The sequence below is a fragment of the Arthrobacter sp. ZBG10 genome (genome assembly GCF_001238605.1).
Taxonomy (GTDB): Bacteria; Actinomycetota; Actinomycetes; order Actinomycetales; family Micrococcaceae; genus Arthrobacter.
The window spans coordinates 1-113,476 of sequence record NZ_LFQH01000009.1 but is presented as its reverse complement, the minus strand read 5'-3'; the positions used below and the strand labels follow the sequence as shown (position 1 = coordinate 113,476).

Sequence of the window (113,476 nt, the reverse complement as noted above, 5' to 3'; positions counted from 1 at the left end):
CACCGGCGAATTGGCGGTCCCGGCAAAGTAGCACGCCGGCGGTTCCGGTGGACTTTTCCGACAGCCGAAATGTTCGTTGTAAGCATGTCAGTACAAACCTTTGACAGGACATTCGATCTAAGGCAAAGTAGTGCGTGTGGCCCCCGCCACGGCCTGCCAGTTCCGGAGCTCCTGCAGTTTCAGAGGTCCAGAGTTTCACACCAGAAAGGTCCACGATTACCGTGACCCATGAGCTTCTTACGATCGGGCGCATCAGCGTTGATATCTACCCGAACGATATCGGGGTGGACCTGGAGGACGTTACGTCCTTCGGGAAGTACCTTGGTGGATCGCCGTCGAATGTGGCAGTTGCTGCTGCGCGGCATGGCCGGAAGGCCGGGGTGATCACCAGGACGGGCGATGACGCGTTCGGTAACTTCCTGCACCGTGAGCTGCATAAGTTCAATGTGGACGACGCCTTTGTCTCCCCGGTACCGGATCTTCCCACGGCCGTGACGTTCTGCGCGATCAAGCCGGCCACCGACGAGTTCCCGCTGTACTTCTACGGCCGGTTCCCCACCGCGCCGGACCTCCAGATCGAGGCCTCCGGGCTCGACCTTGACGCCATCCGCGATGCCGGGATCTTCTGGTCCACGGTGACCGGCCTGTGCCAGGAGCCCAGCCGCAGCGCCCACGCCGCCGCCCACGAAGCCCGCCCCCGCACAGGCCTGAAGGAGGGCCAGTTCACCATCCTGGACCTCGACTACCGGCCCATGTTCTGGGCATCGGAAGAAGAGGCCCGCTCGGAGGTCGCAAAGATCCTGCCGCACGCCACCGTGGCGATCGGCAACGACAAGGAATGCGCTGTCGCCGTGGGCGAGGGCACCCCGGATGAGCAGGCCGACCGGCTGCTCGCTGCCGGCGTCGAAATCGCCGTGGTCAAGCTCGGCCCGGAGGGCGTGATGGCAAAAACCCGCACGGAGCGTGTTGTCTCCGCCCCGGTTCCCGTGGAGACCGTAAACGGGCTCGGTGCCGGCGACTCGTTTGGCGGTGCCTTCTGCCACGGCCTGCTCTCCGGGTGGCCGCTGGCTGAAGTCCTGGATTACGCCAACGCTGCCGGGGCCATCGTCGCCTCACGGCTGTCCTGCGCCGATGCCATGCCGACGCCGGACGAGGTCACCTCGCTGCTGGCCGAACGCGGACGCCTGGTCCCCGGCCGGTTCGCCACCGAAGGAGCAACGCTGTGACCGTCACCTCCGTCCCCACCACCGCGGTCGATGATGATCCCCGCCGCTACGCGCACCTGAGCACCCTGCGGTTGGAAGACCCGGACGCTGTGGCCCGCGCCGCGAAGGCCCGGCGCCGCCACCCCGGCCTGAAATACGGCCGGCAGAACTTCATCGTGGCAGCGGACCATCCGGCCCGCGGCGCCCTGGCCGTTGGTCCCGACCCTGTAGCGATGGCGGACCGCCGCCTGCTGCTGGACCGGCTCCAGATCGCCTTGGCCAACCCGGCCGTTGACGGGGTGCTGGCCTCCCCGGACATCATGGACGACCTGCTGCTCCTGGGCGCACTGGAGGGCAAACTCGTTTTCGGTTCGATGAACCGGGGCGGCCTGGCCGGCCTGGTCAACGAGCTTGATGACCGTTTCACCGGCCACACCGCTGCGGCGCTGGCGGCTCTGGGTGCCGATGGCGGGAAGATGCTGACCCGCATCTGCCTGGGCGACCCGGACACGGTGGTTACCCTCGAGTCCACGGCCAAGGCCATCGACTCCCTCGCGGAACGCAGACTCATCGCCATGGTGGAACCGTTTCTGTCGGTCCGCAACGGGCAGGGCCGGGTACGCAACGACCTGTCCGCCGACGCCGTGGTCAAATCCGTTGGCATCGCGCAGGGCCTGGGCTCCACCAGCGCCTACACCTGGATGAAGCTGCCCGTTGTGGCCGAAATGGAACGCGTGATGGCGGCCACCACGTTGCCCACCGTCCTGCTGGGCGGGGACCCTGCCGGGACCCAGGACGAGGTGTTTGCCACCTGGCAGGCAGCGCTGGCGTTGCCCGGCGTACAGGGCCTGACAGTGGGCCGCACCTTGCTCTACCCGCAGGACGGCGATGTGGCAGGCGCCGTTGCGGCCGCCGCTTCCCTCCTGCACCACACCACATCAGTCCACACCGCCGAAGCATCGGAGTAGGCCCTCATGGCAACCATCACAGGAACCGGGACAACAGGTTCCCGCCGGATGACGGTGGCGCAGGCCGTCGTCGAATACCTGTCCAAGCAGTACACCGTCGATTCCGTCAACGGCGTGGACTACCGCGAACGCCTGATCCCGGGGACCTTCGGCATTTTCGGGCACGGCAACGTGGCCGGTGTTGGGCAGGCGCTCAAGCAGTACCAGCACCTTGACCCGGCCATCATGCCCTACTACCAGGGCCGCAACGAGCAGGCCCAGGTCCACCAGGCAGTGGGCTACGCCCGGCACACCCGCCGCCGCCAGACGTTCGCCATCAGCACCTCGATCGGCCCCGGCTCCTCGAACCTGCTGACCGGCGCCGCCCTGGCCACCACCAACCGGCTCCCGGTCCTGCTGCTGCCCTCCGACACGTTCGCCACGCGCGCCGCCGACCCGGTCCTGCAGCAGCTCGAACAGCCCTACGCGTATGACCTCACCGTCAACGACGCCTTCCGGCCACTGTCCAAGTTCTTCGACCGGGTGACCCGCCCGGAGCAGCTGTTCTCCGCGTTCCACCACGGCCTGCGCGTCCTGACCGACCCCGCCGAAACCGGCGCCGTCACCATCTCCCTGCCGCAGGACGTCCAGGCCGAGGCCTTCGACGTCCCCGGGGAGTTCCTGGCCGAACGCGAATGGCGGATCCGCCGCCCCGAAGCCGACGACGACGACATCCGCCGCGCCGTGGCGGCCATCCGCGCCGCCAAGCGCCCGCTGGTCATCGCCGGCGGCGGCGTCCTGTACGCCTACGCCAACGAGGAACTCGCGAAGTTCGCCGAACTGACCGGCATCCCGGTGGGCAACACCCAGGCCGGGGTCGGCGTCCTGCCATGGGACCACAAACACTCCCTCGGCGCCATCGGCTCAACCGGTACGACGGCGGCAAACGCCATCGCTGCCGAAGCCGACCTGATCATCGGGATCGGAACCCGCTACGAGGACTTCACCACTGCATCCCGGACAGCCTTCGCAAACCCGGACGTCAGGTTCATCAACATCAACGTGGCAGCCATCGATGCGTACAAGCACGGCACGTCCCTGCCAATCGTCGCGGATGCCCGCAAGGCACTGGTCAAACTCAACGCAGCCCTGGGCGGCTACCGCGTGGGCGCCGACCTGGAAGCGCAGGTCGCAGCGGAGAAGAAACGCTGGGACGCCACCGTTGACGAAGCCTTCGCCCAGGAATACGCGCCGCTGGTCAGCCAGAACGCCATCATCGGCGCCACCAACAAAGCCATGAACCCCCAGGATGTGGTGATCTGCGCTGCCGGGTCACTGCCGGGGGACCTGCACAAGATGTGGCGGGTCCGCGACCCGTTCGGCTACCACGTGGAATACGCGTACTCCTGCATGGGCTACGAAATCCCCGGCGGCCTGGGCGTGAAGCGTGCCGCCCTGGCCGAAGCCGCGGCCGGCGGCGCGGACCGCGACGTGGTGGTCATGGTGGGGGACGGCTCCTACCTGATGATGCACACCGAACTGGTCACCGCCGTCGCCGAACGGATCAAGCTGATTGTGGTCCTGATCCAGAACCACGGCTACGCCTCCATCGGTTCCCTGTCCGAGTCCCTGGGGTCCCAGCGGTTCGGGACGCAGTACCGGGTCCTGGACAATGAGCAGCATTCGTTCGACGACGGCGAGGTCCTGCCCGTTGACCTGGCCTTGAACGCCGAATCCCTGGGCGTGAAGGTCATCCGGATCGAGCCGGGCGAGAAGGTCATTGCCCAGCTCGAACAAGCCATCGGGGACGCCAAGGCCGCCCCCGAACGCGGCGGACCCATCCTGATCCACATCGAATCCGATCCGCTCCTGGACGCCCCATCCTCCGAGTCCTGGTGGGACGTTCCCGTATCCCAGGTCTCCGAACTGGACTCCACCAAAGCGGCCTTCCAGACCTACGTCGAGCACAAGAGCCGGCAACGCACATTCCTCGGCTGAACCCGGCCGGCAGCACTTCAGCATACGAACCTCCCACCACTCAAGGAAGAGTCCCATGACGCTCACCTCCACGCAGACCACCACCATCAACCACTTCATCAACGGCGCCCAGACCGCCGGCGTTGGCACCCGCACCCAGCCGGTCTACAACCCGGCCACCGGTGCCGTGTCCGGCGAACTCCGCCTGGCCAACCGTGCCGACCTGGACACCACCGTCGCCGCCGCCCGCAAGGCCGCGGACAGCTGGGGCGACATCTCCCTGGCCAAGCGCACCGCCGTGCTCTTCAAGTTCCGTGAGCTCGTCGCCGCGCACGTGGACGAACTCGCCGAACTGATCACGGCCGAACACGGCAAGGTCCTTTCCGACGCCAAAGGCGAGATCGGCCGCGGCCTGGAAGTCATCGAGTTCGCCTGCGGGATCCCCACCCTGCTCAAGGGCGACTATTCCGACCAGGTCTCCACCGGCATCGACGTCTTCTCTTTCCGCGAACCCCTCGGCGTGGTCGCCGGGATCACCCCGTTCAACTTCCCCGTGATGGTTCCGCTCTGGATGGCACCCATGGCCATTGCCACCGGTAACGCCTTTATCCTTAAGCCCTCCGAACGTGACCCCTCCGCCTCGATGCTCCTCGCGAAACTCTGGAAGGACGCCGGCCTTCCCGACGGGGTCTTCCAGGTCCTGCACGGCGACAAGGAAACCGTCGACGGCCTCCTGACCCACCCCGACGTGGACGGCATCTCCTTCGTCGGCTCCACCCCGATCGCCCAGTACGTCCACGAAACAGCGACCAGGCACGGCAAGCGCGTCCAGGCCCTCGGCGGGGCGAAGAACCACGCCATCATCATGCCCGACGCCGACCTTGACAACGCCGCCGACCACCTCGCTGCCGCTGCCTTCGGCTCCGCCGGGGAACGCTGCATGGCGATCTCCGTGGCCGTCGCCGTTGGCGACGCCGCCGACGCACTGGTCAGCAAGGTCCAGGAACGCGCCGAAGCCGTCAAGGTCAACAACGGCACCGCACCCGACGCCGAAATGGGCCCGGTCATCACCCCCGCCTCCCGGGAACGCATCATCCGGATCGTCACCGAAGCCGAAACCGCCGGCGCCGCCATGGTGGTGGATGGCCGCGACCTCGTTGTCCCCGGCCACGAAGAAGGCTTCTGGGTCGGCCCTACCGTGATCGACCACGTCAACACCGAAATGACCGCCTACAACGAGGAAATCTTCGGACCCGTCCTCGTGGTGGTCCGCGTCCCGGACCTCACCGCCGGCATCAACCTCATCAACGCCAACCCCTATGGCAACGGCACCGCGATCTTCACCTCCTCCGGCGCCCACGCCCGCACCTTCCAGCGCTCCGTGACCGTCGGCATGATCGGCATCAACGTGCCCCTGCCCGTCCCGGTGGCGTACCACTCCTTCGGCGGCTGGAAAGCCTCGCTCTTCGGCGACAAGCACATCTACGGTCCAGAAGGCGTCTCCTTCTACACCCGCGGAAAAGTCGTTACTTCCCGCTGGCCGGAACCCAAAACCGCCTCCGGCGCCTCCTACAACTTCCCCTCCAACTGACGCCCCGGCGCACGTCCCACCAGAGAAAGACACCGCTGTCATGACCGACGTAGAGAACAAACTGATCATCGGCACCGCGCCGGACTCCTGGGGTGTCTGGTTCGCGGATGACCCGCAGCAGACCCCCTGGGAGCGTTTCCTGGACGAAGTAGCCGAGTCCGGCTACAAGTGGATCGAACTGGGCCCCTACGGCTACCTGCCCAACGACCCCACCCGCCTGGCGGAGGAACTGAAGCAGCGCGACCTGAAGGTCACCGCCGGCACCGTTTTCACCGCCTTCCACCGTGGCCTTGACCAGTGGGAAACCGCCTGGGAGCCGGCCCGCAAGGTGGCGGAACTGACCGCTGCCATGGGTGGCGAGCACATCGTGGTCATCCCGGCCATGTGGCGCGACGACGTCACCGGCGAAGCCGTGGAAAGCGGCGAACTCACCGAAAAGGCCTGGGCCGACTTGTTCGCCGGACACAACCGGCTGGGCAAGACCCTGCTGGAGGACTTCGGCCTGAACCAGCAGTTCCACTCGCACGCCGACTCCCACGTGGGCGCGCAGGCAGACATCGAACACCTGCTCGCCGCCACGGACGCCAAGTACCTGAACCTGTGCCTGGATACCGGCCACGCGGAATACTGCGGTGCCTCCAGCCTTGAACTGATCAAGAACTTCCCGGACCGGATCGGCTACCTGCACCTGAAGCAGATCAACCCGGAGATCCTCAAAAAGGTCAACGACGAGAACATGACGTGGGCGGCCGCCAACCTGGCCGGAGTGATGACCGAGCCGCCCAACGGGCTGCCGGACCTGCGCGCCGTCATCGAAGCCGTGGAAGCCCTGAACCGCCCCATTTTCGGGATCGTGGAACAGGACATGTACCCCGTGGCCTTCGATGTGCCGATGCCCATCGCCAAGCGCACCCGCAACTACCTGCTCTCGTGCGGTTCCCGCACCGTCGTGAACTGAACCCCTACTTACTCCGAAGGACAAAACAATGACTGAATCCCTGCGCGTAGCCGTCATCGGTGCCGGACGCATGGGCGCTGACCACATCCAGCGCCTCAACACCCGCATCCACGGCGCCGAAGTGGCCGCCGTCGTCGACGTTGACCTGGCCCGTGCCCAGGCAGCCATCGAAGGCATTCCCGGCGCCGTGGCCCTGGCCGATGCCGGGGAAGCGCTCAACAACGGCGACGTCAACGCCGTCCTGATCGCCACCCCCGGGTTCCTGCACGAGGACATCCTCCTCAAGGCCATCGCGAAGGACATCCCCATCCTCTGCGAAAAGCCGCTGACCCCCGACGCCGAATCCTCGCTGAAGATCGTCGAAGCCGAAGTGGCGCTGGGCCACAAGCGCGTCCAGGTGGGCTTTATGCGCCGCTTCGACGCCGAGTACGCGTCCCTGGGCAAGATCATCCGCGACCACGAACTCGGTGAGCTGCTGATGCTGCACCACCAGCACCGCAACCCCACAACCCCGCCCGGCTTCACCAACGAGATGCTGATCAACGACTCCGTGGTGCACGAATTTGATGCCATCCGGTTCTTCACCGGCGAGGAAATCACCAGCGTCCAGGTCCGGATGGGCAAGGCCACCAAAAATGCCCCCGCCGGCCAGCACGATCCCCAGCACGTCCTGATCGAAACCGAATCAGGTGTCCTGGCCGACGTCGAAATCTACGTCAACGCCCGGTTCGGCTACGAAGTTGCCACCCAGGCGTCCTTCGAGGACGGCATCGTCAGCATCGGCGGGGACAAGGGACCCTACACCCGCAGCGCCGGGCGCTGGGGAGGCAACGTCACGCCCGGCTTCGAAGAGCGCTTCGGCGCCGCATACGACGTCGAAATCCAGGCCTGGGTGGACGCGGCACTTGAGGGCGGCATCGGCGGCCCCACCGCCTGGGACGGGTACGCGACGGCTGCCTGCTGCGAAGCCGGCGTCGAGGCGCAGAAGAACGGCGAAAAGGTTGCCGTCAAGCTCGCGGCCAAGCCGGACCTCTACAACTAGTCCTTCGACCGCCACGCCAACTGATCCACAATGGAGTGTTTTTGTGAAAATCGCCCTTGACCCCACGCCGTACCACCACTCGCACACCCTGCTTGAATTTCCGAAGGTGGTGGCGGACCTCGGCTACAAGTACCTGCAGATGACTCCGCACCAGGACCTGATTCCGTTTTACAACCACCCCAAAGCGGATGATGAACTGGTGGGCCAACTCCGGAAGGCCTGCCGGGACGCGGACATTGAGATCGCCTCCGTGCTGCCGGTCCTGCGCTGGTCCGGGCCCGACGAGGACGCGCGGGAAGCCGCGGTGCGGTACTGGAAGCGTGCCATCCAGATCACCGTGGACCTCGGCGTCAGCACCATGAACACCGAGTTCAGCGGCCGGCCGGAAAAGGCCGAGGAATCCGAGCGGGCGTTTTACCGCTCCATGGAGGAACTGCTGCCGATCATCGAACGGGAAGGCATCGATCTGCTGATCGACCCACACCCGGACGACTTCGTTGAGGAAGGCCTGGCCGCGATCCGGGTGATCCGGGGCCTGAACTCCAAGAATGTGGGCCTGGTGTACGTGGCGTCGCACAGCTTCCACATGAAGGACGCGCCCCTGGAAATCATGCGGGCAGCGGGCGACAAGCTCCGCCTGGTCCACGTCGCCGACACCATGGACCACCACGCCTCGCACGGGCTGCGCTACATCACCAACCCACCCGGAAACCCGGTCCGGGTGCACCAGCACCTTAAAGTGGGCGACGGCGACGTCAACTGGGACGAGTTCTTCGGCGGCCTGAAGGAAATCGGCTTCCTCGACCGGGACGATACCGTGATGGTCTCCAGTGTCTTTGCGGAGGACGACCACGCGGATGAGGTCTCCCGCTACCAGCTGGACACCATCAACCAGTACATCCAAAAGGTGAGCGTATGACGTCCCCCATCCCCGTGGAGACCACAACCAAACAGCCCGGCAACCACAAGCGGGCGCTCCGGACGGTCACCATCATCTCCACCTTCGGCGGCCTGCTGTTCGGCTACGACACCGGCGTGATCAACGGCGCGTTGCCATACATGCAGGAGGACCTGGGCCTGACGCCGCTGACCGAAGGGCTGGTCACCTCTTCCCTGCTGTTCGGCGCCGCCTTCGGTGCGCTGCTGGGCGGCCGGCTGGCGGACCGGAACGGCCGCCGCAAGATGATCATGGTCCTGGCCGTGGTATTCCTCATCGGCACCCTGGCCTGCACCTTCTCGCCCACCACCGAGGTGATGATCGCGGCCAGGTTCATCCTGGGCCTGGCGGTGGGCGGAGCGTCTGTCACGGTACCCGTCTACCTGGCCGAAGTCTCGCCAAGTGACCGGCGCGGGCGGATCGTCACGCAGAACGAGTTGATGATCGTCACGGGCCAGTTGCTGGCGTTCATCTTCAACGCCTACCTGGGCAACACCTTCGGGGAAGCCGGCGGCATCTGGCGCTGGATGCTGGTCATTGCCACCCTGCCCGCCATCGCGCTGTGGATCGGCATGAACTTCATGCCGGAAAGCCCACGCTGGCTGGCTTCCATGGGCAGCTTCGGGGAGACCCTCAGCGTGTTGCAGCGCATCAGGTCCCAAGCCGAGGCCCGGGCGGAGTTCGAAGAGGTCAAAGCCATGGCTGTGGAGGACTACAAGTCCAAAATGGGCACGTGGAAGGACCTGGGTATTCCCTGGCTGCGCCGCATCTTTTTTGTGGGCCTGGGCCTGGCAGTGATCCAGCAGATCACCGGCGTGAACTCCATCATGTATTACGGCACACAGATCCTGGCGCAGTCGGGCTTCGGCCGTGAAGCCGCGCTGACGGCGAACATCGCAAACGGCGTGATTTCGGTCCTTGCCACGTTTGTAGGCATCTGGTTGCTGGGCCGGGTGGGACGGCGCCGCATGCTGATCACCGGACAGATAGGAACCACCGCCGCCCTGGTCCTGATCGGAGTGTTCTCGCTGATCCTGCCTGAGGGTTCCGCCCGGGGCTTTGTTATCCTGGCCCTGACGGTGACGTTCCTGGCGTTCCAGCAGGGTGCCATTTCGCCCGTAACGTGGCTAATGCTCTCGGAGATCTTCCCGCTGAAGATCCGCGGCCTCGGCATGGGAGCCTCCGCTTTCGTCCTGTGGATCGTCAACTTCCTGGTGGGCTTCGGCTTCCCCCAACTCCTTGCCGCCATCGGCTTGTCCAACACATTTTTTGTGTTTGCGGTCCTGGGGGTCGGTGCGATCGCATTTGCCGCCAGGTACGTTCCGGAAACCAAGGACAAGAGCCTCGAGGACCTGGAGCACTACTTCCGGAATCTTGTGGTGAAAGAGCGCCAGTAGCCCCTTCGAATCGTTTTCCAGCGCAAAACGGCCGCCCGTCACCCGACGGGCGGCCGTTCTGCGTTCCGCGCCATATAAGGGATAGAGCGCGCTAAAACTGCACCTTCGACGTCATTTTTTGCCTTCAAGCCAATTTGCTCACGTAAGTACATACTTATGTCAGTACAAACTCTTGACATGTGTGGTCCGAGTCACCATGATCAATGAAGACGGCAAGCGAACCGGTGCAAGGATGCGCCGGTCCAGCCGGAAAATCGAAGGAGATTTATCGTGAAGACGCTTTCCTGGCGTAAGGCGGCACTCATGGCTGCAGTTGTCCCCATGCTGGCCCTGAGCGCCTGTTCCAGCACCGGAGGCAAGCCGGTTGATGCGGGCAGCAATGCAGGCAGCGGCCAGGTGGCCACGACGGACCGGATAAAAATCGCACTGATCACCCACGCGGCTCCGGGCGATACCTTCTGGGACATTGTCCGCAAAGGGGCTGAAGAAGCCTCGGCCAAGGACAACGTTGAACTTCTCTACACTTCCGACCCGGAAGGCGGGCGCCAGGCCCAGCTGATTGAACAGGCCATTGACCAAAAGGTTGATGGGATCGCCGTCACCCTGGCCAAGCCGGACGCCCTAAAGGATGCGCTGAAGAAGGCAACAGCCGCCGGGATCCCCGTGGTCAGCTTCAACGCCGGCGAATCAGTCTCGGCCCAGCTCGGCGCTTTCACCCACTTCGGTTCCAACGAAAAGCTGGCCGGCGCTGCAGCCGGTGACAAACTCAAGGCCGAGGGCCTGCAGCACCCGATCTGCGTCATTCAGGAACAGGGCCACGTGGGGCTCGAAGCCCGGTGCGCAGGCGTCAAGGAGAAGCTCCCGGAGACCGAGATCCTTTACGTCGCCGGCACGGACATGACCCAGGTTTCCTCCACCGTGACGGCCAAGCTCCAGGCCACTGCGGACGCCGACTCGATCATCGGCCTCGGTGCACCGTTCACGCTGACCATCCTCAAGGCCGTAACGTCCGCAGGCAGCAAGGCCAAGGTGGCCTCGTTCGATATGAACGCCGACCTGGCCCAGAAAATCTCCGACGGCGAGATCCTATTCACGATTGACCAGCAGCCGTGGCTGCAGGGCTACGGCTCCATTGATGCGCTCTGGCAGAACAAGCGCGGCGGGTTCAAGATCGGTGGCGGACAGCCCGTCCTGACCGGCCCCACCGTCGTTGACAAGGCCGCTGCTTCAGCTGCCCTGACCTTCGCCCAGCAGGGCGTCCGCTAAACAGTTTGTCCACGGGCCCGGGGGAGACCCCGGGCCCGCACGAAGGAGAACATCATGACTCAAACTTTGACCAGGCCGCCCGTAGTGGATGAACGTGTTGGCCGGCGGAATCCGTTGCAGAAGCTGTTGGGCCGGCCTGAGGTCGGTGCCCTCGTGGGCGCGATTGTCCTTTTTGTATTCTTCGCGTCCGTATCCCAGACGTTTATCCAGCCCAACGCGTTTGCGACGGTTTTGTACGGCAGTTCCACGATCGGGATCATGGCGGTGGGCGTTTCGCTGCTGATGATTGGTGGGGAGTTTGACCTTTCCACCGGCGTGGCGGTGATCAGTTCGGCGTTGACGGCCTCGATGTTCAGCTGGTACTTCAGCGTGAATGTTTGGGTCGGGGTGGTCCTGGCACTGGTGGTATCACTAGGGATCGGCTACATCAACGGGTGGATCCTGATGAAAACCAAACTGCCCAGCTTCATCGTGACGCTGGCGACGTTCCTGATGCTGACAGGCCTGAACCTGGGTCTGACCCGGCTGATCGGCGGGGGTGTGTCGTCCCCCTCAATTTCGACGATGGACGGGTTCGCGTCCGCGCAGGCCGTGTTTTCCTCCTCGGTGAACATTGGCGGGGTGGAAGTTAAAAACACTGTATTTATCTGGATTGTGCTGGTTGCGGTGGCATCCTGGGTCCTGCTCCGCACCAAAGTGGGCAACTGGATCTTCGCCGTCGGGGGCGACGAAAACGCCGCCCGCGCCGTGGGTGTGCCGGTCAAAGCCACCAAGATCGGGCTGTTTATGGCCGTGGGATTCTGCGGCTGGGTGCTGGGCATGCACAATCTGTTCGCTTTCGACGCGGTGCAGTCCGGTGAGGGGGTGGGCAACGAGTTCCTCTACATCATCGCTGCGGTGATCGGCGGCTGCCTGCTGACCGGCGGGTATGGTTCGGCGGTCGGTGGCGCTGTTGGCGCGTTTATCTTCGGGATGGCGAATAAAGGCATCGTGTATGCGCAGTGGAACCCGGATTGGTTCAAGTTCTTCCTGGGGCTGATGCTGTTGCTGGCCACCATCGTGAACCTGATCGTCAAACGCCGTGCAGAGCTGAAGTAAGGACCCGGATCCATGAATGCCAACAAAATTGACCAGCAGACCCTGCTGCAGAACGAGCAGGACCCGCTCACGCACACCCCGGTGCACCTGTTGTCCCTTGACGCGGTAGGAAAAAACTACGGAAACATCGTGGCCCTTCGCGATGTCACGATGGCCGTGGACAACGGCCGGGTTACCTGCGTCCTGGGCGATAACGGTGCAGGCAAGTCAACGCTGATCAAGATCATCGCCGGCCTGCACCAGCACGACGCCGGGACATTGAAGATCATGGGGGAGGAGCGGAAGTTCACCTCCCCCCGGGATGCCCTGGACGCCGGGATCGCCACGGTCTACCAGGATCTTGCCGTGGTCCCATTGATGCCGATCTGGCGGAACTTCTTCCTCGGCTCGGAACTGACCAGCGGTTTTGGCCCCTTCAAAAGCCTGAACGTGCAACAGATGAAGGACATCACCAAAAAGGAACTCGCGGAAATGGGCATCGACCTGCGCGATGTTGAGCAGCCCATCGGTCAGCTTTCCGGCGGTGAACGCCAATGCGTGGCGATCGCCCGCGCCGTGTACTTCGGTGCGAAAGTCCTCATCCTCGACGAACCCACAGCGGCCCTGGGCGTCAAACAATCCGGTGTGGTGCTCCGCTACATCCTCCAGGCCCGCGACCGTGGGCTGGGTGTCATCTTCATTACCCACAACCCGCACCACGCGTTCCCCGTCGGAGACAGGTTCCTGCTCCTCAAGCGCGGCACCTCGATCGGCTACTACGACAAAAAAGACATCACCCTGGACGAACTCACCGCCCAGATGGCCGGCGGCGCCGAACTCGCCGAACTCGCCCACGAGCTCCAGCAGCTCGGCGGCCACAACGACATCGTCAAGGAAGTCCAGGCCGACGTCGCAGACGTCAACGAACACCGCTGACCGGACCAAAACGCACAAAAGACGGGACACAGTATGCCAATCCGCGTGGGCGTTATCGGCGCCGGCGTTATGGGCGCCGACCACATCCGGAACCTCTCCACCACCATCAGCGGGGCTGAAGTCACGTTTGTGGCCGACCTCGACGCGGTCCGCGCCGCGGAAGCTGCGCCGCCCACGGCGCGGACCACCACCGATCCCTCCGAGCTGATCAACTCCAGCGACGTGGACGCTGTGGTTGTGGCATCCCACGATTCCACCCACGCAGGCCTGGTGCTCGAATGCTTTGAGGCGATGACCCCGGTGCTCTGCGAAAAGCCGTTGGCCCCCACCCTGCTGGAAAGCCGGGACGTGGTGGCGGCAGACGACGACATTGTGGCAGCAACCGGTGCCTCGCTGCTGTCGCTGGGCTTTATGCGCCGGTTTGATCCGGGCTACGTCCTGCTTCGCGAGGCCGTGGCGGCCAGGTCGCAGGGCGAGCCGCTGATGGTCCGCTGCACCAGCCGGACCGCAGCGTCCGGGCCCGGCGCCAGCACCGAGTCGGCAATCACCAATTCGGCGATCCATGAACTTGACGTGATTCCCTGGCTGCTGGGCTCGCCGATCACTGAGGTGTCCTGGCAGGCAGGCCGCAGTTCCCGGCACAGCCCTGCCGGGCTGCGGGACCCCGCGCTGATGCTGATGCGCACCGGTGACGGGACCATGGTGACCCTGGAACTCTTCCTCAATGCGCATTACGGCTACACCACGGCATGCGAGGTCGTCTCGGAAGCCGGCACCCTGGCGCTGCCGGAACCGCCGGCCCTTGCCAGCCGCCAGGACGGCCGAACCAGCGCCGGCATCCCGGAAGACTGGCGTCCGCGGTTCGCCGATGCCTATCGGCTGCAGCTCCAGGCCTGGGTATCCGCGCTCCGCAGCGCAGAACCGCCCCCGCTTGCCACGGCCCGGGACGGCCTGAACGCGGCGCTCGTGGCCCAGGCCATGACCCGTTCCCTGCATAGCGACGGCGCCTTCACCAAGGTGTCGTATTGACCGGCCCGGCAGCACGCCGCAGGCGTCCCAAGAACGCCAAGGAGGCGACAGCATGAAAAAAATCGTTTTTGGCCTGGTGGGTGTAGGCCGGATCGGCGTTATGCACGCCACCAACATCGCCGGCCTCCAAGCCGACCTGAACCGTGAGGGAATTGCGTTGGAGCTCCGGCTGACGGACGTCGCGCAGGAACACGCCCGCGCGGTCGCCGACGGGTTGGGGGCAGAGTTTGTGCCGTCCGTGGCTGCCCTGGTCAGCTCGGGCATCCACGGGCTTGTCATCGCCACCGGCACCGGAACGCACCCGGAGCTGATCAAGGCCGGCGTGGACGCGGGCATCCCGGTTTTCTGCGAAAAGCCGGTGGCCATGAACGTCCCTGACTCGCTGCCGGTGCTGGATTACGTCCGGGAACAAGGCGGCGTGGTGCAGATTGGGCATCAGCGCCGCTTTGATGCAGGCTACCTCGCGGCGCGGCAAGCCTACCGGGACGGTGAGCTGGGCTGGATCCATTCCCTGCGCGCCGTGACCTGCGACATGGCGCCGCCGCCCGTTGATTTCCTTGCCACGTCCGGAGGGCTGTTCCGGGATGTCTCGGTCCACGACTTCGACATCCTGCGCTGGCTTACCGGCCGGGAGATCACCGAGGTTTACGCCAAGGGTTCCAACAACGGCGACCCCGCCATCGGGGCGGTGGGCGACGTGGACTCCGCGCTGGCCATCGTGACGTTCGACGACGGCACCCTGGGCAGCGTCGCGGCCAGCCGCTACAACGGCGCAGGGCACGATGTCCGGTTGGAGATCCAAGGGTCAGCCGACTCAATGATGGTGGGACTGGATGGCCAGGCAGCACTGAAGTCTGCCGAAGCCGGCGTGGCTTTTCCCGCCGGTGAACCGCACCGAACCTTCGCCGACCGCTTCCATCAGGCATATCGCGCCGAAATGCTTGCGTTTGTGGACCTGGTCCTGGGCCGCAGGGAAAACCCCTGCACCCCCGAGGACGCTGTGGCCGCCTCCAGGGTGGCCGACGCAGCCCAGGAATCCCTGGCTACGGGGGCCCCGGTGCGGCTCGACACTTCCGCAGCCGTCCAGCTGTAACAGCGACACCAGCAGGCTCCCCCTAAGTCACGCTTAGGGGGAGTTTTGTGTGCCCGACGGGGACCCGGAGTGCAGCCGGGGGAGCGCGTCCACCAGCGGAGCCAGTTCCGGCACCGCCTGGGCTTCGCCGAGTGCCCGTTCCAGGGTTGCATCGTGGACGGGCCGTGCTTCGGCAAGGAGGCTGCTGCCGCTGCCGGTGAGCTCGGTGTAGATGCCCCGGCGGTCATCGTCGCACAGGATCCTGGTCAGGAGTCCCCGGTCCTCCAGCCGGTTCACCAAGCGGGTGGTGGCGCTGGGACTCAATGCCGTGGCCCGGGACAGCTGCTGCATCCGCATGTGCCAGCCGTCCTGGCGGCTCAGGGCGTCCAGGACGGTGAATTCGACAACGGACAGTTTCGATTCGGCCTGCAGGGATCGTTCCAGCTCACCTTCGATCAGGCCGTGCAGGGCCGCCAGCGTGCGCCACCCCTGCGCCCGGACCTCGACGGCGTCGTCCTTGATGCCCATGGTGTGCTCCTCGCTGCGGCCCGGAAGCTGCTGTTGTGCAGGCAAAAGTAGTTGCTTGCGCGGGATAGTTGCTTGTGCAACAATAAATACCGCGCCTGCAACTATCTTAGGCGCCTTTCCACCCAACGTACAGCTCAAAGGAGCACCGCCATGCCTGTTGGCTTGCTAGCACTCGCACTCGGAGGGTTCGGGATCGGACTCACCGAATTTGTCATCATGGGACTGCTGCCTGAGGTGGCGGCGGACTTTGCCGTCAGTGAAGCCGCAGCCGGCTGGTTCATCTCCGGCTATGCGCTGGCCGTGGTGGTGGGCGCCCTCGGACTCACAGCAGCGCTCTCGCGGTTCGACCGTAAACCGGTGCTGGCCGCCCTGCTGGTCCTGTTCATCGCCGGCAACCTGCTCTCCGCCACCGCGCCGGAATACTGGCCCATGATGGCAGGCCGGATCCTCGCGGCCCTTGCCCACGGCGCGTTCTTTGGCATCGGCGCGGTGGTGGCCGCGGACATGGTGGCCCCCACCCGGAAGGCGGCGGCCATCGCACTGATGTTCACCGGGCTGACCGCGGCCAACGTGCTTGGCGTTCCCTTCGGCACCCTGCTGGGCCAGGCTGCAGGGTGGCGGGCAACGTTCTGGGCCATCACAGGCATTGGGGTGATCGCCCTGGCCGGCATCCTGCTCCTGGTTCCCAAGACGTCAGGGGCACCGGCGGAAGCCGGCGGCCTCCGCGGGGAGCTGCAGGCCTTCCGTTCCGGCCAGGTCTGGCTGTCCATCCTGGTGACCATCCTCGGCTACGGCGGCATGTTCGGTGCCTTCACCTACATCGCCTACACGCTGACCGAGGTCTCAGGATTCGCCGCCAGCACCGTGCCGTGGCTCCTGATCGTCTTCGGAGTGGGCCTGTTTGTGGGAAACACTGTGGGCGGCCGGGCGGCCGACCGCAATGTGGACCGCACCCTTGTGGTGGTCCTGGCCGTCCTGTCCGTGGTGCTGGTGGCCTTCGCGCTGACGGCCGGCAACCAGGCACTGACCGTGGTGTCCCTGGTGCTGATGGGCGGCTTTGGCTTTGCCACGGTTCCCGGCCTGCAGATGCGCGTGATGAAGTACGCCAGCACTGCCCCCACTCTGGCCTCGGGCGCCAACATTGGCGCGTTCAACGTGGGCAACGCCCTGGGCGCTTGGCTGGGCGGGGTCACCATCAGCGCAGGGCTGGGCTACACCTCACCCATCTGGGCCGGCGCCGGCATCACCATCCTGGGGTTGGGCGTGATGGTGTTTGCATCAGCCGCCGCCAAGCGGGGCAGCGCCAAGGGCGCGGGGGACAGTGCGGGGGAGGTTCGTGACGCCGGAGTAGTCGCCAGCGAAGCGGACGACGGCGGCCCGCACCAGGGAATCCCGCGCGACGCCGGCCAGCTGGCTGGCGGGGCCGCAGACCTGGCCGCTACCCGGCGCTGACCGGGTAGCCCGGCGGGCCCGGCTTCAGCCTTTCTGCAGCTCGTCCGGCGGCAGCCCTCCCGGCAAAGGTTTCCCGGCGGCGGGATCCGACGAACGGCGTACCAGCAGTGCAGGCTCCAGCTTTCGGGACACGGCCGGAACGCCAACCCCGCCGGCACCATCGATCCGGTGGAGCATGGCCCGGGCCGCCAGCCGGCCGAGTTCGCCGGGGTGCTGGTCGATCGATGTCAGCCCGATCAGGGGTGACGCCGCCACCTCGATGTTGTCGCACCCCACCACTGCCATATCTTCCGGCACCCGCAGCCCCGCCCCCGCGAGTGCTTCCATTACGCCGATCGCCGTGAGGTCGTTGTGCGCGAAGACGGCCGTGGGCAGCTCGGCCCCGGTAGCCAGGAACTGCTCCATCACGGTCCGGCCACCGCGCTCGGTCATGTCGCTGTGGATCAACAGGGGCGGCAGGCCATGGTCCTTCATGGCGTGCAGGTACCCTTCGCGGCGGGCGGTGTAGGGGATCCACTCCGAGATGTCCACATGGGCGATCCGGCGGTGCCCCAACCCGTACAGGTGCTCCACGGCCATAACGCCGGACCGGAAGTCGTCTGTCATCACAGAGCCCACGCCCGGCAAGCCGAGGTCCCGGGTGATCACCACGGCATCCGTCCCGCGAAGCGCTGCTGCCAGTTCGTTCGCAGCACCCGTGTAGCCGGCCAGGATCACGCCGTCCACGCGGAGGTCAACAAAGTTCCTGACCGCTTCGATCTCGGTCCGGGGATCGGCGGATCCCACCGCCACCATCACCTGGTTGCCGCTGTCCACCAAGGCTTCGGTGATGCCGTCGTAGATGTCGGCAAAAACGGAGTTGTGCAGGTCAAGGAACAGCACTCCGAGCGTCCTGGTCCGGCGGCTGGCAAGCCGGCTGGCCAGCCTGTTCGGCGAATAGCCAAGGGCGCTGGCGCTGGCCTCAACCGCGGCCCGCCTGGCCGGCGAGACTTTGGGGGAATCCCGCATCACCAGCGAGACCAGGGCACGGCTTACTCCGGCGTCGCGCGCCACGTCCGCCATGGTCGCGGGCCGGCGGGCGCCGGAAGTCTCTTTCACAAGACTCCACTATGCCATTGCGGCCAGGTACCCCGCCGCGTCAGCAGGGGCATGGCAGGGTTCAGGCGCCGAACGGCAGCCGGGGGTCCACATCCTGCGCCGCCCAGCCCTGGCGGACCCAACCATGGTGCGGGTCATCACTGATGAGCCATTCCCGGACCGGGCCCGGACCGGCCATAACGTTGAGGTAATAGAGGTCGTAGCCGGGGGCAGCCATGGCCGGGCCGTGCCAGCCGTAAGGGACCAGCACCACGTCGCCGGTGCGGACCTCGGCGGAGACGTCGATGGGCCGCTCGTCCGAGGCGTAGACCCGCTGGTAGCCGATCGCGTCGGCGTCCGCCGGTGCTGCGGAGCCGGCCGCAACCCGGGTTTCGAAGTAGTAGATCTCCTCGAGGGACGTTTCGCCGTCCTTTTCCTCATCGTGCTTGTGCGGCGGGTAGGAGGACCAGTTGCCGGCGGGTGTGAGGACTTCGCAGACGATGAACCGGTCCGCTTCCAGGGCGGCGGGCGTGCCGAAGTTGTGCACCTGGCGTGAGCAGTTGCCGGCCCCGCGCAATTCCACGGGCGTTTCAGCCGCCGTCACCAGCCGCGTGGGGTAGCCGGCACCGGCGGGGGCTGTTGCCACGGCCACCCGGCCGCCGTCGGCCGAGGTAATGCTCACTTCCCGCGCCGTGCCGGAGTAAAGGACGTCGCTGGGGCCATGGAACACCGACCCGCGGCCGGCCAGGTCGTACTTGGTGCCGTCAACCGTGACGCTGAAGGCGCCGTTGAGGGGCACCACAATGCGTTCCTCGTCCGCCGCAGGGAGAACGACGGCGGTGCCCGCGGCCAGCGTCGCAACCTTCAGGCCAGTATGCGCCCAACCGGCAACGGGCAGGACGGAATCGGACGTGCCGATCGAAACGTCCCACGGGCCGTCGGCGGCGGTACCCAGGGGATAGACCCAGTTGGTCATGGGGATTGCTCCTAATAAATCAGCGCTGTACGAGTGTCATTTCGAAACTGTAGGAATCGGCGCGGTACACGTGGTGCCCGGTTTCAACCCGCCTGCCGGTGTCATCCACTGCGGTGCGTTCCATGGTCACCAGTGCGTGGCCGGCTTTGGTGTCCAGCATCGAGGCCTGGTATTCATTGGCGATCATGGCGCCGATCCGCTGGTTGGCCAGCCGGAAGTTGACGCCCCCGCGGCGCAGCACGGCGTAGAGGCCCTCAGCTGCCAGCAGGGCTTCGTCCATGCCCACAATGTCGTCGCGGACCCAGTTTTCCATCAGGGCCAGGGGTTTGCCCCCGACTTTCCGCAGCCTGGTGAAGTGGTAGACCTTGGAGCCGGCCGGCAGCTGGAGCGTGGCCAGGGTGGCTTCGTCCGCATCCACGTGGGAAAAGCTCAACACATCAGTGGTGGGCTTTTTGCCGTTGTTGGTGAGGTCATCAAACAGGCTGGACAGTTCCAGCGGCCGGCGGACCTGGCTGGAGACCACCTGGGTGCCGACGCCGCGTTTGCGGACCAGCAGGCCCGAGCGGACCAGTTCGTCCATGGCCTTGCGCATGGTGGGGCGCGAAAGGTTCAGTTGGGCTGCCAGGTCGATCTCGTTGTCCAGCCGGCTGCCCGGTTCGAGGATGCCGCTGTGGATGGCGGCCTCAATTCCCTGCACCACTTGGTGGTAGAGGGGCACGGGAGAGGAGCGGTCGATGCTGACACCCAGGTTGTTCGCCACGGTACGTTCCTGTTCCTTGGTTGCGGCCGGACGCCGTGCGGCGGTGGCTGCAGGCGGCTGCTTTGCCGGTATATGTTCTCTTGATAGGACATAGTTTCTTCCCTGATGGTAGCAGGGACGGACGGCGGGTCAAGGCCTGCCCTGGCGGTGACCAGGCAATTTGACCTGTCGTGACATCAGGACTTTTCCAGGACATGCCACCAGGGCGGGTTAGAGGTCCTTGCGGCAGGCAGCCTTGCTGAGTTCATACAGGCCGTTGCGGTCGCCGTCGGACAGGCCTTCCGGGGTGCCGATCTCCGGATACATCAGCTGGGCGGGGTCATCAACGTGGTCCAGGCCCATCACATGGCCCAGCTCATGCAGAATGACGGCGGTGGCGTATTTGTCGCCGTCAGGGTTGAGCAGTTCATCGGCGATCTGCGGGGCGTCAAGGTCCAGGCCTCCGGTCACAAAGGTCTTGGGGCCGCCGTCGAAACTGAAGTGGGTGCTGCCCCCGGTGCCGATCACGGGACCCTTCAGCTGCGGCGCCACCTCGGGGGTGGTCCACGCGATCAAAAGCGGTGCCCAGCGGGCGCCGTACCCGTCGGGTTGGAACGGCGGCCGCTGCGCCGACGGCTGCTCGTCAGTGGTGCCGTCGTAGACAAAAGAGATGCCGGTTGCTGCCGAAATGGTCTCGATGGCCCTCGGCACCAGCTCGGCCGCACCGTCGGGTTCGAGGTCCGTGTTGACCACATAGTGCAGAGGGCGGCAGGGGGAGTAGCCCACAGGTGTGCCGTCCCCGTTGACCAGCAGGAAATGGTAGGCATCGCTTCCGACGGCGGGCGGGGCCGGGGTGAGGAGCGGTTCGGCTGCCTCCTCGACGCCGGCAGGCGGGGCCGCAGTACTGACCTCTGCGGCCGGCGGGGCTTCGGCGTCGCCCGGCACGGCGCCTTCGCCCGGTCCCGCGCCCTGCCGGGTGCCGGGCCCGATCCGGAGGTCCAGGAACTGCTTGACCCGTGGATCGTCCAGCACCACTGCGGCCCCAAAAACGCCCGCCACGCAAAGCCCTGCGACCAGCACCAGCCGGTAGCGTGGTCGCGGCGTCCCGCTGCGGCCCGACGTGGGCTCCGCATGGCGTGGGGGCCGGCGCTGCATGGTCAGCCTTCCGTCGTTGGATGCACCAAAGCTAGCCCACCACGGTGCCGAAGGCGAGCCCCAGGACGTAGGTGACGGCGGCGGCACCGAGCCCGATGCCCAGCTGGCGCAGCCCCCGGGTCAGCGGCGACGTCCCCGAAAGCAGTCCCACGATGCCACCGGTACCCAGCAGGGCAAGGCCCACCAGGGCGCCCGCCACAACCAGCGCAGCAACTCCGGTCAGGCCGAACAGGAACGGCAGGATGGGAATGATGGCCCCGGAGGCAAAGAAGCAGAAGCTGGAGAGGGCGGCGCCCCACGCAGTGCCCACGGCCTCGTGTTGGTCCTCTTCCGCCGGCTCTTCCGGGTGCAGCGAAAGGCTGGGGTCGCAGTCGCAGGAGAGCTGTCCCATCCGCTCGGCCACCCGGTGTTGGGCTGCTTCCTGGGACATGCCGCGGGCCAGGTAGACCAGCAGGAGTTCGTTGTGTTCCAAGTCGAGCTTCGGTGCTGCAGCCAGGGTGACCTGGGTGGGCCGGGTGGCGTCAAGCAGTTCGCGCTGGGACCGGACGGAGATGAACTCGCCCGCACCCATGGACATGGCACCCGCAAGGAGCCCGGCGATGCCGCTGAGCAGCACCACGCTGCTGGCCACGCCGGAGGCGGCCATGCCCATTACCAGCGAGAGGTTGCTGACCAGTCCGTCGTTGGCCCCGAAGACTGCAGCCCGGAAGGTGCCTGCCAGCCGGTTGCGGCCGCGGGTGGCCAGTCCACGGACCACTTCCTCATGGATCTGTTCGTCAGCGGCCATGGCTTCGGTGGCGTTGGGGTCCTTGGCGTAGGGCGAGCGGCCCTCGGCCCGCTGGGCGAGTGCCAGGACAAAGACCGAACCGAAGTGGCGGGCCAGGAAGCCCAGCAGCTGGCTGCGGACCGATGCCGGCCGGGTGCGGCCCGCGTTGTCCCCGAGCAGGCCCAGCCAGTGCGCTTCGTGCCGGCCCTCCGCTTCGGCCAGGGCCAGCAGGATGGCCCGCTCCTCGCCCTGGCGGTTCTGGGCCAGGTCGCGGTAGACGGCGGCCTCGGCCCGTTCGTCGGCGAGGTACTGGCGCCAGCGCCTGATGTCGGCGGCCGACGGAACCGGGGTAACCGGGGTTTCCGGGGTGCCCGCGGGTCCGGCGGGGGCCGGTTGGTGATTGGGTGTGGCGTGCTGCGGCACGGAGGACTCCTGGGCTGGATGGGGCACGGTTTCGGCTCCATTGCCACGCCAGTTTACTGCGGATTTCCGCGGTTTTTCGGCTGGCAACCCTAGCTCCGGGGTTTCGGTCCGCCGTAACTTTTCCATCATGTGGGGAAGCCGCCGGCACGCCAGCCGGGGACCCCTTGACCGCCCCCGGGCGTGGTGCTGAGATGAAATGGGCGGCGCGGCCGGCGCCCACCCGATGTGCCACACCGTCAATCAGTGGAGGTTCTGTGATGAGCACCAGCGGACAGCACCCGGACATGCCGCACCTCGACGCCGTGGAGGCGGACCCCGCTTACGACTATGCCGGGGAAACGCCCGCCGACGCCGCCCTGGACCCGGAAGATCCCTTCCCCGATGCGGAAGAGCCCGCGGTCCGGTCCCGGCCGGTCAACGACGCCGAAGACCGGGAGGTCCCGATGGACCCGGACGAAGTCCGCGGGGACGAGCAGGACTGACCCGGCAGGACTGCCACGTGCGGGACCAACCGGGCAGGACTGACGACGGCGGCACCTCCTTCTGCTGGGAAACAAAAGGAGGTGCCGCCGTCGTGCGACCCGGTATCAGGAGGTGGGGACCGCGTCTGCGGGCGCCGGCTCGCTGTCCTGGCCGGCGACGCGCCGCTGCCAGTTCCGCATAACGTGCGGGTCCGTGGGCCTCGTGGCCAGGGACACCACAACGTAGACGACTGCCGAGGCAACCAGCCCGTAGTAGATCGGCTCGTTGGCGTAGATGCCGTCCAGTGGAGCTTTGGCGTTGATTTCCAGGACGATCATGGTGCCGAGGGTGACCACCGAGCCGACGGCCATGGAGGCGGCGGCGGCGATCCCGGTGCCGCGCTTCCACACGAGGCCGCCGAGGATGGCCACCAGGAGCCCGCCCACCAGGATGTCGTACGCGATGGTGAGGGCCGCCACCACGTCCTTGGTGACGATGGCGATCACAATGGCGATGATGCCCAGGGTCAGGACCCAGATGCGGTTGGCCCGGACATCGTGCTCCGGGTTGTCGGTGTCGTCCGTGTTGATGTCCTTGCCGAACCAGCTGGCCACAAACGGCAGGACGTCGGCGCGGGCCACTGTCGCTGCGGCGATCAGGGCGCCGGAAGCGGTGGACATCATGGCTGCCACTGCGGCGGCCAGGACCAGTCCGCCGATGCCCACAGGGAGCAGGTTCTGGGCCACTTCCGCGTAGACGTCGTCCTTGGCGGCGATTTCGATGTTGGCGAGCGCCACGCTGGCGGCCATACCGATCAGGGCGCCGGCCACGCCGTAAAGGATGCAGTAGATGCCGGCGGTGGCACCGCCCCAGCGGGCAACGGTGGGGGTCTTGGCCGTGAAGACGCGCTGCCAGATGTCCTGGCCGATCAGCAGGCCCAGGGTGTACACCACGAAGTACGTGATGATGGTCTGGACACCGATGCCGTCGATCTGGAAGAAGCTCGCATCAACGCGGCTGCGGATGCCGTCCAGGCCGCCGGCGGCGTTCAGCGTGAAGGGCAGCATCAGGAAAAAAATGCCCACGGTCTTGATGACGAACTGGACCTGGTCCGCCAGGGTGATGGACCACATGCCGCCCACGGTGGAGTAGACCAGCACAATGGCGCCGCCGACGGCGATGGCCAAGGCCCGGTCCATGCCGAACAGCACCACAAAAATGGTGGCGTAGGCGCCGGTGGACGTGGCGCACAGCATCAGCGTGTACGCCAGCATCACGATGCCGGAGGCCTGGGTGGCCTTGCTGCCGTAGCGCAGGGTCAGCATCTGCGAGACCGTGTAGATCTTCAGCTTCTGGATGATGGGGGCAAAGAGCAGGCTCAGGAGCAGGACGCCCGCGCCGATGGCCACCACCAGCCACATGCCGGAGATGCCGAACTTGTAGCCCAGTCCCACGCCGCCCACGGTGGACGCACCGCCCAGGACCACCGCGGCCATGGTGCCGGTATAGAGGAACGGGCCGAGGCGGCGGCCGGCCACCAGGAAGTCGCTGTTGGACTTGGTGCGGGACTTGCCCCACCAGCCGAAGGCAAGCATGGCGAGTAGGTACACCACCACAATGGCGATGTTGATGACGTTTGCATCCATGTTGGCTCCTCGGAGCAGGTTGTTAAGCGGGCCGGGGCGGGGAAAGCCGGGGCGCCGCTGCTGGGGGTGCGGATGAGACCGGAGTCGCAGATATTGCCTGATAGGCAACAAGTGTTTTCAAAAGCGTAGGCTGTGACGGCCGTAACAGTCAAGGGCGCCCCGGGGCGCCGTGGCGCGCCCGCCATGGAAGCGTCACAGTGGCAACAGGCCATTAGTATTGCTCCAGAGTGGGGCCGGGTGGCCGGCCATGAAAGGTTCGTACATGAAGGCACTGCCAGTTGAACCGAGCAACGTTCCGGTGGCCATCGGCTCGAGGATCCGGGCGGCCCGGCAGTCCCAGCGGCTCACCATCGAACAGGTGGCCGATGCCACCGGCCTGACCAAGGGCTTCCTGAGCCGGGTTGAGCGCGACCTGACCTCCCCGTCGGTGGCCTCGCTGGTCACCCTGTGCCAGGTCCTGTCGATCTCCATCGGCGAGCTTTTTGCGGCCCCCGAGACGCACCTGACCAAACGCAACGACGGGCCGCGGATTTCCCTGGGCGGCCAAGGCATCGTTGAGCGGCTCCTGACGGCCCGGTCCGAACGCCGCCTCCAGATCATCCAGGCCGTTATTGAGCCGCACGGCCGCGGCGAGTCCGAACTGTATGCCGTGGACTGCGACGTCGACGTGCTGCACGTGATCAGCGGCAGCATCCGGCTCATCCTGACCAACGAGGAATACGACCTCGACGCGGGGGACACCGTCACGTTCCCGGGCCGCGAGCCCCACACCTGGGTGAACCCCACCGACCAGCCGGTCGAGGTCCTCTGGGTGCTGGTCCCGGCGGCCAGCCGCTGAACAGGGACAACTCCGCGTAACGTGGTCGGGTGGACCCTAAGGATAGGCTAGCCTTAGTATGTGAACCCTAAGTCCAGCCCCGCGATCCCGCACGCCTTGAAGGGCGCCGGCATCACCGTTGCCTATGGCGGCACGGATGTTGTCCACGATGCGTCGCTGACCCTGGTGCCCGGCCAGGTCACCGCCCTGGTGGGCCCCAACGGCAGCGGCAAGTCAACCCTGCTGCGCACGCTGGCCCGCCTGCAGGACCCCAGGACCGGGACGCTGACCCTGGGCGGGAGCCCCGGTGACGAAGCCGCCGACGCACTCTCCCTCTCGGCGCGCGAGTTCGCCCGCCACGTGGCCCTCCTGACCCAAAGCCGGCCCACGCCCGCCGGCCTGAGCGTTCGCGACGTTGTCGAGTTCGGCCGCTACCCGCACCGCGGCCGCTGGGGCAAGGCCGATCCGGCCGGTGCCGCCGTCGTGAATAAGTGCCTGGCCCTGACCGGCACCGGCGGAGTGGCGGACCGCGGCGTTGACCAGCTCTCCGGCGGCCAGCTGCAGCGCGTCTGGCTGGCCAGCTGCCTGGCGCAGGAAACCGGCGTGCTGCTGCTGGACGAACCCACCACCTACCTGGACCTCCGCTACCAGGTGGAACTCCTGGACCTCATCCGGGACCTCGCCGACCAGCAGGACATCGCCGTGGGCGTGGTCCTGCACGATCTTGACCAGGCCGCGGCGCTCGCCGACCGGGTCGTATTACTGGGCCAGGGGCGTGTCATTGCGTCCGGCACACCAGCCTCCGTTCTCACCTCCGCGCTTCTGAGCGGGGTCTACGGAATCCGGATCGAGGTCGACACCGATCCAAGCACCGGCCGGTTGCGCACCCGCGCCATCGGCAAGCACCACACCCGTACCGAAAGACTGGTTACATCCCCATGAAGAAGCCAATCCTGGCCTCCGCCGCTGTTGCAGCGGCGCTGGCCCTCTCCGCCTGTGGAACCACGGAACCTGCCGCCAACCCCTCGGCCTCCGGAGCCGGCATCGAGCTGACCGACGCCAGCGGCACCACCATAACCCTCGACGCCCCCGCCACCAAAGTGGTGGGCACCGAATGGAACGTCGTGGAAAACCTCGTCTCCCTCGGCGTTGACCCCGTAGGTGTTGCCGATGTCCCCGGCTACAGCGCCTGGGCCGCCGCCGTTCCCCTCGACAACGAGCCCAAGGACATCGGCACCCGCGGTGAGCCCAGCGTGGACACCGTCGCGTCCCTGGCGCCCGACCTGATCGTGGCCACCACCGACCTGCCTGCCGCCGCCGTCGAGCAGCTGCGCAAGATCGCCCCGGTCCTGCAGGTCCGCTCCGCCAACGGCGAAGGCCAGATCGCCCAGATGAACACCAACCTGGACCTGATCGCCAAGGCCACCGGCACGGAGGACAAAGCCACCGGGGTCAAGGCAGCATTCGACGACGCCGTGGCCAAGGGCCGCGAAACGCTCGCGGCCGCAGGGCTCGCCGGAGCCAAGGTCGCCTTCGCTGACGGCTACGCCCAGGGCAACCAGGTAGGCATCCGGCCCTACACCAAGGGCTCCCTGATCGGCGACGTCACCGCGGAACTGGGCCTCGACAATGCGTGGACCCTGGAAGGCGACAAGGACTATGGCCTGGCATCCACCGATGTCGAAGGCCTGACCAGCCTCAGCGACGTTGAGTTCCTCTACATCACCAACAAGGTGGACGGCGACCCGTTCGCCGACGTCCTCGGCGCCAACCCGATCTGGCAGTCCCTGCCGTTCGTCACCGCCGGCAACGTCCACCGCCTGTCCGACGGCATCTGGATGTTCGGCGGCCCGGCGTCCATGACGGCCTACGTCGATGCTGCCGTTACGGCCCTTACCAAGTGATCGCATGAGCGCCGCTGTTACCGCCGAGGCGCCCGTCCGGCGGCGCTCCGGCGGTAACGGCGACGTGGCCGGGGTCCTGGCCGGCGCGCTGGCCCTGTGCGCAGCGCTCGCGTTGATCGACCTCACCCAGGGCACCGCGGCCGTTGGTCCGGTGGAACTCTGGAACGTGTTCCTGGGCTCGGCGGACCAGGATTCGGCCGCCGTGGTGATGGCCTCGCGGCTCCCGCGGATGCTGGCAGGCATCGTTGTGGGCCTGGCCCTGGGCGTGGCCGGCGCCGCCCTGCAGTCCATCAGCCGCAACGTCCTGGCCTCGCCGGACACGCTGGCGGTCAACGCCGGCGCCTACTTTGCCCTGGGCATCGCCTCCGTCACCGGCTTCACCCTCCCGCTGCTGGCATCCTCTGCAGTGGCTTTTGTTGGCGGCCTGGCCGCGGCTGTTGTGGTCCTGGGCCTTTCGGGGCTGGGAACCGGTGCGCTGCGGCTGGTCCTGGCCGGCAGCGCCCTGGCCCTGGGCCTGGGCTCCATGACGTCCGCCCTGCTCCTGCTGTATCCGCAGGCCACCGAAGGCCTCTACCAGTGGGGCCAGGGCAGCATCAGCCAGGGCGGCACCTCCGGCGTGGTCCAGGTGGCACCGCTGCTGGTGGTCGGCCTGGCCGGGCTGCTCCTGCTGGGCCGGCGCATGGACGCGCTGGGCCTGGGGGACGACGCCGCCAGGAGCCTGGGCGTCAACGTCCGGTCCACGCGGGTTGGCGCAGTCCTGCTCGCCGTCCTGTTGTCGGCCGCGGCCGTCACCCTGGCCGGGCCCATCGGTTTTGTGGGGCTGTGCGCGCCTGCCCTGGTCCGGCCCCTGGCCAACCGGGTCCAGCGGCTGGGCCGGGCTGTTTTTTTCCTGCCCCTTGCCGGCCTGATGGGCGCCAACCTGATCCTCGCCTCGGACGTTGCGCTCCGCGCGGTGGTGGGCGCCGATGCATCGGTGCGGGTGCCCACGGGCGTCATCACCTCGCTGGTGGGGGCCGTGTTCCTGATCGTCCTGGCTTTCCGGGCCAAGGACTTCGGGTCCGTGACCCCTACGGACCACCACCCCCTGCCGCCGCGCTGGCGGTACCTGCTGACGGTTGCCGTCCTGGCTGCTGTGGCCCTGGCTGTGCTGGCAGGCTCCCTGCTGCTGGGCGATGCCAAGCTGCTGCTCGGGGATGTCCTGAACTGGCTGGCGGGGGAGAGCGGCAAAGTGGTGGGCTTTGTCCTGGATACCCGGGCGCCCCGCGTGGCCGCAGCCATGGCCGCGGGAGCGGCCCTGGCCCTGGCGGGAACGCTGATCCAGTCCATCACCCGAAACCCGCTGGCCGAACCCGGGTTGCTGGGAGTCTCCGGGGGCGCCGGACTGGCCGCCGTCCTGGTGGTCTCCACCGTTCCCCTGGTCAGCCCATGGGGAATTTCCCTGGCGGCGCTGGCCGGGGCGGCGCTCGCGGCGGCCCTGGTGTTCGGGCTGGCAGCCCGGGGCGGCTACCAGCAGAACCGGCTGGTGCTGATCGGGGTGGGCGTCTCCGCCGGCACCCTGGCCTTGGTCAGCCTCGTGATTGTGCTGACGGATCCGTTCAACGCCACCAAGGCCCTCACCTGGCTGGCCGGTTCCACCTACGGCCGCACCTTCCTGGACGTCCTTCCCCTGGCCGCCGGGCTGTTGGTCTTTGTGCCGATGACGGCGTTCCGGCACCGTGAACTGGACATCCTGAGCCTGGACGAGGACACCCCGCGGCTGCTGGGCGTCCCGCTGGCACGCGCCCGGCTGCTGTTCCTGGTGGTCAGCGTGATCCTCACGGCGCTGTCCATTGCGGCGGTGGGGGCCGTGGGGTTCGTGGGGCTGGTCGCGCCGCACGCCGCCCGGGCCCTGGTGGGCCGGCGCCACACGCGGGTCCTGCCCACGGCGATCCTGCTCGGCGCCATCCTGGTGGGAGCCGCGGACGTGCTGGGCCGGACAGTCATTGCCCCCGCCCAACTGGGCGCCGGGCTGCTCACTGCCGTACTGGGCACGCCGTACTTCATCTGGCTGCTGTGGCGCTCGCGGGCCCGGCAGGCCGGCTGACGACGCCGGAAAAATCCGGCCATGGCCGGGGTGGGTGCTGCGGCACCCGCCCCGGCCATTTCCGTTTCCGGGGCTCCCGTCGTCGGACGTTTCGCCAACTTTATGTAAACACTTGATGCCCATTAGACAACTGTGGCGTATGATGGCAATCACATCAGTCCCCAACTCCGCGAAGGAGAGCCCCTCCCATGGAAGAGCTGCGCATCGAAGCCAACGGCAACCTTGGTCCCATCGATTCATCCCGAATTCCCCGCTACGCCGGCGCCGCGACCTATGCCCGGCTGCCGCGGCTGGACCAAGTGGCCAAGGCTGATGTCACCGTTGTGGGTGTTCCCTTCGACTCCGGCGTCTCCTACCGCCCCGGTGCCCGGTTCGGCGCCAACCACGTCCGCGAGGCCAGCCGGCTGCTGCGCCCGTACAACCCGGCGTGGGACGTCAGCCCCTTCGAAAACATCCAGGTGGCGGACGCCGGCGACATGGCCGTCAACCCCTTCAACATCAACGAGGCCATCGAAACGGTCCAGCAGAACGCGCTCGACCTCACCGCCGGCGGCAGCAAGCTCGTCACCCTGGGCGGGGACCACACCATCGCCCTGCCCCTGCTGCGCGCGGCTGCCGAACGCGCCGGCGGGCCCATCGCCATGCTGCACTTCGATGCGCACCTGGACACCTGGGACACCTACTTCGGCGCCGAATACACCCACGGCACCCCGTTCCGCCGCGCCGTGGAGGAAGGCATCCTGGACACGGAAGCCATCAGCCACATCGGCACCCGCGGACCCCTCTACGGCAAAAAGGACCTCGACGACGACCACCGCTTCGGCTTCGGCATCGTTACCTCCGCAGACGTCTACTACCAGGGTGTCCTGGAAACGGTGGCCAAGGTCCGCGACCGGATCGGCAACCGCCCGCTCTACATCTCGGTGGACATCGACGTCCTGGATCCCGCGCACGCCCCCGGCACCGGCACGCCCGAGGCCGGCGGCATCACCAGCCGGGAGCTCCTGGAAATCATCCGCGGCTTCCGCGGCATGAACCTGGTGGGCGCGGACGTTGTCGAGGTTGCCCCGGCGTACGACCACGCCGAAATCACCGGCGTGGCCGCAAGCCACGTGGCTTTCGAGCTGGTGACCCTGATGGCGGACAACGCCGTGGCCGGCAACCGGTTCGGCGCGGAATCCGGTTACGCGGCCCAGGCGCTTGGCCGCGAACCCCGCCAGCCTGCCGGCTTCGCTGCAGCCGGCAAGGAGTAAGGCAATGGCCGACGCCGGATCCACGCTTCCAGCCGCAGGTTCAACCCCCGCCGGGGTACCAGCCGCTGTGGCGGCTGACGCTGCAGGCGTGCCACCCGGTCCGGTGCGCAACGGCGGTGACCTGGTGGTGGAAACCCTCGAAGCGTTGGGCGCCAAAACCGTCTTTGGCATCCCGGGCCAGCACGCGCTGGGCCTGTTTGATGCCATGGGCCGCGGCAACCTGCACTTCGTTTCGTCCCGAGTGGAGAACAACTCGGCGTTCGCCGCCGACGGCTACTCCCGCGCCACCGGCGAGGTGGGGGTCCTGTTCCTCTCCACCGGGCCCGGCGCGCTGACGTCACTTGCCGGGCTCCAGGAGGCGTACGCCACCGGAGTGCCCATGGTGGTTGTCGCCAGCCAGATTCCGTTGGAAGGGCTCGGCGCCCGCCGCAAGGGCATGCTGCACCAGCTCGATGACCAGAAGGCCTCAGCAGCCAACGTCACCAAAAGCCAGCGGCTGATCCAGCACGCGTCAGGCATCCCGTCCGCCATCCAGGATGCCTGGACCGAGGCGATCTCCTCCCCCCAGGGTCCGGTGTGGTTGGAAATCCCGCAGAACGTGCTGCTGGACCCCATCATGGTGCCGCCTGTGGAGGACGCATTGGCACTGGCAGCCGACAACCCGCCCCGCGTGGAGCTGGTCCGGGAAGCCGTTAAATGGCTGGAAGCTGCGGAACGGCCGGCCATCATCGCCGGCGGCGGGACGCGCCGCGGTCGGGCCGAGGCCACGCTGCTGTCCCTCGCCGAAAAACTGCAGGCTCCGGTGATCTGCACGCCGGGCGGCAACGGCGCCTTCCCCTGGAACCATGACTTGTCGCTGCAGTCCTGGATCGAGGACCGGCACATGACCGACGTGCTGGAGGATGCCGATGTCCTGGTGGTCATCGGCTCATCGCTGGGCGAGGTCACCTCCAACTACTTCACGTTCGCGCCGCGGGGCCGGATCATCCAGATCGACGCGGAACCCCGGGTCCTGGAGTCCAACCGGCCCGGCCTGGGCATCCGGGCGGACGCCGGCCAGGCGCTGTCCGCCCTGGACGCCGCCTTCGACGCCGGTCGGTCCGTACCGGCAAACTGGCACGGCGCAACTCCGGCGTCGGTGGTGAAGGACGCGCTGGCCAAGGTGCGGGCCCGGCTCGAATCCCAGGACCTGGCCAAGGAACTGGGGTTTATGGCCGGTATCCGGGAGGCTGTCCCCGCGGACATGCAAACGTTCTGGGACATGACCATCTCCGCCTACTGGGGCTGGAGCTGCTGGGATGCGCGCGAGGGCCAGTTCCACTCCGCGCAGGGCGCGGGCGGACTGGGCTATGGCTTCCCGGCGGCAATCGGCGGCGCCGTGGGCCTGCAGACGCTGGGCCGGCCCGCACGGGTCCTGGCGGTATCCGGCGACGGCTCCTCGATGTACTCCATTTCCGAGCTGGCCACCGCCAAGCAGCACAACGTGCCGGTCACCTGGCTGATTGTCGACGACGGCGGCTACGGCATCCTGCGCGAGTACATGGTGGGTGCATTCGGCCAGGCCACGGCCACCGAGCTGGCCCGGCCGGACTTCGTCAAACTCGCCGAAGCGTTCGGCGTCCCGGCCCGGCGGGTTGCCCCCGGGGATGTGGGGGACGCGCTGAAGGCATCCTTCGCCGGGGACGGGCCCAACGTCGTTGTGGTTGAAACCCTGCTGAAGATGTTCGCCCCGACGCACCTGGGCGACTGACGCTCCCCACCACCCCCGCAGGACCCTTGCCGATGGCAGGGGTCCTGCGGCATTTCCGGGGTAGCCCACAATGATAGTTTCCCAAAGCAACCAAATTAAGATATGGTTGCTTGAGGCAAACAACTAGGGAGTAATCGAGTCATGGCTGTAGCTCCGGACACGGCAGCGGATCTGGTGTACCAGATCTTCGACCTCCAGCGGGCCGTGCGCTGCATCGCCACCGCCAACGTGCGGGGGCAGGAAACCGGCGTCGCGCTCCAGGGCGTCCTGCGATTTGTGGGGGAGGGGGAATCCCGGGCCACGCGGCTTGCCGAGCGGCTGGGCGTCAGCGCCCCGGTCCTTAGCCGGCATATCGCCGACCTCGAAGACCACGGCTTTGTGGTGCGCAGGCCGGATCCCGACGATGGGCGGGCCCAGCTTGTGGCGCTCACCCCGCAGGGGGCGGACAAGCTCCGGCACATCGAGGAGCAACGGGCAGCAGCGCTGCAGGACCTCCTGCGTGACTGGAGCGAGGAAGACGCCGGCACCACGGCCACCACCTTGCACAAACTCACACAATCACTGAAGAACTCAGCCCGGGCAACGGCGGCCGGCACCACCATCAACACCCTTTAGGAGCAGATCCATGGCAAGCCAAACTGCCACCCAGACCAAACCGGCGGGCCAGCCGCCGTCGCCTGCCGGAGCAACCGAAGCCGCGCCGGAAATGACGCACCGGCAGATCATGGAGGCCCTCACCGGCCTCCTCGCCGCGTTCTTCACCGCGATCCTCAGCAGCACCATCGTGGCCAACGCGCTGCCCACCATCATGTCCGACCTGCACGGCACCCAGACGGACTTCGCCTGGGTCATCACCGCAGCACTGCTGGCCAACGCCGCCACCACCCCCATCTGGGGCAAGCTTGCAGACCTTTTCAACAAGAAGGTCCTGGTCCAGCTCAGCATCATCATCTTCGTTGCCGGTTCCGTGATGGCCGGCCTCTCGCAGACCATTCCGCTGCTGCTGGGCGCCCGCGTCATCCAGGGTGTGGCGATGGGTGGCCTGACCGCCCTGGCGCAGGCCATCATCGGCACCATGATCCCGCCGCGCAACCGCGGCAAATACTCCGGCTACATGGGCGCCGTGATGGCCGTTGGCACCGCCGGTGGCCCGCTGCTGGGCGGATTCATCGTGGACAGCCCGCTGGGCTGGCGCTGGACCTTCTTCGTCTGCGTGCCGCTCGCCGTCGTCGCCCTGATCCTGCTGCAGGTCACCCTCAAGATCAACCACGTCCGCCGGCACGCCAGGATCGACTGGCTCGGCTCCATCCTGCTGACCTCAGGCGTCAGCCTGCTCCTGATCTGGGTTTCCTTCGCCGGCAAGGCGGACTACTACGACTGGTTCTCCTGGCAGTCGGCCCTGATGGTGGGCGGCGGCGTGCTCCTGCTGGCCCTGCTGGTCCTGGTTGAATCCAAGGTGGAACAGCCCATCATCCCGCTCAAGATCATCTCTGAGCGGACCACCGCGCTGGCCATCATCGCCTCCGTGGCTGTCGGCGTGGCAATGTTCGGCTCCTCCACCTTCCTGGGCCAGTACTTCCAGGTGGCCCGCGGTGCCACCCCCACCGAAGCCGGCCTCCTGACCCTGCCCATGATCGCGGGCAACCTGATCGGTTCCGTGGCATCGGGCCTGCTCATCAGCCGCACCGGCAAATGGAAGGGCTTCCTGGTAGCCGGATCCATCCTCCTGATCGGCGGCCTGGGCCTGGCCGGGACCATGGACCACACCACCGAACTCTGGCACGCAGGCGTCTTCACCGCCGTCCTGGGCCTGGGCCTCGGCATGCTGATGCAGAACCTGGTCCTGGCCGTGCAGAACACCGTCCGCGCCTCGGACATCGGAACGGCAAGCGCCTCTGTGGCCTTCTTCCGCTCCGTCGGCGGCGCCATCGGCGTCTCGGTGCTGGGCGCGGTCCTGGCCAACCGGGTCAGCGAACTCGCCTCCCAGGGACTGGCCGCGGCCGGCATCCCGGTGGCCGGCGGCGGCGCCGGCAGCAGCCTGGACCTGGCCCACATGCCCGAACCGGTCCGCGAGATCATGCGGGCGGCCTACGGCGACGCCACGGCCGAGGTCTTCCTGATCTCCGCCGGCGTCACGGTGCTGGCGCTGCTCTCCGTGCTGTTCATCAAGGAGAAGCCGCTCCGCCGCACCGTGGACATCCAGCCGGATGCCACAGCCAAGGATTCGGGCACAACGCCGGAACCCGCCGCAGCAAAGCACTGACCGCACGCGGGGGTACTCCCGTCGGATGATCTTTCCCGGGGCGGTTCCGCCCCGGGAAAGAGTTTCGTAGAGTGGGAAGGCTAAGGATGTCAGCCCCGGCTGCTACTACTTAAGCCTCCTGCTTTTCACATTCTTCCTAAGGACCCGTGGGCATGCTCCTCACCCTCATACGGCGGTTTTCCAAGCCATACACGCCGTATCTTGTGGCCGTCATTGTATTCCAGCTGGCGTCCACCATGGCTGCCCTGTACCTTCCCAGCCTGAACGCCCAGATCATCGATGAGGGCGTCACCCGCGGGGACACCGACTTCATCTGGCGGACCGGCGCCGTGATGCTCGCCGTAGCCTTTGTGCAGGTTGGCACCGCCATCGCCGGCGTGTACTTCGGGTCCAAAACGGCCATGGCAATCGGCCGCGACCTGCGCCGGGCCGTGTTCCGCAAGGTCACCAGCTTCTCCGCCAAGGACGTCAGCACCTTCGGCGCGCCCACGCTGATCACCCGCGGCACCAATGACGTCCAGCAGGTCCAGATGCTGGTGCTGATGGGCCTGAACTTCATGGTGGCCACCCCCATCATGTGCATCGGCGGCATCATCATGGCATTGCGTGAGGACCTCAACCTGTCCTGGCTGGTGTGGGTCGCAGTACCGCTCCTCACAGTGGTGGTGGGCTACCTGGTGGTCCGGCTGATGCCGCTGTTCCGCTCCATGCAGAAGAAGATCGACCGGATCAACGCTGTGCTGCGCGAACAGATCATCGGTATCCGCGTGGTCCGCGCCTTCGTCCGCGAACCCTACGAAACGGAGCGCTTCGGGGCAGCCAACAAGGAGCTCACCGACGTTTCCCTGAAAATCGGCGCCTTGTTTGTGCTGATGTTCCCCGCCATCGGCATGATCCTGCACCTGTCCACCGCCGCTGTCCTGTGGTTCGGTGGCCAGCGGGTGGACTCCGGCGATATGCAGGTGGGCGCCTTGACCGCGTTCCTGCAGTATCTGCTCCAGATCCTCGTCGCGGTGATGATGGGCACGTTCATGGCCATGATGATCCCGCGCGCCTCCGTGTGCGCGGACCGCATCGGCGAGGTGCTCGATGTCGAACCCTCCATCCACGATCCCGAACGTCCGGAAGCCCCGGCAGCGCTGGAAGGTGTGGTGGAGTACCGCAACGTCACCTTCGCCTACCCCGGTGCCGAGTCGCCGGTGTTGAGCAACGTCAGCTTCACCGCCCGGCCCGGCCAGACCATCGCCATCATCGGCTCCACCGGCTCCGGCAAGAGCTCCCTGCTGTCCCTCCTGCCGCGCCTCTACGACGCCGGCGAGGGCGAGGTGCTCCTGGACGGGGTGCCCGTCAGTGCCCTGGACCGGGAGGAAATCACCAAGCGGGTGGCCCTCGTCCCGCAGCGGCCCTACCTCTTCTCCGGAACCATCGAGCACAACCTGCGCTTCGGCAAGACCGAGGCCACGGACCAGGAGCTGTGGGACGCGCTGCGCGTGGCCCAGGGCGAATCGTTTGTGCGGGAGAAAAAGAACGGGCTGGACGCCAGGATCTCCCAGGGCGGAACCAACGTTTCCGGCGGCCAGCGCCAACGGCTGTGCATCGCCCGGGCCCTGGTCACCAAACCCAGGGTCTACCTCTTCGACGATTCCTTCTCCGCACTGGACGTGGCAACGGATGCGCGGCTCCGCGCAGCCTTGAAACAGACCACCGCGGACGCCACGGTCATCATCGTCGCCCAGCGGATCTCCACCATCACCGAAGCGGACCAGATCCTGGTCCTGGACAACGGCCGGATTGTGGACCGCGGCACGCACGAGGAACTCCTGGAAACCTCACCCACCTACCAGGAAATTGTTGAATCCCAGCTGAGCGTGGAGGAAATGGCATGAGCCCCCGGAAAAAGGACTCCACCGCCGCAGACCAGGCTGCGCCGGAATCGGCCGTGACGGCCCCGGACCTGGATGACGACGATTTTGTTGAAGAGGAATTCACCCCGTCAGAGGCCGACGGGGACATGTTCGGCGGCATACCCGCCAAAAAGGCCCAGCATTTCTGGCCTTCCGCCAAGAGGCTGATGGGGCTGCTGCGCCCGGAGGCCCTTGGCATCTACCTCGTGGTGGCCCTGGTGGTGGTCGCCGTTGTCCTGAATGTCATCGCCCCCAAGATCCTGGGCCAGGCCATGGACGTGATTTTTGCCGGTGTGGTGGGCAAGCAACTGCCTGCCGGCGCCAGTAAGGACGAGTTCGTCGCGGGCCTCCGCCAGGCGGGGGACGCCAATTTCGCGGACATGGTTTCGCGGATGGAGCTGGTACCCGGGACGGGTATCAATTTCGACAAACTGACCATGCTGATCGCCATGGTCCTGCTGATGTACTTCGTGGCCAACATCTTCCTGTGGCTGCAGGGTTACGTGCTCAACGTGATCGTGATGAAGGTGATCCGCCGGCTCCGTGACGACACGGAAAAGAAGCTCAACCGGCTGCCGCTGAACTACTTCGACACCCGCCAGCGCGGCGACGTCCTCTCCCGGGTAACCAACGACGTCGACAACGTCCAGCAGGCACTCCAGCAGGCATTCGCGCAGCTGATCAACTCGCTGCTCACGGTCATCGGCATCGTCATCATGATGTTCATCGTGTCCTGGCAGCTGGCCCTGATCGCCTTGGTGGCCCTGCCCCTGTCCGGTGTGGCCGCAGGCATCATCGGTGTCCGCAGCCAGAAGCTCTTTGCCGCGCAGTGGAAAAACACCGGTGCCCTGAACGGCCAGATCGAGGAGTCCTTCTCCGGCCACGACCTGGTCCGCGTTTTCGGCCGCGACGCCGATATGCTGGCCCGGTTCGAGGAACGCAACGAAGCCCTGTACAAGGCCAGCTTCGGCGCCCAGTTCGTCTCCGGCATCATCTTCCCGGTCATGCAGTTTGTTTCCTACCTCAGCTACGTGGGCATCGCCGTGGTGGGCGGCCTCAGGGTGGCCTCCGGCTCCATGTCCCTGGGTGATGCCACCGCCTTCATCCAGTACTCCCGCGAATTCACCCAGCCGCTGGGCCAGATGGCAGGCATGGCCAACATGCTGCAGTCCGGCGTGGCCTCGGCGGAACGGGTGTTCGAGTTCCTGGACGCTGACGAGCAGGACAGCGAGACCGCCACCGAGCACCTGCCGCCAAAGACTGACGGACACGTGGACTTCAAGGACGTGACCTTCAGCTACACGGAAGACAAAAAACTCATCGAGAACCTGTCCTTCACCGCGGAGCCCGGCCATACCGTGGCCATCGTAGGTCCCACGGGTGCAGGCAAGACCACCCTGGTGAACCTGGTGATGCGCTTCTACGAGCTCAACTCCGGCGCCATCACCCTCGATGGCGTGGACATCACGCACCTCAGCCGGGCCGAGCTCCGGTCCAAAGTGGGCATGGTGCTCCAGGACGCGTGGCTGTTCGGCGGCTCCATCTACGACAACATCCGCTACGGAAACCTGGACGCCACGGAGGAAGAAGTCATCGCCGCGGCCAAAGCCACCTTCGTTGACCGCTTTGTACGGGCGCTCCCGGACGGTTACCGAACGGTCATCGACGAGGAAGGCAACAACGTCAGTGCCGGTGAGAAGCAGCTGATCACCATTGCCCGCGCTTTTGTGGCCAACCCATCGCTGCTCATCCTCGACGAAGCCACCAGCTCCGTGGACACCCGTACCGAACTGCTGGTGCAGAAGGCCATGGCTGCGCTGCGGACGGACCGGACCAGCTTCGTTATAGCCCACCGGCTCTCCACCATCCGCGACGCCGACACCATCCTGGTGATGGAAAACGGCCGGATCGTGGAGCAGGGCAACCACAAGGTGCTGCTCGCCGCCCAGGGCGCCTACTACCGGCTGTACCAGTCGCAATTCGCAGGCTCGGACGCCGGGGAAATCCCGGTGGATGACTCGACGGCGGTCCACAGCTGAGCGCCGGCACCGCAGCCCCGGTCCGGATTGAAGTCCCGGTGCCCATGCGCTGGGGCGACATGGACGCTTACGGGCACATCAACAACGTCCAGATCGTGAGGATGCTGGAGGAGGCGCGGATCGCCGCCTTCGGCCCTCCCCGGGGAGCCGGCCAGCCAGGCGTTGACCCGCAGGTTTCCCTCTTCAACGACGTCCCGGACGGCACCATGGCGCTGGTGGTTGACCACAGGATCCGTTACGTCCGGACGCTGGAGTACCGCAACATCCCCGCCGTGGTCCAGGTATGGATCGGCGCCGTCAAGGGCGCCAGCTTTGATATCCACTACCTTGTCCTGGACCCGGTGACGGGCGAGGACTGCGTGAAGGCAAGCAGCCACCTGGCGTTTGTGGACGAGGCCACCGGCCGGGTCCAGCGACTCACTCCCGAGCAGCGGCAACGGCTGGCGCCCTACGTGCACTAGCAGCCGCACCCCCATCCCATCCACTGAAGGAGCACCATGGCAAAGAAAAAGACCTGGAAAGAAATGTCGCCGGCCAGCAAGGCCGGAACCATTGTGGTGGGTGTGGCGCAGGTGGCGCTGCTCCTGGCAGCCCAACGGGACATTTCCCGCCGCCCCGCGGAACTCATCAACGGACCCAAAGCGGCCTGGCGGCTGGCCGCGTTTGTGAACTTCATCGGGCCTACCGGCTACTTCATCTTCGGCCGGAAACGGGCTGCGGGCCTCTAAGCCAGGCGGCCGCCCTTCCGGGCGCCGGGTTACACCGGTACCCGGAAGGTAAACACCGTTCCCTCACCCAGGGTGCTGTCCACGTCGATGGAACCGCCGTGGGCTTCCACGATTGCCTTGCTGATAGGCAGGCCCAGCCCGACGCCCGGAATGGCGGTGCGGCGGACGTTGCTGGTGCGGAAGAACTTCGCAAACACCTCGGATGCGTCCTCAGGGGTCATCCCCATGCCAGTGTCCGTGACCCTGCAGGCCACGTTTCCGTCCTCCTCCACGAGGCTGACCCGGACGCTGCCGCCGTCGGGCGAGTATTTGATGGCATTCGACACCAGGTTGTCCAGGACCTGTGAGATCCTGGCGCCATCCACGTGGGCTTCCAGGGTGTCCGGGACGTCCGCCGTCAGGACAATACCCGAGGCGGCGGCTTTGGGCAGGGCCGATGAGACGCTGCTGCGCACCAGCTCAGCCACGTTCACCGCATGGGGTGTGACAATCAGCTGCCCGTTGCGGCTGGCCAGCAGATCCGAGACCAGCGTGAGGAGCCGCTCCGAGTTCCGGCGGATGATATCGAGCATTTCGCGCTGTGAATCGTCCGGCTCGTCGAAGAGCAGCAGTTCAACGTATCCGAGGATGGATGTCAGCGGAGTACGGAATTCATGGGAGACGCTGGAGACGAAGTCATCCTTTGCGGTGAGCGCATTGACGAGGTCTGTGACGTCACCGAACGCAATGACGGAACCGGCAAATTTGCCGTCTTCGTCCTTCATCGCGCGGGCAGTGGTCACAAAGGCCCGCTGCGCTGCTCCCTCGCCCAGCCACACGAGGTAGTCAGTGAAGGTCTCGCCGAGGACGGCACGGCGCACCGGCCGGTCTTCCACGGGAATCAGGGTGGTCCGGTCCGCCGCGTAGACCAGGAGCTGGGACTCGTTGGGGTCTTCGATGGTGCTGGGCCGGGCCAGTTCATGGTTGGCGCGCTGCTTGCGGTTCATCAGGATGTCGTGCCCGTCGGCGTCCACGGCGAGTACGCCCAGGTGGACGGTGTCCAGGACCGTGTTGAGCAGGGCTTCCTGGCGCTGGCTGGTCCGCAGGTTGGCCTGCAAAAGCGCGTCCTTGTCCTGCAGCTCCTTTTGTTGGCGCATCATGCTGCGCGTCAGGACGCTCACGGACACACCGATACCCAGCATCATGACCGGCAGCAGCAGGGCGCGGGTCAGGCCTTGGGGCGTCACGTCGCCCTTGAGGAACAGCGGCACCCAGATGATGGCAAGGGGCGCCAGGAAGGAGAGCCAGACCGACGTTTTCGGGTAGTAGCTGGAGGCGCACAGCCAGATCACCGGGAAGACCGCCAGGAGGCTGATGCCGGTCAGGCTGTCCTGGCCGCCTTCGCGGCCCACCGCGATGGAAATGAAGTCAAGCAGCGGTATGACCAGGAAGCTGGTGTACGGCAGCCGGTCCCACGGCACCAGGTAGCAGAGGGCCATGATGAGGAGCTGGGAGATGACAAAGGAGCCGAACAGCACGTTGTCCATGGTGCCCGGGAAGAAGGCCCACACCAGGAAGACCGTCAGCAGCGTGGTGATGAACAGCGGCATCTGGCTCATGGCCACGCGGTCCGTCAGACGGAGTTCATGGAAGGGCCGCCTAAGCCGCCAAAAGCGCCCGGCGGACCATAGCTCGCGGTCAGACATGGCGGTGGGGCTTCTGGGGCAGGAGTTGCAGGACCATACAAGCAGGATATATCCGCACCGGGCTATACTTCAGACGTTGGCTGCTGAGGGGACACTATGAGTGAAGCACGTGTGGGACTTGTCATTGAGGATGATCACGATATCCGGGAACTGGTCCGCACTGTGCTGACCCAGGCCGGCTTTGAGGTGACGGTAGCCAGCACGGGCGCAGAAGGCGTCCTGGTGGCTAAAACCCTGAACCCCGACGTGATTACACTCGACCTGGGCCTGCCCGACATCGACGGTTTCGAAGTGTCGAGGCAGATCCGTGAGTTCTCGGACGCCTACATCGTGATGCTGACGGCCCGCACCGAGGAACTCGATACTTTGATCGGCCTGGAATCCGGCGCCGATGACTACCTCACCAAGCCGTTCCGGCCCCGCGAGCTCCGGGCCCGCGTTGCTGCGATGATGCGCCGGCCCAGGTCCGCAGCGGAGGCAACGGACACGTCAGCGCCTGAGGTGTCCGCCAACAACCACGTGCGGCCCGAACGGGGCAATTTCAGCCACAACGGCCTTGACCTGAGCTACGCGTCCCGGACTGTGCTGGTGGATGGGACGGAAATGAACCTGACCCGGACGGAATTCGAACTCCTGCACGCGCTGCTGGAAGCCGGCCGGACTGTCCGGACCAAGGCGGATCTGGTGCGTCGGCTGCGGGACGAGGATTACGACGTCGGAAGTTACATCAGCGAATCCGACGAACGATCCGTGGAAGTCCACATGGGCAACCTGCGCAAAAAGCTGGGCGATTCGCCGCAAAGCCCGCGCTGGCTCCAAACTGTCCGCGGTGTGGGTTACCGCCTGGCTCCCGGCGAGCACTGAGACTGCAGCCTGTGGATGGTCTGCCGGCCGCAGTGGTCGATGGGCCGCAGGAACGTCGCTGCCAGGTTTGGCAGCACCACCGCGATGTCGCCGCTCCGGGCGCCCCGCCGGATTTCGCCTTCGAGGTCCAGCGCCAGTCCTGCCAGGCGTTCCGCGCCCACCATCTGGCTGGACGTTTTGAGGCTGAGGACCGCGTCCACTGAGCCCTCGAGGTCTCCCGTGGTGAGGGCGAGCCGCAGGCGGCTTATCCGCTGGGGAAGGTATTCGATGAAGTGGCCCACAAAGACCTTGCTGTAGCCGCCGTCGTCCTCCAGCTCTTCCCGCAGCCGGTCCAGTACGGACTGGTCCACCAGTGGCCGCGGGGTGTCATCTGAGGTGCTCAAAACGGTCCTTTCCGGTGGTGGTCGGCGTCGGGGAAACCAGGGAATCAATGGGGTCATTTGCTCTTCTTCAGGTTAGGTGGATGGCCTTGGCGGGTCAGGTTTTCAGCGAATAATTGTGGGTTTCTTGATAAGACTGCGGCTTTTACCCCTAATATCGAATCCAGTGCTTTCCGCACCAAAAATGGCGGCTTTTTGCTGCCGGCTGACTGGGGACAACTGCCATGATCCGATCGCTGAAAACCGTTGTTGCTGGCTTGCTTGCCGGGACGGTCCTGGTGGTGTCCGGGGTGTCCGGCATCGCGCCGGCCGCTGCGGCGCCGGCTGCCCAGGTCACGCTAAGTCCGGGGTCCGGTCCTGCCGGCTCCGCGGTTACGGCGACCGGGACGGGCTTCAAAGCCTCCACCAGTGGAACCGTCACAGCGGGCGCCAGCTCATTTTCCTTCAAGACATCCGGCACAGGCTCATTCAGCACGGGGATTGTGATCCCCGCTGGAGCCACCGGCAGCCTCACAGTCACCGCCAAGACGTCGGCCACTAAAGCGTCGGCGCTGTTTGTTGTGCAGCCCGCGGTGGTGACCGAGCCGCAACCTCCTGTGATCAGCTCGGCGAAACTCCGCTTTGGTGTGGCGACTCAGGGTGGGGCCTCCGCCGGGGCGGAACTCGATGCTGTGGGCGTGCTGGCGGGGGAGAGCCCCTCCATGGTCCTGATGTACAAAGACTTCCTGCAGGCACCGCCGCTGGCCGAGCTGGATGCGGTTTCGGCCCGCGGCGCCACGGCATTGCTCACCTGGGAACCGTGGGCCTGGGGCGGCGGCGTTGAGCAGCCCGCCTTTTCCCTCGACCGGATCACCGCGGGAGATTTTGACGCCCACATCCGTGCATGGGGACAGTCGCTGGCCTCGTGGGGCAAACCGGTGATGCTGCGGTTCGCCCACGAAATGAACGGAAATTGGTACCCATGGGCTGAAGGCGTCAACAGCAATCAGGCCGGCGACTACGTGTCCGGGTGGCGGCACGTCCATGACGTGGTGGCGGCACAGGGTGCGGCGAACGTGCAATGGGTCTGGTCGCCCAACGTTCCCTACTGGGGTTCCACGGACCTTACCGGGTTGTATCCGGGAGCCGGGTACGTCGACGTTGTGGCGCTGGACGGCTACAACTGGGGGACGTCCGCCGCCTGGAGCAGTTGGGTCTCGCCGCAGGACCTGTTCAGCCCGGGTATTGCCCAGCTCCGGACGTTGGCGCCGGGCAGTCAGATACTTGTAGCGGAGACTGCAGCCAGTGAGTTGGGTGGTTCCAAAGCGGCCTGGAACAGGGACCTGGTGGCGTACCTTGCCAGTCAGCCGGACGTTATGGGATTTGTGTGGTTCCATCTGCAGAAGGAAGCGGACTGGCGGATCAACAGCAGTGAATCGTCGGCGACTGCGCTGAAAGCCGCGCTCGTGGCTCGAAGGAGCTAGCCGGCACTCGGGGATTACTGGGATTACGGGGCTCCGGACTCTGGTTGGTGATCCCCACGCAGGACCACAAGCACCATTGTGTCCGGCACGCATCAAGAACCTGGGCGCCGGAGCCCAGGATTGGCTCAAGATTGCGGCGTCAGGTCCGGGAATCCAGGAAATTCTCCAGTGTTGACTCCAGCGCTGAGCTGTCCCTGAGCTCGCATTCCCACACTGTGAGGACATCCCAGCCCGCCTCCTGGAGTTGTTTCCGCTGCTCCGCGTCCCGCTCCCGTGTCCGGGACCGCTTGGCCGCCCAGAATTCGGCGTTGGCCTTCGGTGCGTGCTGGCCCACGCGGCAGTCGTGGAAGTGCCAGAAGCAGCCGTTGACGAAGATGACCTTGCGCCGGCCTGCGAATACAAGGTCAGGCCTGCCAGGGAGCCGGACCGACCCGGACCTCCCATGGAGACGGAACCGGTAGCCTTTGGCGTGCACCAGCCGGCGTACCAGCAACTCCGGCTTGGTGTTTTTGCCGCGGATTCTGGACATGTTCCAGCTGCGCTGCTGGGGTGTGAGCTTGTCCGACATGGCCAGTCCGTTAGGTGGTCACGGGGCTTTAGATCTCTCGTTCCGGCTGCTGGCCGAGCTGGAAATGCCTGCCGCTCACGGACGCCGGCACGATCTCGACATAGAAATCCTTCAGTGTTGGCACCCAGGACTGGAGGCCAAGCTCTTCCACGGGAGCCAGGTCGGCGGAGGTGTTCAGCACCCTTGCCTTGCCCCGGACCACTACGGACCAGGCTTCGTCGGAGAGGACACCATCGGCTTCAAAAAGTACGGCGTCGTTGATGGTGAGTTGGGCGAGCTTATTGCCCGGGGCGGTCCGCAGGTAGATCTTCCTCGCGGCGGTCACGTAATTCACGGGGAAGATATCTGGTTCGCCGGCAACGGAAACCACCAGCCGCCCGTGCCTGGTGTTGTCCACCAGATGCCAGGACTGGTCGTCGGTGAGGTCCAGGACCGGATTGCCATCCTTATGTTCAAACATCATGCCCCCATTCTTCTACGACTTGTAGAAATTGGCTAGGGTTTTGATGAAATTCGAATCCAGCGCCTGGGTTGTTTTGCGGGGCCCCTCAAAAGTGAGACTCCCGTCCCGGAAGTTCTTAACGCGGCCGAAACAGGCCTGTGACCAGCCCGTATCCCGCGCTGGATAACGTCGCAGCAGACCCAATCCGGCGACGAAAGCGACGCGCAATATGACCAGCGATAAACCCAATACGCAACTGCTGGAACCGGTGATGCCTCCTGGACCTTCCGGCGTCGGGCCTTCACCCGCGACTGAAACCGTAACGAACGCGGCCGCGCTGAATGCCACGAAAGAGAGCCTGGAGGACTATACGCTTCGGTTCGCGCCGCGGTCCTACCGGAAGTGGAGCGCCGGCGTGGTTGCGACCAGTGCGCTGGGCGGCATCGCCTACCTCGCCGACTTTTCCATCGGCGCCAACATCGGCATCGCCTACGGCACTGTGAACTCCATTTTTGGCATCGCGGTAGCTGCAATCATCATCTTCGCGACGGGCTTTCCGCTGGCGTACTACGCAGCGCGCTACAACATTGACCTGGACCTGATTACCCGCGGTTCCGGCTTTGGCTACTACGGCTCAGTGGTCACCAACATCATTTTCGCCACCTTCACCTTCATCTTCTTTGCGTTGGAGGGCTCGATCATGGCCCAGGGCCTTGAGTTGGGACTCGGTATTCCGCAATGGCTGGGGTACGCGGCATCCACGGTGATCATCATCCCGTTGGTGATTTATGGCATGAACACCCTGGCCAAGCTCCAGGTGTGGACCACGCCCTTGTGGCTGCTGCTGATGGTGGTGCCGGTGGGGTACCTGCTGATGTCACACCCTGAGAGCATCGACGGGTTCTTCGCGTACACCGGGGCGTCGGGCGACGGCGGGCCCAACCTGGCGTCCGTGATGCTGGCTGCCGGCGTGTGCCTGTCGCTCATGGCCCAGATCGCCGAGCAGATCGACTACCTCCGCTTTATGCCACCCAAAACCGCCGCGAACAAGGGCGCCTGGTGGCGGGCAGTGATTCTGGCCGGACCGGGCTGGGTCATCTTTGGGGCCATCAAGCAGATTGTGGGGATGTTCATTGCCATCTACCTGATTGCGTCGCTGGACCCGGCCGCGTCCGCGACAGCCAACGAGCCCGTGCACCAGTTCCTTGGTGTGTACCAGGAGATGATGCCGGCTTGGCTCGCCATGACCTTGGCCGTGGTGCTGGTGGTCATCTCGCAGATCAAGATCAACGTCACCAACGCCTACTCAGGCTCCCTCGCGTGGACCAACAGCTTCACCCGCATCACCAAGACGTACCCGGGGCGGATGGTTTTTGTGGTGGTCAACCTGCTGATCGCCCTGGTGCTGATGGAAGCCAACATGTTCAGCTTCCTCAACACCATCCTCGGTTTCTACGCGAACTGCGCCATGGCTTGGGTGGTCACCGTGGCGTCCGACATTGCCATCAATAAGTACCTGCTCAAGATCTCCCCGAAGATGCCGGAGTTCCGCCGGGGCATGCTCTACGCAGTGAACCCGGTGGGATTTGTGTCCATGCTGGTTTCCGCTGGGGTGTCCATTGCGGTCTTCTTCGGAGCCTTCGGTACTGCCATCCAGCCGTTCTCGCCCATCTTTGCGGTGGGTTTGGCGTTGGTCCTCCCGCCTGTGCTGGCACTGGCCACGAAAGGCCGCTACTATCTACGCCGCACGGATGACGGCATCGATCTGCCCATGTTCGACGCCGACGGGAATCCCAGTGACGCCAAGCTCCTCTGCCACGTAACGGGCATCGAATTCGAACGGCCCGACATGGTTCGTTCTGCCAAAAATGCGCCCGACGGCGGCCCCCAGTACGTGTCCTCGCTCGCCTTGTCCACCGACAAGACAGGGGAGCTGGTGCTACCGCCGCAGAAGTAGTGGCTTAGGCCTTACCCTCAGACGACGAAACCCGGTGCCCGTTGGGTGCCGGCTTTCGCTGGCTTGTGGAGGACTTTTCGTCGGATTGTGCTGACTCGCGTGTTTCGGCCGGGCTGCGTCCAGTGCTCAGTGTGGTGGTGTTTTAGCTGTGGATAACTTTGATCACATAACTGTGACGTGGGTTACTCTTAAGGCACTATTCGGGGGGATGACGCCGTTCTTACGATTCGGGGGATTAGCGCCCATGAGATCACCAAGCGTTGTTTGGCCCCGAGGCCTGAATCCCGGAGCCCTGGCGGTGCTGGTGTGCTCGCTGCTGGTTTGGTCTCTGCTGGTGCTCGCCGGATGCGACTCCGGCGGATCTCCCGGCCAGACATCGAGTGCGTCCGTGACGGCATCGGCGGGTCCAAGCGAGTCGGCAACCTTGAGTGCCACCCCTACCCCCACGGCCACCCCGTCCGGCGCCTACAAGCCCGCGGACGCGTCCGGTCCGGCCCAAAACGTCCCAGTTCCCGTGCTTCCGGAAGTGGCAAAGACCCGGACCAAGGAAGGTCTAGAGGCGTTTACGAGGTACTGGTACGAAACCCTTAGCTACGCGTATGAAACGGGAGATCTGACCTTTTACGATGGTGTCGCTCCTACGACCTGTGTTGCTTGCGAACAGGTACGTGAAGTTATCCGCAATTGGCACGCCGAAGGTCGTTGGTTGGTGGGCGGTGGAATCACGACTCCGACAGTGGAAACAAACTTCATTTCTGGCGCCGACGGCAAGTACAAGGTAGCTGTCCAAGTACGGCAAGATCCTCTCGCCTATATGCGCGCCGATGGCACCATTGCGCGAACAGATGAGCAGGTAAGTGATCGGGGAAATCTGCTGCTCGTCAGTAATTCGGCGGGCCAGTGGAGTGTAGACGAAATCGGAAGCATCGTTGGTTAGCAGTGATGCGATATCGATTACCAATTGTGTTGCTGACCATGCTTATGCTGGTCGGAACCGGCCTGTCGGACGCCAACGGGGACGAGGATGGCGATCCAGAATTTGGAGGCCAATGGAATCCAGACTCACTCCAGTTCAGTGGATGGGTCTGGGACCAAGGGCTTAACGACTTTGTCCGTGCCGTGCCTGGTGTCCTTTCATCCGATCCATTTCAGTACAAATACGAACTCCAATGCCATCTCGGTGGTGGTGATTTTGATACTCCCTGCCTTGCCCGCCAAATTGATTGCACAAATGGACCGGATGGAACAGCCGGCATACCCGTGACCTGGTTGAAAGCACCAGTCGGGATCACAAATCCGTCCTGGTCCTACTACTCCGGCCCCACCTGCCTTTACGACGCCCAACCCGAGGACGTGCTGCTGCGAATAGCAGCGGACATCCAGCAACAGTTCGAGAATCTGCCAGTGAACGCCGGAACGGTCGTTGCCCAACCAAGCCCGCACACACTCAGGGGTGCGGAGACGAACTTCTACGCAGAGACCACGGAACAGGCATTCGATGTAACGATGTTCGGCCAGCCGGTGCACGTGGTTGCTACTCCAGTCCAGTACACGTGGAACTACGGCGACGGTACCGTTTTCGGCCCTCAGCCATCCATGGGCGGGCCGCTCCCGCAGGACCGATGGGGCGAGGAAACCCGGACCAGTCACGCGTACATGGCCACCGGTGACTTCCAGGTTGTCCTTACCACTTCCTTCCGCGGAACGTACTCAGTGAATGCCGGCCCGGCGTTGCCCATCCCAGGCCAGGGCTTGTTCGGCGCGCCACCGCAGACCGTCAGCGTCTGGCGCTCGCTGACCAGGACCTACGCCGATGACTGCATCACGAATCCGCAGGGCCAGGGCTGCCCGGGAGTCGTCGGAACCCGCTGACCCAAGGCCCGGTGCGGGCTGTGATCCCGGTCGCATCCGGAATAGCCGCTCAAGCGCGCCCGTTGGCAGAAGCAGAACAACTTAGCCTTTGAAAGGATCTGCGCATGCTGTTTTCACCTCTCACCCTCGGCGAACTTGAGCTTCCGAACCGTTTGGTTATGGCACCCCTGACCCGTGTCCGCTCCGGCGAGGCAGGCATCCCGGGCCCCCTCGTCGTCGAGCACTACCGGCAGCGCGCCTCCTTGGGCCTTATCGTCAGCGAAGGCACTTACCCATCGCCCGCCGGACGGGCCTACTCGGGCCAGCCTGGGATCGTTACCGATGAGCAGATTGCCGGCTGGAAGAAGGTCACGGACGCCGTACATGCCGAAGGTGGCCGGATCTTCGCGCAGATCATGCACGGCGGCCGGGTCTCGCACGAGGCCATCACAGGTGGCCACGAGATCGTGGCTCCCAGCGCTGTTGCCATCGAGGGTGACGTCCGCACCCCTCTCGGAAAGCTCCCTTACCCCGTGCCGCACGCACTGACCACTGACGAACTTCCCCTCGTCATCCAGGAATTCGTCACCGCGTCGCTGAACGCAGTCGAAGCAGGATTCGACGGCGTGGAGCTCCACTCGGCCAACGGGTACCTGCTGCACGAATTCCTTGCACCCAACACCAACGTCCGCACGGACAGCTATGGCGGCTCGCCGGAAAACCGGGCGCGTTTCGTCATCGAGACGGCCAACGCCGTGGTGGCAGCACTCGGCGCCAACCGGGTCGGCATCCGGCTCTCCCCGGAGCACAACGTCCAGGGCACGTCCGAGGTAGACGCCGCGGACATCAGGGCCACCTACGAGGTGCTGGTGGACAGCATCGCCCCGCTCAACCTCGCGTACCTTAGCGTGCTGCACCAGGATCCGGCCGGTGAGCTGGTCCAGGATCTCCGTGCCCGCTTCGGTGGCACGTTCCTCGTCAACAGCGGTTTTGGCGTGATCACGTCGCGGGAAGAGGCTGTTTCGCTCGTGGAGGATGGCCACGCTGACGCCGTTGTGGTGGGCCGACCCGCGATCGCCAACCCGGACCTGGCCCGCCGCTGGAAGGAAGGCCTTCCGCTCAACGAACCCGACCCGTCCACGTTCTACGCAGACGGAGCCGAGGGTTACACGGATTACCCGGCCTACTCGGCGTAATCACGGCACAAGCAGCACAGGCATGACGACGGCGGCACCCAAGTTGGGTGCCGCCGTCGTTAGTGCTGGCCGGTGTGCTGTCCCGTCAGCTGATGCCGATGCCATCCGACGACTTCGGCGCATGTGTTCAAGGTGGCCCGCCGGGTATCCGTAGAGTGCCGACGGTGATGAAATTTTACCCCGCAATCCAGCCTTTTTCCAGCATTTTTGGTGTTGATCGAACCTGTTACAGCACAGCCTCGCGTCCTGTTCCTTCCATCATCACCAGGCGCCCGTCGGCGATTGAGACGAGGACGCTTTTGGGCTTGCCGCTCACTTTTGTGATGGCCTTCAGCCCGCGGTTAGTCACCTCAACCCCAACCTGCGCGCCCTTGGCCGGCAGCTCAACTGACACCTCGGACGCTATGCCGAGGATGGGGTTGGTGGACACCCCGAGGTCGCGGCGCGCCTCTTTGCCGTTGACCGTCACGGTGATGTTGGCTTCCTCGAACCCCTCCTGAAACACGATAAGCAGTTCGCGCATGATGGCCTCTTCCTCGAGCATTAAGTGCCTGTGACGGCACCTCCACTACAGCACTTTGCGGGCGGGAGCGGAATACCCTTACCGGTTGCACCATGCCGCTAAAGGCCCGGCTCCGGTGGAGCCTGCGGAGCGGGTAGGGCAAGATGTTCAGGTGACTCAACTGCCGCACGCCCCGTCCTCCGCACCGTCTGCCGCATCAGGGCCGGACTCTTCGATCCACGCCCAGATCGCCGCGGAACTGGGTGTCAAAGCCTGGCAGGTCAAGGCCGCCGTGGACCTGCTCGACGGCGGGTCAACCGTGCCGTTCATTGCCCGCTACCGCAAGGAAGCCACTGGGACGCTTGATGATACGCAGCTCCGCGAGCTGGACGAACGGCTCCGCTACCTCCGGGAGCTGGCGGACCGGCGCCGGGCAATCCTGGACGCCATCGAGGCCCAGGGACAGCTGACCCCTGAATTGAAGTCAGCGGTCCTTGCCGCGGACACCAAATCCCGGCTCGAGGATATCTACCTTCCGTTCAAATCAAAGCGGCGCACCAAGGCCCAGATTGCGCGGGAGGCAGGGCTCGAGCCACTGGCTGACTCGTTGTTGAAGCGCCCGGACCTGGATCCGGAGCGCGAAGCGGCACGCTACCTGAGCTCCGAACACAGCATTGAGGATGCTTCGGCCGCGCTGGCCGGAGCCCGGGCCATCCTGGTGGAACGCGTGGCGCAGGACCCGGATCTCGCAGCCACCCTGCGCGAGCGGCTGTGGACTCAGGGCCGTATGGTGTCCCGCGTCCGGAAGGGCAAGGAATCGGATGGCCAAAAGTTCGCTGACTATTTCGACTTCACCCAGGCTCCGGCCGGCATGCCCTCCCACCGCGTGCTCGCGCTGCTGCGTGGCGAAAAAGACGGGGTGCTGGAACTGGACCTCACCGAGGCGGATCCCTCGGACGACGCCGGCCTCACCGCCGCCCGCATTCGCTATGAATCGGCGGTGGCCAAGTGCCTCGGGGTTGCCCAGCGCGGCCGGCCAGCCGACACCTGGCTGATGCAAACTGCCCAGATTGCCTGGAAATCCCGCGTGCTGTCCCGGCTCACCGCGGACCTGCGCGGCCGGATGTTTGCTGCGGCGGAGGACGAAGCAGTCCGTGTATTCGCCGCAAACCTGCGCGACGTCCTGTTGGCGGCACCTGCAGGGAACCGCGCCACCCTTGGGCTTGACCCTGGCCTGCGGACCGGCGTCAAAGTCGCGGTGGTGGACGGGACCGGCAAGGTGGTGGCTACCGACACGATCTACCCCCATGCCCCCGCCCGGAAGTGGGATGAGTCCCTTGCCGCCCTGGTCCGTTTGGCGCGGCAGCACTCCGTCGAGCTGATAGCGATCGGCAACGGGACGGCATCCCGTGAAACAGACAAGCTGGCGGCCGAGCTGATCAAGCAGCTGCCGGACGTGGACCGGACACCTCAGAAACTCGTGGTTTCCGAGGCCGGCGCCTCCGTCTACTCGGCCTCCGCGCTGGCCGCTGCCGAGTTGCCGGGTATGGATGTTTCCCTTCGCGGCGCCGTGTCCATTGCGAGGCGGCTCCAGGACCCACTGGCCGAGTTGGTCAAGATTGACCCCAAATCCATTGGCGTGGGCCAGTACCAGCACGACGTGACTGCCTCGAAACTGGACCGCAGCCTCGACGCGGTAGTGGAGGACTGCGTTAACGCGGTGGGCGTGGACGTCAACACGGCCTCGCCTGCGCTTTTGGCCAGGGTGGCCGGCGTGGGGCCTTTGCTGAGCGAAAACATTGTGGCATTCCGTAACGAAAACGGACCCTTTGCCCGCCGTGCGGATCTGAAGAAGGTTCCACGATTGGGTGCCAAAGCGTTCGAACAGTGCGCAGGCTTCCTGCGGATCACGGGTGGCAAAGAGCCGCTGGATGCCTCAAGTGTCCACCCGGAGGCGTATTCGGTGGCCCGCAAAATCCTGGTGGCTGCCGGGTCGGCTCCCGCTTCTGCCCTGGATCCGCGGGACTTTGTGGACGACGCGTTTGGCCTGCCCACCGTTCAAGACATCCTCGCTGAGCTGGACAAGCCCGGCCGGGACCCACGGCCCGCCTTCGCGGCAGCCACGTTTTCCGAAGGGATTGAGAAGATCTCCGACCTTCGTCCCGGGATGGTGCTGGAGGGAACCGTCACCAACGTTGCGGCGTTCGGTGCATTCGTGGATGTCGGTGTCCACCAGGACGGGCTGGTCCATGTCTCGGCCCTGGCCAACAGGTTTGTGTCCGACCCCCGCGAAGTGGTCAAATCCGGGCAGGTGGTCCGCGTCAAAGTCTTGGAGGCTGACCCGGAGCGGAAGCGGATCTCCCTGACATTAAGGCTCGACGACGAACCGTCCGCCGGCGGTCACCGGCCCGGCCGTCCTGCTGGTCCCGGCCGCCGGGCAAAGGACGGCGCGGAGGCGTCGGGGACCGGATCGGCCCGACCTGACCGAAGCGGGTCAAACAAGCGCAGCCGTGGGCAGCACAAGGATACGAGCGGTCCGGAAGGTACAGCAAGCGCTAAGCCGCTTCCCCGCCGGCAGGTACCTGCGAGGCCTTCGCAGGCTGCAGCTGCTGACACCGCCATGGCGGAAGCACTCCGCAAAGCAGGGCTGGGCAATTAGCTGCCGCTTGTTGTCCTCTGGACCGGCCCGGCGGCAGCTGCACTGAGCAAGCGCGGCCGCCCGAACTGTGTGTGGACGCCGGGTGAGTACAGCACTGATTCGGGTGGCCCGGAAACACCCAGTCCTGCTGCGGACACCAGGGAATCTGAGATCAAACCGGCTTTTGCTCGATACAAAGGCCAAGGCCTATGCGTATTGGGAACATAAAATGACTTACCCCTGAACGCACTGTGCATGCCGAACCGAGCCGTGAGATGGATGGACAGCGGATCGTCGGCCACTTCACTGCGGAGCGGCTTTACGTCGAAGGTGCTGTGGGCGGCGTCTTGGCCGAACCGGCGGACCGTGTATCCCCTGGCGCCCTGATCTGTCCCCGCACCCCGGTAACCGATACGGGACCAGACGTATGGGACTCCTGCGGCTCTGGCCGCGATCACAACGGCGAGGCGGTCGGCATCGAGGCTGCGGAAAACTACGCCCCGGACCCCGTCCGGCCCCCGGGAGTACAGGCGGACGTTGACTTCGTTGAAGCTTCCGAAATACGGGATCCCGGGACCGCTGCCCAGTCCCGCCTGCCGCATCCGGAAACCAATAAGGCCCACCCAGGCGCTGCCGTCAAAAGTGTCCGGCCGCACCCCGGCTGGCATGTGGAGGCCGGCCGCTGATTCCGGTATCCGCCAGTGCAGGAAGACCGCGTCCTCCCAACGCTGATCCATGATGGGGAAACCCGACAGCGGTGGCGGGCTTGGCCAGCCGGTCTCGTCAGCTGTGTTCACCGTCTCTGCCATACGAAGCTCCAGGCGGAGCCCACCTTAGTTCAGCGGCCGGGTGCCGGCGGGGAGTTGGCCGTTGGCCAGGAGTTCCGCTGCAGCATCGGCCAGAGCAGTCAAGGCCACCCGCTGGGTCCAGGGACCATAGGAGATCCGTGAGATGCCCAGTTCCTGCAGTTTTGCGGGTGCAAGGGAGCCGGGCACATTGATGACCGAGACCTTGTTCCATCCGATGCCGGATACCAAAGCATTGACTGTTGCCTCATCAAGAAGGCCGGGAACAAAAACGTTGGTGGCGCCGGCTTCAAGATACGCTTTTCCGCGCTCAATGGCGTCAGCCAGGACATCCGCAGGGTCACGGTCTGCAGCCTTCAAAAAGGCATCGGTCCGGGCGTTAAGCACAAAGTCGACGCCTTCGGCGGCACCTACTTTGACGACAGCGGACATCTGTTCCACGGCGTCGGCCAGCGGGCGCATCTGGTCCTCGATGTTTGCCCCCACGATGCCCACACCGATGGCCCGCCGTGCTGTTTCACCCGGGTTGCCATAGCCGGACTCAAGATCTGCAGAAACCGGCAGGTGGGTAGCTGCAGCGATGCGGCCAACCGCCGTGATCATTTCGTCGACAGGGATGTTTTCGCCATCCTCGTAGCCCAGCGATGCGGCGATGGAGTGGCTGGCTGTAGCCAAGGCCACCGTTCCGGGAACATCCGTAATGACCTTGGCGCTGATGGCATCCCAGACGTTGACCACTTGGAGAATTTCGGCAGACTGGTGGAGTCGGAGCAGTTCAGAGGCCTTTGCGGCGGTAGTTGCAGTCATGACTGAAGCCTAGTTGATCTGCCTGCTGCCTGGCGGGGCAACGCCTGCTGCTTGCTGGCCGGCTGACCGCACTGATTCAGGCGGGGGTGGCGGCTTAAAATAGCGGTTGTGCCGTGGGCTTCGGGTTGGGTCGATATGGCGTGGCGGTATAAAGGTCGGGATGCCGTGAGCGACGGTTATGGTCCACAGCTCCTTGTGGATGATGTGGTGATGATGTGAGCAGAGCAGGACACCATTGTCCGCCGCAGTGGTTCCGCCTTGGGACCAGTACGTGATGTGGTGGGCTTCGCACCAAGGCGCCGGAATGGTGCAGTCAGGAAAGGCGCAACCCCGGTCGCGGGCGATGAGGGCGAGCCGCTGGGCCTGCGTGAACAGACGTGATTTCCGACCGACGTCGAGAATCTCGCCTCGGCTGCCGAGAACTACGGGGATGATGTCCGCATCGCAGGCAATCTTCCGCAAGGTGGCAGCAGCGACCGGTCCAGTGAACACAAACGCCCCAGCCCCTGTCCCGTTCGTGGAACCAACTCCGGAAGGGCTTCGCAGGGTATTCGCGTTGCTGGCCGTCGCGTCTGGGGTGGCCGTTGCCGTAGTGGCGCCCTTATTGGTGGTGCGACTATTGGTGGTGCGACGGACGCCAAAGGTTTTTCCGAAGTTTGATCCGCTGAACTGCCGGCTGGAATCGTCGCCGTCAGACCGTACCGGAAAGAGATCCTTATGGTCGATGGTCGCTATTATCTGGGGCCGGTTGCCGCCCGTTACAGGCAGGAGCGCGGTGGTCAGCCCGGCTTTGAGGCCACAGACGAGGCCATCCAGTTGTTGCTGCGGGCGCGTGCGCCGCTCAAGATTTGCTTCAGCCTCCCGCCACACGTTGGCGCTGGCACTGTTGGGAGACACGGCTTCGCTGGCGCAACCTCTGTCTGAGCTGGGGTTGTCCGGGCTGCTGTCTGTGCCGGGCGTGCTGCTTCGCGGGTTGGTGGCTGCGTTCATGACGGTGAGGAAGTGTTCGAACTGGTCCGTGGTGGCGAAGATTTCGAGGTGGTGCAGACCGTTCCGTTGTTTGCGGATGAATGCGCCCTGGGTGTGGCGCAGGGCTTCTTCTGTGGGCTCACTGCCGTCAGCGTCGATGGTTTCGGCCCACTTTTGGGCAACCCGGACCAGGACGTCCGGGTCTGATTTGCTGGCTATGCCCGTGAGATGCTGCTCCACTTGTCCGAGGATTTCAGCATTGGCGCTGTGCTGAAGCCGGTCCAAGGTGGAGGCGATGATGGTGGCGGCATACGAGGAAATTTTGGGCGCCGCCGACTCCGAGGCAGCGGTGTCCGCGGGAACATTGAGGTCCTCGGGGTCGACAGTCTCTGCCGGGATTGACGTGTTCCCGGGACAGCCGGTACCTGCCTTGGTAAAAGCCGCTGCAAGGTGCTCGAGCGGTGCCGGAAGCTGTTCTCCGGTAAGCGTTGTGGCGGGGAGGATCTGATGCGCGAGGTTGAGCCGGCGCCGGGCTTCCCTGACGGAGATCCGGAGCCGCACGCGAAGGAACTCCGCGGTGTTTCTGGTGCCGTCGTCATTCGGGGACGGTACAACCGCCCGCGGCCAGCCCGCGTCTGTTTCGTTGAGCGTTTCAACACCTTTGGCGTCCCAGCCCGTCACCCACCCTGCTTTGCCTGAGGCGCCAAGGCTGTCGCGGGCTGCTGCAACGGCCGCGGTGCGTGTCCGATCCACCGCATCGGCGGCGAGTAGTTGGAGATACTCAACGGTCCGCGAGAGGCTTTCGATGCTTCCGGCCACATCGGCTGCAGTTGCAAAGCCCACAGTAGCGAGTGCTTCGGGAGCCGCGCCCGCTGCTGCGGCGAGCACTTGGCCAAGCCGCGCCAATTCGTTGGCAAAACCAGTAGCGTCACTTTGTCGAGCCCAGCGCTCAGCCTCACTGTTAGGCACAGACCCGGACGCGGGATCACGCCAGAGTTGAGCCGCACGTGCCCGTGCCGTGGGCGCCGGCGCAGCCCAGGCCTCTTCCTCAGCCGGGGCCGCGGGCGGGGGACCAGACCACGATCCAGCCGCACGTGCCCGAGCCGTGGGCGCCAGCGCAGCCCAGGCCTCTTCCTCAGCCGGGGCCGCGGGCGGGGGACCAGACCACGATCCAGCCATGCGTTCGCGTGCCGCGGGTGCAGGCCAAGCCTCTTCCTTAGCCGGGGCCGCGGGCGGGGGCGAGGGACGAACCTCGGACCAGGCACCCGGCGCAGTCTCAGCTTCAGTCCCGGGCCAGGGTGCAGGCTCAGACCCAGCCGTAGCCCCTGACCCGAAAGCCCGGCCAGGAGGCGTCATCTCTGAGTAGGGGAGCAGGGGAAAGCCGCCCCGCGCAGTCTCCGGGGACCTGGCCGGGAACGGGCGGGGCGTGACGGGACTTGCCAGGGGAGTGCCGGCGTCGTGCGGGCCGTGGCGGAAGTCTTCAGCCCGGGGAGCAAGCGGGAGCAGCTGGGCGGTGCCGCCAATCTCGCCTGGCCATTCTCCTTGGGCTTCCATACATCAATTTTCCCAAGCGCGGGTTAAAGTTTCTCCCCAAAGTTTTCGTATGTGGATAACTTTGACCTCGAAATAGGCGAAGAAACCAGAACAACCAGAAGCTCGGCTACGGGTGCCGGACGCCGCTCCCCGTAAGGACCTCGCGGTAGCCTTCGCGGAACGAGGGGAACGCAAACTCCATGCCGCTGCCCCGCAGCAGATGGTTGCTGCAGCGCTTGTTTCCGCCGCGGGCCGGCCCCGCGTCGCCCACTGCAGGTTCGGGCAGGCCGAGGTGAGTTGCCAGGAAGCAGAGGACACTCCCCAAATCTGCAGGGTCGTCATCCACGCCCACGTAAACAGGACCAGGCTCAGCGGCCATGGTGGCCAAATGGACCACTGCAGCCGCCGCATCGTCACGGTGGATCCGGTTGGTATAGCGGACCTCTTGGGGAATCACTGCCGCGCCGCTTCGGACCTGGTCGATCAACCGCGTTCGACCCGGGCCGTAAATACCGCCCAGCCGCAGTGATACAGGAGCCGTGCCCGTCCCCGCTAGCCGCGTCCTGAGCAGTTCCTCGGCTTCGACGAGGATCCGGCCGGAGAACCCACCGGGCGCCGTTGGCGTGGATTCGTCCACCCAACCACCACCCGCGTCACCGTAGACGGCAGTGGAGGATACAAAAAGCACCCGGGCCGGCCGGACGCCGTCGCGCTCCAGCGCGTCAAGCACGTTCGCCACACCGCCCAGATAGGCGGCGCGGTATGCGTCCTCTGTTGGCGAGTCGGCAGCGACGGCAATTACGACGACGGTGGTATTTGCCGGCACTGAGGGCAGGCCCGGAGCCGATAGGTCAGCCGCAACACCTTCGATGGCGGCTGGAAGTTTGCCGGGTGTCCGGCGCCAGCCCACCACGCGGTGGCCGAGCGCGGCGAACCGCAGGCCCGCTTCGGTTCCGAGATCGCCGCACCCGGCCAAAAGGATGGTCACCGGTTACGGAGCCTCCACCGGGAACAGGACGCGCGGGTCCTGCAGGAGCGCCGGGTTGGCGAAGGCTGACCGGTCGATGATTTCGTTGACGGTGAAGTTCCGGCCAAACCGGCCATCCGCCAGAGTGATGGGGCGGCCCACTACTTCACCCACAGCAAACTTGGTGCCGTCCTCGAACGGGACGGCCACCGGAGTCCTGCCGGGGAATGTGTTGAACGCAGCTTCCTGCTCAGCCCGCTTGCGGGTGGGCTTCTTCACCTTCTGCTTTGGTGGTGCCTTCCGCGGCTGGCGTGACGGGCGGCGCGAGCCGTCCTCCACATAGACGGGGGAGTAGTCGTCCCCACCTGCTGCTGCGGCGGCTGCCGCAGCAGCAGCCCGGGGCAGCGGAAGAGCGACGGTGTCGAGCGTCTGCGGATCGATGGTCTCGTGCGGGTCCCGAAGGATCCAAAGAATATCGCCCTCCGGTTCCTGCGGCAGGAATTCGTGCTTGGGCAGCGGCCAGATGTAATCCATGTCCGGGACCGCATCCGTGAAAACGGAGGAGTAAAACTTGGGTTCCTTGCGCGCCAGCTTGGAGCGGTGGCTCAGGTGGAAATCGGCGTCGCCCAGCCACCAGGGCATGGCGATCTTCTCCACATAATCAGGGTGTGCGGCCTGGGGGGCGAACTCTGTGATGTTTGCCCGGGTGTTGTCAGGGTGGCCACGTTTGGCCCACTCATCCACCATGGCCAGGCCGTAAAGTGTCAGGGCCGGAACGTGGCCCATCCACATCCGGACGGCCGGATGGGTCTGCCAGCCGTATCCGGGAATGACCAGGGCGCGGAGCGTCTGAAGCGCCTCGACACGCTGCTTGCCCAGCCGGGCGGTGTCCAGTGCTGCGGCGCTTTGCCGGAAATCGGGGTACGGAAGGAAGGTTTGCATCCATTCAGTCTGACGGCAGCGGCCGGATGTGCCAATTGCAGTGCCGAAGACCACACCTCCACAGACAAGGTGTTCACAATGTGGACCCATGCATACCGGAGGTGCCGCCGCACACTAAGATACCCGCAACACCCCGGCGTCCTGGAAGCTAATCATGACAATAACACCTGTAACTCCTGCCCCAAGCACCGCCCAAATGCTGCCGCGCTACGGGCAGATGCTTCCCCCGGAGGCCAATGGCATCCTGGTCCTGGACGAGTTCATCATCGATCCTTCGGCCGCCCGTACGGAGCAGAATGGGTTCCTGGCGGGCATGGCGGCCGTTGCACGGACGGTGCGCCGGATCGCCGCGCTGCGCGTCATCATCGCCGTGGTGGCCATCGCCAACCTGCCCCTGTTCCTGCTGTCCAGCGGCTGGTGGATCTACGGCGTGTCCCTCACCCTGGTGGTCGCGGTCCACGCAGCGGTCAGCCTCATCAACAAGCATGAGCCGCGGCTGGAGCAGGAGGCGGCGCTGGCCATGCACCTGCACCGGGAACGCAGCGCCAACTACCGCAAGGTCCGCGACGCTGTGAAGTACATGATCGACACGCCCAGCAGGATGAATGAGCACCTCTACCTGGAGCTGCTGGCCGCCAAGCGGGTGGCGCTGAACCTGGCGCACGGCACCGTGGCACTGCTGGACACGAGCGACGACGCTGCCTGGAAAGTGCGCATTGTCAGGGAGTTGCCTGCCGCCTGAGCCCGCTGCCGCAACCGGCATCCCCCGCGTCGGCCCGGGACGTCCACCAGGGTAGGACGCCGTGAGTATGGGTAGACAGCATTAAAGAACGACGCCGGCACGCCCCTTGCGGGGTTGTGCCGGCGTCGTTTGCGGTCAACGGAATTTGTCTATCGCCGACCTGTTTGGGGAGCCTTTACAGGCTGGATGTTGTGCCAGGGCCGGGGCGCCACGTCAGGGCCGCCAAGTCAGCAGCTTCAAAGAGGTCGGCACCTCAGAGAGGACTGGCTGCGCCACCGGGGTCTGAACGGGCTTCACCAGAGGCGTTGCTGTCAGGCAGGGAGTTGCAGGACCTGGCCTGCGAACACCAGGTTCGGGTCGGACACCGTGTCGAGGTTGGCGTCTGCGAGGTGCTGCCAGCCCCCTTCGATGCCGAGCTTGCCGGCCACGATGCTCAGGGTGTCGCCGGCTTCAAGGGTGTAGGTCTCGCCGCTCAAGGCAACCGGCGTGGCGTGGCGCGCCGGCGCCTCGGCAACAGGAGCCTGTGCGGGAGCCGCCTGGGCCGGGATGCTCTGCGGCTGAACGGGGGCAGCCTGAACAGGTGCTGCCTGTGCCGGAGCCGCCTGAACGGGAGCTGCCTGTACCGGTGCAGTCTGGACGGGAGCTGCCTGTGCCGGTGCGGCCGGCGCTCCGCCGCTCAGGCCCAGTTGGGATGAGCAGGACGGCCATGCGCCCCAACCCTGTGCAGCCTGGACCTTCTCGGCGACGGCAATTTGCTGCTCGCGGCTGGCGTCGGCAGCACTGCCCGTGCCGCCGTACGCGGCCCAGGTGCCGGCGCTGAACTGCAGCCCGCCGGTGTAGCCATTGCCGGTATTGGTGGCCCAGTTGCCGCCGCTCTCACACTGCGCGAGGGAGTCCCACGTGGAGGCAGGTTCGCTGGCGTTTGCGGCTGTGGTGGAAAGGGCCAGGCCCGCTGCGGAGATGGCGGCGACAGTGAGTCCACGGCGCGCGGCAGTACGGAATGCTGTGTTGTTCATGGTGGTAATGCTCCTGAAGGCCCACCAGCGCTGGCTCCGTCCCCGGAGGTTGTCGCGCCACTGCCCGCCTCTTGACGAATAGAGGTCAATTATCGGTTGCTGCCGCTGGGCAGTTCTGGTGTAGGCAGCACCGGGCACTCATTCGCCCGCCGTGCGGGCATGCATTTCACGCTAGGACATCACCTGGGCGTTATCAAATCGAGACCGATCCTGAGTGTTTGCTGGTGGTCCTCCTCCCGGACGGGCGCGAACGGCGCGGGTGCAATATCCTGACCGGATGGAAAACTTTGCGGCTGGTACCGCCATGCCCGGAACCGAAGAAACCGAATCCGACGTCCTGGTCCCGGCCCGCCTCCTCCCCGTCGCGGAACTGCACCTGCACATTGAGGGCACCCTCCAACCTGAACTGATCTTTGCCCTGGCTGAACGCAATGGCCTCGAGTTGCCCTATTCGGGCCTGGACGAGCTCCGCGAACGCTACGAATTCACGGACCTGCAGTCCTTCCTTGACCTGTACTACGCGAACATGGCCGTGCTGCGGACCGAACAGGACTTTGCGGACATGACCCGCGCTTACCTGGAGCGTGCTGCGGCCGCCGGTGTGCGGCATGCCGAGATCATGATGGATCCGCAGGCGCACCTCTCGCGCGGCGTCGCGCTCGAAACCTGTGTCAACGGTGTCGCGTCTGTCCTCGCCACCTCGGAGCAGGACTTCGGTGTCTCCACCCTGCTGATTGCCGCCTTCCTGCGTGACCTGTCCGAGGAATCCGCCCTGGAGGTCCTGGACAACCTGCTGGCGATGGGTGCGCCGATTGCCGCCATCGGCCTGGACTCCGCCGAAGTGGGAAACCCGCCAGCCAAGTTCGAGCGGCTCTACGCGAAGGCGCGCGAAGCGGGCCTTCGGCTGACGGCCCACGCAGGCGAGGAGGGCCCGGCGTCGTACATCATCGAGGCGCTGGACGTGCTGGGAGTGGAGCGCATTGACCATGGCATCCGCTGCATGGATGATCCGGACCTGGTGGAGCGCCTGGTGGATGGCCGCATCCCGTTGACGGTGTGCCCGCTGTCCAACGTCCGGCTCCGCGCCGTGGATACGCTGGCTGACCATCCGTTGCCGGCCATGCTGGCCGCAGGCCTGAACGTCTCGGTGAACTCGGACGATCCCGCGTACTTCGGTGGCTACGTGGACGACAACTTTGCCCAGCTTGAAGCCGTCTTCGCACTATCCGAATTCGACAAGGCCCGGCTGGCAGCGAACTCCATCCATTCCTCGTTCGCTTCCGAGGAGCGGAAAGCGGAACTTCTGGAAGAGCTCAATGGGGGAGAAGTCCCGCACCCGTAGTCCAGGGTTTTCCGGCGTCACCGCAGCCGCCGAATGGGATGGAAGTAGCGCCGTGTGACAGGTGGGACACGGCGCTTCGGGGCTGGCCTTGAGCGTGCCTGCATCCCGCTAAACTTGGTGCCACAGGTGTGTCCTGGGACTGCGGGGCGGCATCCGTTCCGGCACTCCGGGGTCCTGCAGCCGGCCCCATACCGAGACCTCCGCCTCACTTGACGCTATTTGGGCTTAACAGTCGGTCACGACACGCAGAATTAACCAATTTAAGTCGCGAGATGTAACGGGCTGTTGGCAAAATGCCAGAGACCGATCGCTTTTATACAAGGGGAACCATGGCCACGTCCACTGCAGAAAACACCTTCCTTCGACTCAAGACCGTGTTGGACGTCCTCACCGAAGGTGTGTGGTCCGGTGATGTGCTGAACGCGGGCCAGGTCCTCGCTGAAGCGACGGCACGCGTACCGTTCAACGATCACGAAGGTGAGCTTCTCAGCGGCGGCATTCCCCGCGGGCACAAGACGCTCACGTCTGCCACGGCCAAGCTGGTCAAGGCCGGCTGGCTGGTCAAGGGCCGCTCCGGCTGGACCATCACCGATGACGGCATGCGCGCCACCGTTGCGTACCCGGACGCCCTGACCTTCGCTACAGCGCTCGACGCCGGCGCTCCCGTTCCGGCCGGAACACCGGTTCCCGCCGCGCCGGCAGGATTCGTCCGCCGGACCACCGCAGCAGAAGCAGTTGCCGAGCCCGTTAAAAAACCCACCAAGCGCACCCCGGCCAAAAAAGCGGCTGAGGTCGTTGAGAAGGCTGCAAAGGTCATCGAGGACGCTGTCGAGCCCGTGGTCAAGGCTGTCCGCACGCGCAAGTCACCTGCCAAGGCGAAGGCCGAAGCGGTGGCGCCTGCCGCCGTCGAGCCCTTTGAAGGCCCGGACGTCGAAACCCACCCCCAGCCTGAAGCCGTGGCCGTTGCCGGCGACTTCAACACCATCCTGGGCGCCCCCGAAAACTGGGCCCCGCAGTATGACGAAGCGCAGATGGAATTCGACTTCTTGGACCAGCTGTGGAAAAAGAGTGTCGAACTGCCGGCCGGTTTCTACACCTTCAAGATCGCCCTGAACCGGTCCTGGGAAGAGAACTACGGCGCGTATGGCGCTTTCGATGGCCCCAACCACGAGCTGCACCACAACGGCGGAACTGTCAGCTTCCGGTACAACCACAGCACCCGCGACATCACCATCAACTGACCTGTCGCCCCCAGGCAGCAGCGGTTCCGCCGCAACGCGGCACCAGCGCTGCCTGGCTGAGGGGCGGGCAGAGACCTGAAAGAAGGACCGCCATGGCCGGCAACGCAGGCCCCGGCCCGGGGAACATCCGGCTGGACGCCCGGGTGTTTGGCGTGGTCCAGGGTGTGGGCTTCCGCTACCGGACCATGGGCCAGGCCGAGGAGTTGGGGCTCACCGGCGAAGCGCGGAATCTCGACGACGGTTCCGTTGCCGTGGTGGCCGAAGGGCCGGAGGCCCAGGTGCGGAAGCTTTTGGCCTGGCTCACATCCGGTCGCGCCCCCGGGAAGGTGGAGCGGGTGGAGGATGCCATCACGGCGGCTGCGGGAACATTCAGCCGGTTTCGCGCTTACTGATCGGGCCGGTACAGCTGGGCGCCCTCCCGCGGGCTGAGGCCGATGAACGCGCCCAGCTCCTCCAGGGCAGCCGGCCGGTGCGGCATGTAGTTGGTGAGTTCCGGCGACCGGACCACAACAGCCCGCCATTGCCCGCGCGAGACTGCCACATTGATGCGGTTCCGGTTCAGCAGGAACTCGGCACCGCGCGGCGCCTCCGCCACGGCCGAACACGCCATGCTCACCAGCACCACAGGCGCCTCCTGGCCCTGGAACTTGTCCACGGTACCCACCCGGACAGCCGGCAGCCCTGCATCCTCAAGATGCTTCCGGACCAGATGGACCTGGGCGTTGTAGGCAGCCACCACCAGCAGGTCCTCCTGCACCAGCGGCCTGGGGCCGGCGTCCGCGGCAGGGGTCCACTTGAGCCCGAGGTGCCGATGCGCCTGGCGGACAATTTCGGCTGCTTCCTCCGCCGAACTGGTGGTGTTGCCGCTGTGGTCCACAAAAACTGTTTCCACTCCCGGCGGCAGCCCCGCAAGGTCCCGGCCCAGTGCAGCAGGGGCCGAGTGCAGTTTCCCGTCATAGCTCAGGCGAGAGACTGCCCGGCACAGCTCCGGGTGCATCCGCCAGCTGTCGGCAAGGAAGTAGCCCAGGTTGGCCGGCAGCGTTGCATGCCCGGCGGCGAGCCAGCCCAGGGCTGACTCGTCCACCGGCTCGGGGTGGGCTCCTTGGGTCACCTGCGGCAACTGCTGAGGGTCACCCAGGAGGAGCAGCCGGGTGGCTGCAATGGACACGGCCAAGGTGTTGGCAAGTGAGAACTGCCCGGCTTCGTCGATAACCAGCAGGTCCAGGGAACCCGCCGGCACTTCCTTGCCGGTCATGGTCCACGCGGTGCCGCCCACCAGGCAGCCGCCGGGAGCGGCAAGAAGTTGGGAGACATCGCCGTCGCCCGTCAGGGTCCAGGGGACAGGGTGCGGGGCTGCGAGCTTCTTGGCCACCACGGCAGCGTCCACGCCGCCGGTGTCGATGGCCCGGCACAGCAGGTTTTCCACCACGTTGTGGGATTGTCCCACCACGCCGATCTTCCAGCCGGCCGCCACCAGCCGGCCGATGACATGAGCCCCCACGAAGGTTTTGCCGGTACCCGGCGGGCCCTGGACGGCGAGGTAGGAGCGGTCCAGATCCAGCAGCGACTCCACCATGGCTGTGGCGTAGTCGGCGGCACCGTCGGGGCCGTTGCGGACCTCCACTGGCCCCGGGAGGCTGACGAAGCGTGGCGGCAGTTTGCGCAGGATGTCCAGCCCAGGTTGGGCGGGGATCGCCGGTACCGCTGCCCCCACGCTCCGGGCGATGGTGGCGATGGCGGCCTCGATGCTGACGGTGGCCAAGGGCTGGTCCTCGGTGAGTGCCACCGGAAAGTGCGGATAGGCAGGCACCTTGGCCGTTTCGCGCTCGGCGATGGTGATCACCGTGTGGGCCGGATTGTCCGGCGCCGGTTCCAGTTCGAGGATCCTGGTCCCGAAGGTGAAGGCCTTGGCCAGCGGGGCCGAGTCGGGTGCGGCCATGCCGTCCGGGGCAGGATCGTTGTACAGCCGGCACCAGGCCGAGCCTGCCCGGAAATCCGAACCTTCGGTCATGGTGCCCCGCAGCTTCAGGACCCGGGTGCGCATCCGTTCCCGGGGTTTGGCCAGCGCCCAGTCCGACAATATTTCGGCAGAGGCCACTACAAACACGTTCCGTTGGTCGGACCACGCATCCACCGGTGCTTCCACCCGGTCGAAGTGCTGCCACCAGAACTGCTTGCGTTCCCGCCGGTGGTAGCCGGTGGCGGCGGCCACCATGGCGATGGCCCGTTCGTCGTCCGTCCACGGCCGGTTGTCCGGCAGGTCCGCGAGGTAGGCGCGCAGCCTGGCTTCCTCCGCGCTCTCTTCCGGCCCATCCGTGTCCGGCCCATCCGTGGCTGCCGGCCGTTCGGATACCGCGCGCGAGGCCGCAGCGTGCCCGGTGGCTGCCCCGGAAAGCGTGCCGCCGTCGGCAGTCGCCCCCACGGCCAGGAGCCAGTCGCGCAGCCGAAGGGTGGAGAGGCAGTCGTACTGGTTGTAGTCCGAGATGGACGCCAACACCGTGGCGGCTTCGTCCGGGTGGCCGGCATCCCGTTTTGCGCAGTAGGCGGCGTAGGCCACCACCGATGCGCCGGCGTCCTTCACGTCCCCGGAGCGGAGATTGTCGCCCATGTACAGCGGCTCGAGCTTTTTGATGGAGTAGGACGGCTCGGAAATCCGCAGCGAATGCCGGACGGTTGCGTAGAGGTCCACCAGGAGCCCATCCCGAAGCCAGCCGTCCACAGTGTCTTCGCCGGCCTGGTGGGCCAGGGACAAGTGCCGGAGGGCAGTTTTTTCGTACGCCGCGTAGTGGTAGACGTGCATGTCCGGGTAGCGGGACCGGCGCTCTTCCACGTATGCCAGGAACTCAAGGAAGGCCTTCCGTTCCCCGGACCGCGAGTGTGCCCAGAACGGGCGGAACACCGGATCAGCGCCTGCAGGGGGAGCTTCGATCACGCCGAAGAGGTACTCGATGCCCCAGACGCCGGTGGCGGGGTCCTGCCAGAGGGGATCGCCCTCGAAGTCGAAGAAGATGTCCCCGGGGCTGGGAGGTGGCACGGTCCCGATGGTGTGCTCCGGCAGCACGGAATAGGACACCGTGTGCGCGTCGCCGTCCTTGGTGTACGTCCTGGAACCCGCCGGGGCGTCCAGTCCCAGCTGCATCCTGGCCTGGGCCCGCAGCCGTGCCACGGAACCGGACGCAGCGGCCGCGGGCATCGCAGCGAGCTGGTCGACGGTGGCGATGCCTTCCGCATTCAGCTTCCTGCGCCTGACCACGCTCATGCCCGCCACCATCAGCAGGTCCCGATGCGCCTGGACCTGCTCCGCGCAGTAGTCGCACCGCCCGCAATGGACGACGCCGGCCTGCTGCCAACGAACGGTGTCGGTGCCCGCCCGATGCCGGGCAGTCAGTTCGCGGAAGCGCCGCCGTCGTTCGCGGAAGACGGGCAGCAGGTCCGGCAGCGAGTGGCTGCTGCGAAGCCAGTCCGAACCCACCCGGGTGCCCAGCACCAGGGTGACGACGGGGGAGGGGGCAAGTCCCATGCCCAGCAGCTGGTCTCCGTAGGCAGCCAGCTGCAGGAGGGCCCCCACCTTGGCATGCCGGGCCAGCTTGGTGTCCCAGACCTCATACCGCCCGGCCTTGCCCGTTCCTGCGGCCTCGTTGACCAGGAAATCCGCGTAGCCCAGGAACTCGCCGTCGAAAAAGGTTGCCTGGAACACCACATCCGCCCCGGACCTGAGGGCAAGTTCGGTCTCGGCATGCCGGGCCTGGAGTTCGCCGCGAAGGTTCGGGCCCCGCTCCAGGGAATAGACGCCGGTTGCACGGTTGGGGTCCCAGGTCCCGTACCTTGCGGTCAGGCTATCCAACACTGTCTGCTCGTGGCGGTCGCCCAGCGCGCCTGCCCTGGCCTGCATCTCGTCGGCGGGGAACACGGCTTTTTCGGCGCGGCCCAGTTTCTCGTCGAGGACGCGCAGCGTGCGGTACTCACATTCGCTGGCAGCCACCAGATCCGTGGCGGAAAACACCAGGTCCGGCGCCGATCCGGCGTCATCAGGCTCAAGCAGAAACATGGGGCCTCCCCAGGAGTTGCAGGGCCGGGGGACTGTTCCTCCGGCCCTGGAACAAACCTAGCAACGGGGGCCGACAAAACGGCGGGTTAAGCCAGCCGGGCCACGTTGCGGCGCTCGGCCAGGTGCCCCCACCCAACTGACTCGCAGTTGTTGTCGTTTTGAGCCCCCAAAACGACAACAACTGCGAGTCAGTTGGGCACGGCGGGGGATAGGGTGACGCGCCCCGAATCGCTGGATCCGGGTCGGCTCTGGGAGGCTGGTCCCATGACGGAAACCAGCGCTGACCACACCAACGCCTCCGGCCTGGCCCGACGGGTCCGGGCCGCGATCTGGGTGGTGCTGGCGGCAGTGGTGGTTGCCGGCGTGACGTGGTATTTCGTTATGGCCGGCCAAAGCCAGGCCCGCGACGTCCAGCCGGCTGCTGCCGCGCAGGTGGTGCGCGCTGACAGCCACCGGCTCACCGCTCCCATGGAGGAGAAGGCGCAGCTGGTGGAGTTCCTGGACTTCGAATGCGAAGCGTGCCGGGGCGCCATTCCCCTGATCGAGAGCCTGAAGGCTGAATACGGGGACCGGATCACTTTCGTCCACCGCTACTACCCGCTGGCCGGGCACCGGAACTCGGTCACCTCGGCCCTCGCGGTGGAGGCCGCCGCCCAGCAGGGCAAGTACCAGGAGATGGCGGACCGGCTGTTCGAGACGCAGCCCCAATGGGGTGAAAGCAGCGAGTCAAAGGCTCAGCAGTTCCGGACGTACGCGCAGGAGCTGGGCATGGACCTCGCCGCCTATGACGCCGCGGTTGCCTCCGACGCAACGCGGCAGCGGGTGGAACAGGACATTGCCGACGGCAAAGCGCTGGGCGTCACCGGAACGCCCACGTTTTTCCTCGACGGCAAGAAGCTCCGGCTGGATACCGAGGCGCAGTTCCGGCAACTGCTGGACGACGCCGTCCGTTGAGCAGGCAGCCCGGCCGGCGATGGCGCGGGTAGGCTCGGTCCGGTGACGGAACCTGCCTTCGAACGGTATGCCCGGGATGTCCTGGCGCCCGCCGGTATCCCCTGGTCCGTTGGTGGCGACGCTACCAACGAGGATTACGAGGGAGCGGTGGCCCAGCTGGGGGACCAGCGCTGGCGGGTCCGGACCGCGCGCATCACACCACGGAAACCGGGTGCCTTCCTGGCCTTTTGGCGCAGGGCAGCGGACGGCAGCACAGCACCGTTCCCTGCGGACGCGCAGGACGGGCTGCTGGTGCTTGTCGACGACGGCGGGCGGCGAGGCGGATTCCGTTTCACCGCTGACCAGCTGGAGCGTCTCGGCATCACCTCATCCGCAGGGCACCCGGGCAAACGCGGCTTCCGCGTCTACCCTGCCTGGAGCGCAGACCTCAACCCGCAGGCCGCCCGGACCCAGCGGTCCCAGGCCCCGGCCTTCTTCGAACTGGACTGACCCCGGCAGCCCCAGCAACTCCAGCAGCCCCAACAAAGCGGCAGCCCCAGCAACTCCAGCAGGCCAACAAAACCGGCCGGTCCCCCGAAAGGGAACCGGCCGGCGTCGTACACGTGGGGGAATTACTTGATACCGGCCCGCACCTGGGCTTCGTCATGCTCGGCGTGGGCCTTCTTGATCAGGGCAATGAACTCGGTCTCGTTCCGGATGAGGCGCTTGTACTTCTCCGGAAGGCTGCGGATCTGCTGTTCCTCGCGGCACATCTTGGCGAAGATCTTGTCGCGCTCGCCCATGTTGGTCTCGTAGTTGAGGTCCAGGTATTCGGTGGCGTGGCGCTTGGCACCGGAAACAGCGTTTTTGGCCTTGCCCTTGGGGCTGAAGATGGACGCCAGGATGGTGATGACCAGGACGCCCAGGATCACGGACAGGGACAGGCCGGTGCTGAACTCCACCACGTTCACCGGCTCGCCATCGTTGATGAACGGCACGTTGTTCTCGTGGAGGGCGTGCAGGATGAGCTTGACGCCGATGAATCCGAGGATGGTGGCCAGGCCGTAGGAGAGGAAAATGAGGCGGTCCAGCAGGCCATCGATGAGGAAAAACAGCTGCCGGAGGCCCATCAGGGAGAACGCGGTGGCCGTAAAGACAATGAACACATTCTGGGTGAGGCCGAAGATCGCGGGGATGGAGTCGAGGGCAAACAGGATGTCCGTGGCACCGATCGCGATCATTACCAGCAGCATGGGCGTGAGGACCTTTTTGCCGTTCTCCATGGTGAACAGCTTGTCGCCGTCGTAGTGTTCCGACGCCGGCAGGAACTTCTTGGCCATCCGCACAATAAAGGAGTCGGAATCGTCGTCGTGGTTGCTGGGCTTGAGCAGGTTGCCGGCGGTGATCAGCAGGATCAGGCCGAAGAGGTAAAACACCCAGGCGAAGCTGTTGATGAGGGCGGCGCCCAGGAAAATGAACCCGGTCCGCGCGATCAGGGAGAAGACAATTCCGAACAGCAGCACCTTCTGCTGGTCCGCGCGGGGCACCTTGAAGCTGGCCATGATGATGAGGAACACAAAGAGGTTGTCCACGGACAGGGCCTTCTCCGTGACGTAGCCGGCGAAATATTCCGTGCCCATGGTGGGCCCGCCGAACCAGAGGACGCCGAGGCCGAACAGCACCGCGATGCCCACGTAGATGCCGGACCAGAGGGCCGATTCCTTGAGCGTGGGGGTGTGGGCCTTGCGCACGTGGAAGAAGAAATCGAAGGCCAGCAAACCGACGATTCCCACAATGGTTAAAATCCAGACAAATGGGGCTACTTCCATGCTGTGGGCCTTTCGTCGCCGTACACGCTCGGCCCGGCCGGGGGGATCCAGCGGGCCGTCTTTGCTGGTCCAAGGGTACCGTTCAGCATCCGGCCTGACGGCCGAAGCGGGTCTGGACGGTATTATCCCGAGCAACGCCACAAGCCGGACCGCCCGGGTTCCCGGCACGTCCACGAAAGAAGGTCGCCCCGTTGCCCATCCGATCCCTTGCAGTGCCCGGACTGCCCTTCCCCCTCGAAGCTGCCGGCGCCGCTGCACCCGTGGCGCCCGTCGTCGTCGGCGGTGAAGTCCGGCTGACCGCAGCCCCCGGTGCTGATCTTTTCCTTGATCCGAAAGGGGCGTCGGACCCACGGCCGGACGCCGAGCGCTGGACGGCTCCCGTCCAGGGTGACTTCCAGCTGCAGGCCCACGTGGCTGCAGGCTTCGCCACCGATTTCGATTCCGGGGTCCTGCTGGGCTGGTTCGACGACGACACCTGGTTCAAGGCCTGCGCCGAGCGTGACCCTTCCGGCATGACCCGTGTGGTGTCAGTGGTAACCCGTGACGGCGCATCGGATGACTGCGACAGCTGGCCCATCGACTCCACTGGGACGTACCTGCGGATCAGCCGGTTCGGGGCGGCCTTCGCCCTGCACGCATCCACCGACGCCCAGAACTGGAACATGGTGCGCTACTTCCGGCTGGGCCGGCCCGCGGCAGAACCGGTCCGGGTGGGCTTCGTGGCGCAGTCACCGGCGGGGCAGGGAACCTGGGCCACGTTCCGGGACATCCGCTTCAGCCGTTCCACCCTCGGGGCCGTCCGGGACGGCTCCTAACGCCAGGGACGACACAGGAGCCGCCCCGCCCGCAGCGCAGTCCGCACCAAGGTCCGCCGACAGCCCGTCAAGCTGATCCTCCTGCAGGGCGATGACCGGGGAAATGACGACGGCGGGACGTCCCGTGGTGTTGTGCAGGTACCGGGCCGCCACCTGGTGGATGGCCGACTTTCCGTAGCCAGTGGGCATCACGGCGAGGACATCCCTGCCATCGGTCAGTGCGGCCATGCCGGCCAGCTGCCCGGCGTGCAGTCGGAGCAGGGAAAAATCGGCGGCGGCCAGCTTAACCGGCCCCAGGCCCGCAGGCCCATGCTTCCTTGACTTCCCGGACACCCTGAACAACTGTGGAGGGAACCGCGGTGTCCGGAAGGGCGGCGGCCGGACCAAGCCAAGGAGCATGCAGCGTGAAGCGCGAAAACCCGAAGGTCAATGAAGCCGACGAGTCCGGCATCGAGGTCACCGGCCACCCCAAGGCCTGGGCAGCGGGCGTGCCGGGTGTCTACCACTCGATGCAGCCCGCCCTGACACACATGGGCGTGGACCGGGCACGGAAAACCCTGCTGGCGTTGAACCAAAAAGACGGGTTCGACTGCATGAGCTGCGCCTGGCCGGACCCGGACCACCGCAAAACGTTCGAGTTCTGCGAAAACGGTGCCAAGGCCGTGACGTGGGAAGCCACACCCGTCCTGGTCCACAGCGGCTTCTGGGCGGAGCACCCCGTCAGTGAACTGCGGCAACGCTCCGAATACTGGCTGGGCATGCAGGGCCGGCTTACCGAGCCCGTGTACAAAAAGGCCGGGGCGGACCATTACACACCCGTCAGCTGGGAGCAGGCCTTCACCATCGTGGCGGACAAGCTTGCAAGCCTGCCCAGCCCGGACCGGGCAGCCTTTTACACCAGCGGCCGCACCTCAAACGAGGCCGCGTTCCTTTACCAGCTGTTCATCCGCGCATACGGCACCAACAACCTGCCCGACTGCTCCAACATGTGCCACGAATCCTCGGGCTGGGCCATGGGCCAGACCATTGGGATCGGCAAGGCCACCGTCTCCTATGGCGACTTCGAAAAAGCGGACCTGATCATCGTGATGGGCCAGAACCCGGGCACCAACCATCCGCGGATGCTCACCGCACTGGAGGAGGCCAAGGAGGCAGGTTGCCGGATCGTGGCAGTGAACCCGCTGCCGGAGGCTGGACTGATGCGGTACAAAAACCCACAGAAGGTCAAGGGCATCATTGGCCGCGGCACGGAGCTGGCGGACCAGTTCCTGCAGATCCGGATCGGCGGGGACATGGCCCTGCTGCAGGCGGTGTCCAAACGGGTGCTCGATGCGGAAGACGCCCATCCCGGAACCGTCCTGGACCACAAATTCCTGGCGGAGCACTGCGAGGGCCTGGCCGAACTCCGGGCCCACCTTGCCGGGCTGGACGAAGCCGCCGTCCTGGCCGCCACCGGGCTGCAGGCTGCGGACATCGACGAACTGGCCGCACGGTACCTTGCCGCGGACAAAGTGATCATCACCTGGGCCATGGGCATCACGCAGCAGAAAAAAGGCGTGGCCACCATTAAGGAAATCATCAACCTGCTGCTGCTCCGCGGCAACATGGGCAAGCCCGGCGCGGGGGCCTCACCCATCCGCGGGCACAGCAACGTCCAGGGGGACAGGACCATGGGCATCTGGGAGCAGATGCCGCCGGCCTTCCTGGACGCCCTGGGCGAGGAGTTCAGCTTCGACCCGCCCCGCAAGCACGGCTTTGACGCCGTGGAAACCGTCCGGCAAATGCGCGACGGCGGCGTGGATGTATTTGTGGGCATGGGCGGCAACTTCGTGGGCGCCATTTCAGACACGGCCGCGGCTGAGGCCGCCATGGAAAAGACTGCCCTCTCGGTGCAGATCTCCACCAAACTCAACCGGTCGCACACGGTCACCGGTGCCGAAGCGCTGATCCTTCCCACGCTGGGCAGGACGGAAATCGACCTGCAAAAATCCGGGCCGCAGTTCGTCTCCGTGGAGGACACCGTGTGCGCCGTCCATGCCTCCCACGGCGTGGTGGAACCGGTGGCGCCGGGGCTGCTGTCCGAGGTGGCCATTGTCTGCCGGCTTGCCGCCGCGGTGGTGGGGGACAGGACCTCGGCGGACTGGGCAGGATTTGAAGCGGACTACGACCTGATCCGGGACCACATTTCCCACGTGGTGGCAGGGTGCAGTGACTACAACACTAAGATCCGGCAGAAGGGCGGGTTCGTTTTGCCCAACGGCCCCCGCGATTCCCGGACCTTCAGTACGCCCACCGGCAAGGCGATCCTCACGGTCAATGAACTCGAACACGTGGAGCGTCCTGCGGGCACCTTGATCCTGCAGAGCATGCGTTCCCACGACCAGTTCAACACCACCATCTACGGCCATAACGACCGGTACCGCGGGATCCGGAAAGGCCGCGATGTGGTGTTTGTAAATCCCGACGACCTCGCCGAGTTGGGCCTCGCGGACGGCCAGCACGTGGACGTCCACGGTGTGTATGCCGACAACGTGGAACGTGTGCTGCGCAACTACCGGCTGGTGTCATACCCGTCGGCAAAGGGCTGCGCCGCCGCCTACTACCCGGAAGCCAACGTCCTGGTGCCGCTGGATTTTGTGGCGGAGGGGAGCCAGACGCCGGCGTCCAAAGCCGTCGTCGTGCGCCTGCAGCCGGTACCGGCGCTGGAAGAGGAGCCGACGGCGGGCGGCTAGCGGGTTCCAGGCATCGGATCCTGCCGCTACACGCTGTCCAGGGAGCCATTCGTGCGGTAGTTCCGGATGGCGTTGAACTGGTCCCACAACGTTACGGCCCAGATGACAACTACCGCGTCAGGATTCACCCAGGCGGGGGTTGATCCACCCAGGCCGGCTCCGGGGGCAGCACGGAAGTCGGGGGCGCCTTCGCGGCGCGCCGGACCGGCCGGGAGGTCCGGCGCATGCGGAAGCCCGGAAGATGCGCGCAGGCCTACAAGGGGCGCAGCGCTCTACTGCGCGGTATCGGCCCAACCGCCCGCGGCCGGGCCGCCGTCGTGCCCTTGGCTGCAGAGCTGGAACGCAGTGCGGGCGGCCTTTTCCACTGCGGCAGCGGAGGCCTCGCGGGATCCGGCACTGCCGGAACCGGCGTCCAGCCCGGCTGCATAGCCCACCAGGAACGTGGTGACGGGGGCGGCCGCATGGATCACCGAGCCGGCCGATTCGCGGGCCAGATCCAGCAGGAGTGCCTGGTCCACCTTCAGGTCAAGGATTTGCAGGGCCTGCGCCAACCGGTGGCTCCACTGGTCCAAAACCTGGGCTTCGTCGTCGCTGACTGCCATTTCTCCGCTCCCTGTCGCAGGATGTTCTCCGTTTGCCGACACTACAAGGATTCGGGACGGAAGTCACCGGTTGGCTGGGGCCAGGTGCACACGGTCAAGATACTCACCTCCCTGGCGGAAGGCGGCCACTACGACCTCATTATCCTTTCATTGCGGCGGACGTCATCACGTGCCGCCGCGGAGCGCCGGGTCACGGAAATAACTCCCGGCCGGGGCGGGTTACGCTTTTCAAAGCACGCCCGTACCCTGTCCCTGAAGGAGCCCCCGTGAGTGCCATCTCCGTCCGTCACCGCCCTGATCGCGACCGCTTCGAAATCCTGGATGCCGGAAATGTGATCGGAAAGGCCGTCTACAGGGATTACGACGGCGACGGGCAGGGTCAGCGGATTTTCTACCATACGGTAATCAACGAGGAATACGGCGGACAGGGCCTCGCCGGCCAGCTCGCCACCGTAGCGCTCACCGCCACGGTGGAGGCCGGCCTGGGCATCGTGCCGGTATGCCCGTTCATCAAGAAGTTCCTGGTGAAACATCCGGAGTTTGCCGGGAGCGCCGTTCCGGTCAGGCCGGCGCATCTGGCGTTCCTGGACGCGGCGCTCGCAGCCCCCACGCCCGGATGACCCGGGCGGACAAGTAGTCACTCCGTAAACAATCGGGTACCCCAAATGCTTGGGGTTCCAGAACTGTCCCGGCTAATTTGAAGGCAACCGCTTCCTGCGGCCGCCGGCTGAACGTCAGGACAACTTCAATGGCGAATGAGAACCCCCCAACCAGACTGTGGCAGTCGGCCGCCGGTGTGGCTGTGGCCGGCCTGCTGTTGGCTGGATGCAGCAGCCCGTCCCCGCAGGCTCCCACGCAGGTTCCTGAAGCCGGCGGGCAGCAGGGGCCAACACTGACACCAACCCCCACGCCGTCCGTCAGCCCCACCCCAACGCTGTCGGTCACGCCAACTCCTAGGCCCACCCCCACCGCCATTACGCCGAAGGGCTGGCCGGCTGTCGTGGCGGAAGTGCGGTCCGGCGTCGGGCAGTTCAGTGTGACGGGCTGCGAATTCAGTGCAACGGGCACAGGGTTCCTGATTGCGCCGGACCTGGTGGTCACCGCTGCCCACGTGGTGGATGATGCGTCCGCCATCAGCATTGCCTTCGGTGGTGAGCCTTCCGTCGAAGGAGTTGTCCTGGGGTTCAACGAACTGGCGGACCTGGCATTGGTCAGGATCAACAGGCCCGTCGCGGGCCATCAACTTCAGTTCCAGGAGGCCCAGCCGCCCATCGGGACCGATGTCGCCGCCCTGGGTTTCCCGTTGGGGGAGCCACTCACCCTGACCCGGGGGATTGTGAGCGGCCTGGACCGTGAGGTGAACTTTGGCAGCGGACGGATTGGAAACATGATCCAGACGGATGCAGCCATCAACCCGGGAAACAGTGGCGGACCCCTGCTGGATGAGCAGGGTTTCGTTACGGGCATCATCAGCGCGGGGACCGTTGGCGCCGAGGGCATGTCGTACGCGGTCGCTGCCCCCAGGGCGGCGGAAGCAGTCGCGGAATGGCAGCTTCGCGGGGTGGTGCGGGCGCCGGTCACGTGCGGGAACGCGCCGGCGCCGAACTCCGGCTTTTTTCCCATGACCATCAGTTCCAACCACGATCAGGCGACCAACATCGGCCAGGCCCTGCTGCTGCACGGCCAGGGAATCAACCGTGGCGCATATTCTGCTGCCTTCAAGCAGTTCACGCCGGAACTGGGGGCCAGCTTCGGCGGTGAGGCGGAGTGGAGCAAAGGGCTCGGTTCCTCATATTGGACCAAGCTGGACGTGGTGAACGTGACCGGAACCGGCGATTCCCTGGTGGCCAACGTCAGCCTGAGGACCCGGCAGGACGCAGCGCACGGGGTGGCGGGCCAGACATGCTCCGACTGGCGCATCGCCTACACCGTGGTCTGGGACGGGGCCGCGTGGCTTATCGCCGGAACGGCGTTGCCGCACGGCAATCCGCAGGCGTGCGTCTGAGCGGGACGCGCATCGTCAGCCCCCGACGCGCAAAGCGGCAAGGTACTTTGCGCGTCGCCTGCTGACCTGCCTGCCAGACTGTTACCGTGAGCAACAAACCGCGGCCCTCCCTGGCCCTCGCCGGCCTCAGCCTGGGCGCCTCGCTGAACCCGCTGAACTCGTCCATGATCGCTGTGGCCTTGGTGGTGCTGCGCGCCGACTTCGGTTTGGATGTGGCCGCGGTGACCTGGGTGGTCACCTCCTTCTACCTGGCATCGGCTGCCGGGCAGCCCGTGATGGGCAGGCTCGCGGACCGGTTCGGGCCGCGGCGGATGTTTATGCTCGGCATGGGGCTGGTGGCCGTCACCTGCGTGCTGGCGCCGCTGGCCCCGAACTTCGCGCTGCTGTGCGTGGCCCGGGCAGTGATGGCACTGGGCACCGCCACCGCGTATCCCAGCGCCGTGGTGATGGTGGGCGCCATCGCCCAACAGGCCAGGGTCGAATCGGCCAAACCATTGGGCAGGCTGCAGATGGCCAATACGTCCGCCGCGGCCGTGGGGCCCGTGGTGGGCGGGTTGCTGGTGGGTTTTGTGGGTTGGGAGGCGTTGTTCCTCATCAATGTGCCGCTGGCTGTGGCTGCCCTGCTGATGGTGCGGCAGGCAGCGCCGGCGGATGAGGTCCGCGAGCGCGGCAGCGTGGCCTCGCTGCTGCGGGACTCCGACCTTCCCGGAATCCTGGCCTTCATCGGTGCGCTGCTCCTGGTGATGATGGCCGCCCTGAACGTTGCTCCCGGGTACCGCTGGTGGATGCTGGCCGCCGGAACAGCCCTCGCCGGCCTCTTTGCGTGGCGCGAACTCCGCTTCAGCCCGCCGTTCCTGGACCTCCGGCTGCTGGGCCGGAACAAGCCCCTGCTGCTTGTGTACCTGGGCTTCGCGGTGTTCAGCAGCGTGTACTACTTTGTGTTTTTTGGCCTGCCCCAGCTGCTGCAGGAAGCGGGCGGGTACGCACCCGGCGTCGTGGGCCTGCTGATGCTGCCCCTGGCGACCATGTCCGTGGTGGCCACACCTTGGGCCGTGAAGGCCATCGGGAAATTCGGCGTGCGCCGGGTGCTGATTGCCGGCGTCGTCCTCCTCTCCGCTGTGGCCGGGCTGAAGTGGCTGCTGACCGGCACCCTGGCCATCCCGGTGGTGGTGGTGCTGGCGGCTTTGATGGGTATCCCGTACGGGACCGTCAGCATCGCCTCCAACCAGGGCATGTTTGTATCCACCCGGCCGCAGGAACGGGGCGTGGCCGCGGGGATCTTCCAGACGTGCCGGTACGTGGGCGCCATTACCGCCACGGTGCTGATCGGGGTGTTTGCCGGCGGCGGCGTGGACCAGGCCAGCTGGGCGCGGATGGTGCTGGCCATGCTGGTGTTGTGCGCGGTCACGTTCGGCGTGACCCTGCTGTGGCGTCAACGCACTGACTGACCGAAGGTCAAGCCCCTTGGCGGGCACCGGGGGGTTACCGTGGAAGCATGGACTTCCCGAGGGCAACGCTGTATCTGGACATTGCCGCCAAGGGGCTGGGCCTGCTCGGTGTGGCGCTGATGATCTTTGGCCGTGACGGTTGGTTCTTCGCCGGTGTGGTGGCCGTGTTCCTTGGTGTGATGCTGGGAGGCTGGAACATGCTGGCCGGCAGGAGGATGCGCCGCCGCGGCTGGGACGGCACCCGCCGCGGCTGACCGCCGTCGGCCGTTACGTATACAGCAGGGACCCAGGCGTGGTGAGTTTCTCCCCGGTTTCCAGCCACGTTTTCAGGCCGGAGAGGATCATGGGCCAGCCGCCGTAAAGCTGGTCGTTGGCGCCGTCGCGGAGGTCGCTGTGGGTGACGATGAGGCGGCAGGAATCGCCGACGGGCTCGATTTCCCACGTGATGGTGGAGGAGCCCTCGGCCTTGACGTCCTCGCCCCACAGGGCCTGCATGGTCTGGACCAGCCTGCGGGGCGGGTCGACCTCCAGGTTCACTCCCTCGCCAAGGCGTGCGCCGCCGTTCGACATCACAAATTTTCCGCCGGGCGTCCAGTCCGCTTCGAGGGTGTTGCCGAACTGGTACTGGCTGCGGATATTGCTGTCCGTGATCGCTTCCCACAGCCGTTCCGGCGTGGTTTTGATGTAGATTTCGAAGATTTTTTCCATGGGACTTTCCAATCTGGATTTGAGGTCGCTGAGGGCAGCTGCCCATGGTGCAGCGAATTTGCTGACCCAGCGGTCGTGGACCAGCCGGATGGGAACGGGGTTGAGGAAATGCAGCTTTTCCCGCCCCCGACGGCGGGTCACCACCAGGCCCGCACCCTCAAGGATGCGGAGGTGCTTGGCGATCCCGAAACGGGTCATGGTGAAGTGCGACTCGAGGGCCCCCAGTGGTTGCCCGTCCTCGCGGAACAGCGCATCGAGCAGATCCCTGCGGGTGGGGTCGGCGAGTGCCTTGAACACATCATCCATACTCCCCAGGATAGGTGACCATATGGTCACCTATCAAGGGGTTGGGTGTAGTAAGTGATTGTTGACTCTGCGGAGCTTCTGAGTAGTCTCACTCGCGTACACGTTGAACTGTTTTGCCGGTGGGTGTCCAGGACCGGACACGGATCCCGGCGTTGAGCGCCCGCAGCTCTGCAGCTGGACGGTCCGGCGGCGCGGCCAGTTATCTGACTGCGGCCAGCAAGGCCGCCGGTAAAAATCGGAGCCCGTTATGAAAACCACCACAGCACGCCGTTTTGCCCATACCACCCTGCTCGCCGCCGCACTCGCAGCCATCCCGACGGCGGCCGGTGCGGTTCCGCCGCAGCCGGGCACTCCCATGGCAGAAAGTTTCTCCTACGACTTTCCTGCCGGTGTCGCCTGCGCCGGTTTCGACCTGCGGGTGGAGGCCTCCGGCGCCACCGGACGGGTCAGGGAGCTGCTCGATCGGAACGGTGACGTAGTACGGGAGCTGACCACGGGCCGGGGCTACGACCTGACCTTCACCAACCTCGCCACCAACAAAACATATTTTGTTCGTTCCAGCGGCTCCAGCCAGGTGACCATCCCCAACACCGATGGGACCTTCAGCTCCGTCATCCGCGGCTCGGCCCTCATCATCCTTTTCCCTGATGACAAGCCGGCAGGACCCATCAGCTACGTCATCAAGGGCCGCAGCGCCTTCGACTTGCTGGCCAACAGGAGTACCTTCACCTCCCTGGAGATCCAGGGGAGGATAACCGACGTCTGCGCGGTACTGGGATAGGTAGCAGACGATAGCGGGCTGGGCCCGAGGCTAGGAGGTAGGTGCCTGCGTCTCGTCGCGGGCGCTGCCCTGGACCGGCCGCGGATCCAGCCACAACCGCTCCCGCGGCCCGGCCGGGTACGCGTGCCGTTTCCCGCCGAACGCGATGGCCAGCGCCACCACAACCGGCAGGGCGGCGGCGACCGGGACCAGCAGCGGCCCGCCCGCCACCAGCGCTGCCGACCCGTACAGGGCACCGATGGTGATGCCCAGCTGGATGGTCAGGACGGTGAGCCCGTTGGCGGCCTCCTGGTATTCGCCGCCGGCGCGCAGGATGGCGGACTGGTTGTAGATCCCGATCGCGCCGATACCGGCACCCCAGACGGTCATGAGGATCAGGGCCACCACAAAGTTGCCCACCGCCAGCGGCAGGAAAGCCATCGAGACGGCGATGGCCGCCGTCGTGATCAGCAACGAACGGCGCGGCCGCGAATCAACGGTGAGGCCGGCGATCCAGATGCCCAGCAGGCCGGCGAGCCCCAGGACGGTCAGGGACAGGCTGATGGCGTAGTCGGGGAAACCGGCTGCGCGGATGAACGGGGCAATGTAGGTGAACAGCGCGAAGTGCGCCAGGACCAGCAGCGGCCAGGCGATGGCAATGGCTTTCACTCCGGGCTGGGCGATGGCCTTGCGGAGGGAGGGGCGGACGGCATCCGGGATGCGCTGGACCCGCGGCAGCAGGAAAAACGCCAGCACCGTCAGGAGCAGGCCGAATCCGGCCAGTACCAGGAACGCCGACCGCCAGCCCACCAGCGTGCCCAGCGCCGTGCCCACGGGCGCGCCGATGGCCAGGCCCAGGCTGTTGCCGCTGAACACGATGGCCAGGGCCTTGCCCACTTTGTCCGCCGGCACCACGCGGGTGACAAACGGCGCCATGGTGGTCCACAGCAGCCCGTGCGCCAGTCCGCCGATCAGCCGCGCCACCATGGCTGCGGTGAAATCCGGAGCCAGGGCCACCATCGCGTTGCTCAGCGCGAACGTCAGCACCAGCGCCACCAGCAGCGTATGCCGGGGAATCCGGGCCAGCAGCCGGGCCGCCGGCACCACCGTCACCACAATCACCGCGGCGTAGGCGGCGGCAAGATAGCCGGCCACCGGCTCGGACACGTCCAGGCCCGCACTGATCTGGGGCAACAGGCCGGACGGCAGGAGTTCGGTGGTGATGGCGGTGAAGGCGATGGTGGCCAGCACCAGCAACGGGGCGTACGGGAAACGGGTATTTTCCGGCGCGGAAATCGCGGACGACATGGGAGGGGGGATCCATTCAGGGGGAGAGGTGGAAGACGGCTCGCTGGCCGGTCAATTCCTCCCTTAAATTTACAGGATTCCCGGCGCCGATGGGCGTATGACGCCGGGCGGCGTTACGCGCCGTCATACGGACCCAAGCGGCGTATGTGGCCGCCCTGCCGGTACGTTGGAGGGGAGGAAGCTCCGGTCGCCCGGGCCGGGGCAACAGGACCAGGGAGGCGCCATGCGCGCAGTGGATATGGCGGCAATCGGGCATGGGACGGTGGCTGCGTGACGGCGCTGCGGGTGAGCCTGCCCGATGAACGCCTCCTTGCGGCACTCGAGCCGGTTGACGGCGTCGAATTCATCCAGTGGGACCTCTCGGGGACCGCGCCTGAGGGACGCCTGGACCTTCTGGTGCCGCCGTACATGGGCAAGCCTGCCGGGCTCGCCGCGCTCAACGGCGTCGACGTGCGGCTGGTGCAGAGCCAGTCCATCGGGTACGACGGCGTCGCTTCCGTCCTGCCGGACGGTTGCCGTTTCGCCAACGCAGCCAGCGTCCACGAGACGTCGACGGCGGAACTCGCCTTGGGAATGATGATCGCCAGCCAGCGGGGGATTCCCGATTTCGCCCGGAACCAGGCGTCGGGCACGTGGGACAGCTCCATGCGGCCCAGCCTCGCGGACCGCCGCGTGCTGCTGGTGGGCTACGGGGGAGTGGGCAAGGCCATCGAGGACCGGCTCCTGCCGTTTGAAGCTGAGGTTACCCGCCTGGCCAGCCGTGAGCGGGACGAACCTGCCGGGAAAATCCACGGCATCGACTCCCTGTACCGGCAACTGCCGCTGCACGAGATTGTGGTGGTCAGCGTTCCGCTCAGCGATGCGACCCGGCACCTGGTGGATGCAAGGTTCCTGGCGGCCATGCCGGACGGTGCCCTGCTGGTGAATGTGGCCCGCGGACCGGTGGCTGACACGGCGGCGCTGCTGGCCGAAACGCAGTCCGGCCGGCTCCGGGCGGCGCTCGACGTCACGGATCCCGAACCGCTGCCTGCGGACCACCCGTTGTGGACCACCCCCGGCGTGCTGATCACCCCGCACGTGGGTGGCGCCAGCACGGCCATGTTCCCTCGGATGGTCCGGCTGATCCGGCAGCAGATCGACCTGCTGAAGGACGGAAAAGAGCCGGTGAATATCGTCCTCGGCTGACGGCCGGGAAGCGTCCTGCACGCACCTACCCAAGAGCGGGACCGGCTCCTATGCTTGCCTTATGTCTACCTATGAAGTCCGCCGCAGTGCGGTCATTCCTGCCAGCGCCAAGGAGATATTTCCGCTGGTCAACAGCTTCCGCGAGTGGACCGCCTGGTCGCCCTGGGAGAGCGTGGACCCCGGCATGGACCGGCGGTATTTCGGACCCGACACCGGTGTGGGTGCCGGTTATGAGTGGAGCGGCAACCGCAAGGCCGGCAGCGGCACCATGGAGATCGTGGAGTCCGTGCCGGACAGTACCGTCAAGGTCCGGCTGCAGTTCACCAAGCCGTTCAAGGCCCTGAACCCCACCACCTTCACGTTCACCTCCGTTCCCGGCGGCACCGAAGTCCAGTGGCGGATGACCGGCGAGAACAAGGGAGCTGCCAAAATCTTCGCGTTCTTCGTGAACATGGACAAGATGGTGGGCTCGGACTTCGAGCGCGGCCTTGCATCGCTGGCCGGCACCGTGGCGGCCAGGAAAAAGGGCTGACTTGTGGGGACCGTGGCCGAGGCGTTGGCAGCGATGCCGGAGCCGGGCCGCGGTTGCCTTGAGCGGGTAATCCGGATCGCCTATGACCTGGCACCGGAGGCAAGCGAAGGGGTCAGCTACGGCATGCCGGCACTGAAACTGGACGGTAAGCCCCTCATCGCCGTGGTGGCAGCAGCCAGGCATCTGTCTATTTACCCGTTCTCGGGTTCCGTAGTGGCTGCCGTTGCCGGAACGCTGGAAGGGTTTTCGCTGTCCAGGGGGACCATCCGTTTCTCACCCGAACATCCCGTTCCGGACAGCGTGGTGGCTGAGATTGTCCGGCTCCGGATGGCGGAAATCAGGGGCTGAGCCGCGGCGCTATGCCAGCAGCATGGCCACGGTGTTGCGCAGCGACGATGCGACCAGGACGTCGTCCTGCTCCGCCACCTTGTCGCAGAAGATCTCGGGGCAGTACCAGCCGTCGAAGCCGGTCGCCTTGGTGGCGTCCACCCATTCCTGCAGCGGAATGTTCCCGGCTCCGGTCCATACGTTGCGTGAAGAGGACTGGTCCGGGACGTCGCCGGCTGCAACCGGCAGGCCATCACAAACGTGGACAGCGGCAATGATCTCTGCCGGAAGGGCAGCGACTTGCTCCACGGTGTCGCCGGTGACCCAGAAATGCCAGAAATCCACGCACAGCTTTGCGTTGGGCCGGTCAATGGTTTCGAGAATCTGCAGGGCCTGGGCCAGCCGGTTGACAGGAGCCCAGGCCAGCGGCTCAAGGTAGAGGCCAACGCCGTGGTCGGCCGCAATGTCGGCAGCCAGGGCCACCCGCCGGGCGGTATCGGCGAGGGCGTCCTTTTCATCCATGCCCAGTGTGCTGCGGAAGCGGGCATCTCCGGGGGCCAGGATCCCGGCCTTGAAATCGTGCACCACGCGGACGTCCACGGGGCCTGTGCACATCTGGACGAAGGGCGCACCCACCACTTGCGCCACCTGGGCCAGCCGGGTGGCGTCCCGGATGAAGTCCTGGTCCGGCGCCTCCTGGATTGCCCCCACACCGGAAACCGGGAATCCAGCCAGGGCGGGCAACAGGTCCTGGGCGGTATAGCCGGCATCGAGGAAACGGAACAGCTTTGGGGTCTGCAACTCCACCGCGTCATAGCCCGCCGCTTTGGCCACGGCAATATCGCGCAAAGTGGTGCCATGGAACGCGGCAGTTGAGTTCATCGAAATCTTCATTGGTTCCTTCAGTTGCGGTTGCCGGGGCAATAAATGGAGCGCTCTAATACTTGTGGAACTTTGTCATGACAAAGTTTTGCTGTCAATGGCGATTCGCGGCACGCCATGAGGGGCAAGAAGCTGGCCGGATTCCTGAAACCTGGGTTTTCCGGCGATTCAGCGCCTGTCATTGCGCACCACAAGGCCCCGGAGTACTGTGTGCCCACGGCATGACGGGCGGCACAGCGTAAGAAGGCGATCCGGATGTGGTTCGGCGGCGTTTCCCAGGAACGGTCCCATCAAAAACAAGGCAAGGACCAGCGGATAAAACCACCACGGCCCCGCTTGGTCCTTGTGCCTTCGCTGGTTCTGGTTGTTGTCGTTGCCGTGGCCGGCTGCAGCGCTGCGGAACCCGCCGGCGCCGGGCCGGAAAACGTTGGCCAACCCGTGGCGGAAGGGACGGCCGGCGCCAATGAGGCGGCTTTCCTGGATGCGCAGACGCAGGCGACGGCCACCAAAGCAAAGACAGTGGGACCTGCTCCGAACTCCGCCGGCCAGGCCGCGCTGGCACCGGGCAGCCCCGACCCAGGGTGCCAGTTGCTGTGGCCCCGTCGGCAGTTTCCCGTGCCGGAATCCGACGCGGAACGCCCCTACCTGGACCAGATCGTTGCCTGCGCGGATGGGGCAACGCTGCGGATCACCAACAACTCCAAAATGGTGTGGGCCTTCTACAGTCCTGACAAAACCACCGTCACACCGGTGGCGCCAACGGACACGATGGTGTTGTTCCACCAGATGGCGTTCGAAAAGAAGCTGCATTTGTCGGCATTTATGGTCCCCGGCGAAACAGTTTCGGTCCCCATCGGGACGGCGGAGGGCCTGTCCTGGTTGCTGGATCCGTTTTTGTCACTGGCCTGGACCGGCGGTGCCTGGCTTGAACAGGGAACCGCAAAGGCCGCGAAAGCCGGGACCAAGTACCTGTTCGCCCGCGGCTCCCCGGGCCGGAAGGCGGTGTGGGATTGCACGGAGGCCGTTTACAAGGCAGCTGCTGCGGGGGCCTCCGATGTTGCAACCTGGGATACCGGAAAGACGCTTAAAACCGGGCTTGGCCTCTCCTTCGGTGCCGGCAAGTGCGCCACCTCCTGGCAGGCGGCCCGGCAGTCCGCGGCGGACCTTCCGCCGCTGGCGGCGATCCAGAATGCGCGTGGGCAGGCGCAAATCCTGGAGGCCGACGCCGGGCTGGTCAAGCAGGGTGCCAAGGCCTTCAAGCTGACGCTCTGCGCCGTACGGCGGGTCTTCTGCAAACCCTAGGGCTGGCGCGGGGGCCGGGAGGCCAGCGGTTCGACGCCGGTGCCCCGGTTGCTTTCATAGACCAGTACGAGGACGGTTCCCACGCCCACGGCGGCCATGGTGGGGCCCGCCACGAAATACAGCGGCAGCAGCGTAGCTGTCCACACACCAGCCGCATAAAGCCACACCCACGGCCAAGGGTTCCCGGCGTCGGTCAGCGGGCCCCGGCGGGGCAGGTCACCAGGTTTCCGGTTCGGCCTCAGCTGAGAAAGGGTTCTTTTCCTGCGCCGCTCTACCAGCCCGTGCAGCCAGTTCCACAGAGGGCCGTTGAGTACCGCGATGTAAAAGGCAGCGATGAGCGCTGCTGCCACAGCGTTGGACGGCCAGGTGCCGGGCGCCTGCCAGCTGAAGCCACCGTAGGAGCAGAACCAGGCTAGCCACCACTGCACCTCCGCACCGTCCGCCGGGCTGCACTGCAGTGCCGCCTGCAGCGGCTTCAACGTGCTCAGCCACGACATGAGGGGCGGGGCAAGCCCCACCCCGGCAATAAATGCCAAGGCCCGGGTAGCCGCCAGGCTTTTGACCATGACCCGGTGGGGACGGAGCCTCCGGTCCGTAGGGTCGCCGATCGGGATGCCTACGGGGGCGGGCGCCGGCGCTCCGCCGCCCAGCACTGGCGGCAGGATGAGCCGTGCCAGTGGGTCGATGACCTCGACCCGGTTCCGCGAATAGACGATGTGATCGTAAATCAGGGCTGCCCGGTTGTAGATGGCGTGTTCCTCGGGACCGGGCCCTGGGGCGGGGTTTTTGGGATTGTTCCGGTCAAACAGGTTCTCGAACACAGGCCGCGTGCCGTTGTGATCCGTGCTGATGGGACCTGCGGGGACAAAATCGAACTTTCCCCACATGTTGATCCAGCGGAACCTGGTGTTGTGCATCCAGTCCGCAACGGGATCTGTTCCGTTGCCGCCCCATTTGGCGTACCCCAGTAGGCCCACTCCACTGCCTACGGTGACGAAGTTGGTCACTTGGGCGCTGCAGCCACTCAGCCCTTTCTGGAAGAGGACCTGGGCACTCACTGCTGCACCCTGGCTGTGCGCCACCAACGTGATCGGGATGCCCAGGGCATTCCAGGGGGAAAGGGTCCGGATAATGCGCTGGCGCATTGCCGCAGCTTGCAGCGGCCGGCGGAGCCACACCTGGGGATCACCAAGAAACTCGGCGAACAGGCCGACGAAAGCTCCCACGAAGCGGCCCAGGCCGGGCACGTTTGCCAGGAAGATCACCACTCCCAGCAGGGCCAAACCCGGAATCAGGACCACAAAACCCAGAACGGCGGTGCTGGCAGACAGGATGACCTGTTTGATGCGCTTGAGCAACCAGAAGGGATTGCTGCGGGACGGACGCCCCGCATAAAGGTTCCACCACAGGAGCTCCATGGACCGGCCGTAAACCTTCGGCATCATGGTCCAGGCCCACGAATACGTGTCCGTGGCGGTGGCGGGAACGAAGTCCGCGCCCCAGGAGGCCTCGGTGATCAGGATGGTGGCGTATTCGGGGTGGTGCTCCGCCCCGGGGCCTGGGTTGTGGCGGCGCAGGACGCGGGCGCCGATAGAGGGAGTATCGATCACGGCGGAGGCGTCGGTGATGATCAGCGGCGCACACGTCAGGCAGCCCACATCGTCCAGTGCGTAGTCGCGGAAGCTCTGCGCCAGCGGCTGTGCCCATTCCTGCAGCGTCCCGCCCTTCAGCGCCTTGCCCATGCCGTGGACAAACACCACCACCTGGTCCGGGGGTAGCTCCCCGGTGCTGGAAACAGGTGCCTGCCCGGGAAGGCACCACCAGGACCGGAGTGCCGGAATCACGCGATTGAGGGACCACATAGGTAAATAGTGCGCGGAAAATGATCCGGCGGAACCGGGAAAAAGCGCCGCATTTAGGGGATTCCCCGCACATCAGGGTGCGGGTTGCCGCAGGGCGCCGCGCCCGGCGCGGCCAGATGGCAAGTGCCGCATAAATTCCCTATATCGCCGCAGCCCGTTCAGTTCCATAATGGCCTCATAAGCTACGGGGATTCCCGCGCCACGATGCCGGCCAATGACGGCCGTACCGGGCGCCCGGGTCCCAAGTGGCCGCCCCGGCAGTCGGCGGAACGGGCGGCGACGCGGCCCGGCAGGGGGCCGCAACAGGGGGCGCGCAGAACCGCCGGAGCGAAAAAGCACAAAGGAAATCATCATGCTGAAGGATTCAAATATCATGGCGGTCCTCGCGGCCAAGGACATCAACAGGGCCAAGGATTTCTACCGGGACAAGTTGGGAATGGAGCCGTCCGGGTCAATGGAGGAGGACAGCCTGATGTACACGGCCGGCGGTGGCACCGGCTTCCTGATCTACCAGACTGAAAACGCCGGTTCGGCGAAGAACACCCAGATGGGGTGGGAGACGGACAACCTGGAACGCGACATGGAGGAACTCCGCGGACGTGGTGTCACCTTCGAGGAGTACGACTTCCCCGGGCTGAAGACGGAGAACGGCGTGGTTGCCAATGAATGGGGCAAATCCGCCTGGTTCCTGGACAGCGAAGGGAACATCCTCAACCTTTCCCAGCGCCTCTGAAGCGCCGGGACAGGAAGCAGCAGCAGTACGACGGCGGGATCCGGCGCGCTGGGCCAGCCACGTTGGGAAGGTGGCGGGGAAGCGGTGGCCGGGTGCCGCCGTCGTGCGTAACTAAACCGCGGGTGCCCGTTTGATGGCGGAGCGGAGCGTGGTGCGCAGCGTGAGGTGGTTGCGCCGGCTGACTACGATTACTGCAACGAGCGCGGTCAGCAGCACGATGATGCCGCCGGCGGCCACCGACCAGCGGGCGCCGAACTCGGATCCGATCCAACCCATCAGCGGGGCGCCCAGGGCGGTGCCGCCCTGCAGGATGGCCAGGTAGAGCGCCAGGACCCGGCCGCGGAACTGCGGTTCCACGGAAAGCTGGATGCTGGTGTTGCAGCTGTTCAGGAACGTGATGGACGCCAGGCCCACCGGGATCAGGATGACGGCGTACAGCCAGAATGTCGGCGATACGCTGCCCAGGATGGTGAAGAAGCCAAGGCCCAGGGCGCCGCCCAGGAGCAGGCGGAGCCGTGGCCCGGACCGGCGTGCCGCCAGCAGCGCACCGGCCAGCGTACCCACGGCCATGATGGAGCCCAGCAGGCCGAACTCGCCGGGTCCCATCCGGAATTCCGTGGTGGCCATCAGCGCGTTGGTGATGGGGAAGTTCATGCCGAAGGCGCCCAGGATCCCCACCAGCACCATGATCAGCACCAGGTCCGGGCGGCGCCGGACGTAGGCAATGCCCTCGGCCACTTGGTGTTTGCTGCGGCTGACGGGGGCAGGCGGCGCCAGTTCCGAGGTGCGGATCCGGAACAGCGAGAAGATGACCGCGGCGAAGCTTGCGGCGTTGATCAGGAACACCGGGCCGGTGCCCACCCAGGCGATCAGCACACCGGCGATGGCGGGGCCGGTGAGCCTTGCGGTGTTGAAGGAAGCGGAGTTCAGGGCCACGGCGTTGGCGATGTTGTCCTGGCCCACCAGCTCCGAGACAAAAGCCTGGCGTGCGGGTGCATCGATGGCGCTGGCGATGCCCAGGCACAGGGCGGCCACATACGCGTGCCAGAGCTGGGCTGTGCCGGTGACCACCAACAGGCCGATGGCCAGGCCGGTCAGGCCCATGGCCAGCTGGGTCCAGAGCAGGATGACGCGTTTGCGGTACCTGTCGGCCAGCACCCCGCCGTAAGGTCCCAGGAGCAGCATGGGCAGGAACTGCAGGCCGGTGGTGATGCCCACTGCGGCGCCGGAATGGTTGGTCAGGACTGTCAGGACCAGCCAGTCCTGGGCCACGCGCTGCATCCAGGTGCCGATGTTTGACACCAGCGCCCCGCCCGCCCAGATCCGGTAGTTGGGGTTTTCCAGGGCCCGGAACATGGCGCTCATTTGCCGCTCATTTCCTGCATCAGCTGGGCGGCCCGGCTAAGGACGCCCCGGTCCTCGTCACTCAGGCCTGCGACCCGCTGTGCCAGCCACGCAGTCCGCTGCTCCCTCGCCTCGGCGAGGACGGCCCGGCCGGCGCCGGTGATGGTGATGTTCACCTGCCGGCCGTCGTCCGGGTGGACCTGCCGGGAGACAAACTCCTGGTCGGCGAGGGCGTTGACGATCCGGGTCATGGACGGCGCCTGGACATGTTCGAGGTCCGCCAGGCCGCGCAGGGTGAAGGGGCCGTTGCCGTTCAGGTGGGCCAGCACGGTGTACTGGCCAGGGGTGATGGCATCGCCGGTGGCCTCGATGCGGAGACGGCGGGATGTCCGCATCACGGCGGTCCGGAGCTCGATGGCCAGGCTGTCCTGCGGGCTGTCCGCAGGAGGGGTGTCTTGAATCGGGGAAATCGTGGTGTCAGTGCCGGCCATATCCGCGGGTGCGCCTCCTGGCGATAATCGTTAGCAATGCTAATTAGCTTCGCTAACAAGTATCCTCCCGCAGGGTCTTCGCGGCAAGGTGCGGGCGGGTGTTCCTCGTCTCAAGCGAACGATTCCGATAGTTTCCACCCATTCCGCGAAACCGGAAGTGCCGGGCGGTTGATGGCGGGATGGTCTGCGCAGGTCCTGATGCAACGCCGAAGGTTCCCGACCGGCGGTCCCGCGGGAACCTGGGGTCATCTCGAAAGCGGTTGCTTTCGCCGCAGACTGTTGTTATTGCGTAAACTTTACGATAGTTTCTTTCTTGTGATGCAGGTCGCATGGCCGGGATGCCGGCGGCCACATGCCAACCAAAGGACAATGATGACCAGCGAGCCACGCAGCAGCACCCCGGAACAAAGACTCAAGGCCCTGCATCAGCGGCTCGGCGGCATCGCCTACGGCGGGGACTACAACCCCGAGCAGTGGCCCCGCGAGCTCTGGGATGAGGACGTCCGCCTGATGAAGGAAGCCGGCGTCAACCTGGTCACCCTCGCAGTGTTCTCGTGGAGCAGGCTTGAAACGGCGGACGGTATCTACGACTTCGGCTGGCTGGATGAGGTGATGGACCTCCTGCACGCCAACGGCATCGGCGTGGACCTGGCCACCCCGGACGCCGTGCCGCCCGCCTGGCTGATTACCCAGCACCCTGACATCCTCCCGGTCCTGGCGGACGGGTCCACCTTCGGGTTCGGCTCCCGGCAGCACTTCGACGTTTCGCATCCTGTGTACCGGGCCAAATCACTGGCCATGGCGCAAACCATGGGGGAGCGGTACGCCACGCACCCCGCGCTGTGCATGTGGCACGTCAACAACGAATACGGTCCCGTGTCCTACGGCCCGCACGCGGACCGGGCATTCCGGATCTGGCTGCAGGAGAAGTACGGCAGCATGGACCGGCTCAACCAGGCCTGGAGCACGGATGTGTGGGGCCAGGTCTACTCGGACTGGGCCCAGGTCAACGCGCCGGCCCAGCCCCGCACCTGGTCCAACCCGTCACGCAGGCTGGACTACCACCGGTTCACGTCGGACAGCATGCTGGCCCACTACAAGGCGGAGCGGGACATCCTGCGCACGCACACCCCGGACCTGCCCATCGTCACCAACTTCATGCGCTTCTACAAAAACAACGACTACTGGGCCTGGGCAGCCGAGGAGGACTCCGTGGCCCTGGATATCTACCCGGACCCGCGGGAGGAAGACGCCCACGTGGCGGCGGCCCTGAACTTCGACCTGATGCGCTCGCTGCGCAAAGGCCAGCCGTGGCTGGTCATGGAACAGGCCACCGCCGCTGTCAGCCAGTGGTCCGTGAACGTGTCCAAGCTGCCGGGCAAAATGCGGCTTGGCTCCTACCAGGCCATCGCCCAGGGCGCCGACTCCATCCTGTTTTTCCAGTGGCGGCAGGCCAAGGGCGGCACCGAGCGGTACCACTCCGGCATGGTCAACCACGCCGGTCCCAACACCCGGGTGTTCCGCGAAGTCTGCGGACTGGGCCAGGAGTTGAAGAGCCTTGGCGGCATCGCCGGAACGCGGTCCGCTGCGAAGGTGGCAGTGGTCTTCGACTGGGACTGTTGGTGGGCCCTGGAGCTGGGGAATTCGCCGCGTTCCGACCTTAACTATGCGCAGGAAGTACTCCGCCTGTACCGGCCGTTCTTCGACGCCAACATCACCGTGGACTTTGTGGACACCAAAAGTGACCTCACCCCGTACAGCCTGGTGGTCCTGCCCGCCACGTATTTACTGACGGATGGTGCCGCGCAGCGGATCGAGGACTACGTGGCCGGCGGCGGACGCCTGGTGGCCAGCTACCTGTCCGGCATGGTGGACCAGGACAACACCATCCGCTTGGGCGGCTACCCGGGAGCCCTCCGCACGGTCCTGGGCGCCTGGAGCGAGGAACTGCATCCGCTGGCTGGCGAGGGGGAGGAAGTAAAACTGCGCACGGCCGACGGCGGCACCGCCTCCGCCGGTTACTGGACCGAGCACCTGCACGCCGAGTCCGCTGACGTCCTGGCCAGTTACGGCTCCGGCCGGCTGGAAGGTTTTCCCGCGGTCACCCGCAACTCGTTCGGCAAAGGAACTGCCCTGTATCTGTCAGCCAGGGTAGACGACTCCTACCTGGCGGACCTGCTCGCAACCGAACGCCAGGCTGCCGGAATCCGCCCGGAACTTCAGGCACCTCCGGGAGTCCAGGTCCGGCGTCGTACTGGTACTGCACGCAGCTACCTCCTGGTCCTCAACCACAACGATGCCCCGGCTCTGGTTGACCTGCAGGCCGGCGGCACCGACCTCATTACCGGGAACCCTGTCAGCGGCAGGGTGGAACTGGCCGCGAACGGCGTCCTGGTCATCGACGAACCCACCCCACAGACGGCCCGCTAGGAGGCACCATGGCCATGCGATTGGAAATTCCCCCCGAAGCGGTCACCGCAGACCCGCCCGGCAAAGGCGGCAAAAACAGGAACGGCGGCCGCCGCAACAAACCCGGCAGCTGGAAAGTCGCCATCACCCGTGACTGGCGGCTCTACACCCTGGTTCTGCTGCCGCTGATCTACTTTGCGGTGTTCCGCTACCTCCCCATGGCCGGGAACGTGATCGCATTCCGCCAGTTCCAGCCCGGCGGCAGCATCTTCGGCGAAAAATGGGTGGGCCTGAAGTACGTCACCTTGTTCATCAACGATCCCAGCTTCTGGCAGGCCTTCCAGAACACCATCATCCTCGGCGTCCTGACCCTGCTCTTTTGCTTCCCCATGCCCATCATCTTCGCGCTGATGCTCAATGAACTGCGCTCGCAGAAGTTCAAGAAGCTGGTCCAGACCGTGGCGTACCTGCCGCACTTTATGTCCGTGGTGATCATCGCGGGCATGATCCTGCAGAACTTCTCCATGACCGGCACGGTGAACCAGGTGGCCAATTCCCTCTTTGGCACCACCGTGAACTTCACCCAGGACGCGGGCTGGTTCCGGCCCATGTACATCAGCTCCGAGGTGTGGCAAACCATGGGCTGGGGCGCCATCCTCTACCTTGCGGCGCTGACCCGGGTGGACGAATCCCTATACGAGGCGGCCCGGATCGACGGCGCCAACCGGTGGCAGCAAACCTGGCACGTCACGCTCCCGGCCATCCGCCCCACCATCATCACCCTGCTGATCCTGAACATCGGCACGTTCATGGCTGTGGGCTTCGAGAAGATCCTGTTGATCTACAACCCGCTCAACTACGAAACCTCCGATGTCATCTCAACCTACCTGTACCGGGTGGGCCTGGAATCGAGCAACTTCAGCTACGCCGCAGCGATCGGAATGTTTGAATCCGTGATCGGCCTGACGCTGATCCTCTCCGCGAACGCGATCTCCAAGCGGCTCGCAGGAACGAGCCTGTGGTGAAAGGGGCAACCATGAAGGACACCCTCCTGAAGCGGAACCGGGCCGGTAGGGACACGGGAGTCCTGGTCAAGGACATGAAGGTTTCCCGCAGCATGTGGGTCTTCCGGGGCGTGAACCTGGTCTTCCTGCTGGCCGTGCTGTTCCTGACCGTGTACCCGTTCCTGAACATCGTGGCCCAGAGCTTTTCCAGCGAAGGCTTTATCAACGCCGGGCAGGTCAACCTGTTCCCCATGGGCTTCAACGTGGAGACGTACCGGCTGATCCTGGCCGACTCCACGTTCTGGAACAACTACGGCAACACGGTGCTGTACACGGTCGTGGCCACCACCATCTCCATGGTGCTCACCACCAGCTTCGCGTACGCCATCGCCAAGAAGGACCTCAAAGGCCGCAGCGTTTTTATCGGCATCGCAGTGTTCACCATGTTCTTCAACGGCGGGCTGATCCCCAACTACGTGCTGATCAGCTCGCTGGGCATGCGGGACACCCTGTGGGCCGTGGTGCTGCCCAACGCCATCAGCGTCTTCAACCTCCTGATCATGAAGTCGTTTTTTGAGAACATGCCGCGTGAACTGGAGGAAGCCGCCGCGATTGACGGCCTCACCCAGTACGGCGTGCTGTTCAGGGTGGTACTTCCACTGAGCAAGGCGATTGTGGCCACCATGGTCCTGTTTTACGCAGTGGCCAACTGGAACTCCTGGTTCCAGGCCTTCCTCTACCTGGACAACCCGGACCTGTTCCCGGTGACCATCTACCTGCGCAACATGATCGCCGGGGTCACCACCGCAGGATCCGCGGGCGGGACGGCGGAAAACGTGGGCCAGATTGCGGCCAACATCCAATCCGTCACCATCGTCCTGACCGTTATCCCCATCCTTTGTGTCTACCCGTTTGTGCAGAAGTACTTCTTCTCGGGCGTCATGCTCGGTTCCGTCAAGGAATAACCCCTTACGAAAGGAAAGCCCATGATCCGCAGACGAGATTTCCTCGGCCTGTCCGCACTGGCAGCTTTTGGCCTGGTGGCCGCCGGCTGTGACTCCGATTCCGGCAGCAAGGTTGACACCACCAAGGCCCGCAACGGCGCGATGGACAGCTTTGGGGTGGGGGATACGTTCAAGGCGACGGTGCCGCTGAGCTTCACCTTCCTTTTCAGCGACCAGCCCACCTACCCGTATAAGAAGGACTGGCTGCTGTTCACCAAAATGGCGTCGGACAACAACGTCACCCTGGAGACCACCATCGTCCCCAGCAGCGACTACGAGCAAAAGCGCAGCCTCCTGATCAGCTCCGGCAGCGCCCCGGAAATCATCGCCAAAACCTACCCCGGCCAGGAGAGCGCCTACGTCTCGTCCGGCGCCGTCCTGCCGGTGAGCGACTACGTCGACCTGATGCCGCACTTCCAGGACAAGGTGAAGAAGTGGAAGCTGGAGGCGGAGATCGCCGGCCTGACACAGGAGGACGGGAAATACTACGTCTTGCCCGGCCTGCATGAGGAACTGTGGCCGGACTACACGCTGGCATTCCGCACGGACATCCTGGAAAAGGAAAGCATTGCCGAACCCAAAACCTGGGACGAGTTCCGTGAGGTGCTGCGGAAGCTGAAAAAGGCGTACCCGGACGTGGTGCCGTTCTCGGACCGGTTCAACGGCAACAGCGTCCTGAACATCGCCGGCAGCGCGTTCGGCACCGTGGCCGGCTGGGGCCTGGTGGACGGGCTGAGCTTCGACGAGTCCGCCAAGGAGTTCAGCTTCGGCGCCGGCAACTCCCAGTTCAAGGAGCTGGTGACGTACTTCAACTCCCTGGTGTCCGAGGGCCTGATGGACCCGGAAAGCTTCACCCAGACCGACGATTCCGCCATCCAGAAGTTCACCTCGGGCAAGTCGTTTGTTATCAGCGCCAACTCCCAAAACATCATCACCTACCGCACGTCCATGGAGCAGTCCCTGGGCAAGGGCAACTTCTCCGTCCGCAAGATCACCGTACCCGGCGGGCCGGCGGGCGACATCATCGGCGGCTCCCGGCTGGAAAACGGCATCATGCTGAACTCGTCCGTCAAGGACAAAGACAGCTTTGTGGCCCTGATGCAGTACCTGGACTGGCTTTTCTACAGCGACGCCGGCCAGGAGTTCGCCAAGTGGGGCGTGGAAGGAACCACATTCACCAAGGAGGGCGGTAAGCGCAAGCCCGCGGCAGACATCAACTTCCAGGGCCTGAACCCGGCCGGCACCAAGGACCTCCGCGTTGACTATGGTTTCTCCGGCGGCAACTTTGCCTACGGCGGCACCACCGACCTGCTGCAGTCCACCTTTAACGAGGAGGAGCTGGCCTTCCAAAAGGCGATGCAGGCCAAAAAGCCCAAGGCCGTGGCGCCGCCGGTCCCGTTCAGCGACGTGGACCGTGAACAAGCCACCCTGGTGCTCACACCGCTCAAGGACCACGTCAAGCAAAACACGCTGAAGTTCATCACGGGCCAGCGCAGCCTGGGCGAGTTCGATGCCTACCTCAAGGAGCTGGACGCCAAGGGCATGTCCAAATACGTAGAGTTGGCCAACAAGGCGTACAAGGCGTACGCGGACAAGAAGTAGGACGGACGACGGCGGCGCGCGGCTTCCGGCGGTAACCGAAAGGCAGCGCGTGGTTGCGAAGAAGACGGAGTACGGTTCCGGCCCCCTGTTCAGGGTGGCCGGAACCGTTGCCGGTGTGATGATGGGCTCCATCCTCCTGGTGGCAGCCAACGCTCTGCTCCTGCTGGTGCCTCTGCTGGGATTCCAGCCCCTGCTGCTGATCCTGGCCTGCATCCCCGTGGGGCCCGCAGTCGTGGCGGCCATGTACGCGTTTAACCGCCTGCTGGCCGGGCAGGACACCGGCGTGTTCCGGGACTTCGTCCGCGGCTACCGCCGGAACGCCGGCCAGGCACTCCTGGTCTGGCTGCCGTACCTGGCGGTGCTCGCCGTCGTCGGGTTCAACCTCCTGGTGCTGCCGGGCGGGGACGCCGCGGCCCCGGTGGCCGGCGGTGCCCGGATCGGCCTGGTGGGGCTTGGGCTGCTGGTCCTGACGGCGGCGGCCACTGCCCTGTTGCTGCTGTCCCGGTTCACATTCCGGGTGCGGGATCTTTACCGGCTGTCCTTGTACAGCATCGGGGCCCGGAAACGGGTGTCACTGGGCAACGCGGGCATCCTGTTTGTGGCCGGATTCCTGCTGCTCATTTCCACGGCGTACCTGCTGCCGGTCATCGCCGGGGCCGTGGTGTTCCTGGTCTGCCTCAACTCCCGGCCGCTCCTGGCCTTCATTGAGGGGAAGTTCACCGCGCACCAGTGAGGCCCACCCGGACCAGGAGAGGCCCGGCTGCCTGCCTACAGCGGCGTGACCGTCACCGGTGTCAGCATTTCCCGGCCGAAGCCCACCACTGTGCGGGGGCCGTGCAAAATGACCTCATGCGTGGCAACATCAGCGGTGCTCGACGTAGCCACATGCAGCTTCACCAGTCCCGGCGTGACCACCCGCTGCAGGTCCAGGCCCGTGAAAGAAGTCCGGTCGGCGTGGACGGTGAACTCCAGTTCCGCTGACGCACCTGCGGCGAGCTCCACCCGCGCGTACCCGATCAGCTCCCGGACCGGCCGGACCACCTCGCCCACCGGGTCCGCCAGGTACAGCTGGACCACTTCGGCGCCGGCCAGGGACCCGGTGTTGGTGACGGTGCAGCCCACGGTGACGGTCCCCGTGGTGGACATGGTGGGTGCGCTCGCCGTGTGGCCGGAAAAGCCGAACGAGGTGTAGGAAAGGCCGTGGCCAAAGCCGAACAGCGGCGAGGGGTCCAGGGCGCTGACGCCGGACGCGCCGGCGAGGCTGCTGTGCAGGTAGGTGCCGGGTTGGCCGCCGGCCGTCCGGGGGACCGAAACGGGGAGTTTGCCGGTGGGGGTCCGTGCGCCCGTCAGCACATCCCACAAGGCTTCCGCCCCCTCCTCACCCGGGAAGAAGCCCTGCACCAGGGCGTCCGCCCGGTCGGCAAACTCCCCCAGCGCGTAAGGCCGGCCGCTGAGGACCACCACCACCGTCCGGGTCCCGGCAGCCTCAGCAGCGGTCAGCACCCGGTCCAGCAGCAGCCGTTGGTCCCCGGGCAGTTGAAGGTCGCCCACGTCGTTGCCTTCGCCGGAAGTGCCGCGGCCAAAGAGGCCCGCGTTATCTCCCACCACAATGACGCAGGTGTCCACGGCAGCGGCCAGGCGGCAGGCCTCCTCGATCCGGTCCTCCGGGATCACCTCGCAGGTCCCGGACGCCGCGCTCTGTACCGCCCCGCACCGGCCGGCGGCTGCCTCGGCGACGGTAGGAACAGTAATTCCCATAGGGATGTCAGGGTGCGAAGCGCCCACATGCGCATCAAAGGAATAGCAGCCCAACATGGCGAACGGGTCCTGGGACAGCGGGCCCACCACGCCCACCGACGCCAAAGCCGCAGCCGGCAGCGGAAGGGTGGGGCCGCCGTCGTGCGTCCTGTTGGTCAGCAGCACCAAGGACTGGGCTGCGATCTCCCTCGCCAGCGCCCGGTGTTCCGCGGGGTCAAGGTCGATGGTACCGGCAGCCAGGGCAGGCGGGGCAGGGTCAAAAGCGGCGGAGAGGAGCCCGGCTTCCTGTTTCTGGGTCAGCACCCGGCGCAGGGCGGTGTCCACCAGGGCCTCGGGCACGGCACCGGATCGGACAGCCTCGAGCAGGGGTATGCCGTAGCAGTTCATGGTGGGCAGTTCCACGTCCACGCCTGCGGCAAGCGCCAAGGCAGCGGCCTCGCCCGAATCGGCGGCCACGCCGTGGGTGGCGTTCAGGAAGGCAATGCCGAAGTAGTCTGCCACCACGGTGCCGGTGAACCCCCATTCGTCCCGCAGCAGCGCGGTGAGCAACGCCCGGTTCGCGGCGGCCGGAACGCCGTCCGTGTCCGTGTAGGCGTGCATCACCGAGCGCGCCCCGCCATGCCGGATCGCCATTTCAAAGGGCGGCAGCATCACATCGGCCAGTTCACGCGGGCCCATGGAAACAGGGGCGTGGTTGCGCCCGGCGCGCGAGGCGGAGTAGCCCACAAAGTGCTTGAGCGTGGCTACGATGCCGGTCTCCTCAAGTCCGCCGACGTAGGCGGACGCCACCGTGCCCACCAGGTAGGGGTCCTCGCCGATGGTTTCCTCCACGCGACCCCACCGCAGGTCGCGGACCACGTCCAGTACGGGGGCCAGTCCCTGGTGGACGCCGAGGGCGCGCATCTGCCCGCCGATCAACCCGGCCATGCGCCGGACCAGGCCGGGGTTGAAGGTGGCGCCCCATGCCAGCGGGACCGGGAACGCCGTGGCTTTCCACGCCGCCAGCCCGGCCAGGCATTCCTCATGGACCTGGGCCGGAATACCGAAGCGGGAGGCGGCCATGATCTGTTCCTGGGCTGCTGCCAGCCGCCGGGCGCCTTCGAGTGGCTCCACCGGGACTGTCCCGTACATGCGGGTGATCTGGCCCAGGCCTTGGGAGATCATTTCCTCCCAGGTCCGTTCGTCGCCTGCCATTTCGTTCTGCAGCGGTGCCACGGAATCGCCGTCGGTGGAGGCGTTCACCCAGACGCCTGCCAGTTGGGCCAGCTTTTCCGGGAGCGTCATCTGGAGCATCAGGCGTTCGACGGCGGCGCCTGGGTCCGCAGGATCCTGCGCCAAGGGGAAGGCTTGTTTTTCGGCGGCACCGCTGGTCACGGGCTTCTCCTCAGGGTTGGCTATCAATTTCTAAGAAAGTATCAGAAAATTCCAGTAAGTTTCTAGGGGCAAAGTCCTTGACGTGGCTGTGAGCGCATCCCTACGGTTGAGGAGAGGCCGAAAACATGCCTTGACGGCCCGGCAGAAACTTATGCGCAGAGATGGAAACTTTCGTCCCGAGAGTCCGTGACAGTCCACCTGCGCAACGAACATCCACTGCAATGACGGAGAAAACATGCGGACGTACAGAGTGGCCATCGTCGGAACCGGCGGCATCGCGGCGGTGCACGCCGACAACCTCTCCCGGACCGGAGGGCGGGCGGAGCTGGTAGCCGCCTGCGACGTGGACCGGGAACGGCTGGACGCGTTTGCCGGGCAGCACGGAATTCCCGGCCGCTACCTAACGCTGACTGAACTGCTGCAGGAGGCAAAACCGGATGTGGTGCACCTGTGTACCCCGCCGATGCTGCACATTGACCAGGCCATCGAATGCCTTGAAGCGGGCGTGCACGTCCTGTCGGAGAAGCCGCCGGCCCTGAGCCTTGCAGATTTTGACCGGCTCGATAAGGCACAGGCCCGCGGTGGAGCGCAGTTCTCCTGCGTGTTCCAGCACCGGTTCGGCGATGCGTCAGCCGCGGCGCAGCAGCTGATCGGCGGCAGCGATTTCGGCCGTCCGCTGGTGGCCCGCTGCGATACCCTCTGGTACCGCCCGGACAGCTACTGGGACCTTCCGTGGCGCGGAACCTGGAATGCTGAAGGCGGCGGCCCCACCATGGGCCACGGGATCCACCAGTTCGATCTGCTCCTGCATCTGATGGGCCCGTGGGCCGAGGTCACTGCCATTGCGTCCCGGCAGGACCGGGCCACCTCTACGGAAGACCTGTCCGCAGCAATCGTCCGCTTCGAAAACGGCGCCGTGGCCACCATCATCAATTCGCTGCTCTCGCCCCGGGAAACCTCGGACATCAGGATCGACTGCGAGTTCGCCACAGTGGAGCTCAGCCACCTATACGGCTACAGCACGGACAACTGGACCGTGACTGCCGCGCCCGGCCACGAGGATGCAGTGGCCGGGGCATGGAATGCGCAGCCTTTGGAGCGGGGCAGCGGCCATGTGGCGCAGTTCCTGGCCATGTATGACGCGCTCGACGCCGGCCGGCCGCTTCCGGCGGGCGCCGCCTCAGCACGGCAAACCCTTGAGCTTGCTGCCGCGATCTACGCTTCGGCGTTCACCGGCGCCGCGGTGAGCCGCGGTCAGATTGTGCCGGGCCACCCGTTCTATACCGGCATGGACGGGGAGGGACTGGGCAGCCGCGTGCTGGACGGGACCGCCCTTCGCGCTGCCAGCATCTGACCCAACCACTTTTTCAGGAGAAAACCATGAGCACCCTTGCAACCACCACCGGCCAGGTGAGCCACACCGATGACGGCGCCGCGCTCGCGTTTACCGTCGATGGCCGCCCCATCGCCACCTATACCTACCGGCCCACCGATGACCAGTACGAAAGCCCCCGGCCGTTTTTCCACCCGCTCACCACCCTGGGCGGGGACGAGGTGACCATCTCGCGGCCGTGGGACCACGTCTGGCACAAGGGCCTGTCCTGGGCACTGCCCAACGTGGGCAAGGACAACTTCTGGGGCGGCGCCACCTACACCCGCGCCACGGAGTACGCCAACCTGGACAACAACGGCGCCATGACCCACCAGGACTTCGGGGCGATCGAGGAATCCGCGGGCGGCATCACGGCAACCGAATCACTGGCCTGGTCCGCCCAGGACGGAGCCCCGGTTATTGCCGAGGACCGGCGGTTCCGTATCGAAGTCCTCGCTGACTCCGGCGCCGCCAGCTCCGCCGGCGCCCACGATGGGGACACAGCGGCTGAAGATAAGGCCCCGGGAACCGGCGCGTACGCCATCCTCTTCGAGACCACCATGCGCAACACCTCCGGTGCCACCATCACCTTCGGCAGCCCCACCACCGAAGGCCGGAACAACGCCGGCTACGGCGGCTTGTTCTGGCGGGGCCCGCGGTCCTTCACCGGCGGCGAATTCCGGAACGCGGACGGAACCGGCGCGGACGAGTTTATGGGCACCCGGACCCCCTGGATCGCCTTCACCGGCAAGCATGATGACAGCTGCCGGGAATCCACCATCGCGTTTGTGGAGGACCCGGCAAATCCGGGCGCGCCCAACCAATGGTTTGCGCGTTCCTCGATGTTCGCCTGCCTGGGCTCAGCCCCGTTCTTCAGCGCGGAAGTGCCCCTGGCGGATGGCGGGTCACTCACGTACAGGTACGCCGTGGTGATTGCCGACGGCGGCGTGGACGCGGACCGCGCCGAAGCTTTGGCGGGAGCCGCGCAGGCAGCCCTGGCGGGGTGGGCGTGAGCATCGCCTCCAGTTTCCCCGGCGCCACGGGGGTTTCCGAAGTCAGCATCTATGACTGGCCCGGCGCCGACGGTGCAGCAGGCGGGTCCCCGCACATGCACACGGCTTCCACCGAGGCATACGTGGTGCTGAGCGGGGCCGGCCGGTTGGAAACCCTGGATTCACGCGGATTCACCTCCACGCCCCTGCGGCCAGGAGTGGTGCTGTGGTTCACCCCGGGAACGGTCCACCGTGCCATCAATGACTCCGGCGACCTCACCGTCCTGGTGGTGATGCAAAACGCCGGGCTGCCGGAACACGGGGACGCCGTGATGACCTTCCCGGGCGCCCATCTGGCTGATCCTGAGGCGTACCGACGAGCGGCGGCGCTGGAAATTAAGGATGCCGACGCGGGACTGGGGGCGGGCGAGGAGGCAGCCCGCCGGCGTCGTGACCTGGCGTTGGCGGGTTATTTGGAGCTGAAGGACTCCGTGCTGGCGTCTGGACCTGCAGCCCTGGCGGACTTCCACGCCGCGGCGGCTGCTTTGGTGGCCGGCAAAACCTCCGCCTGGGCCCGGTTGCTGGAGCAGGGGGCGGCGCGCCAGGCGGAAACCACCCGCGGACAGCTGGCGTCTCTGGACGCGGCCGAAAGTTTCTATTTGGGAGCCGCCCGAACTACCATGGGAAAACGGGAAAACCATAGGATCTACGGCATGTGCGGGCGAATCCAAACATGGGAACTTTCCGATAACTAGTACCGGGCCGGCCCGGGGAACAGGCGGCGGCGTGAGCAAGCAGGAAACCGGGCGCGCAACCATCAGCGAGATTGCCCGGGAAGCGGGGGTGTCCGTCCCCACGGTGTCGAAAGTGCTGAACGGGCACGCCCATGTGGCGGCAGAAACCCGGGCCCGGGTGGAGGAAATCATCGCCCGGCGCGACTACGCCCGCCGCCCCGCCAAGCGCCGGCAAAAGGCCGGCCTGGTGGACCTGGTGTTCCCCGGGCTGGGCTCCGAGTGGGCGCTGGAGATCATTGAGGGCGTGGAGCGGGTGGCGCAGGACGCCGGCTACGGCACTGTGGTGAGCAGCCTGAGCATGGACGGTTCCCGGATCCGTCCGTGGCTGGCCAACCTGGCGGAACGCAAATCGGACGGGCTGCTGATGGCCGTTTACCAGCTTGATGCCAAGCAGATCCAGCGGATCAAATCACTCGGGATCCCCGTGGTACTGATCGACCCTGTGGGCCAGCCGGGTCCGGACCTTATGACCGTAGGAGCAGCCAACTGGGACGGTGCGTTTTCCGCCACGGAGCACCTGCTGCAGCTGGGACACCGACGAATCGCAATGATCGGCGGCCGCGAGGACCTGCAGTGCAGCAGCGCCCGTGAGGACGGGTACGTCTCCGCACTCCGCCGGGCAGGCATTGCAGCGGACCCCGCGCTGATGCTGCCGGGGGACTTCTCCATCGGTGCCGGCGAGTCCGCCACCCGGAAGCTTCTGGAGCTGCCGGACCGGCCCACGGCGATCTTCACCGGAAACGATGACCAGGCCCTGGGAGCCTACCGGGCAGCCCGTGCTGCGGGCCTGCGCATCCCGGAAGACCTGTCCATCATCGGATTTGACGATATCCCTGCGGCGGAGTGGATCGAGCCAGGCCTGACCACCGTCCGTCAGCCTGTGGTGCAGATGGCCGAAACCGCCATGCGGGCATTGCTCCGGCACCTGGACGGGGACGAGGAACTACCGCAGCGGATCGAGCTGGGCACCGAGCTGGTGGTTCGCGGCTCAACGGCGCCGCCGGGTGCCACGCCCGCCTAGATCTGGTGCGCGTCCCGGACCGAAGGGGGAGTCTGGCCCTGGAGGACCCAGCGGTTGCCGTCCGGATCGCTGAAGTAGGCAAACAGGACACCGCCCATGTCCTGCACGTCGCTGATTTCGGCACCCCGGCCCAGCAGGTCCGTGCGCAGCGCCGGCAAATCCGGGGACACCAGTTGCAGGCCTTCCAGGCTCCCGGGTGCCATCGACGTCATGCCCGTTCCGATCACGATGGACGTGGCGGAACCCGGGGGAGTCAGCTGGACCACCCGCATGCCGGGAATGTGCTCAACGTCGTGGTCCAGCGCGAACCCCAGCTTTTCCGTGTAAAACGCTTTGGCCCTGTCGACGTCCGAGACGGGCACCTGGACAACTTCGAGTCGCATCTGCATGGGCGCCACTCTACAGTTCGGCGCATCGGCGCGGAATAGCAGGCTGGATCCCAAAAAAACTCGGACTTCCGGCGGACGCGCGAGGGCAGCGGAACGCTCTTTCCGTGGCTGGCGCCTAAGCTACCTGACGGCACATCTGCCGGTACACAACGGGCTGCGCGCGCAGCGGGCCTTCATTAAATGGGGAAAGCATGTTGAACCACCAGGCCCTCGCGGGTCCTGCTCCGTCCGTCCTGACGCCGGCGCCGCCGAAGAAGCCGCGCAGGTCCATCTACATCGTCGGTGGCGCAACCGCCGTTTTCCTGGCACTGATGATCGTCGGCGGCCTGACGGCCACACCCCGTTCCGACGGCGCCGACCAGGAAGCGGCCGCCGTCGAAGCCACGGCTACGCCAGCTAGCGCGGCAACAAGTGTGACGGCGTCAGCCGGCCCGGCGCCGTCGGCCAATCCGACGGTTCAGGTAACCGGTGCACCCCTGGACCCGGAATCGCCCCCCGCCCTGACGCCGGGCTTAAGCGCGGCGGCGCCAAACGCCCAGCCCGCTTACGGCACCAAGGCCGCTGACCTGCTGGCCACGCTGCCCATCAAGGGCCGCGCGCCCAGGACCGGGTACGACCGCGCGCTCTTCGGGCAGGCGTGGGCGGACGTGGACCGCAACGGCTGCGACACCCGCAACGACATCCTCCAACGGGACCTGACCGGGATCGTGTTTACCAACAGTGTGCCCTGCAAGGTCCAGTCCGGAACCTTGGCGGACCCCTACACCGGCCGAAGCATCAGCTTCCTCCGCGGCCCAGCCACCAGCACCGCCGTCCAGATCGACCACGTGGTGGCGCTCAGCGATGCCTGGCAAAAGGGGGCGCAGCAGCTGAGCACGGAGCAGCGCACGTCGTTGGCCAATGATCCGCTGAACCTGCAGGCAACTGACGGTCCCACCAACCAGCAAAAGAGCGACGGCGACGCCGCCACCTGGCTGCCACCGGACAAGGGATTACGCTGTGAGTATGTGGCCCGCCAAATCTCCGTAAAGGCGACCTACTCGCTGTGGGTCACGCAGCCGGAGCATAATGCGATGGCCACCATCCTGGCCGACTGCTCAGGCCAGTTGGCGCCGACAAACCAGCAGGCACCTGCGCCCGTTGTGCCTGAGCCTGTAGCTCCTGCACCTGCCCCGGATGCCACCTACTTCTCGAGCTGTGCGGCAGCCAAGGCTGCCGGTGCTGCGCCGTTGTACTCAGGCCAGGCCGGCTACCGTGCGGGCTTGGACGGGGACAACGACGGAGTTGCCTGCGAATAGCCCCGACCAGCGGTGCCTGAATCCCGGGTGGTGGACCGATAAGCGTTGTCGATGAGCGGTGTCAGCTCCTCGAGAACGGTCCGGTTCCCCGGAAGCAGCACGTGGGCGAGGAACTCGGATTCCAGGGTGGCAACCCCCTCCGCAACAGCGGCGAGCTTGGCGTCCACCGCCAGGGAAAATGCGTGCCAGAACTTGCGGGCCGAGCGTTCCTGGCGTTTTGTCGCCAGATCAGGGCCGGCGGCCGCCCCGCTGCCCGTGCGGCCATGCGGGCCCAGCGCGGGTTCCGGAACCGCCAAAACAATACGGAACTGGCGGTCGCCAGCCGCGAAAGCCAACGCCATAACAGCACCCTCGCTGCTGAACCGGATGGCCGTTGCACCATAGGCGTGGAGTGCCTGTTCGATGTGCTCCCGGGAGGCCTTGCTGCTGAACGAGTCGCCGCGGGTGTAAAAGGCTCGCGAAGCGGCGATGGTCGTCATTGCTCCACTATGCGCTTCTTTTCACCGTCATGTGACGGTTCGGGAATAAAACCGGTTTCTTTGGGGGGTCGGGTGCCGATCACACGAATAGGTCTATGGTTAGGCGGACCGGTACTTGCCGGGTTAAACCCTCAAGGAGGGTGCATGAGCTCCATCCAGTCCAGCTCGTCCCAGTTCATGCGGTATTTGGAAAGCGTGGGCGGCTCGGAAGCCGACGTCACAGGACCAAATTACGTGGTCAGCGACACCGACACTGTGGAGAGCGTGGTTTCCAGATTGCGGATGGAGCAGTATGCCAACGGTGGGCGACGGCGGGATCCCGCCATTCTTCACGCGTCCGCCCAGGTGCTGATCAGCAGGCGCGATGAACGCTCTACCGGCCACGGCCACGACGTTTCCCGCGAAGGTGCGTATCAACTCGACATTCATCACGGCGGTGTCGAACCCACCAGGGAAAGCATTCCGCGGTCTGATCTGAATGAGGCGAAAGCGTGGGCCATGTCCCGGCTTGACGCCGAAGGGGCCGACTTCGGGGCCATTTACTTTCCTTCAGGTGGGAAAGGCGGGCCGGGAACAGGCGCCCTCACGTTCCGGTTCGACCGCGCCGTTGGCTGGTATCACTAGCCAAGTACGGGCGCGCTAGCGGTGCGGCAGCTTTTCCGGCGATTCGGTGGGGCCGGCTTGGTGCTCGAGGAGGGTCTTCAACCGGGCCAGGTCAAGTCGAACCAGGCGAGCGTCCTCCTCGAATTCGGCGTCAGTCATGCCTGGCCGCCGGAAGATGGAGAACACAACCTCGGCGCCTTTATTGTTGCGGAGTACACGCAGCGGATTATGTACCACTGTTCCGTCCGGCAGCGTCACGTCGTGATCGAGGATGCCCCACTCAGTAGGGCCAACGAACTTCACCTCGACGGATCCCATCGGGGAATCGGTAACCCAACGGCCGCCGTCGTTCCGGATGCCGGTACTCAACCCGGCTGCCCACAGCGGAAGGTTCCGCGGCTCGGCGGCGAAGGCGATGACCGCCTCAAATCCTGCGTCGATTGATTGGGAGATGTGAACTACCGGCCAGGTCATGGACCCTGAATCTACCAGTCACCGGTTCCCGTGGTTGAGCTTTCCGGGCCTGCTGATGTCAGGAGAGGCGGCTGGCGCTGAGAGGATGGACCGTGACTTCGACCATCCCGAGCAGTACCGCTCGACTCGTTTTGTCCCCGCTCTCGACCGACGATATCGACGATGTGTTTGTTGTGTACGGCGATCCGGCAACCTGGGAGCATCTTCCGTCCGGGCGGCATACTGCACGCGAGCAATCGGAAGCACTGGCACGGCGCCACCGGCAGAGTTGGGAACGAGCTGGTCTCGGTCCGTGGGCTGTCAGGATCAGCGGGGCCGGTGCCGATGAGGACCTGCCCACCGGAACGTTCATCGGAGCCGGAGGGGTGTCCATGACGGAGGGTGGTGTGTGGAACCTCGGGTATCGTCTGACTCCTCGGAGCTGGGGGCGGGGTCTCGCCACCGAACTGGCTGAGGCCGCAGTGACAGCTGCAGGTGCGGCACTCCCCTTGGTGCCGGTTACGGCCCGAATACTCTCCAATAACCGCGCTTCCTCTGTCGTAGCGCAACGGGCCGGACTCGCTCGCCGCTGGGAAGGGCCCACCACGGGCATCGGCACTGAGTTGGCGCGCTGGGAGATCTATGCAGACCGGGTACTCACGGAGTCCCAGCTTGAATGGCTCATCGCGCGCAATTAAACGAATGGCAATCGGAAAGTCCTGCTTACTCGCACGGGACTCATCCTAGCGACGGGCTTTCGGGGGCCCGGCTGCAGAGCAACCACACCATCAGGGCAACACCCCAAATGAGGAAAAGCGGGTCCCAAAGAAAAACATGGCCCGCCATCGCTGCACGGTCAAAACCGCCGTCAACGGGGGTGGCTCCCAGCAGGACCGCGCCACTGACAGCGATATTCAGGCCGCCGTAGACCACCAACACAGGGGCGCCGGCCCAGCACACGACCCGCCAGAGGCGTGGCCACGGCGCCCGGCCTGCGGCTACCACTAAGGGAATGACCGCTGCCAGCAGTTTCACCAGGCCGACGGCGCCCAGCACCAGGCCAGTCACGGCGGGAGCGTCTTCTGCGGCCTCGACGGCCCAGGCCCCCACTGTCGCCAGCAGCCAGCGGCCCCCGAAGGCCCAGTAAAAACTCGAGGCAGCATGCAGCACTCCGGCGCAGAACGCCGTGACAACGGCGATGCGCGCGATCCTTGCGCTGTGTTCCGACGTGCGGCGGCCTGTGTTGGTTGAACCCGTGGAGGTCATACGCCGAGGATAGTCCGGGTGTGCGGACGCTTATGATTCTCAGATGGGGGAAAGTCCAGTGCGGAGGAGATCCGCAGCGCGCAAACCGATTTACGTTGAAACCTGCATCCGGGCTGATATGGAACGCATCTGGGAGTTGAGCCAGGACCCGGATCTGCACCCGCGCTGGGACCTCCGCTTTTCCGGGATAGTCCCTGAGGCAGCCGACCCCGACGGGCGCCTACGGTTCCGGTATGAGTTCCGGCTGCCGTTGCACACGATCCGCGGAACCGGCATCTCCCTCGGCAGCCGGCACCGGGCGGATGGTCAGGCCACATCCGTGCTCAGGTTCACTACCGCCGACGTGCTGTCTCCGATCGGCGAAGGATCAGGGTACTGGCGGTATATCCCCACGGACCGGGGCGTGCGGTTTATCACCGGGTACAACTACAGCCCGGGGATGGGGAGGATCGGAACAATCTTCGATGCACACCTCATCCGGCCGGCGCTGGGCTGGGCCACAGCCCTCAGCTTTGACCGGCTGCGGCTGTGGGCGGAATCAGGCATCGAGCCCGAACGGGCACGCAACCGGTGGATCATGGACGCTGCGGCACGAACTTGTGCCGTGGCCGGCGGCCTGGAAATGTTCCGCAGGGCCGTAGGACGCAGACGAGGAAGTTGGGCGTTGATTTCCGGTGCCGCCGTGCTCGCTGCGTTTTTGGTCCCGCCACATTGGACGGTACCCAGGGCTTCGCGCTGCCTCCGACAGGCGCCGGACCACCATTCCGGTAGGGCCCCCTCGGCCCTCAGCGATTTGCCGTCCCCATCGGCTGCGGACAGCTGAAGAAGGAGCAAAAAACCATGGCTTCAATTTTCGAACTCGCCCTTGGGCCCGACTTCGCGAAGCTGCACCCGATGCTGCAGAAACGCTTTGGCGTCGACGTCGGGAGCGCCTATGCGTGCATCGGTGAAGGGGTCTTCTCGGAAGTACGCAGCGGTGGCTGGTGGACGCTCCCGTTCCTTCTCCTCGGCGCCCATCGGAACATCCTTTTTCCTGACCAGGGAACGGATATCCCGTTCACGATTGAGAACTATCCCTACCTTGACGGGTTCGGCAGGCCCACGGTCACCTTCGTCAGAACCCTGGCGCTTCCCAACTCGCGGAAGCACCGTTTCGACGCCACCATGGTCTACAGTCCCGGGCGCGGTTGCATCGTTGACTACCTCGGCACACACCAGCACTTGGCAACGGACCTCAAACTGAACGTCCTGGCGGATGGGTCGTTGCACCTTCAGACAACAGCCCAGCGCTTCTATGAAGGCTTCCTGGGCTTCACTTTTCCCTCCGGCCTGACCGGCACCGCTGATCTCCATGAAAACTTTGACGACAAGCGGGGTGTTTACACCATCCAGATGCAGGTCCGGAATCCGCTGCTGGGGTTCCTCTTCGGGTATCGCGGCGAGTTCACCTGCACTTTTCCAGCCCTCACGGACGAGCCATTTCCGGATCACCTCAAACCCGTCCGGGAGGAAATCCGTGAGTAGCAAGCAAGGAGACGCCACAAGGATCCACGGATGACCTCCCAACAGCGTGTAGCCATCAGCGGTTCATTACTTGCCCTCGGCTTGGTCTTGATCGCCTGGGTTGGCTCCCTACTCTGGTCTGCCATCGATGAGGGGGCCGTTCCCTCCGACTCGGCGTTCCATGCGATTCCGCCGCCCAGCGCAGTAGAGGAAATTTCCACGCAATGCGGATCAGGCGGCTGCTGGCGGGAAATGGTGGTGGACGTTGAACCGCGGCAGACGGCACAGTCGCTTGCAGCCGAAATGGGGCTGACGTCGGAAAGCTGCGAGCCCCTCAACCTGTGGACGCTGAGGGAGACCTGCACCGGGATTTCCAGTGACCGCGGGGAGCTCAAGATCTACCTGCGGTATTCCTCCCCCATCTCCTAGTGAACGGATGTTTGACTATGGATTGGTCCTTCCACGTCGATGATCCCGACGCGGTGCTCAAAAGCCCGCCCGCGGAAACGAGCTGTAGCGCTCAGACGTCGAACCGGATAATCGCTCAGAGGCATGAGTGCTCACCCCTCAGCATCGGAGTAGTCCGTTGCCTCGTTCCGCTGTTCGTGCCCGGTCTGCTGGGCCAACCAACGGAGGGCAGCGTTCTCGCTGGTGAAGTACGCGGTGGGAGTGAGTGATTGCCGGGCAAAGGCTGAGAGGACAGTCCCCATGGGGTAGTCACCCTTGATGGCAATCGTGGAGAATCCCCGGTAGGCGTTCATACCTGCCCTCGCTTCTGCTGCGACTCCTGTGACGCCTTCAACGTCGACCAGGATTGGCGCTGTTTTGCCGCCAGCGAGTTTCTCGAGCGTACGGGCCGCCTGGACGGCGATTTCGTAGGTGACGAAGGTCCCCTGAACCCAGTTGAGCCGCAAAAGCCCGTTTGTGTAGGAAGCAACGAAATGGTCCATGGGACAACTGTGAGTCTTCTAGCCAATGGCGTCAAAATTGCTGTCAACAGGGACGTTAGTGGTTCTGCTCTGTACTTAAGAAGCGGGAGCGAGGCCCACGGTCCCAAGCCACTGTTCGAACGTCCAGGTGCCTGGCGCGATGCTGCGGACCTGCTCAAGGTCGGCGGCATGGCCCGGAGTCTCGGCGAACCAGCGGAACATGGCCTGCATGTCGTCCGGAATGGGCCCTGCAGACCCTACGTCACCTGCAAGTTGGCGCAGTGGAAAGGGACCCAATAAGTGTCGCTCAGCGCACCGCCCCGGCTGCCTCGCCGGCGGGCACCTCGGCTTTCGGCGCCGGGCGCGGCCCACGGCCCAGGATTCCGCCCACGACGGCGACCCCCACCGTGAGCACCGACGTCGCCAAAACTCCAAGGCCGATGTGGAGCTGCAGCAGCCCGGCTCCGGCGGCGGCACCCGCAAGGATCAGCACCACCGCCATGAGCCGGCGGCCCCAGAACGGGTGGGTGCCGGCGCCGAAGCGGGAGTCGGCCGCAAGGCCGGTGATGGTGGAGGTAACCACCACGGTGGGCACATCCTTGACATTGAGGTGCCGGGCCGTGGCGGCCTGGACGCCCATGGCCACCGCAAGGATTCCCGTGATGGCCACGATCAGCGGTTCACCGTGCCGGGGTGTCCCGCCGGCCAGGAACACCACCGCCACGGCGAGCATCACCACGCCGACGGCGAGCAGCAGCCCGGTGGTCCGGTGGTTCCAGCCCGTTGTGCTGGGCCGCAGCGTCCGCCCGGCCAGCAGGGCGCCCAGCATAAATCCAACCAGCGCCACGATGGGGCCCAGGATGGGCAGGTCGTCGCCGCCCATCAGCGCCATCCCCAGGATCACCACGTTGCCGGTCATGTTTCCGGTGAACACACGGTCCAGGCCCAGATAGCCGACGGCGTCGATCACCCCGGTGGAAAACGTCAGGACCAGCATCAGCACCAGGTGCAGCCTGGCCGGGTTGGCGGGGAAGAGTCGGGCGGGCATGCGGGTGCCTTTCGGTGGTCCGGCGGCGATAAACGCTATCGGTTGCTCAAAACAACCTGTCCAGTATGCGCCGGACGCCGCCGGTGTGGCGCCCATGTTACGGAAAGTACGCCAAACTGGAAGCCAGTCCCATCAACCGAAAGCAGCACACTGTGATCACGCTTCACCAAGACGCCGAAGGCTTCGTCCGCATGAGCCGCCACTACCCGGCCGCCGTCCGCATCGCCATCGCCTTCACCGACGGCAGCACCGGCGAATTCTCCGGCGAGGCCCTTAACGCCGCCTACGACGCCGCGCTCGCGGATTACCGCGCCAAAAACAACCTGGACGCCCGGGGCTACTCCCGGACCACGTCCGGACGGTCAAACTCAGGCAACAGGATCGATTTCGTGCCGGTCCACCCGGGCCTGGGCAAGTAACCCTCCCGTCGTTCAGGTAGCCACGGCAGCCCCAGGGGCGGCCGTGGTCCGCCTGCCCACCAGGTGGGGGGTTCCCACCACCCTGGAGGGCGCAGCATTCCCCTCGGCCCGGTCGATGGCCCGGTTAACGGCCTCGGCGGCGAGGACCGGGCCGTCCTGGCTGACGGACGATAACTGGACGTAGCTCAGCCGGGCGAAATGGCTGTTGTCGTACCCGAGGACGGACATGTCCGACGGAACACTTTTCCCACCGTTCCGCAGGCTTTCGAGGATTCCCAGGGCCACGCGGTCATTAAAGGCGATCACTGCCGTGGGCGTGCTGGCCCCAAGAAGCCCTCCGGCGAGGATTCCCTCTTCCTCCGTGGCCCCGCCGGGAACAACCACGGGCTCGAGTCCCAGCCGCGTCATTTCCTCCCGGAAGGCCGTGCGGCGCCGGTCCGCTGATACCGCGGTGCCGCCGTCCACGTGCACGATCCGGCGGTGGCCCAGTCCGGCGAGATGTTCGACGGCGATCCGGATCCCTGCGCGGTCATCGCTGCTGACGGAGTCCACGGTTTCCCCGACGTCCTCCCGCAGCAGGCTCACCACGGGCACCCGACGCGCGTAGGCCGCCAGCGTTTCGTTGCCCAGGGTGGACGAAATCAGGATGAGGGCTTCACAGCCCCAGTCGAGCAGGGCTTCCGCGGCGCGCTCCTCCGACCTGCCGCTGGCCACCGCGCTCAAGGCCAGTTCGTAACCCCGCAGGCCGGCCGCAGCGTACGCCGCATCAACGATTTCGGCATGGAATGCATGCGAGGTGGAAAAACTCACCCCCAGCAGGCGGGTCCGGCCGCTGCGCAGCATGCGGGCCCGGCTGTCCGGCCGGTAACCCAGCTTCGCCGCGGCCTCGAGCACCCGTTCCCTGGTGGCGGCCGAGGCCCCCGCGGCGTCCCGCATCACAATGGACACCAGGGCCCTCGAAACGCCGGCCGCCTGCGCCACGTCCATCAGGGTGGGTCGTTTCGAATCAGTCATGAGTCCTCCTCCCAGCAGTCTATAGAACGATCTAGACAAGTGCCGGAAGCCGTGCCACGATATGTCTACTAGAACGATCTATACGAACTTCAGGAGAACAGCAATGGCTTACACGCAGCGTCCGGTCACCGTCGACCGCCCCGTTCGGGTTGGGCTCATCGGAGCCGGCTGGATTGGACACTTCCATGCCGAATCCATCGCCCTCCGGGTCCCGCACGCCCGGTTGGAAGCAATCGCCGATCCCGTTGAAGCCAGTGTCGCGGACGTGGCGTCCCGCCTTGGTGTTGAAAAGACGAGTGCAGACGCAGCCGATGTGCTGAATGATCCGGACATCGACGCAGTATTGATCGCGGCGCCCCTGCGTTTCCACTCCAGCCTCATCGCCGAGGCGGCTCGGGCCGGGAAGGACGTCTTCTGCGAGAAGCCCGGCGGCAGGAACCTGGAGGAGCTCGACGCCGCACTCGCTGAGGCTGACGCTGCGGGCGTTATTGTCCAGTTCGGCTTCAACCGGCGGTATGCCAAGGATTTCGCCGCTGCACGCAACCTGATCGACAGCGGCGCTGTGGGAACCCCGCAGCTGCTCCGGTCCCTGACCCGCGATCCCGGCACGGACGCCGGGCTGTCGGCGCCGGAACGCGTCGCGCCGGACACCATCTTCTTGGAGACCCTGATCCACGACTTCGACACCCTGAACTGGCTCAACCCCGGCGCGGTTCCCGTCCGTGTCCACGCCGTGGCCGATGCCTTGGTGGCACCCGGGGCGAAGGCCGGCGGACTGCTGGATACCGCCGTCGTCACCGTCACCTACAGCAACGGGGCCATCGCGGTGGCCGAGGCGAACTTCAATGCGCTCTACGGCTACGACGTCCGGGGCGAAGTGTTTGGCTCCGCCGGCATGGTGACCGCGGGCGGCCCGCAGGCATCCAGCGCCACCAGCTATACCGCGGCCGGCATCGGCGCGGCCACAGTGCGCCTGAACGTGGACCTGTTCTACGACGCCTACACCGCGGAACTGGCCGACTTTGTGGACTCGGTCCGGGCGCGGCGTGCAGGCAGCCCCACCACATCAAGGCAGGCACCGGGCGGCACCGATGCACGCAACGCCCTTGCCGTGGCCCTGGCCGCTGCCAGGTCCGCCCGGTCCGGCCTTCCCGTGGAGGTCTCAGCCGTGGCTGATCTGCAGCCGGCAGAACCTGACATCCAGCCGGCGGGCCACCGGGCATGAGCTTCCGGCTGGCCGTCTGCGCCGAAATGGTTTACGGCGGGCTCCCGCTCATCGAGCG

The 113,476-nt window shown here is 65.7% G+C and carries 106 protein-coding genes and 1 pseudogene (1 of these 107 cut by a window edge); 69 read left to right on the top strand and 38 right to left on the bottom strand.

The features are described from left to right. From ACU18_RS02525 to ACU18_RS02460, 14 genes are all read left to right on the top strand, one after another. Positions 1-31 carry the 3' end of a tautomerase family protein gene (locus ACU18_RS02525; RefSeq protein WP_050683961.1) on the top strand. It extends 374 nt beyond the left edge of the window, so only the last 31 of its 405 coding nucleotides appear in the window; the start codon falls outside the window, past its left edge; its stop codon occupies positions 29-31. 190 nt (positions 32-221) lie between these two features. Beyond that, positions 222-1,226: a 5-dehydro-2-deoxygluconokinase gene (gene iolC, locus ACU18_RS02520; RefSeq protein ID WP_050683960.1), complete on the top strand. Its 1,005-nt coding sequence runs from the start codon at positions 222-224 to the stop codon at positions 1,224-1,226. Further along, the gene (locus tag ACU18_RS02515) at positions 1,223-2,173 is read left to right on the top strand and encodes a Cgl0159 family (beta/alpha)8-fold protein (protein ID WP_050683959.1); all 951 of its coding nucleotides are present in this window, start codon (positions 1,223-1,225) and stop codon (positions 2,171-2,173) included. The genes iolC and ACU18_RS02515 overlap by 4 nt, the downstream gene beginning before the upstream one ends. 48 nt (positions 2,174-2,221) lie before the next feature. Next, complete coding sequence (iolD, locus tag ACU18_RS02510) at positions 2,222-4,150, top strand: 3D-(3,5/4)-trihydroxycyclohexane-1,2-dione acylhydrolase (decyclizing) (RefSeq protein WP_050683958.1); 1,929 nt, start codon at positions 2,222-2,224, stop codon at positions 4,148-4,150. A gap of 55 nt (positions 4,151-4,205) precedes the next feature. Next, positions 4,206-5,720, top strand: coding sequence for a CoA-acylating methylmalonate-semialdehyde dehydrogenase (locus ACU18_RS02505; RefSeq protein ID WP_050683957.1), 1,515 nt, complete (start codon positions 4,206-4,208; stop codon positions 5,718-5,720). 40 nt (positions 5,721-5,760) lie between these two features. Beyond that, complete coding sequence (locus tag ACU18_RS02500; RefSeq protein WP_050683956.1) at positions 5,761-6,678, top strand: sugar phosphate isomerase/epimerase family protein; 918 nt, start codon at positions 5,761-5,763, stop codon at positions 6,676-6,678. Positions 6,679-6,706: 28 nt separating this feature from the next. Next, entirely contained in the window at positions 6,707-7,720 is a 1,014-nt protein-coding gene (locus ACU18_RS02495; RefSeq protein ID WP_050683955.1) for a Gfo/Idh/MocA family protein, read from the top strand. 43 nt (positions 7,721-7,763) lie between these two features. Further along, entirely contained in the window at positions 7,764-8,639 is an 876-nt protein-coding gene (locus tag ACU18_RS02490) for a sugar phosphate isomerase/epimerase family protein (RefSeq protein WP_050683954.1), read from the top strand. Next, complete coding sequence (locus ACU18_RS02485) at positions 8,636-10,054, top strand: sugar porter family MFS transporter (RefSeq protein WP_050683953.1); 1,419 nt, start codon at positions 8,636-8,638, stop codon at positions 10,052-10,054. The genes ACU18_RS02490 and ACU18_RS02485 overlap by 4 nt, the downstream gene beginning before the upstream one ends. A gap of 270 nt (positions 10,055-10,324) precedes the next feature. Beyond that, positions 10,325-11,320 (top strand): substrate-binding domain-containing protein, encoded by a 996-nt coding sequence (locus ACU18_RS02480; RefSeq protein ID WP_157370870.1) that lies wholly within the window; start codon positions 10,325-10,327, stop codon positions 11,318-11,320. A 54-nt stretch (positions 11,321-11,374) separates the two neighbouring features. Next, positions 11,375-12,418: an ABC transporter permease gene (locus ACU18_RS02475; protein WP_050683952.1), complete on the top strand. Its 1,044-nt coding sequence runs from the start codon at positions 11,375-11,377 to the stop codon at positions 12,416-12,418. Positions 12,419-12,430: 12 nt separating this feature from the next. Then, positions 12,431-13,333, top strand: coding sequence for an ATP-binding cassette domain-containing protein (locus tag ACU18_RS02470; protein WP_050683951.1), 903 nt, complete (start codon positions 12,431-12,433; stop codon positions 13,331-13,333). A gap of 33 nt (positions 13,334-13,366) precedes the next feature. After that, positions 13,367-14,362, top strand: a complete 996-nt coding sequence (locus ACU18_RS02465) for a Gfo/Idh/MocA family oxidoreductase (RefSeq protein ID WP_050683950.1) — start codon at positions 13,367-13,369, stop codon at positions 14,360-14,362. A 52-nt stretch (positions 14,363-14,414) separates the two neighbouring features. After that, positions 14,415-15,455 carry a Gfo/Idh/MocA family protein gene (locus ACU18_RS02460; protein WP_050683949.1) on the top strand — a complete coding sequence of 347 codons (1,041 nt, stop codon included), beginning with the start codon at positions 14,415-14,417 and terminating at the stop codon, positions 15,453-15,455. A gap of 33 nt (positions 15,456-15,488) precedes the next feature. On the opposite strand, the gene ACU18_RS02455 is transcribed toward ACU18_RS02460, so the two are convergent. Further along, on the bottom strand, positions 15,489-15,962 hold the full coding sequence (locus ACU18_RS02455) for a MarR family winged helix-turn-helix transcriptional regulator (RefSeq protein WP_050683948.1): 474 nt from the start codon (positions 15,960-15,962) through the stop codon (positions 15,489-15,491). A gap of 150 nt (positions 15,963-16,112) precedes the next feature. Here ACU18_RS02455 and ACU18_RS02450 point away from each other — a divergent pair, with 150 nt between their 5' ends. Next, positions 16,113-17,414: an MFS transporter gene (locus tag ACU18_RS02450; protein WP_082178138.1), complete on the top strand. Its 1,302-nt coding sequence runs from the start codon at positions 16,113-16,115 to the stop codon at positions 17,412-17,414. A gap of 24 nt (positions 17,415-17,438) precedes the next feature. Here ACU18_RS02450 and ACU18_RS02445 read toward each other — a convergent pair whose 3' ends face one another. The 5 genes from ACU18_RS02445 to ACU18_RS02425 all read right to left on the bottom strand — a co-directional run bounded on the left by ACU18_RS02445 (position 17,439) and on the right by ACU18_RS02425 (position 22,577). After that, positions 17,439-18,512: a LacI family DNA-binding transcriptional regulator gene (locus ACU18_RS02445; RefSeq protein ID WP_050683947.1), complete on the bottom strand. Its 1,074-nt coding sequence runs from the start codon at positions 18,510-18,512 to the stop codon at positions 17,439-17,441. Positions 18,513-18,573: 61 nt separating this feature from the next. Continuing rightward, complete coding sequence (gene iolB, locus ACU18_RS02440; RefSeq protein ID WP_050683946.1) at positions 18,574-19,467, bottom strand: 5-deoxy-glucuronate isomerase; 894 nt, start codon at positions 19,465-19,467, stop codon at positions 18,574-18,576. Positions 19,468-19,486: 19 nt separating this feature from the next. Beyond that, positions 19,487-20,227, bottom strand: coding sequence for a GntR family transcriptional regulator (locus tag ACU18_RS02435; protein ID WP_050683945.1), 741 nt, complete (start codon positions 20,225-20,227; stop codon positions 19,487-19,489). 210 nt (positions 20,228-20,437) lie between these two features. Next, the gene (locus tag ACU18_RS02430; protein WP_050683944.1) at positions 20,438-21,361 is read right to left on the bottom strand and encodes a matrixin family metalloprotease; all 924 of its coding nucleotides are present in this window, start codon (positions 21,359-21,361) and stop codon (positions 20,438-20,440) included. A gap of 31 nt (positions 21,362-21,392) precedes the next feature. Beyond that, the gene (locus ACU18_RS02425) at positions 21,393-22,577 is read right to left on the bottom strand and encodes a VIT1/CCC1 transporter family protein (protein WP_442853699.1); all 1,185 of its coding nucleotides are present in this window, start codon (positions 22,575-22,577) and stop codon (positions 21,393-21,395) included. A gap of 230 nt (positions 22,578-22,807) precedes the next feature. On the opposite strand from ACU18_RS02425, the gene ACU18_RS02420 reads away from it, so the two are divergent. Beyond that, complete coding sequence (locus ACU18_RS02420; protein WP_050683943.1) at positions 22,808-23,032, top strand: hypothetical protein; 225 nt, start codon at positions 22,808-22,810, stop codon at positions 23,030-23,032. A gap of 105 nt (positions 23,033-23,137) precedes the next feature. Here the strand turns inward: ACU18_RS02420 and ACU18_RS02415 are convergent, their stop codons facing one another. Beyond that, on the bottom strand, positions 23,138-24,658 hold the full coding sequence (locus ACU18_RS02415; RefSeq protein ID WP_050683942.1) for a sodium:solute symporter: 1,521 nt from the start codon (positions 24,656-24,658) through the stop codon (positions 23,138-23,140). 262 nt (positions 24,659-24,920) lie between these two features. On the opposite strand from ACU18_RS02415, the gene ACU18_RS02410 reads away from it, so the two are divergent. From ACU18_RS02410 to ACU18_RS02355, 12 genes are all read left to right on the top strand, one after another. Then, complete coding sequence (locus tag ACU18_RS02410) at positions 24,921-25,496, top strand: cupin domain-containing protein (RefSeq protein WP_050683941.1); 576 nt, start codon at positions 24,921-24,923, stop codon at positions 25,494-25,496. A 60-nt stretch (positions 25,497-25,556) separates the two neighbouring features. Next, on the top strand, positions 25,557-26,417 hold the full coding sequence (locus tag ACU18_RS02405; protein WP_197273499.1) for an ABC transporter ATP-binding protein: 861 nt from the start codon (positions 25,557-25,559) through the stop codon (positions 26,415-26,417). After that, positions 26,414-27,379, top strand: coding sequence for an ABC transporter substrate-binding protein (locus ACU18_RS02400; protein WP_050683940.1), 966 nt, complete (start codon positions 26,414-26,416; stop codon positions 27,377-27,379). The genes ACU18_RS02405 and ACU18_RS02400 overlap by 4 nt, the downstream gene beginning before the upstream one ends. 4 nt (positions 27,380-27,383) lie before the next feature. After that, positions 27,384-29,462: an iron ABC transporter permease gene (locus ACU18_RS02395; protein ID WP_082178137.1), complete on the top strand. Its 2,079-nt coding sequence runs from the start codon at positions 27,384-27,386 to the stop codon at positions 29,460-29,462. A 188-nt stretch (positions 29,463-29,650) separates the two neighbouring features. Continuing rightward, positions 29,651-30,715, top strand: a complete 1,065-nt coding sequence (speB, locus tag ACU18_RS02390; protein ID WP_050683939.1) for an agmatinase — start codon at positions 29,651-29,653, stop codon at positions 30,713-30,715. Positions 30,716-30,719: 4 nt separating this feature from the next. Continuing rightward, positions 30,720-32,465: a thiamine pyrophosphate-binding protein gene (locus ACU18_RS02385; protein WP_231685989.1), complete on the top strand. Its 1,746-nt coding sequence runs from the start codon at positions 30,720-30,722 to the stop codon at positions 32,463-32,465. A gap of 141 nt (positions 32,466-32,606) precedes the next feature. Further along, positions 32,607-33,080: a MarR family winged helix-turn-helix transcriptional regulator gene (locus tag ACU18_RS02380; protein ID WP_050683938.1), complete on the top strand. Its 474-nt coding sequence runs from the start codon at positions 32,607-32,609 to the stop codon at positions 33,078-33,080. Between the two features lie 10 nt (positions 33,081-33,090). Further along, entirely contained in the window at positions 33,091-34,728 is a 1,638-nt protein-coding gene (locus ACU18_RS02375) for an MFS transporter (RefSeq protein ID WP_327019584.1), read from the top strand. 152 nt (positions 34,729-34,880) lie between these two features. After that, complete coding sequence (locus tag ACU18_RS02370; protein WP_050683937.1) at positions 34,881-36,614, top strand: ABC transporter ATP-binding protein; 1,734 nt, start codon at positions 34,881-34,883, stop codon at positions 36,612-36,614. Next, complete coding sequence (locus ACU18_RS02365) at positions 36,611-38,671, top strand: ABC transporter ATP-binding protein (protein ID WP_050683936.1); 2,061 nt, start codon at positions 36,611-36,613, stop codon at positions 38,669-38,671. Before ACU18_RS02370 ends, ACU18_RS02365 begins: the two co-directional genes overlap by 4 nt. A 44-nt stretch (positions 38,672-38,715) precedes the next feature. Continuing rightward, entirely contained in the window at positions 38,716-39,132 is a 417-nt protein-coding gene (locus ACU18_RS02360) for an acyl-CoA thioesterase (RefSeq protein ID WP_050683935.1), read from the top strand. A gap of 36 nt (positions 39,133-39,168) precedes the next feature. Further along, positions 39,169-39,399, top strand: coding sequence for a PLDc N-terminal domain-containing protein (locus ACU18_RS02355; protein WP_050683934.1), 231 nt, complete (start codon positions 39,169-39,171; stop codon positions 39,397-39,399). A gap of 29 nt (positions 39,400-39,428) precedes the next feature. Here ACU18_RS02355 and ACU18_RS02350 read toward each other — a convergent pair whose 3' ends face one another. After that, positions 39,429-41,084 (bottom strand): sensor histidine kinase, encoded by a 1,656-nt coding sequence (locus ACU18_RS02350; protein WP_050683933.1) that lies wholly within the window; start codon positions 41,082-41,084, stop codon positions 39,429-39,431. A gap of 96 nt (positions 41,085-41,180) precedes the next feature. On the opposite strand from ACU18_RS02350, the gene ACU18_RS02345 reads away from it, so the two are divergent. After that, entirely contained in the window at positions 41,181-41,948 is a 768-nt protein-coding gene (locus ACU18_RS02345; RefSeq protein ID WP_197273498.1) for a response regulator transcription factor, read from the top strand. Here the strand turns inward: ACU18_RS02345 and ACU18_RS02340 are convergent. Beyond that, positions 41,921-42,331: an Hpt domain-containing protein gene (locus ACU18_RS02340; RefSeq protein ID WP_050683931.1), complete on the bottom strand. Its 411-nt coding sequence runs from the start codon at positions 42,329-42,331 to the stop codon at positions 41,921-41,923. The two genes, ACU18_RS02345 and ACU18_RS02340, sit on opposite strands and share 28 nt — an antisense overlap. A 221-nt stretch (positions 42,332-42,552) precedes the next feature. Between ACU18_RS02340 and ACU18_RS02335 the strand changes: the two genes are divergently transcribed. Continuing rightward, positions 42,553-43,791 carry a glycoside hydrolase family 26 protein gene (locus tag ACU18_RS02335; RefSeq protein WP_050683930.1) on the top strand — a complete coding sequence of 413 codons (1,239 nt, stop codon included), beginning with the start codon at positions 42,553-42,555 and terminating at the stop codon, positions 43,789-43,791. Between the two features lie 139 nt (positions 43,792-43,930). Here the strand turns inward: ACU18_RS02335 and ACU18_RS02330 are convergent, their stop codons facing one another. The 3 genes from ACU18_RS02330 to ACU18_RS19835 are packed head-to-tail and all read right to left on the bottom strand — an operon-like array spanning position 43,931 to position 45,149. Next, positions 43,931-44,359 carry a very short patch repair endonuclease gene (locus ACU18_RS02330; RefSeq protein WP_050683929.1) on the bottom strand — a complete coding sequence of 143 codons (429 nt, stop codon included), beginning with the start codon at positions 44,357-44,359 and terminating at the stop codon, positions 43,931-43,933. Positions 44,360-44,387: 28 nt separating this feature from the next. Next, positions 44,388-44,822, bottom strand: a complete 435-nt coding sequence (locus ACU18_RS02325) for a pyridoxamine 5'-phosphate oxidase family protein (protein WP_050683928.1) — start codon at positions 44,820-44,822, stop codon at positions 44,388-44,390. Positions 44,823-44,834: 12 nt separating this feature from the next. Next, positions 44,835-45,149 (bottom strand): hypothetical protein, encoded by a 315-nt coding sequence (locus ACU18_RS19835; protein ID WP_197273501.1) that lies wholly within the window; start codon positions 45,147-45,149, stop codon positions 44,835-44,837. Here ACU18_RS19835 and ACU18_RS02320 point away from each other — a divergent pair. The 4 genes from ACU18_RS02320 (at position 45,031) to ACU18_RS02310 (ending at position 49,805) form a co-directional block, all read left to right on the top strand. After that, on the top strand, positions 45,031-46,758 hold the full coding sequence (locus tag ACU18_RS02320; RefSeq protein WP_050683927.1) for a purine-cytosine permease family protein: 1,728 nt from the start codon (positions 45,031-45,033) through the stop codon (positions 46,756-46,758). The two genes, ACU18_RS19835 and ACU18_RS02320, sit on opposite strands and share 119 nt — an antisense overlap. Before the next feature lie 208 nt (positions 46,759-46,966). Further along, complete coding sequence (locus tag ACU18_RS20335; RefSeq protein ID WP_331456807.1) at positions 46,967-47,695, top strand: DUF6318 family protein; 729 nt, start codon at positions 46,967-46,969, stop codon at positions 47,693-47,695. A gap of 26 nt (positions 47,696-47,721) precedes the next feature. Then, on the top strand, positions 47,722-48,630 hold the full coding sequence (locus tag ACU18_RS20145) for a hypothetical protein (RefSeq protein ID WP_231685988.1): 909 nt from the start codon (positions 47,722-47,724) through the stop codon (positions 48,628-48,630). A gap of 104 nt (positions 48,631-48,734) precedes the next feature. Further along, positions 48,735-49,805 (top strand): alkene reductase, encoded by a 1,071-nt coding sequence (locus tag ACU18_RS02310; protein ID WP_050683926.1) that lies wholly within the window; start codon positions 48,735-48,737, stop codon positions 49,803-49,805. 226 nt (positions 49,806-50,031) lie between these two features. Here ACU18_RS02310 and ACU18_RS02305 read toward each other — a convergent pair whose 3' ends face one another. Continuing rightward, entirely contained in the window at positions 50,032-50,349 is a 318-nt protein-coding gene (locus ACU18_RS02305; RefSeq protein ID WP_050683925.1) for a hypothetical protein, read from the bottom strand. A gap of 130 nt (positions 50,350-50,479) precedes the next feature. Here ACU18_RS02305 and ACU18_RS02300 point away from each other — a divergent pair, with 130 nt between their 5' ends. Continuing rightward, positions 50,480-52,966: a Tex family protein gene (locus ACU18_RS02300; RefSeq protein WP_050683924.1), complete on the top strand. Its 2,487-nt coding sequence runs from the start codon at positions 50,480-50,482 to the stop codon at positions 52,964-52,966. Here ACU18_RS02300 and ACU18_RS19185 read toward each other — a convergent pair. The 5 genes from ACU18_RS19185 to ACU18_RS02275 all read right to left on the bottom strand — a co-directional run bounded on the left by ACU18_RS19185 (position 52,963) and on the right by ACU18_RS02275 (position 58,969). After that, the gene (locus ACU18_RS19185; RefSeq protein ID WP_082178141.1) at positions 52,963-53,682 is read right to left on the bottom strand and encodes a YqjF family protein; all 720 of its coding nucleotides are present in this window, start codon (positions 53,680-53,682) and stop codon (positions 52,963-52,965) included. The two genes, ACU18_RS02300 and ACU18_RS19185, sit on opposite strands and share 4 nt — an antisense overlap. 96 nt (positions 53,683-53,778) lie before the next feature. Continuing rightward, positions 53,779-54,558 carry an isocitrate lyase/PEP mutase family protein gene (locus ACU18_RS02290; protein ID WP_050683922.1) on the bottom strand — a complete coding sequence of 260 codons (780 nt, stop codon included), beginning with the start codon at positions 54,556-54,558 and terminating at the stop codon, positions 53,779-53,781. 9 nt (positions 54,559-54,567) lie between these two features. After that, the gene (locus tag ACU18_RS02285) at positions 54,568-56,370 is read right to left on the bottom strand and encodes an HNH endonuclease signature motif containing protein (protein ID WP_331456806.1); all 1,803 of its coding nucleotides are present in this window, start codon (positions 56,368-56,370) and stop codon (positions 54,568-54,570) included. An 817-nt stretch (positions 56,371-57,187) separates the two neighbouring features. Next, the gene (locus ACU18_RS02280; RefSeq protein WP_050683920.1) at positions 57,188-58,048 is read right to left on the bottom strand and encodes an SDR family oxidoreductase; all 861 of its coding nucleotides are present in this window, start codon (positions 58,046-58,048) and stop codon (positions 57,188-57,190) included. Positions 58,049-58,051: 3 nt separating this feature from the next. Further along, entirely contained in the window at positions 58,052-58,969 is a 918-nt protein-coding gene (locus ACU18_RS02275; RefSeq protein WP_050683919.1) for an MSMEG_6728 family protein, read from the bottom strand. A 154-nt stretch (positions 58,970-59,123) separates the two neighbouring features. On the opposite strand from ACU18_RS02275, the gene ACU18_RS02270 reads away from it, so the two are divergent. Then, on the top strand, positions 59,124-59,711 hold the full coding sequence (locus ACU18_RS02270) for a hypothetical protein (protein WP_050683918.1): 588 nt from the start codon (positions 59,124-59,126) through the stop codon (positions 59,709-59,711). 311 nt (positions 59,712-60,022) lie between these two features. Here the strand turns inward: ACU18_RS02270 and ACU18_RS02265 are convergent, their stop codons facing one another. Beyond that, positions 60,023-60,727: a LysM peptidoglycan-binding domain-containing protein gene (locus ACU18_RS02265; protein WP_050683917.1), complete on the bottom strand. Its 705-nt coding sequence runs from the start codon at positions 60,725-60,727 to the stop codon at positions 60,023-60,025. A gap of 304 nt (positions 60,728-61,031) precedes the next feature. Here ACU18_RS02265 and ACU18_RS02260 point away from each other — a divergent pair, with 304 nt between their 5' ends. The 3 genes from ACU18_RS02260 (at position 61,032) to ACU18_RS02250 (ending at position 63,702) form a co-directional block, all read left to right on the top strand. Beyond that, positions 61,032-62,069 carry an adenosine deaminase gene (locus ACU18_RS02260; protein WP_050683979.1) on the top strand — a complete coding sequence of 346 codons (1,038 nt, stop codon included), beginning with the start codon at positions 61,032-61,034 and terminating at the stop codon, positions 62,067-62,069. Between the two features lie 329 nt (positions 62,070-62,398). Beyond that, positions 62,399-63,310, top strand: coding sequence for a pullulanase X25 domain-containing protein (locus tag ACU18_RS02255; RefSeq protein WP_050683916.1), 912 nt, complete (start codon positions 62,399-62,401; stop codon positions 63,308-63,310). Between the two features lie 92 nt (positions 63,311-63,402). Next, positions 63,403-63,702, top strand: a complete 300-nt coding sequence (locus ACU18_RS02250; protein WP_050683915.1) for an acylphosphatase — start codon at positions 63,403-63,405, stop codon at positions 63,700-63,702. Here the strand turns inward: ACU18_RS02250 and ACU18_RS02245 are convergent. Beyond that, positions 63,696-67,358, bottom strand: a complete 3,663-nt coding sequence (locus tag ACU18_RS02245; protein ID WP_050683914.1) for a TM0106 family RecB-like putative nuclease — start codon at positions 67,356-67,358, stop codon at positions 63,696-63,698. The genes ACU18_RS02250 and ACU18_RS02245 overlap by 7 nt on opposite strands. Positions 67,359-67,622: 264 nt before the next feature. On the opposite strand from ACU18_RS02245, the gene ACU18_RS02240 reads away from it, so the two are divergent. Both ACU18_RS02240 and ACU18_RS02235 read left to right on the top strand, forming a co-directional pair. Further along, positions 67,623-68,312, top strand: coding sequence for a DsbA family protein (locus ACU18_RS02240; protein ID WP_050683913.1), 690 nt, complete (start codon positions 67,623-67,625; stop codon positions 68,310-68,312). A 42-nt stretch (positions 68,313-68,354) separates the two neighbouring features. After that, complete coding sequence (locus tag ACU18_RS02235) at positions 68,355-68,801, top strand: MepB family protein (protein ID WP_082178133.1); 447 nt, start codon at positions 68,355-68,357, stop codon at positions 68,799-68,801. 122 nt (positions 68,802-68,923) lie between these two features. On the opposite strand, the gene ACU18_RS02230 is transcribed toward ACU18_RS02235, so the two are convergent. Next, positions 68,924-70,120 carry a TerC family protein gene (locus ACU18_RS02230; RefSeq protein ID WP_050683912.1) on the bottom strand — a complete coding sequence of 399 codons (1,197 nt, stop codon included), beginning with the start codon at positions 70,118-70,120 and terminating at the stop codon, positions 68,924-68,926. A 191-nt stretch (positions 70,121-70,311) separates the two neighbouring features. On the opposite strand from ACU18_RS02230, the gene ACU18_RS02225 reads away from it, so the two are divergent. After that, the gene (locus ACU18_RS02225) at positions 70,312-70,935 is read left to right on the top strand and encodes a DUF1349 domain-containing protein (RefSeq protein ID WP_082178132.1); all 624 of its coding nucleotides are present in this window, start codon (positions 70,312-70,314) and stop codon (positions 70,933-70,935) included. A 33-nt stretch (positions 70,936-70,968) separates the two neighbouring features. Here the strand turns inward: ACU18_RS02225 and ACU18_RS19180 are convergent. Beyond that, positions 70,969-71,268, bottom strand: a pseudogene (locus ACU18_RS19180) (DEAD/DEAH box helicase); the annotation flags it as partial. A gap of 71 nt (positions 71,269-71,339) precedes the next feature. On the opposite strand from ACU18_RS19180, the gene ACU18_RS02215 reads away from it, so the two are divergent. After that, positions 71,340-73,667: an FdhF/YdeP family oxidoreductase gene (locus ACU18_RS02215; RefSeq protein ID WP_050683909.1), complete on the top strand. Its 2,328-nt coding sequence runs from the start codon at positions 71,340-71,342 to the stop codon at positions 73,665-73,667. A 272-nt stretch (positions 73,668-73,939) separates the two neighbouring features. Here the strand turns inward: ACU18_RS02215 and ACU18_RS02210 are convergent, their stop codons facing one another. Continuing rightward, entirely contained in the window at positions 73,940-74,269 is a 330-nt protein-coding gene (locus tag ACU18_RS02210; protein ID WP_050683908.1) for a DUF6457 domain-containing protein, read from the bottom strand. 266 nt (positions 74,270-74,535) lie between these two features. Between ACU18_RS02210 and ACU18_RS02205 the strand changes: the two genes are divergently transcribed. From ACU18_RS02205 to ACU18_RS02190, 4 genes are all read left to right on the top strand, one after another. Beyond that, on the top strand, positions 74,536-74,889 hold the full coding sequence (locus ACU18_RS02205) for a GNAT family N-acetyltransferase (protein ID WP_050683907.1): 354 nt from the start codon (positions 74,536-74,538) through the stop codon (positions 74,887-74,889). A 128-nt stretch (positions 74,890-75,017) separates the two neighbouring features. After that, positions 75,018-76,274, top strand: a complete 1,257-nt coding sequence (locus ACU18_RS02200) for a S1C family serine protease (protein ID WP_050683906.1) — start codon at positions 75,018-75,020, stop codon at positions 76,272-76,274. An 86-nt stretch (positions 76,275-76,360) separates the two neighbouring features. Beyond that, the gene (locus tag ACU18_RS02195) at positions 76,361-77,722 is read left to right on the top strand and encodes an MFS transporter (RefSeq protein ID WP_050683905.1); all 1,362 of its coding nucleotides are present in this window, start codon (positions 76,361-76,363) and stop codon (positions 77,720-77,722) included. Between the two features lie 47 nt (positions 77,723-77,769). Next, positions 77,770-77,976 (top strand): hypothetical protein, encoded by a 207-nt coding sequence (locus ACU18_RS02190; RefSeq protein ID WP_050683904.1) that lies wholly within the window; start codon positions 77,770-77,772, stop codon positions 77,974-77,976. Positions 77,977-77,989: 13 nt separating this feature from the next. Here ACU18_RS02190 and ACU18_RS02185 read toward each other — a convergent pair whose 3' ends face one another. Continuing rightward, positions 77,990-78,736, bottom strand: coding sequence for an ArsR/SmtB family transcription factor (locus ACU18_RS02185; RefSeq protein WP_050683903.1), 747 nt, complete (start codon positions 78,734-78,736; stop codon positions 77,990-77,992). 247 nt (positions 78,737-78,983) lie between these two features. Here ACU18_RS02185 and ACU18_RS02180 point away from each other — a divergent pair, with 247 nt between their 5' ends. Continuing rightward, positions 78,984-79,517, top strand: coding sequence for a hypothetical protein (locus tag ACU18_RS02180; protein ID WP_050683902.1), 534 nt, complete (start codon positions 78,984-78,986; stop codon positions 79,515-79,517). Positions 79,518-79,547: 30 nt separating this feature from the next. Here the strand turns inward: ACU18_RS02180 and ACU18_RS02175 are convergent, their stop codons facing one another. Beyond that, complete coding sequence (locus tag ACU18_RS02175; protein WP_050683901.1) at positions 79,548-80,804, bottom strand: MFS transporter; 1,257 nt, start codon at positions 80,802-80,804, stop codon at positions 79,548-79,550. A 270-nt stretch (positions 80,805-81,074) separates the two neighbouring features. Here ACU18_RS02175 and ACU18_RS02170 point away from each other — a divergent pair, with 270 nt between their 5' ends. The 3 genes from ACU18_RS02170 (at position 81,075) to ACU18_RS02160 (ending at position 82,869) form a co-directional block, all read left to right on the top strand. Further along, positions 81,075-81,989 (top strand): 2-hydroxyacid dehydrogenase, encoded by a 915-nt coding sequence (locus ACU18_RS02170; protein WP_050683900.1) that lies wholly within the window; start codon positions 81,075-81,077, stop codon positions 81,987-81,989. A 61-nt stretch (positions 81,990-82,050) separates the two neighbouring features. Continuing rightward, positions 82,051-82,521, top strand: coding sequence for an SRPBCC family protein (locus tag ACU18_RS02165; RefSeq protein ID WP_050683899.1), 471 nt, complete (start codon positions 82,051-82,053; stop codon positions 82,519-82,521). Between the two features lie 3 nt (positions 82,522-82,524). Beyond that, positions 82,525-82,869, top strand: coding sequence for an iron chaperone (locus tag ACU18_RS02160; RefSeq protein WP_050683898.1), 345 nt, complete (start codon positions 82,525-82,527; stop codon positions 82,867-82,869). Positions 82,870-82,878: 9 nt separating this feature from the next. Here the strand turns inward: ACU18_RS02160 and ACU18_RS02155 are convergent, their stop codons facing one another. Then, complete coding sequence (locus ACU18_RS02155; RefSeq protein WP_050683897.1) at positions 82,879-83,742, bottom strand: sugar phosphate isomerase/epimerase family protein; 864 nt, start codon at positions 83,740-83,742, stop codon at positions 82,879-82,881. Positions 83,743-84,066: 324 nt separating this feature from the next. Here ACU18_RS02155 and ACU18_RS02150 point away from each other — a divergent pair, with 324 nt between their 5' ends. Then, positions 84,067-85,032 (top strand): hypothetical protein, encoded by a 966-nt coding sequence (locus ACU18_RS02150; RefSeq protein WP_050683896.1) that lies wholly within the window; start codon positions 84,067-84,069, stop codon positions 85,030-85,032. On the opposite strand, the gene ACU18_RS02145 is transcribed toward ACU18_RS02150, so the two are convergent. Further along, positions 85,029-86,894, bottom strand: a complete 1,866-nt coding sequence (locus ACU18_RS02145) for a hypothetical protein (protein ID WP_050683895.1) — start codon at positions 86,892-86,894, stop codon at positions 85,029-85,031. The genes ACU18_RS02150 and ACU18_RS02145 overlap by 4 nt on opposite strands. A 352-nt stretch (positions 86,895-87,246) precedes the next feature. Here ACU18_RS02145 and ACU18_RS02140 point away from each other — a divergent pair, with 352 nt between their 5' ends. After that, entirely contained in the window at positions 87,247-87,627 is a 381-nt protein-coding gene (locus tag ACU18_RS02140) for a VOC family protein (protein ID WP_050683894.1), read from the top strand. Between the two features lie 111 nt (positions 87,628-87,738). On the opposite strand, the gene ACU18_RS02135 is transcribed toward ACU18_RS02140, so the two are convergent. Both ACU18_RS02135 and ACU18_RS02130 read right to left on the bottom strand, forming a co-directional pair. Further along, positions 87,739-88,992 carry an MFS transporter gene (locus tag ACU18_RS02135; protein WP_050683893.1) on the bottom strand — a complete coding sequence of 418 codons (1,254 nt, stop codon included), beginning with the start codon at positions 88,990-88,992 and terminating at the stop codon, positions 87,739-87,741. Next, complete coding sequence (locus ACU18_RS02130; RefSeq protein ID WP_050683892.1) at positions 88,989-89,462, bottom strand: MarR family winged helix-turn-helix transcriptional regulator; 474 nt, start codon at positions 89,460-89,462, stop codon at positions 88,989-88,991. The genes ACU18_RS02135 and ACU18_RS02130 overlap by 4 nt, the downstream gene beginning before the upstream one ends. Before the next feature lie 372 nt (positions 89,463-89,834). Here ACU18_RS02130 and ACU18_RS02125 point away from each other — a divergent pair, with 372 nt between their 5' ends. The 5 genes from ACU18_RS02125 (at position 89,835) to ACU18_RS02105 (ending at position 96,214) form a co-directional block, all read left to right on the top strand. Further along, complete coding sequence (locus ACU18_RS02125) at positions 89,835-91,892, top strand: beta-galactosidase (protein WP_050683891.1); 2,058 nt, start codon at positions 89,835-89,837, stop codon at positions 91,890-91,892. Positions 91,893-91,900: 8 nt separating this feature from the next. Continuing rightward, entirely contained in the window at positions 91,901-92,896 is a 996-nt protein-coding gene (locus ACU18_RS02120) for an ABC transporter permease (RefSeq protein ID WP_050683890.1), read from the top strand. 74 nt (positions 92,897-92,970) lie between these two features. Beyond that, positions 92,971-93,840: a carbohydrate ABC transporter permease gene (locus ACU18_RS02115; RefSeq protein WP_157370876.1), complete on the top strand. Its 870-nt coding sequence runs from the start codon at positions 92,971-92,973 to the stop codon at positions 93,838-93,840. A 21-nt stretch (positions 93,841-93,861) separates the two neighbouring features. Then, a complete protein-coding gene (locus ACU18_RS02110) occupies positions 93,862-95,481 on the top strand; it encodes an ABC transporter substrate-binding protein (protein WP_050683889.1) in 1,620 nt (539 codons plus the stop codon). Between the two features lie 49 nt (positions 95,482-95,530). Beyond that, positions 95,531-96,214: a YesL family protein gene (locus ACU18_RS02105; RefSeq protein ID WP_050683888.1), complete on the top strand. Its 684-nt coding sequence runs from the start codon at positions 95,531-95,533 to the stop codon at positions 96,212-96,214. Positions 96,215-96,249: 35 nt separating this feature from the next. On the opposite strand, the gene ACU18_RS02100 is transcribed toward ACU18_RS02105, so the two are convergent. Next, entirely contained in the window at positions 96,250-98,613 is a 2,364-nt protein-coding gene (locus tag ACU18_RS02100) for a glycoside hydrolase family 3 N-terminal domain-containing protein (RefSeq protein ID WP_050683887.1), read from the bottom strand. 235 nt (positions 98,614-98,848) lie between these two features. Between ACU18_RS02100 and ACU18_RS02095 the strand changes: the two genes are divergently transcribed. The 4 genes from ACU18_RS02095 to ACU18_RS02080 are packed head-to-tail and all read left to right on the top strand — an operon-like array spanning position 98,849 to position 102,792. After that, a complete protein-coding gene (locus ACU18_RS02095; RefSeq protein WP_050683886.1) occupies positions 98,849-99,967 on the top strand; it encodes a Gfo/Idh/MocA family protein in 1,119 nt (372 codons plus the stop codon). 26 nt (positions 99,968-99,993) lie between these two features. Next, positions 99,994-100,998: a PmoA family protein gene (locus ACU18_RS02090; RefSeq protein ID WP_050683885.1), complete on the top strand. Its 1,005-nt coding sequence runs from the start codon at positions 99,994-99,996 to the stop codon at positions 100,996-100,998. Between the two features lie 2 nt (positions 100,999-101,000). Then, entirely contained in the window at positions 101,001-101,732 is a 732-nt protein-coding gene (locus tag ACU18_RS02085; RefSeq protein ID WP_050683976.1) for a cupin domain-containing protein, read from the top strand. Between the two features lie 31 nt (positions 101,733-101,763). After that, entirely contained in the window at positions 101,764-102,792 is a 1,029-nt protein-coding gene (locus tag ACU18_RS02080; protein ID WP_050683884.1) for a LacI family DNA-binding transcriptional regulator, read from the top strand. On the opposite strand, the gene ACU18_RS02075 is transcribed toward ACU18_RS02080, so the two are convergent. Continuing rightward, positions 102,789-103,181 carry a VOC family protein gene (locus tag ACU18_RS02075; RefSeq protein ID WP_050683883.1) on the bottom strand — a complete coding sequence of 131 codons (393 nt, stop codon included), beginning with the start codon at positions 103,179-103,181 and terminating at the stop codon, positions 102,789-102,791. The two genes, ACU18_RS02080 and ACU18_RS02075, sit on opposite strands and share 4 nt — an antisense overlap. A 191-nt stretch (positions 103,182-103,372) precedes the next feature. Between ACU18_RS02075 and ACU18_RS02070 the strand changes: the two genes are divergently transcribed. Then, a complete protein-coding gene (locus ACU18_RS02070) occupies positions 103,373-104,479 on the top strand; it encodes a GmrSD restriction endonuclease domain-containing protein (RefSeq protein WP_050683882.1) in 1,107 nt (368 codons plus the stop codon). Here the strand turns inward: ACU18_RS02070 and ACU18_RS02065 are convergent. Further along, the gene (locus ACU18_RS02065) at positions 104,431-104,958 is read right to left on the bottom strand and encodes a hypothetical protein (protein ID WP_197273497.1); all 528 of its coding nucleotides are present in this window, start codon (positions 104,956-104,958) and stop codon (positions 104,431-104,433) included. The genes ACU18_RS02070 and ACU18_RS02065 overlap by 49 nt on opposite strands. Before the next feature lie 144 nt (positions 104,959-105,102). Here ACU18_RS02065 and ACU18_RS02060 point away from each other — a divergent pair, with 144 nt between their 5' ends. Next, positions 105,103-105,582, top strand: a complete 480-nt coding sequence (locus ACU18_RS02060) for a hypothetical protein (protein WP_050683881.1) — start codon at positions 105,103-105,105, stop codon at positions 105,580-105,582. 15 nt (positions 105,583-105,597) lie between these two features. Here ACU18_RS02060 and ACU18_RS02055 read toward each other — a convergent pair whose 3' ends face one another. Then, entirely contained in the window at positions 105,598-106,035 is a 438-nt protein-coding gene (locus tag ACU18_RS02055; protein ID WP_050683880.1) for a polyketide cyclase, read from the bottom strand. A 92-nt stretch (positions 106,036-106,127) separates the two neighbouring features. On the opposite strand from ACU18_RS02055, the gene ACU18_RS20400 reads away from it, so the two are divergent. Continuing rightward, positions 106,128-106,712 (top strand): GNAT family N-acetyltransferase, encoded by a 585-nt coding sequence (locus ACU18_RS20400; RefSeq protein WP_197273496.1) that lies wholly within the window; start codon positions 106,128-106,130, stop codon positions 106,710-106,712. Between the two features lie 40 nt (positions 106,713-106,752). Here ACU18_RS20400 and ACU18_RS02050 read toward each other — a convergent pair whose 3' ends face one another. After that, entirely contained in the window at positions 106,753-107,280 is a 528-nt protein-coding gene (locus ACU18_RS02050; protein WP_050683879.1) for a DUF3995 domain-containing protein, read from the bottom strand. A gap of 840 nt (positions 107,281-108,120) precedes the next feature. Here ACU18_RS02050 and ACU18_RS02040 point away from each other — a divergent pair. Together ACU18_RS02040 and ACU18_RS02035 are read left to right on the top strand one after the other, a co-directional pair. Beyond that, complete coding sequence (locus tag ACU18_RS02040; RefSeq protein WP_050683877.1) at positions 108,121-108,804, top strand: DUF4166 domain-containing protein; 684 nt, start codon at positions 108,121-108,123, stop codon at positions 108,802-108,804. 30 nt (positions 108,805-108,834) lie between these two features. Next, positions 108,835-109,212 (top strand): hypothetical protein, encoded by a 378-nt coding sequence (locus ACU18_RS02035; protein ID WP_050683876.1) that lies wholly within the window; start codon positions 108,835-108,837, stop codon positions 109,210-109,212. Between the two features lie 131 nt (positions 109,213-109,343). Here the strand turns inward: ACU18_RS02035 and ACU18_RS02030 are convergent, their stop codons facing one another. The 3 genes from ACU18_RS02030 to ACU18_RS02025 all read right to left on the bottom strand — a co-directional run bounded on the left by ACU18_RS02030 (position 109,344) and on the right by ACU18_RS02025 (position 110,760). Next, positions 109,344-109,733, bottom strand: a complete 390-nt coding sequence (locus ACU18_RS02030) for a DUF7793 family protein (protein ID WP_050683875.1) — start codon at positions 109,731-109,733, stop codon at positions 109,344-109,346. A gap of 75 nt (positions 109,734-109,808) precedes the next feature. Next, positions 109,809-109,943 (bottom strand): hypothetical protein, encoded by a 135-nt coding sequence (locus ACU18_RS20330; protein WP_269430508.1) that lies wholly within the window; start codon positions 109,941-109,943, stop codon positions 109,809-109,811. Between the two features lie 76 nt (positions 109,944-110,019). Next, positions 110,020-110,760: a YoaK family protein gene (locus ACU18_RS02025; RefSeq protein WP_050683874.1), complete on the bottom strand. Its 741-nt coding sequence runs from the start codon at positions 110,758-110,760 to the stop codon at positions 110,020-110,022. Positions 110,761-110,912: 152 nt separating this feature from the next. Here ACU18_RS02025 and ACU18_RS02020 point away from each other — a divergent pair, with 152 nt between their 5' ends. Beyond that, complete coding sequence (locus ACU18_RS02020) at positions 110,913-111,179, top strand: hypothetical protein (RefSeq protein WP_050683975.1); 267 nt, start codon at positions 110,913-110,915, stop codon at positions 111,177-111,179. Between the two features lie 12 nt (positions 111,180-111,191). Here ACU18_RS02020 and ACU18_RS02015 read toward each other — a convergent pair whose 3' ends face one another. Then, on the bottom strand, positions 111,192-112,193 hold the full coding sequence (locus ACU18_RS02015) for a LacI family DNA-binding transcriptional regulator (RefSeq protein WP_050683873.1): 1,002 nt from the start codon (positions 112,191-112,193) through the stop codon (positions 111,192-111,194). A 103-nt stretch (positions 112,194-112,296) separates the two neighbouring features. On the opposite strand from ACU18_RS02015, the gene ACU18_RS02010 reads away from it, so the two are divergent. Continuing rightward, entirely contained in the window at positions 112,297-113,418 is a 1,122-nt protein-coding gene (locus ACU18_RS02010; RefSeq protein WP_050683872.1) for a Gfo/Idh/MocA family oxidoreductase, read from the top strand. Positions 113,419-113,476: the final 58 nt, after the last annotated feature.

What these genes read in the sequence shown, in the direction of transcription:
- iolD (WP_050683958.1), top strand. Translation starts at nt 2,222, where the DNA reads ATGACGGTGGCGCAGGCCGTCGTCGAATACCTGTCCAAGCAGTACACC.
- ACU18_RS02505 (WP_050683957.1), top strand. Translation starts at nt 4,206, where the DNA reads ATGACGCTCACCTCCACGCAGACCACCACCATCAACCACTTCATCAAC.
- ACU18_RS02500 (WP_050683956.1), top strand. Translation starts at nt 5,761, where the DNA reads ATGACCGACGTAGAGAACAAACTGATCATCGGCACCGCGCCGGACTCC.
- ACU18_RS02495 (WP_050683955.1), top strand. Translation starts at nt 6,707, where the DNA reads ATGACTGAATCCCTGCGCGTAGCCGTCATCGGTGCCGGACGCATGGGC.
- ACU18_RS02485 (WP_050683953.1), top strand. Translation starts at nt 8,636, where the DNA reads ATGACGTCCCCCATCCCCGTGGAGACCACAACCAAACAGCCCGGCAAC.
- ACU18_RS02475 (WP_050683952.1), top strand. Translation starts at nt 11,375, where the DNA reads ATGACTCAAACTTTGACCAGGCCGCCCGTAGTGGATGAACGTGTTGGC.
- ACU18_RS02470 (WP_050683951.1), top strand. Translation starts at nt 12,431, where the DNA reads ATGAATGCCAACAAAATTGACCAGCAGACCCTGCTGCAGAACGAGCAG.
- ACU18_RS02465 (WP_050683950.1), top strand. Translation starts at nt 13,367, where the DNA reads ATGCCAATCCGCGTGGGCGTTATCGGCGCCGGCGTTATGGGCGCCGAC.
- ACU18_RS02460 (WP_050683949.1), top strand. Translation starts at nt 14,415, where the DNA reads ATGAAAAAAATCGTTTTTGGCCTGGTGGGTGTAGGCCGGATCGGCGTT.
- ACU18_RS02455 (WP_050683948.1), bottom strand. Translation starts at nt 15,962, where the DNA reads ATGGGCATCAAGGACGACGCCGTCGAGGTCCGGGCGCAGGGGTGGCGC.
- ACU18_RS02450 (WP_082178138.1), top strand. Translation starts at nt 16,113, where the DNA reads ATGCCTGTTGGCTTGCTAGCACTCGCACTCGGAGGGTTCGGGATCGGA.
- iolB (WP_050683946.1), bottom strand. Translation starts at nt 19,467, where the DNA reads ATGACCAACTGGGTCTATCCCCTGGGTACCGCCGCCGACGGCCCGTGG.
- ACU18_RS02430 (WP_050683944.1), bottom strand. Translation starts at nt 21,361, where the DNA reads ATGCAGCGCCGGCCCCCACGCCATGCGGAGCCCACGTCGGGCCGCAGC.
- ACU18_RS02420 (WP_050683943.1), top strand. Translation starts at nt 22,808, where the DNA reads ATGAGCACCAGCGGACAGCACCCGGACATGCCGCACCTCGACGCCGTG.
- ACU18_RS02415 (WP_050683942.1), bottom strand. Translation starts at nt 24,658, where the DNA reads ATGGATGCAAACGTCATCAACATCGCCATTGTGGTGGTGTACCTACTC.
- ACU18_RS02410 (WP_050683941.1), top strand. Translation starts at nt 24,921, where the DNA reads ATGAAGGCACTGCCAGTTGAACCGAGCAACGTTCCGGTGGCCATCGGC.
- ACU18_RS02400 (WP_050683940.1), top strand. Translation starts at nt 26,414, where the DNA reads ATGAAGAAGCCAATCCTGGCCTCCGCCGCTGTTGCAGCGGCGCTGGCC.
- ACU18_RS02395 (WP_082178137.1), top strand. Translation starts at nt 27,384, where the DNA reads ATGAGCGCCGCTGTTACCGCCGAGGCGCCCGTCCGGCGGCGCTCCGGC.
- speB (WP_050683939.1), top strand. Translation starts at nt 29,651, where the DNA reads ATGGAAGAGCTGCGCATCGAAGCCAACGGCAACCTTGGTCCCATCGAT.
- ACU18_RS02385 (WP_231685989.1), top strand. Translation starts at nt 30,720, where the DNA reads ATGGCCGACGCCGGATCCACGCTTCCAGCCGCAGGTTCAACCCCCGCC.
- ACU18_RS02380 (WP_050683938.1), top strand. Translation starts at nt 32,607, where the DNA reads ATGGCTGTAGCTCCGGACACGGCAGCGGATCTGGTGTACCAGATCTTC.
- ACU18_RS02375 (WP_327019584.1), top strand. Translation starts at nt 33,091, where the DNA reads ATGGCAAGCCAAACTGCCACCCAGACCAAACCGGCGGGCCAGCCGCCG.
- ACU18_RS02370 (WP_050683937.1), top strand. Translation starts at nt 34,881, where the DNA reads ATGCTCCTCACCCTCATACGGCGGTTTTCCAAGCCATACACGCCGTAT.
- ACU18_RS02365 (WP_050683936.1), top strand. Translation starts at nt 36,611, where the DNA reads ATGAGCCCCCGGAAAAAGGACTCCACCGCCGCAGACCAGGCTGCGCCG.
- ACU18_RS02360 (WP_050683935.1), top strand. Translation starts at nt 38,716, where the DNA reads ATGCGCTGGGGCGACATGGACGCTTACGGGCACATCAACAACGTCCAG.
- ACU18_RS02355 (WP_050683934.1), top strand. Translation starts at nt 39,169, where the DNA reads ATGGCAAAGAAAAAGACCTGGAAAGAAATGTCGCCGGCCAGCAAGGCC.
- ACU18_RS02350 (WP_050683933.1), bottom strand. Translation starts at nt 41,084, where the DNA reads ATGTCTGACCGCGAGCTATGGTCCGCCGGGCGCTTTTGGCGGCTTAGG.
- ACU18_RS02345 (WP_197273498.1), top strand. Translation starts at nt 41,181, where the DNA reads ATGAGTGAAGCACGTGTGGGACTTGTCATTGAGGATGATCACGATATC.
- ACU18_RS02335 (WP_050683930.1), top strand. Translation starts at nt 42,553, where the DNA reads ATGATCCGATCGCTGAAAACCGTTGTTGCTGGCTTGCTTGCCGGGACG.
- ACU18_RS02330 (WP_050683929.1), bottom strand. Translation starts at nt 44,359, where the DNA reads ATGTCGGACAAGCTCACACCCCAGCAGCGCAGCTGGAACATGTCCAGA.
- ACU18_RS02325 (WP_050683928.1), bottom strand. Translation starts at nt 44,822, where the DNA reads ATGATGTTTGAACATAAGGATGGCAATCCGGTCCTGGACCTCACCGAC.
- ACU18_RS02320 (WP_050683927.1), top strand. Translation starts at nt 45,031, where the DNA reads ATGACCAGCGATAAACCCAATACGCAACTGCTGGAACCGGTGATGCCT.
- ACU18_RS20335 (WP_331456807.1), top strand. Translation starts at nt 46,967, where the DNA reads ATGACGCCGTTCTTACGATTCGGGGGATTAGCGCCCATGAGATCACCA.
- ACU18_RS02310 (WP_050683926.1), top strand. Translation starts at nt 48,735, where the DNA reads ATGCTGTTTTCACCTCTCACCCTCGGCGAACTTGAGCTTCCGAACCGT.
- ACU18_RS02305 (WP_050683925.1), bottom strand. Translation starts at nt 50,349, where the DNA reads ATGCTCGAGGAAGAGGCCATCATGCGCGAACTGCTTATCGTGTTTCAG.
- ACU18_RS19185 (WP_082178141.1), bottom strand. Translation starts at nt 53,682, where the DNA reads ATGGATCAGCGTTGGGAGGACGCGGTCTTCCTGCACTGGCGGATACCG.
- ACU18_RS02290 (WP_050683922.1), bottom strand. Translation starts at nt 54,558, where the DNA reads ATGACTGCAACTACCGCCGCAAAGGCCTCTGAACTGCTCCGACTCCAC.
- ACU18_RS02275 (WP_050683919.1), bottom strand. Translation starts at nt 58,969, where the DNA reads ATGCAAACCTTCCTTCCGTACCCCGATTTCCGGCAAAGCGCCGCAGCA.
- ACU18_RS02270 (WP_050683918.1), top strand. Translation starts at nt 59,124, where the DNA reads ATGACAATAACACCTGTAACTCCTGCCCCAAGCACCGCCCAAATGCTG.
- ACU18_RS02265 (WP_050683917.1), bottom strand. Translation starts at nt 60,727, where the DNA reads ATGAACAACACAGCATTCCGTACTGCCGCGCGCCGTGGACTCACTGTC.
- ACU18_RS02260 (WP_050683979.1), top strand. Translation starts at nt 61,032, where the DNA reads ATGCCCGGAACCGAAGAAACCGAATCCGACGTCCTGGTCCCGGCCCGC.
- ACU18_RS02255 (WP_050683916.1), top strand. Translation starts at nt 62,399, where the DNA reads ATGGCCACGTCCACTGCAGAAAACACCTTCCTTCGACTCAAGACCGTG.
- ACU18_RS02250 (WP_050683915.1), top strand. Translation starts at nt 63,403, where the DNA reads ATGGCCGGCAACGCAGGCCCCGGCCCGGGGAACATCCGGCTGGACGCC.
- ACU18_RS02245 (WP_050683914.1), bottom strand. Translation starts at nt 67,358, where the DNA reads ATGTTTCTGCTTGAGCCTGATGACGCCGGATCGGCGCCGGACCTGGTG.
- ACU18_RS02240 (WP_050683913.1), top strand. Translation starts at nt 67,623, where the DNA reads ATGACGGAAACCAGCGCTGACCACACCAACGCCTCCGGCCTGGCCCGA.
- ACU18_RS02230 (WP_050683912.1), bottom strand. Translation starts at nt 70,120, where the DNA reads ATGGAAGTAGCCCCATTTGTCTGGATTTTAACCATTGTGGGAATCGTC.
- ACU18_RS02210 (WP_050683908.1), bottom strand. Translation starts at nt 74,269, where the DNA reads ATGGCAGTCAGCGACGACGAAGCCCAGGTTTTGGACCAGTGGAGCCAC.
- ACU18_RS02200 (WP_050683906.1), top strand. Translation starts at nt 75,018, where the DNA reads ATGGCGAATGAGAACCCCCCAACCAGACTGTGGCAGTCGGCCGCCGGT.
- ACU18_RS02190 (WP_050683904.1), top strand. Translation starts at nt 77,770, where the DNA reads ATGGACTTCCCGAGGGCAACGCTGTATCTGGACATTGCCGCCAAGGGG.
- ACU18_RS02185 (WP_050683903.1), bottom strand. Translation starts at nt 78,736, where the DNA reads ATGGATGATGTGTTCAAGGCACTCGCCGACCCCACCCGCAGGGATCTG.
- ACU18_RS02180 (WP_050683902.1), top strand. Translation starts at nt 78,984, where the DNA reads ATGAAAACCACCACAGCACGCCGTTTTGCCCATACCACCCTGCTCGCC.
- ACU18_RS02175 (WP_050683901.1), bottom strand. Translation starts at nt 80,804, where the DNA reads ATGTCGTCCGCGATTTCCGCGCCGGAAAATACCCGTTTCCCGTACGCC.
- ACU18_RS02165 (WP_050683899.1), top strand. Translation starts at nt 82,051, where the DNA reads ATGTCTACCTATGAAGTCCGCCGCAGTGCGGTCATTCCTGCCAGCGCC.
- ACU18_RS02155 (WP_050683897.1), bottom strand. Translation starts at nt 83,742, where the DNA reads ATGAAGATTTCGATGAACTCAACTGCCGCGTTCCATGGCACCACTTTG.
- ACU18_RS02145 (WP_050683895.1), bottom strand. Translation starts at nt 86,894, where the DNA reads ATGTGGTCCCTCAATCGCGTGATTCCGGCACTCCGGTCCTGGTGGTGC.
- ACU18_RS02140 (WP_050683894.1), top strand. Translation starts at nt 87,247, where the DNA reads ATGCTGAAGGATTCAAATATCATGGCGGTCCTCGCGGCCAAGGACATC.
- ACU18_RS02135 (WP_050683893.1), bottom strand. Translation starts at nt 88,992, where the DNA reads ATGAGCGCCATGTTCCGGGCCCTGGAAAACCCCAACTACCGGATCTGG.
- ACU18_RS02130 (WP_050683892.1), bottom strand. Translation starts at nt 89,462, where the DNA reads ATGGCCGGCACTGACACCACGATTTCCCCGATTCAAGACACCCCTCCT.
- ACU18_RS02125 (WP_050683891.1), top strand. Translation starts at nt 89,835, where the DNA reads ATGACCAGCGAGCCACGCAGCAGCACCCCGGAACAAAGACTCAAGGCC.
- ACU18_RS02120 (WP_050683890.1), top strand. Translation starts at nt 91,901, where the DNA reads ATGGCCATGCGATTGGAAATTCCCCCCGAAGCGGTCACCGCAGACCCG.
- ACU18_RS02115 (WP_157370876.1), top strand. Translation starts at nt 92,971, where the DNA reads ATGAAGGTTTCCCGCAGCATGTGGGTCTTCCGGGGCGTGAACCTGGTC.
- ACU18_RS02110 (WP_050683889.1), top strand. Translation starts at nt 93,862, where the DNA reads ATGATCCGCAGACGAGATTTCCTCGGCCTGTCCGCACTGGCAGCTTTT.
- ACU18_RS02095 (WP_050683886.1), top strand. Translation starts at nt 98,849, where the DNA reads ATGCGGACGTACAGAGTGGCCATCGTCGGAACCGGCGGCATCGCGGCG.
- ACU18_RS02090 (WP_050683885.1), top strand. Translation starts at nt 99,994, where the DNA reads ATGAGCACCCTTGCAACCACCACCGGCCAGGTGAGCCACACCGATGAC.
- ACU18_RS02075 (WP_050683883.1), bottom strand. Translation starts at nt 103,181, where the DNA reads ATGCAGATGCGACTCGAAGTTGTCCAGGTGCCCGTCTCGGACGTCGAC.
- ACU18_RS02070 (WP_050683882.1), top strand. Translation starts at nt 103,373, where the DNA reads ATGTTGAACCACCAGGCCCTCGCGGGTCCTGCTCCGTCCGTCCTGACG.
- ACU18_RS02065 (WP_197273497.1), bottom strand. Translation starts at nt 104,958, where the DNA reads ATGACGACCATCGCCGCTTCGCGAGCCTTTTACACCCGCGGCGACTCG.
- ACU18_RS02060 (WP_050683881.1), top strand. Translation starts at nt 105,103, where the DNA reads ATGAGCTCCATCCAGTCCAGCTCGTCCCAGTTCATGCGGTATTTGGAA.
- ACU18_RS02055 (WP_050683880.1), bottom strand. Translation starts at nt 106,035, where the DNA reads ATGACCTGGCCGGTAGTTCACATCTCCCAATCAATCGACGCAGGATTT.
- ACU18_RS02050 (WP_050683879.1), bottom strand. Translation starts at nt 107,280, where the DNA reads ATGACCTCCACGGGTTCAACCAACACAGGCCGCCGCACGTCGGAACAC.
- ACU18_RS02040 (WP_050683877.1), top strand. Translation starts at nt 108,121, where the DNA reads ATGGCTTCAATTTTCGAACTCGCCCTTGGGCCCGACTTCGCGAAGCTG.
- ACU18_RS02035 (WP_050683876.1), top strand. Translation starts at nt 108,835, where the DNA reads ATGACCTCCCAACAGCGTGTAGCCATCAGCGGTTCATTACTTGCCCTC.
- ACU18_RS02030 (WP_050683875.1), bottom strand. Translation starts at nt 109,733, where the DNA reads ATGGACCATTTCGTTGCTTCCTACACAAACGGGCTTTTGCGGCTCAAC.
- ACU18_RS20330 (WP_269430508.1), bottom strand. Translation starts at nt 109,943, where the DNA reads ATGCAGGCCATGTTCCGCTGGTTCGCCGAGACTCCGGGCCATGCCGCC.
- ACU18_RS02025 (WP_050683874.1), bottom strand. Translation starts at nt 110,760, where the DNA reads ATGCCCGCCCGACTCTTCCCCGCCAACCCGGCCAGGCTGCACCTGGTG.
- ACU18_RS02015 (WP_050683873.1), bottom strand. Translation starts at nt 112,193, where the DNA reads ATGACTGATTCGAAACGACCCACCCTGATGGACGTGGCGCAGGCGGCC.
- ACU18_RS02010 (WP_050683872.1), top strand. Translation starts at nt 112,297, where the DNA reads ATGGCTTACACGCAGCGTCCGGTCACCGTCGACCGCCCCGTTCGGGTT.